This is a genomic window from Streptomyces sp. NPDC107654, assembly GCF_055639035.1.
This window is the reverse complement of sequence record NZ_JBVKBI010000015.1, coordinates 1-109,863: the sequence shown is the minus strand read 5'-3', so window position 1 is coordinate 109,863 and position 109,863 is coordinate 1. Positions and strand designations below refer to the sequence as shown.

Genomic DNA, 109,863 nt, shown 5'->3' with positions numbered 1-109,863 from the left:
GACACCGACGAGCATCACCACGAACAGGAACAGCATCATGATCGCGCCGGTGTAGACGACGATCTGCACGATGCCCAGGAAGTAGGCGCCGTTGGCGAGGTAGAACACCGCCAGGACGATCATCGTGCCGGCGAGGCTGAGCGCGCTGTGCACGGCCTTCCTCATGAAGACGGTGCACAGGGCGCCGATCACCGCGATCGTGCCGAGGACCCAGAACTGGAACGCCTCACCGGTGGAGGTGGTGTAGGCGGCGAGGTGCGCGCTCATCGGCCGATCACCTTCTCCGAGGCCGGTTCGTCCTCGCCGAAGGTGGACGCGGCCTCCTGCGGGACCTCGCCCTTGGAGGCGGCGGCCTGGCGGACGGTGCCGGGCGCGGCCTGCGTCACCAGGCCGCGGTAGTAGTCCTGCTCGTCCGTCCCGGGGAAGATCGCGTGCGGCGTGTCGACCATGCCCTCTTCGAGGCCGGCGAGCAGCTGCTCCTTGGTGTAGATGAGGTTGGCGCGGCTGGAGTCGGCCAGCTCGAACTCGTTCGTCATCGTGAGCGCGCGCGTGGGGCACGCCTCGATGCACAGCCCGCACAGGATGCAGCGGGCGTAGTTGATCTGGTAGACGCGGCCGTACCGCTCGCCCGGCGAGTAGCGCTCCTCGTCGGTGTTGTCGGCGCCTTCCACGTAGATGGCGTCGGCGGGGCAGGCCCAGGCGCACAGCTCGCAGCCGACGCACTTCTCCAGGCCGTCCGGATGGCGGTTGAGCTGGTGCCGTCCGTGGAACCGCGGAGCCGTGGTCTTCTTCTGCTCCGGGTACTGCTCGGTCAGCCGCTTCTTGAACATGGCCTTGAAGGTCACGCCGAAGCCGGCCACCGGGTTCTGGAAGCCGGGCTCGGTCCGCCCGGTCTCCTGAGGCTCCTCAGCCATCGGACGCCTCCTTTCCATCCGAAGATCCGTCACTGACAGTGTCCGGCCCGCCACTGACAATCAGCTCCCGCTCCCGGCGCGACCTGCGCCGGGGCACCGGCGGCAGCTCCTGTCCGGGCAGCGGCGGCACGGGGAACCCGCCCGCCGTCGGGTCGAAGGCCGGCTGCTCGGCAGGCTGCTCGGCCGGCTTCGCCTTCTCGCGGAACATGTCGGCGACGAAGGAGATCAGCAGCAGCGCGAGGACGCCGCCGCCGACGTAGAGGGCGATGTCGGCGAAGTCGTAGTTCTCGTTGCGCAGGGCGCGGACGGTCGCGACCAGCATCAGCCAGGTCACGGAGACCGGGATGAGGACCTTCCAGCCGAGCTTCATCAGCTGGTCGTAGCGGACGCGCGGGAGCGTGCCGCGCAGCCAGATGAAGAAGAACAGCAGCAGCTGCACCTTGACGACGAACCAGAGCAGCGGCCACCAGCCGTGGTTCGCGCCCTCCCAGAAGCTGCTGACCGGCCAGGGGGCGCGCCAGCCGCCGAGGAACAGGGTGGTCGAGACGGCCGAGACCGTCACCATGTTCACGTACTCCGCGAGCATGAACATCGCGAACTTGATCGAGGAGTACTCGGTGTTGAAGCCGCCGACCAGGTCGCCCTCGGACTCCGGCATGTCGAAGGGGGCGCGGTTGGTCTCGCCGACCATCGTGACGATGTAGAGGATGAAGGAGACCGGCAGCAGCAGGATGTACCAGCGGTCGTGCTGCTGCTCCACGATCGTGGACGTCGACATCGAGCCCGAGTACAGGAACACGGAGGCGAACGCGGCGCCCATGGCGATCTCGTACGAGATCATCTGCGCGCAGGAACGCAGGCCTCCGAGGAGCGGGTAGGTGGATCCGGAACTCCAGCCCGCGAGCACGATGCCGTAGATGCCGACCGAGGCGACCGCGAGGATGTAGAGCATCGCGATCGGCAGGTCGGTGAGCTGCATCGTGGTGCGGTGGCCGAAGATCGAGATCTCGTTGCCGGCCGGCCCGAAGGGGATCACCGCGATCGCCATGAAGGCCGGGACGGCCGCCACGATCGGCGCGAGGACGTAGACCGCCTTGTCCGCGCGTTTGACGATGAGGTCTTCCTTGAGCATCAGTTTCACGCCGTCGGCGAGCGACTGGAGCATGCCCCAGGGGCCGTGCCGGTTCGGGCCGATGCGCAGCTGCATCCAGGCGACGACCTTGCGCTCCCAGACGATGGAGAACAGCACGGTCACCATCAGGAAGGCGAAGCAGAACACCGCCTTGACGACGACCAGCCACCAGGGGTCGCGGCCGAACATCGAGAGGTCTTCAGCGGCGAGGTACGGGCTCATGCCTCCACCTCCTTGGGGGCCTCGCCGGCGCCGGCCGCCGGGCCGATGCGGACGAGGGAGCCGGGCCGTGCCCCGGTGTCGGAGGCGACGCCGGTGCCGACGGAGTTCAGCGGGAGCCAGACCACACGGTCGGGCATCTCGGTGACCTGGAGGGGGACTTCGACCGTGCCGGCCGGACCGGTGACGGCGAGGGTGCCGCCGTCCGCGACGCCCGCCTCGGCGGCCGTCGCGGCGGACACGCGTGCGCGTGCGGCGTGCCGGGTGCCGGCGAGCGCCTCGTCGCCCTCCTGGAGGACACCCTGGTCGAGGAGCAGACGGTGCCCGGCGAGCACGGCCTCGCCGACGGCCGGGCGGGGCAGCGGGCCCGCGGTCTCCGCGGGCTCGGAGGCGCGGGGGCCGTCCCAGGGGCCGAGCCGGTCGATCTCCGCGCGCGTGGTACGCAGATCCGGCAGGCCCACGTGGACGTCCATCGCGTCGGCGAGCATGTGCAGCACGCGCGCGTCGGTCGGCGCGAGCCGGCGGGTCATCTGGTCGGGCTTGAGCGCGGCCTCGAAGGAGCGGACCCGGCCTTCCCAGTTGAGGAAGGTGCCCGCCTTCTCGGCGACCGCGGCGACCGGCAGGACGACGTCGGCGCGCTCGGTGACCTCGCTGGGCCGCAGCTCCAGCGACACCAGGAAGCCGACCTCGTCGAGCGCCTCACGCGCGCGTGCCGGGTCGGGCAGGTCGGCGACCTCCACACCGGCGACCACCAGCGCGGACAGTTCGCCGGTGGCGGCCGCCTCGATGATCTGGTGGGTGTCGCGGCCGTAGCGCAACGGGAGTTCGGCCAGGCCCCAGGCGGCGGCGACCTCCTCCCGCGCGCGCGGGTCGGTCGCGGGGCGGCCGCCCGGCAGCAGCGAGGGCAGCGCGCCCGCCTCGACCGCGCCGCGCTCACCGGCCCGGCGCGGGATCCACACCAGCTCGGCTCCGGTCGCGGTCGCGGCGCGCAGCGCAGCGGTGAGACCACCCGCGACACCGGCGAGCCGCTCCCCTACGACGATGACGGCGCCCTCCGCGCGGAGGGCCTCCGCGGCACGGGTGCCGGGCTCCTCCAGGCCGACGCCGCTCGCGAGCGCGTCCAGCCACTCCGTCTCGGTGCCCGGCGCGGCCGGCAGCAGCGTGCCGCCCGCCTTCTCCAGGCCCCGCGTGGCGTGCGTGGCCAGTGCGAACACCTGCTGCCCGCGCTTGCGCCAGGCCTTGCGCAGCCGCAGGAAGACGCCCGGTGCCTCCTCCTCCGACTCGAAGCCGGCCAGCAGCACGGCGGGCGCCTTCTCCAGGGAGGTGTACGAGACGCCCGTACCGTCGAGGTCGCGGCCTCGGCCGGCGATCCGCGCGGCCAGGAAGTCGGCCTCCTCGCCGCTGTGCACGCGCGCGCGGAAGTCGATGTCGTTGGTGTCGAGTGCCACACGCGCGAACTTGCTGTACGCGTAGGCGTCCTCGACGGTCAGCCGGCCGCCGATGAGGACGCCGGCCCGGGAGCGGGCCGCGGTCAGGCCCCGCGCGGCGGCTTCCAGTGCCTCCGGCCAGGACGCGGGCTCCAGGACACCGTCGGCGTTGCGCACCAGCGGCGTGTCGAGACGGTCCTTCATCTGCGCGTACCGGAACGCGAAGCGTCCCTTGTCGCAGATCCACTCCTCGTTGACCTCGGGGTCGTAGGCGGCGAGCCGCCGCATGACCTTGCCGCGCCGGTGGTCGGTGCGGGTGGCGCAGCCGCCGGAGCAGTGCTCGCACACCGACGGCGAGGAGACGAGGTCGAAGGGGCGGGAGCGGAACCGGTAGGCGGCCGAGGTGAGCGCGCCGACCGGGCAGATCTGGATGGTGTTGCCGGAGAAGTACGACTCGAACGGGTCGCCCTCACCGGTGCCGACCTGCTGGAGCGCGCCCCGCTCGACCAGCTCGATCATGGGGTCGCCGGCGATCTGGTTGGAGAAGCGGGTGCAGCGGGCGCACAGCACGCACCGCTCGCGGTCGAGCAGCACCTGGGTGGAGATCGGTACGGGCTTCTCGAAGGTCCGCTTCCTGCCGTTGAAGCGGGACTCGGCGTTGCCGTGCGACATCGCCTGGTTCTGCAGCGGGCACTCGCCGCCCTTGTCGCAGACCGGGCAGTCCAGCGGGTGGTTGATGAGCAGCAGCTCCATCACACCGTGCTGGGCCTTCTCGGCGACCGGGGAGGTGAGGTGGGTCTTCACCACCATCCCGTCGGTGCAGGTGATGGTGCAGGACGCCATCGGCTTGCGCTGGCCCTCGACCTCGACGATGCACTGGCGGCAGGCGCCGGCCGGGTCCAGGAGGGGGTGGTCGCAGAACCGCGGGATCTCGATGCCGAGCTGCTCGGCGGCCCGGATCACCAGGGTGCCCTTGGGCACGCTGATCTCGATGCCGTCGATCGTCAGCGTGACGAGGTCCTCCGGTGGGACCGCCGCCTGGCCCCCTCCCGTGGGGGCGCTCGTGGTCACGGTCATGCGTTCACCTCCGGGCGGTCCGCCCAGGCCGTCGACTTGGCCGGGTCGAAGGGGCAGCCCCGGCCCGTGATGTGCTGCTCGTACTCCTCGCGGAAGTACTTCAGCGAGGAGAAGATCGGGGATGCGGCGCCGTCGCCGAGGGCGCAGAAGGACTTGCCGTTGATGTTGTCGGCGATGTCGTTCAGTTTGTCGAGGTCGGACATGACGCCCTTGCCGGCCTCGATGTCCCGCAGCAGCTGCACCAGCCAGTACGTCCCTTCGCGGCAGGGTGTGCACTTGCCGCAGGACTCGTGGGCGTAGAACTCGGTCCAGCGGGTCACGGCCCGCACCACGCAGGTCGTCTCGTCGAAGCACTGCAGGGCCTTGGTGCCGAGCATGGAGCCGGCGGCGCCGACGCCCTCGTAGTCGAGCGGGACGTCGAGGTGCTCGTCGGTGAACATCGGCGTCGAGGAGCCGCCCGGGGTCCAGAACTTCAGGCGGTGGCCCGGCCGCATGCCGCCGCTCATGTCGAGGAGCTGGCGCAGGGTGATGCCGAGCGGTGCCTCGTACTGGCCGGGGCTCGCGACGTGGCCGCTGAGCGAGTAGAGCGTGAAGCCCGGGGACTTCTCGCTGCCCATCGACCTGAACCAGTCCTTGCCGTTTTTCAGGATGGCGGGAACCGACGCGATCGACTCGACGTTGTTCACAACAGTCGGACAGGCGTAGAGGCCTTCCACGGCAGGGAAGGGGGGACGGAGCCGCGGTTGACCACGGCGGCCTTCGAGCGAGTCGAGCAGTGCGGTCTCCTCACCGCAGATGTACGCGCCGGCGCCCGCGTGCACGGTGAGCTGGAGGTCGAGTCCGCTGCCCAGGATGTTCTCGCCCAGGTAGCCCGCCGCGTAGGCCTCGCGCACGGCCTCGTGCAACCGCCGCAGAACGGGGACGACTTCACCCCGCAGATAGATGAAGGCATGCGACGACCTGATGGCATAGCACGCGATCACGATGCCCTCGATGAGGCTGTGCGGGTTCGCGAAGAGGAGCGGGATGTCCTTGCAGGTGCCCGGTTCCGATTCGTCGGCGTTGACAACTAGATAGTGCGGTTTTCCATCACCCTGAGGAATGAACTGCCACTTCATTCCGGTCGGGAATCCCGCGCCGCCGCGGCCTCGCAGCCCGGAGTCCTTGACGTACGCGATCAGGTCGTCCGGCGACATGGCGAGGGCCTTGCGGAGCCCCTCGTACCCCTCGTGCCTCCGGTAGACGTCCAGGGTCCAGGACCGGTCGTCGTCCCAGAAGGCCGACAGCACGGGTGCGAGCAGCTTCTCCGGGCTCGAGTCCTTGAGTTCCGCCGCCACGGTCATCACTCCCCCTCCTCTGCGGTAGGCCCCGCGGGGTGCGAGGGATCGGAGGCCGATGTGTCCAGCGGCGCGTCATGGGAGCTGAGGTGCTCGGCCGGTGACGGCTCGTGCGCCCGGTCCTGCGGTTCCTCGTGCGGACCTCCGCGCGGATGGACCACGCGCGCGGGTGCGGTCTCTCCCCTTGCCAGGCGAAGGCCCACCAGTGACGCGGGTCCCGCACTGCCGCCCTCCTCGACGGCCCCGGGCCGCTCGTCGGGGAAGCCGGCCAGGATCCGCGCGGTCTCCTTGAAGGTGCACAGCCGCGCCCCGCGCGTGGGCTGGACGGGCCGTCCCGCGCGCAGGTCGTCGACCAGGCTCTTGGCGGTCGCCGGGGTCTGGTTGTCGAAGAACTCCCAGTTGACCATCACGACCGGCGCGTAGTCGCAGGCCGCGTTGCACTCGATGTGCTCCAGGGTGACCTTGCCGTCGTCGGTGGTCTCGCCGTTGCCGACGCCCAGGTGTTCCTGGAGGGTCTCGAAGATCGCGTCGCCGCCCATCACCGCGCACAGCGTGTTGGTGCACACGCCCACCTGGTAGTCACCGGAGGGACGGCGCCGGTACATGGTGTAGAAGGTGGCGACGGCGGTGACCTCGGCCGTGGTCAGGCCCAGCATGTCCGCGCAGAACCGCATCCCGGTGCGCGTGACATGGCCCTCCTCCGACTGCACGAGGTGGAGCAGCGGCAGCAGGGCGGACCGGGAGTCGGGGTAGCGCGCGATCACCTCGCGCGCGTCCGCCTCCAGCCGGGCCCGGACGTCGTCCGGGTAGGCGGGTGCGGGCAGTTCGGGCATGCCCAGGCTGACGCCCCGCTCCGAAGAAGAGGTGGTCACCGGTCGACGCCTCCCATCACGGGGTCGATGGACGCGACGGCGACGATGACGTCGGCGACCTGGCCGCCCTCGCACATCGCCGCCATGGCCTGCAGGTTGGTGAAGGACGGGTCGCGGAAGTGGACCCGATAGGGGCGGGTGCCGCCGTCGGAGACGGCGTGCACCCCGAGTTCGCCCTTGGGTGATTCGACGGCCGCGTACACCTGTCCCGGCGGGACGCGGAAGCCCTCGGTGACCAGCTTGAAGTGGTGGATCAGGGCCTCCATGGAGGTGCCCATGATCTTCTTGATGTGGTCGAGGGAGTTGCCGAGTCCGTCCGGCCCCAGGGCGAGCTGGGCGGGCCAGGCGATCTTCTTGTCGGCGACCATGACCGGGCCGGGCTGGAGCCGGTCCAGGCACTGCTCGACGATCCGGAGCGACTGGCGCATCTCCTCCAGACGGACGAGGAAGCGGCCGTAGGCGTCGCAGGTGTCGGCGGTCGGGACGTCGAAGTCGTACGTCTCGTAGTCGCAGTACGGCTGTGCCTTGCGCAGGTCGTGCGGCAGGCCGGTGGAGCGCAGGATCGGGCCGGTCGCGCCGAGGGCCATGCAGCCGGCCAGGTCCAGGTAGCCGATGTTCTGCATACGGGCCTTGAAGATGGGGTTCCCGGTGGCGAGCTTGTCGTACTCCGGGAGGTTCTTCTTCATCTTCTTCACGAACTCGCGGATCTGGTCCACCGCGCCGGGCGGCAGATCCTGGGCGAGTCCGCCGGGCCGGATGTACGCGTGGTTCATGCGCAGGCCCGTGATCAGCTCGTAGAGGTCGAGAATCATTTCACGATCACGGAATCCGTAGATCATGATCGTGGTGGCGCCCAGCTCCATGCCGCCGGTGGCGATGCACACCAGGTGGGAGGACATCCGGTTCAGCTCCATCAGGAGCACTCGGATGATCTTGGCGCGCTCGGTGATCTGGTCCTCGATGCCGAGGAGCTTCTCGACGGCGAGGCAGTAGGCGGTCTCGTTGAAGAAGGACGTCAGGTAGTCCATGCGCGTGACGAAGGTGGTGCCCTGCGTCCACGTGCGGTATTCGAGGTTCTTCTCGATGCCGGTGTGGAGGTAGCCGATGCCGCAGCGGGCCTCGGTGACCGTCTCGCCCTCGATCTCCAGGATCAGGCGGAGCACACCGTGGGTGGACGGGTGCTGGGGACCCATGTTGACGACGATGCGTTCGTCGTCGGCGCGGGCCGCGGACTGGACGACCTCGTCCCAGTCGCCGCCGGTGACCGTGTATACGGTGCCCTCGGTGGTCTCGCGAGGGGATGCCGTGGTCATTGCTGCCTCCCGGAGGGAGTCGTTGAGGGGTGGTGGCCGGGCGACGGGTGGGCACTCACGAGTACGACCTCCGCTGGTCCGGAGCCGGGATCTGGGCGCCCTTGTACTCGACGGGGATGCCGCCGAGGGGGTAGTCCTTGCGCTGCGGGTGGCCCTGCCAGTCGTCCGGCATCATGATCCGCGTCAGGGCCGGGTGGCCGTCGAAGACGATTCCGAAGAAGTCGTAGGTCTCGCGCTCGTGCCAGTCGTTGGTCGGGTAGACGGAGACCAGCGACGGGACCCGGGGGTCGCTGTCGGGGGCGCTGACTTCGAGGCGGATCAGCCGGTTGTGGGTGATCGAGCGCAGGTGGTAGACGGCGTGCAGCTCGCGGCCCTTGTCGTTCGGGTAGTGGACGCCGCTGACGCCGGTGCACAGCTCGAAGCGCAGGGCCGGGTCGTCGCGCAGGGTGCGGGCGACGCGGAGCAGGTGCTCGCGTTCGATGTGGAAGGTCAGCTCGCCGCGGTCGACGACCGTCTTCTCGATGACGTTCTCGGGGAGGAGCCCCTGTTCCTCCAGGGCGCCCTCCAGCTCGTCGGCGACCTCGTCGAACCAGCCGCCGTAGGGGCGCACCGCCGGTCCCGGGAGTCGGACCGAGCGGACCAGGCCGCCGTAGCCGGAGGTGTCGCCGCCGTTGTTGGCGCCGAACATGCCGCGCTGGACGCGGATCTCCTCGCCGCCCTGGCCGCGCTGGCCGGGGAGGTTGGAGGCGGAGAGGTCCTTCTCGGGGTTCACCCCGTTCGCGGACCCGTTCGCCGGGTTCGGAGCGCCGTTCGTCCCGTCAGGGGCACCGTTCGCCCCCTTCGGGGCCCCGTTCGCCCCCTTCGCGGGGTCGTTCGCCCCCTTCGCGGAGCCGTTCACTCCGCCCGCGCCGGTGCCGTTCGCGTCGCTCACCGCAGCAGCCCCTTCATCTCGATCGTGGGCAGGGCCTTGAGCGCCGCCTCCTCCGCCTCGCGGGCCGCCTCCTCGGCGTTCACGCCGAGCTTGGAGGACTGGATCTTCTGGTGGAGCTTGAGGATCGCGTCCATCAGCATCTCGGGGCGGGGCGGGCAGCCGGGCAGGTAGATGTCGACCGGCACGATGTGGTCGACGCCCTGGACGATCGCGTAGTTGTTGAACATGCCTCCGGAGGAGGCGCAGACGCCCATGGAGATCACCCACTTGGGGTTGGGCATCTGGTCGTAGACCTGCCTCAGGACGGGCGCCATCTTCTGGCTGACCCGGCCGGCGACGATCATCAGGTCCGCCTGGCGCGGCGAGCCGCGGAAGACCTCCATGCCGAAGCGGGCGAGGTCGTAGCGCCCGGCGCCGGTGGTCATCATCTCGATGGCGCAGCAGGCCAGGCCGAAGGTGGCCGGGAAGACGGACGCCTTGCGCACCCAGCCCGCGGCCTGCTCGACGGTGGTGAGCAGGAAGCCGCTCGGCAGCTTTTCTTCGAGTCCCATGTCGTTAAAGGCCCCTCAGTCCCATTCCAGGCCGCCGCGCCGCCATACGTACGCGTACGCGACGAAGACGGTGAGCACGAAGAGCAGCATCTCCACGAGCCCGAAAATCCCCAGGGCGTCGAAGGTGACGGCCCAGGGGTAGAGGAAGACGATCTCGATGTCGAAGACGATGAAGAGCATCGCCGTCAGGTAGTACTTGATGGGGAAGCGCCCGCCGCCGGCCGGCGTGGGGGTCGGCTCGATGCCGCACTCGTAGGCTTCGAGCTTGGCGCGGTTGTACCGCTTCGGACCGATCAGCGTGGCCATGACCACGGAGAAGATCGCAAAGCCTGCCCCGAGGGCTCCCAGTACGAGGATGGGCGCATACGCGTTCACCGCTCCTCGCTCCTCTCAGTCGGCGCTGACTGCTGGCGGTTGCACTGGACTCACTCCTGCCTCACCGGTCCCTCGGCCCCCGCTCGTCCCGGGCGAAGATCGCGAACATGTGAAGCAGGTCACAAGCCCGACTGCCTCGCATCTTATGCCCGCCGCTCTGTGATCTGCGACACGGGGTATTGCACAAGCTTTGTGATCTCCACCACCTGACGAAGGATCATGAAGTCGGATGATGAGTGATCTTCATACGCGAAGCGTTCAGTTGATCACCAGAAGTGACAATCTTCCACGTCGTCGCAGGCCGGAGGGGGCGTCTCCATATCAAGAGACTTCCGCTGCATGCAAATTGGCACTGGGCTCCCAGGCCTGATAGTGGGAGCCGTTCACACATCAGAGGGAGGGCGGGGCGGAGTGTGGACGGGGCGCGAGGCGCGTGCACGCGTTCACGAGCGGACGTGTGCGCGGGACGCCGGGATCGCGGTCGCCGTTCCGTGACCTCCGCCACATTGGTGAGAGACCTCTGAGAAGCGGGCTTGGCCAACGACCGCAACCAGTGGTAAGCGGCGGGCAATTCGGACGTAATGATCAAAGACCGTGATCAAGGGCTTGATCACGGGCGTCCGCAATGTCCGTTACGGCGTCAATAAAGGGTGACGCGCGGGGGATTTCGGGTCTCGATTGAGCAACTGTGGCGCAGGACACGTTTCTTGAAGATATGAAGGAGCCCCTGGTACCGGTTGTTCCCATGTCCCACACCGCTCACATACGCAGCCACCGGAAGCCCCGCCGCAGCGCGTCGACCCTCGCCGTGCGGGCCGGAGTTGCCGGTGGCGTCCTCGGCACCCTGGCAGTCGCCGGTGCGTCCGGCTCGGCGAACGCGGCCGAGCCGGTGACGCAGACCCTCGAACTGCCCACACTGACGGCCGACCTGGCCGCTCAGGCGGCCCAGTCCGCGAACGCGACCGAGCAGGCCGCCGCGAACTACCAGCTGCAGGCCGAGCGTGACGCGGCTGCCGCCAAGGCCGCGAAGCAGGCGAAGGCGGACCTCGCCGAGGCCAAGAAGAAGGCGGCCGAGGCCAAGAAGAGGGCCGAGGAGGCCGCCCGCAAGGAGGCGGCCCGCGCCTCGCGCACCACGGAGCGCACCACGCTCTCCACCACGGCGGGCACCGAGGCCGGCACCTCCACCTCCACGTCCACCCCCACCAGCACGTCCCCGGCCACCGGCTCGGCCGCGGCCATCGTCAGCTTCGTCAAGGCCCAGGTCGGCAAGGCGTACGTCTCCGGCGCCACCGGCCCGTCCGCCTACGACTGCTCCGGCCTGGTGCAGACGGCCTTCAAGCAGGTCGGCATCAGCCTGCCGCGCGTCTCCCAGGACCAGTCGACCGCCGGCACCCAGGTCTCGCTGAGCAACCTGCAGCCGGGCGACATCCTCTACTGGGGCGGTGCGGGCAGCGCGTACCACGTCGCGGTGTACGTCGGCGACGGCATGTTCGTGGGCGCCCAGAACCCCTCCAGCGGCGTCGTGGAGCGTCCGCTGTCGTACGATCCGCCCACCGGCGCCGTACGGGTGCTCTGAGCACACTCCGCGCCTCTCACGCGCACAGGGCCGCAGCCGCTCGGGGGCAGCGGCCCTTGCGCCTACCCCGACGCGCCTCAATGCCTCCCCGACGGCCCCGGCTCCCTGACGCGCCCGCCGGGTCCCTCACGCGTCCACCGAGTCCCTCACGCGTCCACCGGCCGCTACGGCCCATCGCTCTTCCGACGCACCTCGCGGCCTCCCCCGCCGGCCTCCCGACGGCCCACCGGGCTCCCCTGACGCGCCCACCGGCCTCCTGACGGCCCACCGGCTCCCCTGACGTGCCCACCGGCCTCCCCGGCAGCCCATCGCTTTCCTGACGCGTCCGCCGGTTTCCCTGGCATGCTCGGCCCGGGCCACCGTCCGGTGGTCCGGTCACGAGCGAAGGAGTCCACGCGATGCCACGCGTGTTCGTGCAGGGAAGCCCCGTCGGCCACCACCCGCGGTACGCCCCCGAGGCCGGGCGGGGTGCGGTGCGCCGTATCACCGAGGTCGGCGAGGAGGTGCTGCACAGGCCCTGCCGGGACGTCACGGAGTTCGGACCCGACCTCGCCGCGCTCATCGACGACATGTTCCGCACCATGTACGTCGCCGAGGGCGCGGGACTGGCGGCGAACCAGGTCGGGGTCGATCTGCGCCTTTTCGTGTACGACTGCCCCGATGACGACGGAGTCCGGCATGTCGGACACATCGTCAACCCCGTGCTGGAAACGCCCACGTACGGGCGGCGGCTGCTGGACGAGGGTGAGGGCTGCCTGTCGGTGCCGGGGGCCGTGATGGCCGTACCGCGGCCGGACCGGGCCGTCGTCCGGGGGCAGGACAGGGACGGCCGGCCGGTCGTCGTCGAGGGCACCGGCTACTTCGCCCGCTGCCTCGCCCACGAGACCGACCACACCGCCGGGCAGGTCTATCTCGACCGGCTCTCCAAGCGGGAGAAAAAGGACGCTCTGTGGCAGATGGCGGACCGGCGGGACGAGGTGTACGCCCGCCGGACCGCCAACGCCGCGGCTTTCAGCGCCTAGTCACGCCTTCGGCGCCACCTTGCTCAGGCCGTTGATGATGCGGTCCATCGCGTCGCCGCCCGTGGGGTCGGTCAGGTTCGCGAGCAGCTTGAGGGTGAACTTCATCAGCATCGGGTGGGTCAGACCGCGCTGGGCGGCGATCTGCATGACCTTCGGGTTGCCGATGAGCTTCACGAAGGCGCGGCCGAGGGTGTAGTAGCCGCCGTAGGTGTCCTTGAGGACACGCGGGTAGCGCTGGAGGGCGGTCTCCCGCTGGGCGGGCGTCGCGCGCGCGTGGGCCTGCACGATGACGTCGGCGGCGATCTGGCCGGACTCCATGGCGTAGGCGATGCCCTCGCCGTTGAAGGGGTTCACCAGGCCGCCGGCGTCACCGACGAGCAGCAGGCCGCGCGTGTAGTGCGGCTGGCGGTTGAAGGCCATGGGCAGGGCGGCACCGCGGATCGGGCCGGTCATGTTCTCGGGGGTGTAGCCCCAGTCCTCCGGCATGGAGGCGCACCAGGCCTTGAGGACCTCGCGCCAGTCGAGCTCCTTGAAGGAGGCGGAGGTGTTCAGCACGCCGAGGCCCACGTTCGACGTGCCGTCGCCCATGCCGAAGATCCAGCCGTAGCCGGGGAGGAGGCGGTCCTGGGGGCCTCGGCGGTCCCACAGTTCCAGCCAGGACTCCAGGTAGTCGTCCTCGTGGCGGGGGCTCTCGAAGTAGGTGCGGACCGCGATGCCCATGGGCCGGTCCTCGCGGCGGTGCAGGCCCATCGCCAGGGAGAGGCGGGTGGAGTTGCCGTCGGCGGCGACGACGAGCGGGGCGTGGAAGGTGACCTCGCGCTTCTCCTCGCCGAGCTTGGCGGTGACGCCGGTGATGCGGCCGGTGCGGTCGTCGACGATCGGGCCGGAGACGTTGCAGCGCTCGAAGAGGCGGGCGCCGGCCTTCTGGGCGTTGCGGGCGAGCTGCTCGTCGAAGTCGTCGCGCTTGCGGACGAGTCCGTAGTTCGGGTAGGCGGCGAGATCCGGCCAGTCCAGCTGGAGGCGGGAGCCACCGCCGATGATGCGCAGGCCCTTGTTGCGCAGCCAGCCGGCCTCCTCGGAGATGTCGATGCCCATGGCGACGAGTTGCTTCACCGCGCGCGGGGTGAGGCCGTCGCCGCAGACCTTCTCGCGGGGGAACTCGGTCTTCTCCAGGAGCAGCACGTCGAGACCGGCCTTGGCGAGGTGGTACGCGGTCGTGGAGCCGGCCGGCCCCGCGCCCACGACGATCACGTCGGCGGTGTTCTCGGAGAGGGGCTCGGTCACGACGGTCACGGCGGGATCTCCCCAAGGGTTGAAATCTGTGTGCCGACCGGCACTGGACAGGGGCAGTCTATTCAGCAGAATTGATCACCCGGCTGAAGGGCTGTCCTGTGAACCGACCTCTCCCCACGGTACGGCTGCGCGTTCCCACCCACGAGGACGCGGTCGCCTGGCACCGGGTGTTCGCCGACCCGGAGGTCATGGAGTTCCACGGCGACAGGCCGGCGGAGCTGTCGGTCTACGAGGAACTGACCGCGCGCCAGCGGCGGCACGACGCGGAGCACGGTTTCTGCCTGTGGACGCTGCTGGACGAGTCGGGCGCGGTCATCGGCTTCACCGGGGCGCAGCCGTGGCCGCGGGACTGGGGCCCGGTCGGCGAGACGGAGATCGGCTGGCGGCTCGGACGCGCGTACTGGGGCAAGGGGTACGCCGTCGCGGCGGCCCGGGAGACGCTAGCGCGGGTGCGTGCGGTGGGGGTGCCGGGTGTGGTGGCGGTGGTCCGGGCGGGCAACGAACGGTCCGCGGCGGTGGCCCGGCGCCTCGGCATGGAGCAGGCGGAGACCTTCACCCACCCCCTGTTCGACGAGCCGGTCCTCTGCTTCCGGCTGGCCTTCACCGACGCCCGGGCCGAGGCCGCCACCGACGCCCCGGACTGACACGCCCACCGACGCGCCCACCCCCACTCCACCGCCCAACTACGCACAGTAGTCGTCTGTTACAGAAAGACACCGACACCTTCCGGGTGACCCGGGCGGGAGTTACTCTTCCTGTACCGCTGGGGGTGACATCTGTGCGTATAACACCCGATACACCCGAAGTTCGCGTCCCGCGTCTGGTCGGCCTCATGGCCATGGACGCGCGCGAAACGGCCCGGGCGCGGGGGCTGTCCCTCAACGCGCCGGACCGCCCGGACTTCCACCTCGCCGTCGTCGACCACGTCGTACGCCAGTACCCGCAGCCCGGCGCCGAGGTGCCGCGGGACTCGATGGTGTACGTGTGGTTCGACTTCGGGGAGGGCGAGGGCGGCGGAGGCGTGCGGGAACCGCGCATCCCGCGTCCGCCCACCGGAGGGCTGCGGCGCGAACTGGGCGAGCCGGGCGGCGACCCGTACGCCGTCGTCAGCTCTGCTTGAAGCCGCGGTGCAGCGCGACCACGCCGCCGGTGAGGTTGCGCCAGGCCACCTTCGACCAGCCCGCCTTGCGCAGCCGCTCGGCGAGGGCGGGCTGGTCGGGCCAGGCCCGGATGGACTCGGCGAGGTAGACGTAGGCGTCCGGGCTGGAGGACGCCGCGCGCGCGATGGGCGGCAGCGCCCGCATCAGGTACTCGGTGTACACGGTGCGGAACGGCGCCCACGTCGGGTGGGAGAACTCGCAGATCACCACGCGGCCGCCGGGCCGGGTGACCCGGTACATCTCGCGCAGCGCCGCGTCCGTGTCCTGCACGTTGCGCAGCCCGAAGGAGATCGTCACCGCGTCGAAGGTGTCGTCCCTGAAGGGCAGCCGCGTCGCGTCGCCCGCGGTGAACGGCAGCCAGGTGTGCTTCTTCTTGCCGACCTGGAGCATGCCGAGGGAGAAGTCGCAGGGGACGACGTACGCGCCGGTCCGCGCGAAGGGCAGCGAGGAGGTGGCCGTGCCGGCGGCGAGGTCCAGGACCTTCTGCGCGGGGCGCGCGTCGACCGCCTTCGCGACCTCCTTGCGCCATCGCCTGTCCTGGCCGAGCGAGAGCAGGTCGTTCGTCAGGTCGTACCGTTCCGCCACGTCGTCGAACATCGAGGCGACTTCGTGCGGCTGCTTGTTCAGGGAAGCGCGGATCACCCGCCCATTCTTGCAGCCCCCGCCCACGGCAGGAGCGTCGGCTTCCTGCGTGCCGCAACGTCCTCCACCCACGCGCACAACGGCACGAACCCGGCGATCGAGACCCAGCCGACGCCGAACACGGGGTGAGCCAGAGCTCCGGTGCTCGCCGCGAGGTCCGCCGCTGCGCCCACCAAAGCCGCCCCAAGCCGCCCCGAGCCATCCCGAGCGGGCACGCCTGCCGGCGGCTACGACCTCACCGCCGCCGGAACACCAACCGGCCCTCCACCACCGTGGCCACGCACGTGCTCGCGCCGCGTTCCGCCAGCTCGGCCTCGTCCCGCACGTCGAACACGGCGAACCGGGCGGCGGAGCGGCGCTCCCTCGGGGACGCGAACTCCACCGGCAGACCGGAGGCGTACGGGTCGAGCGCGGGCGTCCCGCCGGGGCGGCCGAGGCGGCCCGTGACCGCCAGACCGGAGCGGTGCACGGCGTCCCGCACCGCGCGGTTGCGCAGTTCCTCGCAGGCCGCCCGTACCGTGCCGTTCGCCAGCATGCGCTGCACCGCCCGCCGGGCGCTCGCGCCCCAGCGGACGTCGTCCATGTCGAGCGCCGCCAACGCCTCCCCGGTCAGCGGCTCGGTGCCGAGTTCGTCGGCCTCGCGCGGATCCGGGTGGTACGCCTCCTCCAACAGCTCGTTGCCGTGGAGATTGACCAGCCCGGGCGTCAGGATGCCGGGCCACGTGCGCACCCGCGCCCGCGGATGGGCGGCGACGAGCCCCTCCAGCGGCCCGGCGTCGGCGATCCACGCCCCCTCGACGGCGAGGGCGTGCCCCCTGGAGTCGGCGTGGATCGTCAGCACGGACACCTCAGTTGGAAGCGAGCAGCTTCAGCTCGGGGTGGGCGGTGCCGCCCTCGATGGCCGTGGAGGAGATGTGCGAGGCCACGCGGTCGTCGACGGGGTCGTTCGCCGGGTCGTCGTGGACGACGAGGTGCTCGTACGTCGTGGCGCGCTGCGCGGGGACGCGGCCCGCCTTGCGGATCAGGTCGATGATCTCCAGGCGGTTGGAACGGTGCCTGGCACCGGCCGAGGAGACCACGTTCTCCTCCAGCATGATCGAGCCGAGGTCGTCCGCGCCGTAGTGCAGCGAGAGCTGGCCGACCTCCTTGCCGGTGGTGAGCCAGGAGCCCTGGATGTGCCGGACGTTGTCCAGGAAGAGGCGGGCGATGGCGATCATGCGGAGGTACTCGAAGAGGGTCGCCTGGGTGCGGCCCTTCAGGTGGTTGTTCTCGGGCTGGTAGGTGTACGGGATGAAGGCGCGGAAGCCGCCCGTGCGGTCCTGGACGTCCCGGATCATGCGCAGGTGCTCGATCCGCTCGGCGTTCGTCTCGCCCGTGCCCATCAGCATCGTCGACGTCGACTCGACGCCCAGCCGGTGCGCGGTCTCCATGATCTCCAGCCAGCGCTCGCCGCTCTCCTTCAGCGGGGCGATGGCCTTGCGCGGCCGCTCGGGCAGCAGCTCGGCACCGGCGCCCGCGAAGGAGTCCAGCCCGGCCTCGTGGATGCGGGTGATGGCCTCCTCGACCGACACACCCGAGATGCGGGCCATGTGCTCGACCTCGGACGCGCCGAGGGAGTGGATGACCAGCTGCGGGAAGGCGTCCTTGATGGCCTTGAAGTGCTTCTCGTAGTACTCGACGCCGTAGTCCGGGTGGTGGCCGCCCTGGAACATGATCTGGGTGCCGCCCAGCTCGACGGTCTCCGCGCAGCGGCGCAGGATGTCGTCGAGGTCGCGGGTCCAGCCCTTCTCCGTGTCCTTGGGGGCCGCGTAGAAGGCGCAGAACTTGCACGCCGTGACGCACACGTTCGTGTAGTTGATGTTCCGCTCGATGATGTACGTGGCGATGTGCTCGGTGCCCGCGTACATGCGGCGGCGTACGGCGTCGGCGGCGGCGCCCAGGGCGTGCAGGGGCGCGTCGCGGTAGAGGACGAGCGCCTCCTCGGGGGTGATCCGTCCGCCCGCCGCGGCTCGGTCGAGGACAGACTGGAGGTCGGCCTTCTCTGTCACCAGGGGGTCCCTTTCGTCAAGGGGTGTGGACGGACCGAACCAGCCTACGCCAGGCGTTACGGCCCACAGACCTCAGGCCGCGTACGCGCCGATCAGCAGCCCGGCGAGGACACCGGCGAGGAGGAACGGGCCGAACGGTACGGCCGTCTTCCGGTCCGCCCGCCGGGCCAGCACGAGCACGCCTCCGTACAGCGCGCCGAGCAGGAATCCGGCGAAGCTGCCGAGCAGCACGGTGGGCCAGCCGTACCAGCCGAGGACGGCACCCGCCCCCAACGCCAGCTTCACGTCGCCGAATCCCATGCCGCCCGGGTTGATGCGGTACAGCAGGTAGTAGCCGGCGCCGAGCGCGAGGGCGCCGTAGAGGGCGGTGGGCCAGTGACCGGCGTGTTCGGGGAGCAGGGCGGCCAGGCCCAGCAGGGCGAGGGCGGTGGCCGCGAGCGGGAGGGTCAGCGGGTCGGGCAGCCGCCGCACCCGGAGGTCCACGGCGGCGAGCAGCACGCCGGCGGGCGCGAGCAGGAGCCAGACCGCCAGCTCGGGTCGGGTGCCGGTGGCGGCGGCGAGGGCGGCGCAGACGAGAGCGGTGGCGACGGCGAGCGGAAGCGCGGAGGGGGCGTACGACGGTGAAGGCGCACCTTCCGCGCGCCCCGCGCATTCCCCGCACCGTGCCCCGCCCAGCCAGCCCCGGACCGGATGGCGGCCGTCCGGGCAACGGTCGCGCCAGGGGTCGCCGGACGGCACGGCGAAGCGGTACGCGGCGCGGGGCAGCAGCGCGCCCGCCGACGCCCCCCACACCGCGCCGGCCAGCACGAGCACCTCCGTGGTCACCCCGCCCATGCGCCCCACCCCCCTCATGTCTCCCGGTGTCCTACCCGGTTCAGACGGCCGGCATCGCGTAGGCGTCCTCGCCGTTGGCCATCAGCAGCCGGCCGCCGGACAGGGCGAGCTGCCACTGGTCGCCTGTGCCCTTGTTGTCGGTCCAGCTCCACCGCTTGCGGCCGGTCCGCGCGTCCAGGGCGACGACGCCGCCGCCGACGGCCTGGGCCCCGCAGTACAGGGTCTTCCCGTACTTCAGGAAGACCTCCGGCGCGCCCCGGTCGTTCTCCTCGCAGAGCCAGATCTTCTTGCCGGTGCGGACGTCCACGGCCCAGATGCCGCGGTCGTGGTCGCCGACGTAGAGGACGCCGTCGATGACGGTGGGGTTGTAGAAGCCCCGGCGGCCCGCCGGGGACAGGGTCCAGCGGGTCGCGCCGGTCTTCACGTCGACGGCGGTGAGCCGCTCGCCCGGCAGCAGGACCAGGCCGTCGGAGACGGTGGGCCGCCGGCTCCATTCGTCGCCGAGCTTCTTCGTCCACAACTGGGCGCCGGTCGCGGTGTCGCGGGCGGTCAGGTTGTCCTTCGAGTCGGCGTACACGAGGTACCTGCCGGAGACGGAGCCCTCGACGTCGTAGTCGTCGGTGCCCCAGTCCCGCTTCTGGATCCACACCGTCTTGCGGGTGGCGACGCTGACGGCGGCGACCGCCGTACGGAAGTCGGTGGCGCTCTTGGACTCGCTGAAGTCGCTCGCCGCGACGTACACGTGCTCGTCGTCGAGGGCGATGGTGTCCTCGATGTCGATGTGCTTGCCGAGACGGGTCCGCCAGACCTCGGCGCCGGTGGCCGCGTCGCGGGCGATGAGGGCGCCGTCGTACTCGGCGTCGGGCAGGTACATCCGCCCGGCCCTGTACAGCAGTTGGGAGCCGGGTACGACCAGGTCGGACTTGGACCAGCGGGGCTTGCCGGTCCTGACGTCGTACGCCACCAGCGGGTCGCCGCTGATCAGCAGCAGGCCGTCGTGGACGAGCAGGGGTACGTCGGTGCTGGTGCCGTCCTCGGTGAGCGCCCGGTGCCACAGCGGCTGCGGGGCCACTCCGGCGGGCGGGGTGGCGAAGTGCTCGGCGGCGGGCTCCCCCACGGCATCCGCCGTGCCGCCGTCGGCCGACGTGTCGGCGCCCGTGTCCCTGCCCAGCCACCAGGCGGTGCCCCCGCCGACAGCGGCCACGGCGGCGGCCCCGCCGAGCGCGAGGGACAGCGCGCGGCGCCGGCCGGGCCGAGCGGGCGCGTCGGACCCGCCGAGCCGCACGGTGCCGGGAAGGGGGGCGTGGGCGGGCGCCGGGGTGGAGTACGGGTTTCCCGCCGACGGCGTGCCATGGGCGGGCATCGGCTGGGCGGTTCCCCCGAAAGGCGTGCCGTACCCGGCGCCCGGCGCGGGCGGATACCCGTACCCCGGCGCGGGGCCGCCACCCGGCGCCCCGGGACCGCCGGCGGACGCCCCCGGGCCGCTGACCGGCGCCGGACCGAACCCCCGGGCTCCCTGGACCCCGGCCGCTCCCGCAATTCCCGCCGTTCCCGCCGTTCCCGCCGCGGACGCCTCACCCGGCTGCCGTTCCGGTGCCTCCAGGTCCAGGATCGCCGCCGCGTGCGTGGCGATCGTGGAGGCCACGGCGGACGGGAGCCAGTCGCGCAGGACGCCCTCGACGCCCTGCGGGGCGAGCGCGGCGGTGATCTCCGCGGGGGCGGGGCGGCCGGCCGGGTCCTTCTGGAGGCAGGCGCGGACCAGGCCGAGCAGGGAGCGCGGTACGCCCGTCAGGTCGGGCTCGCCGTGCACGACCTGGTAGAGCAGCGCGGCGTGCGAGGCGGCCCCGTCACCGAAGGCGCCGCGTCCGGTGGCGGCGAAGGCGAGGACCGCGCCGAGGGAGAACACGTCGCCCGCCGGGCCCACGTCCTTGCCCATCGCCTGCTCCGGGGGCATGTAGCCGGGCGAGCCGACCACGACACCGGTCTGCGTCATCCGGGTGCCGTCCACGGCGCGGGCGATGCCGAAGTCGATGACCCGGGGCCCGTCGGCGGCGAGCAGGACGTTGGACGGCTTGAGGTCGCGGTGGACGAGCCCGGCCGCGTGGATCTCCTGGAGCGCGGCGGCGAGCCCGGCGCCGAGCGCGCGCACCGTGTGCTCGGGCAGCGGCCCGTGCACGGCGACGACGTCGGTCAGGTCCGGGCCGAGGACGTAGGAGGTGGCGAGCCAGGGCAGCGGCGCCTCGGGGTCGGCGTCCACCACCGCGGCGGTGTACTGGCCGGAGACCGCCTGGGCGATCTCGGCCTCGTGCCGGAACCGCTCACGGAAGCCGGAGTCCGCGGCGAGGTCGGGCCGTACGACCTTGACGGCGACGGTCCGGCCACCGGGCGAACGGGCCAGGTACACCCGGCCCATGCCGCCGGCTCCCAGTCTGCGCAGCATCCGGTAGCTGCCCAACTCCCGCGGATCGTCCGGCTGAAGTATCTCCATGGCGGGAGTTCCCCGTCCTTCCCCGTCTGTTACCGGCGTCTGCCCGGCGCGTGCGTCGACGCCGACACAGTAGTGACGGGTGGGGGCGGGGAGCGCGGGGGGTCACGGCCGGAGCAGTTCGACCTTCACGTCGGCGGGGAAGCCGGTGGTCGGCCCGACCCGGCGGGCGAACTCGGCGACGGCCTCCAGCTGCGGGGTGCCGAAGCGGAAGTCGAGGGTGGTGAAGTACCGCTCCAGCGTGGCCTCGTCGAACGCCTCCCAGCGGGCGGCCTGCTCGGCGACCTTGTGCACCTCTTCGAGGGAGAGGTTGCGGGAGGCGAGGAAGGCCTCGTGGACCTTGCGGGTGATGAACGGCTCGCTCTCGGCGTAGTCGCGGCGGGCCGCCCACACCGCGAAGACGAACGGCAGGCCGGTCCACTCCTTCCACAGCGCGCCGAGGTCGTGCACGTCCAGCCCCAGCTTCGGGCCGTAGTGCAGGTTCGCCCGCAGCGCCGCGTCGCCGATGAGGACGGCGGCCTCGGCCTCCTGCATCATCAGGCCGAGGTCGGGCGGGCAGGTGTAGTAGTCGGGCTTGACGCCGTACCGCTCGGCGAGCAGGAGCTGGGCGAGCCGGACCGAGGTGCGCGAGGTCGAGCCGAGGGCGACCCGGGCGCCGTCCAGCCGGTCCAGCGGGACCTGGGAGACGATCACGCAGGACATCACCGGGCCGTCGCAGCCGACGGCGATGTCGGGGAAGGCGACGAGGTCGTCCGCGTTGCGCAGGAACTCGACGAGGGTGACCGGCCCGATGTCCAGGTCACCGTGCACGAGCTGTTCGCTGAGCTTCTCCGGGGTGTCCTTGGTCAGCTCGAAGTCGAGGAGCGTGCCGGTTCTCGCGAGCCCCCAGTACAGGGGCAGGCAGTTCAGGAACTGGATGTGGCCGACACGCGGCCGGGTGCGAGAATTGTCCACATCGCGAGACTAGACCCCATGCGCTACGGTGCTGGGACCGGCCCCACCTCCAAACGGGCTAGCGGACGTTCAAACCTCCGGGTGAAGTGATCTTGACCTCTATTGCTTTCCGCCGCCCGGATGCTAGGCTTGCCCGCAAGTTGCAGTTTGGTTTCCCTTGCAGTACAGAGCCTGCGGAGCATGTAACCGCAGGCTCTCGTCGTTTTCAGACGAATGCAGTCGTGCAGCACCGTTTCGCACTTGCAGGTTCTGGAGCAGGGCAACCCTTTTGAGCCCAAGGAGGGCTTATGGCTACCGGAACCGTTAAGTGGTTCAACGCCGAAAAGGGCTTTGGCTTCATCGCCCAGGAGGGCGGCGGCCCCGACGTCTTCGTTCACTACTCCGCGATCAACGCCACCGGCTTCCGCTCCCTCGAGGAGAACCAGCAGGTGAGCTTCGACGTGACGCAGGGCCCGAAGGGTCCGCAGGCGGAGAACGTCACTCCCGTCTGATCACTGCCTGATCGCAGAACCTGAGTGCAGTACCCAAGGAGCCCCGCGCCGTCCGGCGACGGGGCTCCTGCCTTATCCCGTTCATTTCCCGTTCACGAACGCTCAGACGTGCTGCATCACCAGCACGAACTTGGTCCCGGCCGCCAGCGCCTCGTACGAGTGAGGTACGTCACCCCGGTACGACAGGTAATCCCCCGGCCCCAGTTCCACGACTTCCCCCTCCGGCCCCGCTTTCACCGCGCCCTCGTTCACCACGATGTGCTCCACGGTGCCCGGGATATGAGGTTCGGAATCCCGTACGGTCCCGGGCTCCAGCCACACGAAATACAGGTCCCGGCGGGCGCCGGGCGGGCAGGCGGACAGCAGTGAGGCCAGATAGCTGGACTGGTCGGAGTGGACCGTGGGCCCCTGCCCCGCCCGGATCACCTGGACCGCCGGCGCGGGCGGTTCGACGAGCGCGCTGAACGGCACACCGAGCGCCACCGCGAGTGCCCAGAGGGTCTCCATGCCCGGGTTCCCGCTCGCCGCCTCCAGCTGGGACAGCGTGGACTTGGCGATTCCGGCGCGTTTGGCCAGCTCGGACAGGGACAGGCCGGCACGGCCGCGCTCGCGCTTCAGCGACGCGGCGATCCACTCCAGGGGGAGCCGGGAGGGCACCTCGGACATGTGCGTTCGCTCCATCGGTACGTTCGTTCGCCTTGACGGCCACGTTGGATACTGTCCATCCTAATGAACATGCGTTCGCCACACCGAACAACCCTCGCATCCGACACCGACCGCTCCCTCCTCCGGGACAGCTCGCTGGTGTGGCTGGCCAGCGGTGTCGTGGGCGTCTCCTTCGGCGCCGTCTCCGTCGCGGGCGGCCTGCCGATGTGGGTGCCGGTCCTCATGTCCCTGGTCGTGTACGCGGGATCGGCGCAGTTCAGCGCGGTGGGCGTCCTGCTCGCCGGGGGCGGCCCGGCCGCCGCCGTGGCCACCGGACTCCTGCTCAACACCCGGACGGCGGCCTTCAGCCTTGCCGTGGCCGACCTCCTCGGCACCGGCCGGGCGGCCCGCCTCCTCGGCGCCCACCTGGTCACGGACGAGACGGTCGCCTTCGCCCTGGCCCAGCCCGATCCGGTACGGCAGCGCCGGGCGTTCTGGATATCCGGCCTCGGCCTGTTCGCCGTGTGGAACGCGGGCGTCCTCGCCGGTGCGGCGGCGGGCGGCGCACTGGGCGACACCACCCGCTACGGCCTGGACGCCGCCTTCCCCGCCGTCCTGGTCGCCCTGGTCCTGCCCACCCTCCGCGCCGACGCGGCGGTACGGCGGTGCGCCCTGCTCGGCGCCGCCCTGGCGCTGGCGGTCACCCCCGCCGTCCCGGCCGGGGTCCCGGTCCTGCTCGCCCTCGCGGGCCTGTTCCTCCACCGCCGCCCCACGAGCCCCCGGGGAGCCGCCGCGTGAACGCCACCGTCGCCGTGATCCTCGCCCTGGCCGTCGGCACGTACGCCTTCCGGCTGGTCGGCCCGGTCCTGCACGGCCGGGTCACGATCCCTTCGCGCGTCCAGGAACTGGCCTCCGCCGGCGCGGTCGTCCTCCTGGTCGCCCTGCTCGCCACGGGCACCCTGACCGAGTCCGGCGGCTTCGCGGGCTGGGCCCGCCCCGCCGGAGTACTGGCCGGCGGCGTCCTCGCCTGGCGCCGGGCGCCGTTCGCCGTGGTGGTGCTGGGCGCGGCGGCGACGACGGCGCTGCTGCGGCTGGCGGGGCTCGCCTGAGGCTATCCGTTGATCAGCTTGCCGGACAGATTGCTCGGCGGATTTTCCGGCACAAAGTGCTTGTCCGGCTAATCCCTTCACCCGTTCGCCGCGCATCCATCATCGAATGGCCGCGTTATTCGCAGCATGACGAAGGAACTTCCTCGGCGGCCCGTGCGGCTAGGCTCCCACACCTACCTGCCCGCACCGGACAGAACGGGCCCCAGCAAAGGAGTCCTGATGAAGGGGGGTCTCTCCGTCACCCTTGAAGTGACCGAGGAAATCCTCCAGGAATTCATGGATGCGATGAGTTCCCTGGAAACACACGTCTCGAAACGCTGGGCGCATGCATCCTGAGTACATGGGGCCCGCGGAAGCCTTCTACCCGCCCCTGGTCCCCCCCGACTCGGCCTGGGACCCCGCCGAAGAGCTGGCCTTCATGCTGCGGGACTCCATCGAGCAGCAGCCGAGGATCCCGGCCGCCCGCAGGGAGGAGGAACTCGCAGTTCAGGGGGTGAATCCCCATCGCGACGCCCTGGTGGAGATCACCGCGGAGCTGCCCCCGGTGAAGACTCCCCCGCGGGGCCACCGCAAGGTCCGGCAACGCCCGAGCACCACGCGCGTCGCCAGTCATCTCATCGCCGCGATGGTGGCCGTCATCGCGTCCGCCGTCAGCATCTTCGGCGGCCTCATCTCCTACGACCCGCTGCGTTTCGTGGCAGCGTCCCGCATGCCGGACGACGTGGTCTCCTGGTGGCCCCTGCTGGTTTTCGGCCCCTGGCTGGTGTCGTCGCTCTCCATTCTCCGGGCGGCACTGCACCAGCGCCGGGCCTTCCATTCCTGGTCGGTACTTCTGATTTTCTCGGTGATTGCCATGACCCTGTGCATCGCACAGGCACCGAAAAACATCGTCGACACCGCGGCCGCCGCCCTGCCGAGTTTCGCCTCACTGGCCTGTTTCCAGCAGGTGGTGCGCCAGATCACCTTCACCCGGCCGCCCCGGCGGACCATGCCCCGGCACCGGGTCCAGCCTGCCGATGCGGCCACCGACGAGGCGAAACCGAAGGACGCCGGCACGAAGGACGGACACCGGGGGGTGATGAATGAAGAGTCCTGACACGGCGCCCTCCTCCCTCCCCGACGTCACCCGGCTCCGCCCCCGCCAGCAGATGGCCATGGAATGCGCCCTCTGCGCCCGCCCGCTGGGAGCGAGCGGACGGGTCCTCGGTGAGGTCCGTCACCGAGGACAGCTGTTCCAGCTCTGGATCTGCCTCCTCGGCTGCCAGGGAGGCACGTCGGCCGGGAGGTACTAGGCGGCGTTGCGCCAGACGGTCAGGTCTCCCGTGAGGAAGGCGATGTCGGGCAACGCGGTGGACTTCGTCTGGATCACGTACAACCCGATGTTGCCCTCGTCGTCCTTCATGCAGATCTCGGTACCGGCCGCCGCCGCGGCCAGCCCCCAGCTGTGGTACTTGCCGCTCCCGAGCATGAGACGGCACATGTCGAGGGTGGTGCCGTGGCCGCCCATGATCTGGACGAACGAGGCGCTGTCGCTCTTCAGCTCACAGCTCGGATCCTGGCAGTCGAACCGGATGTCCCCCTTGCGGTCCTTGCGTTGGGGGTCCTTGTCCTTGAGGCTCAGCGAGTTCTTCGCGTCCAGCCACACCTGGGGGTACCCCTCCGGCTTCGGGACCCGGGGCGAGGCCGACGGAGACTCCTTGTCCCCGGACGGGCCGGACACGTCCGACGCGGAGCCCGACGACGAGTCCGCCGCGGCCACCGACGAGGACGACCGCGCCGACGGAACCGTGGCGGCCGGCTTGGAGGAGCCCGCGCCCGCCGTGTCCCTCCCCTCGGCGCGCCCCTCGGCATCCATGACCGACCACGCCATCAGCGCCGCCAGCAGCGCCCCGCCCGCCACTCCGGCGACCGAGATCAGCGCGGCCCGCCGTCTGCGGGCCCTGCGCTCCTCGGACGTCGGCTGCGGCCAGCCCGTCGGGGGCTGCGGGTAGCCGAGGAGCGGCTGCGGGTAGGCCGGGGTCGGCTCCGGGACCGGTACCGGAACCGCGACCTCCGGCCCGGCGATCTCCCGCCACACGGCCGGTCCCCCGCCCCCGTCGGCGTCCGCGCCCAGCCGCTGCCGGCACCACTGCACCACCTCCGCCGCAGTGGCCCGCTCCGCCGGATCGGCGGCCAGGCACCGGGCGAGCAGCGGCCGCAGCGGCTCGGGCAGCAGCTCCAGGTCGGGTCGGGTGTGCACGATCCGGTACAGCACGTTCACGGCGGGACCGTCGCCGTACAACGACCGGCCGAGCGCGGCGAACGCCGCGGTCTGCCCGAGCGCGAAGACGTCCGTCGCCGCCGTCACCTCGCTCCCGGCCGCCTGCTCCGGCGCCATGAACGACGGCGTGCCGATGGTCCCCCCGGTGGCCGTGTACGACGTCCCGTCGGCGGCCAGCGCGATACCGAAGTCGATCACCCGGGGCCCGTCGGCGGCCAGCAGCACGTTCGACGGCTTGAGGTCCCGGTGCACGATCCCCTCGGCATGGATCGCCTGGAGCGCCTCCGCCACCCCCGCCATCAGCCACAGCACCGCCGCCACCGGCAGCGGCCCCCGCCGCACGACGGCCTCCGCCAGCGACGGCCCGGGCACGTACAGCGTGGCCAGCCACGGCGGTGTCCCGTCCGCGTCCGCGTCGATCAGCTCGGCGGTGTAGGCCCCCTTGACCCGCCGGGCCGCCGTGATCTCCCGCCGGAACCGCCGCCTGAAGTCCGGATCGTCCGCCAGCTCCGGCCGTACGACCTTCAGCGCGACCGGCCGCCCGCCCTGCGTGTGCGCCAGATACACCCGGCCCATACCGCCGGCGCCCAGCCGGGCCGCGAGCCGGTAACCCCCCACCACCGGAGGGTCTTCCGCCTGAAGCGGCTGGAAGACATCCGTCGCCTGGTCCATCGGCCCCGTACCCCCCGTAGTGATGCTTTGGCCAAGGGCAGCAGCCTAAACGAGGCGTCCTCCCGCCCGGCCCCTCCAGACCCCAGCCGCCGCACCGATCGGTGGCCTCCTCCGGCGCCAACCTCACGGCTCCACCTAGTCCTGGTAAATACCGACTTCAGGTGACATACGGCACGAGACACCCAGTCCGGTCGGCTCACGGGCAAAACTCACCGCGTAGTAGCGCAACAGTTCGGGAGTGAGGGAGTCAACCATGAACAAGGCAGGGACAGGAACGGTCGTCGCTCTGATATGCGCCGGGTTTCTCGCCTCCAGCGCCCTGACGGGTCAGGCGGCGGCACAGTCACGGCTGGTGCTGGAGAACGTCGCCAACCCCGGCTACGTCCTCGACAACGACGCAGGCATGGGGCGGGACTCCAGCGTCCTGGTCTACGACCGGCACGGTGCGCCGAACCAACTGTGGGAGGTGAACCCCGAAGGGGGCAACACCGTCCAGATCAGGCAACGGGTCGGCGGGCAGGAACTGTGCGCCGCCGCCGTGTTCAACGGCATCGCCGAAGTGACCATGCAGGACTGCAACGGCAACGGGGCGGTGACGCGGTGGCACCAGATCGCCGTGGGCGGCAACCGCTGGGTCTACCGCAACGCCGCCCGGTACAAGTGCCTCGCCTCCACCCGGCTCAACGGCCCGGTGCAGCTCGTCGAGTGCGCGTACGGGGACCAGGACCAGCAGTGGATGAAACGCGCCGGGTGAAAGGGCACGGGGCAGCGTCGGTGCCGCCCGCTACCGTCCCTCCATGACCGACACCCGCGCCTTCTACGACACCATCGCCGAGGACTACGCCGCGCACTTCCGGGACCCCCTCGCCGAACGGCCCCTGGAGAGGGCCCTCCTCGCCGCCTACGCCGAGCAGGTCGGCCCGGGCGGCCAGGTCGCCGACCTCGGCTGCGGACCGGGCGCGGTCACCGCGTACCTGGCCGGCCTGGGGCTGTCCGTCTTCGGCCTGGACCTCTCCGAGTCCATGCTCGCCGTCGCCCGCCGCGACTTCCCCGGTCTGCGCTTCGAGCAGGGCTCCATGCGGGAGCTGCCCCTGACCGACGGCTCCCTGGCCGGGGTCGTGTCCTGGTACTCCAGCATCCACACACCCGTGGACGAACTCCCGGACATCTTCGCCGAGTTCCACCGCGTCCTGGCTCCCGGCGGCCGGCTCCTGCTCGCCTTCCAGGTGGGCGACGTACCGCTCCGCCTCGACCGCCCGTTCGGCCACGAGGTGGCCCTGGACTACCACCGGCGCCGCCCCGAGCAGATGGCCGACCTGCTGGCGGAGGCCGGTTTCGCCCTGCGGTCGAGCACGGTGCGCGAGCCCGAGGTCACGCGCGGCGAATCACCCGTCCCGCAGGCGTTCCTTCTCGCCCAGAAGGAAGGCTGACCAGGCTTCGGGGGTGAGGGTGAGGGTGGGGTGGGTGGTGGGGGGTTGCTTGGAGTCTCGGATGTGGATGGCGGTGGGGTGCAGGGCCACTTCCAGGCACTGGCCGCCCTCGCCGCTGCTGTAGCTGGACTTGCGCCAGCTATAAGCGAGTTCGAGGCACTCGCCTCCCTCACCGCCGCTATAGCTGGACTTGAACCAGGCGAGTTCCTTGGTGTTCATCATTCCCCCACCAGCTCCTCGATCATGGCCAGTGACTCCGTCGGGTTGAGTGCCATGGCGCGCATGATCCCATAGCGGTCCGCGATCTTGCGGACTTCTTCCGGGTCAGCGATCAGCCGTGGGTATCCCTGCACCTCCACGTAAGCGACCTGTGCTCGCTTGTTGGGCGTCAGCAGGTTGAACGGGCCGTCCATGTTGGGGTGTTCCGCCATCCTGGAGGGCATCACTTGGATCTCCACGTTGCGCATGCCGCCGATCCGCAACAACCGCCGAAGCTGCTCCTTGTGCACCTGCGTACCGCCGATGGGCCGGTGCAGCACCACCTCTTCCAGGACGTAGGTACACATCGGCAGTGGCCACTGCTCCAGAACCTGCTGACGGGCCAATCGGTCGGCGACACGCTTCTCGATGGCGTCCTCATCCAGCAAGGGGCGGCGGCGGGAGAACACAGCCCGCGCATAGTCCTCGGTCTGCAGGAGACCTGGCACGCCCTGATTGGCATGGAAGTGCAGCTCGACGGATACCGCTTCCAACTCGGCATAGCTGCGATACCACTCAGGATGCCGCGTCCGCGCCCTCGACATCGCCTCCTCCACCTGCGGAATCACCGCGATGAACAGGCCGTTCGCCTGGAGGATCTCATCGGCCCTGCGCAGGAACTCCGGCCTCGGTGTCCGTACCCCCCGCTCGATGGCCGAGATCAGGTCCGGGCCGTACCCCATCAGCTCGGCGAACTCCCGCTGGCTCAGCCCCGCCCTCTCCCGCAGCAACTTCAGCTGCTTGCCGATGACGACGAAGACCGCTGCCGCCCCGTTCTCCTCCGCCGGAGTCTCCGGCCTCCGCTCCTCCGTCACACGAACCTCCGACTGACCCGTACACCCACGACACGCACCCGTACGACTACGCACAGTCGCCGGGTCCCCCCTGGTCAGCGTAGGGAGAACCGACCACGCTCGGTGATGTGAACGTAGAAATCTCCACCCCCGCGACCGAGCTAGTCCAACGGCTCAGCGCCACCCCCCGTGGTGCCCGTCTGGCCCGTCGGCTCACCGGTACCGCCCTGGCCGGCTGGGGGTATCCGTACGACGGCGACCTCAGCCACACCGCCCAGCTCGTCGTGGCCGAACTCGCGGCCAACGCCGTCACGCACGGTCGCGTGCCCGGGCGGGACTTCGAGCTGCGGTTGAGGCTGCTGCCGATGAAGGACACCTTGCGTATCGAGGTCAGCGACGCCCGGGGTGACCGCGCCCTCCGTTTCCTGGACGGGCGGCTGGAGGACGAGAACGGCCGGGGTCTCGTGGTCGTACAGGTGCTGGCGAAGCTGTGGGGCGTCGTCGCGGAGCGGGACGTCGGCAAGACGGTGTGGGTGGAGCTGGCGCTCGGCGGGAAGCGTCGACCGTGCCCGCCAAGGCAGTCACCGGCGAGTTGACCTGCCTTGCAGCGGACGGCCTGGCTGACGCGGAGTGGGCAGGCCGGGTACGACCGGCCTGCCCACTGTCGGCCCGACGGAGGCCCTGGTCCGGATTCCCTAACGTCCGACGGTGATGGCCCACCGAACGCCGGCGGGTGCCGTGACATTCACCGTTCCCCGTGCGCGGGTGTGCTTCAGATTCAGTTGGTTGTAGGTGCTGCTGACCTCACCGGCGACGCACTTCAGCGGGAAGCGAAGACCCGCCGGTTCGACTCGGACGGTCAGCTCACCCTCACCTTGGCAGTTCACCATGATGGAAAGAGGACCGGCTTTGAGCCCGCCCTTGATGTCCATCTCCCTGTTGCCGACCGCGTTCGCCGCCTCGGCGACGACGCTGCCGTCCGGCAGGACGGGTGCCTTGGTCACGGACTCCCCCGCAACGTGCTCGGCGCGACCAGGCGTCGGCGACCGTGTCGAAGAGGATGGAGAAGACTTGTGCCGGGCGTCCGGGGTGTCACCCTCACTACTGGTGCAGCCGACAGTGAGGGCGGCGACAGCGGCAAGCACCGCTGCGGGCATCAGCTTTCCCACAGGTACCAACCTACTCGCCAGGGGGAGTAACTGACGACGGTGTGCTCCGTCGTGGTGGTGCAGTTGGCATGCAGCCAGTAGCTCTTGCCCGTGTGCTTGATCCGCCACACGCCGTACGTGGCGTTGGTGGTCTTGTGAGGGGGCGTGTCCACCGAGATGGAATTCCCCAGCTTCGCCGTGATCTTGGCGGACACCGATACCTCGTACTTGGCCTTGACTCTGGCGAGCAGCGTTCCCACCGACGTCTCCAATTTGCCGGTGACGGCTACACCGACCTCGCCGGTGACCTCGGACGTGAAGGTCGACTTGGCGGTCCTGGACGCGTCATTGTGATTCGCGTTGGTGGGGCCGACCGCCCGATGATATTTGCGGCCCTGCTTGGTAGGAATGTAAACGCCGTGAGCCGGGCTGCAGTCCACACCGGCCGGCACGTCCCCGGGAAGCGGCGGCTTGGCCTCGGACGCAGGTTCCTCCGGTTGCTGGTCCACCGCGTCAGCAGGGACTTCGGTGACCTCTTCCTCGGGTTGCTCCGGCGGAGACGTGGCGATGACGGGATCGTCGGTCTGTGCAGCCGCAGGGACGGGCGGCGGTGTCTCCTCGGCCCACGCGGGCCCGGCCAAGGCGGCACATAAGAGAAGTGCTGTCGCAGGGACGAACATGAGGCGACGTGCTGAAGTCTTCACGGAAACGCCGATCCGGTCGGGACCGCTTCGATGCGGTCTGGCACCTGAAGCTATGTCAGGGGCATGCCGGAGGCGAAGGCTCCGTCGATCCTCTGAGGGAAATCTGAGGATCAAGGTCCTCAGCGCTCGTACAACCCCTCCACCTCCACCGCGAAGTCCCGCAGGATCCGGTCGCGTCGGAGCTTCATGGACGGGGTCAGGTGGCCGGCCGCCTCGGTGAAGTCCACGGGCAGGACCGCGAAGCGGCGGATGGACTCGGGGCGGGAGACCATGCGGTTCGCCTCGTCCACGGCCCGTTGCAGAACGGTGTGCAACTCCTCGTCGGTGACCAGGAGTTCCGGTGGTACCGGGTGCTTTCCGATCATCTGGCGCCAGTGTGTGATGCCCTCGGGGTCCAGGGTGATCAGGGCCGCCACGAAGGGACGGGCGTCGCCCACCAGCATCACCTGGCTGATCAGGGGGTGCTGGCGGAGCCAGTTCTCCAGGGGGGCCGGGGCCACCGACTTGCCGCCCGCTGTGATCAGCAGTTCCTTCTTGCGGCCGGTGATGGTCAGGTAGCCGTCGTCGTCCAGTTCACCGAGGTCGCCCGTGGCGAGCCAGCCGTCGCGGGTCGCGGGGACCACGCCTCCGGCCTGGGGGTCCCAGTAGCCGCGCAGGACGTGGTCGCCGGAGAGGAGGATCTCGCCGTCCGCCGCGATGCGGACCCTCGTGCCGGGGAGCGGCCAGCCGACCGTGCCGAGGCGGGGTTTCAGGGGTGGGGTGACCGTCGAGGCGCCGGTGGTCTCCGTGAGGCCGTACCCCTCGAAGATCTCGATGCCGGCACCGGCGTAGAACGCGGCGAGGCCGCGGCCGAGCGGGGAGCCGCCGCAGATGACGTGGCGGACGCGGCCTCCCATCGCGGCGCGGACGCGGCGGTAGACGAGGGGGTCGTAGAAACTGCGCTGGGTCTTCAGGGCGCGGCTCGGGCCGCTCCCGGCGCCGGTCTGGCGGGCCTCCAGTGCCTCGCCGTAGCGCCGGGCGATGTCCGCCGCCCGGTCGAAGGCGCCCGCCCGGCCGCCCGACTCCGCCTTGGCCCGCGCGGAGTTGTAGATCTTCTCCAGCATGTAGGGGATGGTCAGCAGGCAGGTCGGCCGGAAGGCGGCCAGGTCCGGGAGGAGGTCGGCCGGGGCCAGACTGGGGGCGTGGCCGAGGCGGACCCGGGCGCGGACACAGGCGACGGCGACCATGCGGCCGAAGACGTGGGACATGGGGAGGAAGAGGAGGACCGAGGGGTCGTCGTCGTTGGCCTTGAAGACGGGGTAGAGGAGTTCGATCGCGTTGTCGACCTCGGCGAAGAAGTTGCCGTGCGAGAGGGCGCAGCCCTTGGGGCGGCCGGTGGTGCCGGAGGTGTAGATGAGGGTGGCGAGCGTGTCGGGGCCCGACATGCCCCGGCGTACGCCGGCCTCCCCGTCCGGTACCGGCGCGCCCGCCTCCGCCAGCCGGGCCACGTGGTCCTTCTCCATCACCCACACGTGCCGCAGGTCGGGGAGGTGGGGGAGTTCCGGGCCCAGGGCGGCGGCCTGGGCGGAGGTCTCGGTGACCAGGGCGACCGCGCCGGAGTCGTGCAGGATCCAGCGGGTCTGGAAGACGGAGGAGGTGGGGTAGACGGGGACGGTGACCAGGCCGGCGGCCCAGGCCGCGAAGTCGAGCAGCGTCCAGTCGTAGGTCGTGCGGGCCATGACCGCGATGCGGTCCCCGGGCATCAGGCCCTCGGCGATCAGGCCCTTGGCGACGGCCTCCACCTCGGCGGCGAACCGGGCCGCCGTCACGTCCCGCCAGCGGCCGTCGGAGAGTCTGCGGCTGAGGACGACCTTGTCGGGGTCCGTCTCCGCGTTGTCGTAGGGCAGGTCGGCGAGGGAGCCGTGGGTGACCGGGGGTGCGAACGGGGGGACGGACGCCTCGCATACCGCTCCGTCGAGCCGGCGTATCTCGGGCTCGACGAGGACCGGGCGGCCGTCGTAGTCGGTGGCGGAGACCGTGCCGGAGGAGGCGGGTGGGGTGGGGTACGGCGTGGTCACGGGCGGCTCCTCTGGCGTGCGTGCACCCGCGGTGAGCCCGGAGAAGGGGTTACCGCTGGTTAGGCAGGTGATCGTACGGCTCCGCTGTGAGGGGGTTGTGCGGGTTCGGGGATGGTACGGGGCCGGGGATGTGCAGCCTCGGGGGGTATGTGACAGGTGTTCAGCTTTGCGTGCGGGTCGCGCGGACCGTGCGGGCCATGGCTTACCTCCGGTAACCTTACTCCTGAGTAAGCAGTCGTCAGCCCTCCGGAACCGAGTCGCGCGGGAGTTGCGCATGGCCGACCGCCGCCTCAGCGGCCCGACGGACACCGTCACCCTCAGCGTCGCGCCCGCGCTGATCCCCCTGCTCGCCCGGGGCGCCCTGCGCTCCCCCTTCAAGCGTCCGGCCCCCGGCGCCGCCTTCCCGCGCACCCGGCTCGTCCTTCCCGGCGTGCGCGTCGACCTGGCGAGGCTGGCCGCCTACGAGCGGGTGTGCGGCTTCCCGACCGGGGAGCCCGACCTCCCGGTCACCTATCCGCACGTCCTCGGCTTCCCGCTGGCCATGCGGCTGATGAGCGCCCGGGACTTCCCGCTGCCGCTACTCGGCCTCGTCCACACGTCGATCGGGATCGAGCGGGGCGCCGCGCTGGCCGCCGACGGGGAGTACGACGTGGAGGTCCGGGTGGAAGGGCTGGCACCGCACCGGCGGGGCACCGAGGCGACCGTGACGACCGCACTGCACTCGCGCGGGAGACTGGTGTGGGTGTCCCGGAGCACCTATCTGGCGCGGCACCGCACCGGCACGGTGACGGCACCGGAACCGCGCGGGGACGCCGGTGCGCGGCTGCCGGTCCTGGCCGAGTGGAGCCTCGGCGAGGACGTGGGACGGCGGTACGGCGCCGCGTCCGGCGACCGCAACCCGATCCACCTGTCACCGCTCACCGCGCGCCTCTTCGGCTTCCCCCGGGCCATCGCCCACGGCATGTGGACGGTCGCCCGCTGCCTGGCCGCCCACGGCAGTCCCGACGCGGCCGAGGTGCGGGCGCGGTTCCGGGCGCCGGTGCTGCTGCCGGGGACCGTGGCGTACGGGGCCGACGGGAGCGGGCGGTTCGAGTTGCGGGGTGCGGGCGGGCGGGTGCACCTGAGCGGGGAGGTCCGGGGGAAGTGAGCACCGGGTGCCGCGCGGCCGCGGTGCGAACGCCGGCCGCAGCCCCGCGTGCTCAGGCGGGGTCGGCCGGCGGTGTCCAGACCTGGCCCCGCATCAGACTGCCCAGTCCCGCCCAGGCGAAGTTCATCAGCGTGGTCGCCGCCTGGCGGGCCGTGACCCCGGGCGCGGCGTTGGCCCAGGCGGCCAGGGACTCCGCCGCGCCGACCAGGGCCTCGGCGAGGCCGGCCACCTCGTGTTCGGGGAGGTCGGGGTCGCGGTGCGCCTCCCGGGCCGCCACCGCGACCAGCCGGGTCACGAACGCGACGATCTCCGCGCGCATGGCGGCGACCTCGGCGACGAAGGGCTCCCCGTGTGTGCGGGCCTGGAGGTGCAGCACCGACCAGCCGTCGGGGTGCTCGGCGGTGTGCGCGAAGAACGCCCGCAGGCCGTCCCAGAGTTGCCGGTCGGCGGTCAGCCCCGGCCGGACGGCCGCGCGCACGGCCGCCGTGAGCGCGGCGGCCTCACGGCGGATGCAGGCGGTGAAGAGGTCTTCCTTCGAGTTCAGGTACAGGTAGACCAACGGCTTGGACACGCCCGCGAGTTCGGCGATCTCGTCCATCGAGGCGGCCATGTACCCGCGCTGCCCGAAGATCCGTACGGCGGCGTCGAGCATCTGCTGCTCCCGCACCGCCCTCGGCATCCGTTTGGTCCTGACCGCACCCATGACGGCAAGACTAGTGGGGCCGGGGCGCCGGACTAGCTGGACGCGGCAGCCCCGTCCTGCGTCCGCGACCGGTCGTCGGCCACGTCCTCCTGGCTGCGGTTGGCATCCAGGTTGGCCTTCACCCGGTCGACCTTGTTCACGATCTGCACCGAGGCCCGGTCCCGCTCCTTGCGCAGCACCACCCAGCTGATCGGTGCCGAGAGCACCATGGAGAGCAGCAGGACCCACAGGCCGTTGGAGTCGCCGAAGCCGCGCGGGAAGATGCCCGAGTAGACGGCACCCCAGACGACCACGAGGCAGCCCGCGAAGATACCGAGGCGCATCAGCGTGTAGCGGAGCATCTCAATCCAGTCGTCAGATTCCAAAAGGGGTCATCCCCAGTGAAGCACGGACGACAGGCGATCACGCAGGGGGGTGGGGCCGGGGGCCGGTGTCAGCCGAGCGGCAGCAGCATGACGACCTCGTCGCGGTCGTCGCCCGGTGCGACCCGGATGGCGTCCGGGACGCGGCCGACCTCCTTGTAACCGCAGGAGGCGTAGAACCGCTCCAGTCCGTGTCCGCCCCGGCAGGTCAGCCGTATCGCCTCCACGCCCTCCATCGCGCGCGCCGCGTCCGCGGCGGCGGCCAGCAGGTCACGGCCGTAGCCCTTGCCCTGGTGCGAGGGGTGGACCATCACCGTGTACAGCCACACCCAGTGCGGCATCAGCCGGTGCGCGTTGCGGGTGAGGAAGGCGGCCGCGGCGACCTCGCCGGTCTCGTCGTGGCCGACGAGCAGCCGGGTGCGCCCCTCGGCCATCTGCGCGAAGTGCCGGACCAGCTCCGGGCGTATCTCCTCACGGGTCACCGGGGCGACGAAGCCGACGGCGCCACCCGCGTTGGAGACGTCCGCCCACACGTCGAGGATGCCGTCGCGGAGGGCGGGGGTGACGGCGGGGTCCAGGGTAAAGGTAAGAGGCACAGAGGGAGTGTATCCATTACCGGGTCTCTGTCACCGGGGAGGGTGTGCAGCTCCTACCCGAGGGCGCGCGCGGCGATCCTCAGGTCGGCCACCAGGCCCTCGTACGCCGCCCTGCGCTCCTCGTCCCGCGCGCGCAGTACGGAGGACGGGTGCACGGTGGGCACCAGCCGCTCCGGCCGGCCGTGGATCTCCCGCTCCAGCACGGTCCCGCGCACCTCGCCCACCCGGAACGACGAACCCAGCAGCGCCTTCCCGGCCGTGGCGCCGAGCAGCACGATCAGCTCCGGTTCCACCAGCGCCAGCTCGGCCGCCAGCCAGGGGCCGCAGGCCGTCATCTCCCTGAGGCTCGGCGCCTTGTGGATCCGGCGCTTGCGGGGCTCGGCCCGGGTGAACTTGAAGTGCTTGACCGCGTTGGTCACATAGGCCTCGCCGGGGTCGAGACCGGCCTCCCGGAGTGCCCGGTCGAGCAGCTTGCCCGCCGGGCCGACGAAGGGGGTGCCCTGACGGTCCTCCTGGTCACCGGGCTGCTCCCCCACGAGCATCACGCGGGCGTCGGTGCTGCCGGCGCCGAACACCGTCTGGGTGGCGGGCAGGTGCAGGGGACAGCCACGGCAGCCGGCCGCCGCGCGGCGCAGCGCGGTGAGATCGGCGCCCTCGGGTACGAAGGGGGCGGCCGTGTAGGCGTCCTCGGGGGCCTTCGTCGCCGGCATGCCGGGCGAGTACCCCGAGCGGTACCCGTGTCACCCGGCCGAATCGGCCGGGTGGGCGCCGGGTGGGCCGGATGGGCGGGGAATCAGACGCGCATCGGCTGCGGCGACTCGCGGCGCGCCGGGTCCGGGCCCTCGTACTCGCGGATGATCTCGTAGCGCGTGTTCCGTTCCACCGGGCGGAAGCCCGCGTCGCGGATCAGTTCCAGGAGGTCCTCGCGGGTCAGCTTGTTCGGCGTGCCGTAGTTGTCCGCGTCGTGGGTGATCTTGTACTCGACGACCGAGCCGTCCATGTCGTCCGCGCCGTGCTGGAGGGCCAGCTGGGCGGTCTGGACGCCGTGCATGACCCAGAAGACCTTGACGTGCGGGACGTTGTCGAACAGCAGCCTCGACACCGCGAAGGTCTTCAGCGCCTCCGCGCCCGTGGCCATCTGGGTGCGGGCCTGAAGGCGGTTGCGGATCTTGCCGTCCTTCATGTCCACGAAGTCGTGCTGGTAGCGCAGCGGGATGAAGACCTGGAAGCCGTTCGTCTCGTCCTGCAGCTCACGGAGCCGGAGAACGTGGTCGACGCGGTGCCTCGGCTCTTCGATGTGGCCGTACAGCATGGTGCACGGGGTCTTCAGACCCTTCTCGTGCGCCAGGCGGTGGATGCGGGACCAGTCCTCCCAGTGGGTGCGGTGGTCCACGATGTGCCGGCGGACCTCCCAGTCGAAGATCTCCGCGCCGCCGCCCGTGAGGGACTCCAGGCCCGCGTCGATCAGCTCGTCCAGGATCTCGGACGCCGACAGGCCGCTGATCGTCTCGAAGTGGTGGATCTCCGTGGCGGTGAACGCCTTCAGGGAGACGTGCGGGAGGGCCGCCTTCAGCTCGCGCAGGGAGCGGGGGTAGTACCGCCAGGGGAGGTTCGGGTGCAGGCCGTTGACGATGTGCAGCTCGGTGAGGTTGTCCGACTCCATCGCCTTGGCGAGCTTGACGGCCTCCTCGATGCGCATCGTGTACGCGTCCTTCTCGCCCGGCTTGCGCTGGAACGAGCAGTAGGCGCAGGAGGCCGTGCACACGTTGGTCATGTTGAGGTGCCGGTTGACGTTGAAGTGCACGACGTCACCGTTCTTGCGGGTGCGCACCTCGTGGGCGAGGCCGCCGAGCCAGGCCAGGTCGTCCGACTCGTACAGCGCGATGCCGTCCTCGCGGGTCAGCCGCTCACCGGAGCGGACCTTCTCCTCCAGCTCGCGCTTGAGCCCGACGTCCATGCCAACACCTTTCTCCGACAACTCGACCAACGGTACTCCCCCGCTTTCCGCGCGGGCGGTGCCCCCGACGGCGCCGCGCGCCTACACCTCTTCGGGCAGCTCCCCGACCCGGTTCTCCCACTTCGTGGAGAGCACGATCGTGGTACGGGTGCGGGAGACGCCCTTCGTCCCGCTGAGCCGGCGGATGATCCGCTCCAGGCCGTCCACGTCCGCCGCCCGGGCCTTGAGCATGTACGAGTCGTCGCCGGCGATGAACCAGCAGTCCTCGATCTCCGGCAGGTCCCGCAGCCGCTGGGCGACGTCCTCGTGGTCGGCGGCGTCGGAGAGCGAGATGCCGATCAGGGCGGTGACACCGAGGCCGAGGGAGGCCGCGTTCACCGTGGCGCGGTAGCCGGTGATGACTCCGGCCGCCTCCAGCCGGTTGATGCGGTCGGTGACGCTGGGGCCCGACAGGCCGACAAGGCGCCCCAGCTCCGCGTACGAGGCCCGGCCGTTCTCCCTCAGGGCCTGGATGAGCTGCCTGTCCACCGCGTCCATGCGATCGAAGCCTTCCGGTGAAAGTTCGCTGAAGTGATGAGGTGCGTACGTACTGCTACTTGCCCGGCCGGCCGGCCGCCGAGCCGCCGCCCAGCTCGCCGTGCCAGCGCCGGTACAGGCCGTGGGCGACACCGGCCGCGTCCAGCACCCGGCCGGCCACGAAGTCCACCAGGTCCTGGATGTGGGTGGCGCCCGCGTAGAAGGCGGGCGAGGCCGGGACGACCGTGGCGCCGGCGTCGTCCAGGGCGACGAGGTGGCGCAGCGTCTGCCCGTTGAGGGGGGTCTCCCGTACGGCCACGACCAGCGTCCGGCGTTCCTTGAGCGTGACGCTCGCCGTGCGCTGGAGGAGGTCCTTCGACAGCCCGAGGGCCACCCCGGCGACGCAGGCGGTGGAGGCGGGCACGATGAGCATCCCCTTCGCCGGGTACGAGCCCGAGGACGGGCCGGCGGCGAGGTCGCCCGCGTTCCAGTACCGGACCCCGCTGATGTCCGGGTCGAAGGTGCCCGGCTTGCCGTCGGCGCCCCGGGCGAGCCATTCCCGCAGGTCGTCCTGCCAGTGGGCGTCCCGGAAAGCGATGCCCGTCTCGTCCAGCAGCGTCAGCCGCGAGGCCCGGCTGACCACGAGGTCCACCGCTTCGCCGGCCTCCAGCAGTGCTCGCAGCACGGCAGCCGCGTACGGCGTCCCGGATGCTCCGGACACCCCCACGATCCAAGGCACGCGCTGCGTTTCTCCTGCGTTCACACCTTGAGCGTACCGGCGTGCCCGGCCGTGCTCAGGCCGGGTGGGGCCGACCGCCTCAGACGGTCAGACCCCGTACGACGAGATCCAGCAGCGCGCACACGAACAGGGCGATGCCGATGAACCCGTTGACGCTGAAGAACGCCCTGTTCACCCGGGACAGGTCGTGCGGGCGGACGATGGTGTGTTCGTAGAGGAACGCGCCGGCGACGATCAGCAGGCCCAGCCAGAAGAACGCGCCGGCGTGGGTGGTCAGGGCGTACCAGACGAACAGGGCCGTCGTGATGGTGTGGCACACCCGCGCGCCCCGGATCGCGGCCGGGATCCCGAAGCGGGCCGGGACCGACATCACGCCGATCTCGCGGTCGGTCTCCACGTCCTGGCAGGCGTAGATCAGGTCGAAGCCGCCGATCCAGACGCCGACGGCCAGGCCGAGGATCACCGCCGTCCAGGACCACTCGCCGCTGACCGCCAGCCAGCCGCCGATCGGGCCCATGGACTGGGCGAGGCCGAGGATGGCCTGCGGGAAGTTGGTGAAGCGTTTCCCGTAGGGATAGACCACCATCGGGACCACCGCGACCGGGGCCAGGGCCAGGCAGAGCGGGTTCAGCAGGGCCGCCGCGCCGAGGAAGACCACCAGGGCGACCAGGGCGCCCGTCCAGGCGTGCCGGACCGACATCGCGCCGGTCACCAGCTCGCGCTGGGCCGTGCGCGGGTTCCGGGCGTCGATCTCGCGGTCGATGATCCGGTTGACCGCCATGGCGAAGGTGCGCAGGCCGACCATGCAGACCGTGACCAGGAGCAGCCGGCCCCAGTGGATGTTCCGGTCCCACTCGTACATCGCCGTGAGGGCGGCGATGTAGGCGAAGGGGAGCGCGAAGACCGAGTGCTCGATCATCACCAGGCGGAGGAAGGCCCGGGTACGGCCGGGCTGGGAGAGGGCGGCGGTGGTCACAGTCCGTACTCCTTCCAGCGGCGGTCCACCAGGGCCGCCGTGTCCGGGTCGGACTCCACCATGTCCGGCCAGCCGCCGTCGCGGGTGTAGCCCTCCTCGGGCCACTTGCGTGTCGCGTCGATGCCCGCCTTGCCGCCCCAGAACTGCTGGTAGGAGGCGTGGTCCAGGTGGTCGACGGGGCCCTCCACGACCGTGAGGTCCCGGGCGTAGTCGGTGTTGCCGAGGGCCCGCCAGGCGACCTCGTGCAGGTCGTGCACGTCGCAGTCGGCGTCGACGACGACGATCAGCTTGGTGAGGGACATCATGTGGGCCCCCCAGATCGCGTGCATGACCTTCTGCGCGTGCTTGGGGTACTTCTTGTCGATCGAGACGATCGCGCAGTTGTGGAAGCCGCCGGACTCGGGCAGGTGGTAGTCCACGATGTCCGGGACGATGATCTTGAGGAGCGGGAGGAAGAAGCGCTCCGTGGCGCGGCCCAGCGGGCCGTCCTCCGTGGGCGGGCGGCCGACGACGATCGACTGGAGCAGCGGCCGCTTGCGCATCGTCACGCAGTCGATCGTCAGCGCGGGGAAGGGTTCCTGCGGGGTGTAGAAGCCGGTGTGGTCGCCGAAGGGGCCCTCGGGCAGCATCTCGCCCGGTTCCAGCCAGCCCTCCAGAACGACCTCGGCCTGCGCCGGGACCTGGAGCGGGACCGTCTTGCAGTCGACCATCTCGATGCGCTTGCCGGAGACGAAGCCCGCGAAGAGGTACTCGTCGATGTCGCCGGGCAGCGGCGCCGTCGAGGCGTAGGTCACGGCGGGCGGGCAGCCGAAGGCGATGGCCACGGGCAGGCGCTCGCCGCGCCGGGCCGCGACCTGGTAGTGGTTGCGGCTGTCCTTGTGGATCTGCCAGTGCATGCCGATCGTGCGCCGGTCGTGGCGCTGGAGGCGGTACAGGCCGAGGTTGCGGATGCCGGTCTCGGGGTCCTTGGTGTGGGTCAGGCCCAGGTTGAAGAAGGAGCCGCCGTCCTTCGGCCAGGTGAACAGCGCGGGGAGCCGGTCGAGGTCGACGTCGTCGCCCTGGAGGACGACCTCCTGCACGGGCGCGTTGTCGGACTTCACCTTCCTCGGCGGGACGTGGGCCATCGCGCCCAGCTTGCCGAAGGCCTCCCGGACGCCGACGAAACCGTGCGGCAGCTCGGGCCGCAGCAGCCCGCCGATCTTCTCGGAGATCTCGCCGTACGACTTCAGGCCGAGCGCCTTCAGCAGGCGGCGGTCGGTGCCGTACACGTTCATGGCGAGGGGCATGTCCGAGCCGCGCACGTTCTCGAAGAGCAGCGCCGGGCCGCCGGACTTCTGCACCCGGTCGACGATCTCCCCGACTTCGAGATACGGGTCGACCTCGGCCTTGATGCGCTTGAGGTCTCCCTCGCGCTCCAGCGCCCGCAGCAGGGAGCGAAGATCGTCGTAAGCCATGTGTCCCAGTATCGACCACCCCCTGCCCGGGCCCCGTCACCGGGTCTCCCCGGAGGACGGCCCGGGTCGCGGCAAGTCCCTGGACGGCGGGTCACGGGAGCAGGGTTAATGGTCCACACCGAGTAATGAACGATCTCCGACCTCTGGGGGACTCTTGGAGACCGGCACACCGCCCGAGCACCCGGACCACGCGCCGTCCGCGCCGCCTTCACCGTCCGCGCCGCCTTCACCGTCGTCGCCGCCTTCACCGCCGTCCGCGCCGGCCGCCCCGCCCGTGACCCCGCCGGCCGGGCCGTCCTCCGGTGCGCCGGCCGAGCCGGCGGCCACCGCCTACACCGGGCCGCCCATGCCGGACGTACCGCCGCCGGCCCGGACCGCCCCGCCGGCCCCGATCGAGCTGCGGGTCAGCAAGCGGCTCCTGTGGATCGGCTCGGCCGTCTACCCGCTGCACGGCATCGCCCGCGTCTACACCTTCGTGATGCGGCCGAGGCGCAAGGAGGCGGTGCTGCGGTTCCTGCGGTACGCCGCCGGGACGCTGATCGTCGGGTTCATCGCCATGCTGCCCGGCCTGCCCTCGCTGACGTTCCAGGGGCCCGACTCCGGCGGGGCCGGCTATATCGCCTGGGTGTGGTTCCTGGCGCTCGGCGCCGCGGTCTACTTCTTCGTGGACATGATGTCCGTGCTGACGGCCCAGCCCCACTACGTGCTGGCCGTCGAGACGTCCGGCGCCTCCACCGGACTGGTCACCAGCCGGGACCCGCGCCGTCTGGACCAGCTCGTGGGCCAGATCTCGTACGCCATCGACCACCCCGACGCCGAGTTCCGGGTGACGGTGGAACGCCTCACCGTCTCACCGAACAACTACTACTTCGGCGACAACGTCAACATGTACGGCGGCAACGGAAACGTGGGGATCACGCGATGAGCGGCAACAACTACTACTACGGCGACAACGTGAACATGTACGGCGGCCAGGGCAACCAGGGCATCGTCAGGACCCAGACGGGCTCCGGCGCGGCCGGCCCGGACCCGGCGCTGGTCGCGGCCCTCGGCGAACTGCACCGGCAGATCGCCGAGTTGCGCGCCCAGGTGCCGGCCCCCAGCGCCCGGCTGCTGGAGGAGTCCCTGCCCGCGCTGAGCCCCGAGGCCGCCGTGCCCCCGCAGGAGCGGCACCGGGCGCTGATGGCGATCGCCGGGATCGCCGCCACCGTCGGCGCGGTCGGCCGGCCGGTGGCCGAGGCGGTCCGGTCGGTCATCGGTCTGCTGGGCGGCTAGGGCCTCGGACTCCCCCCGTCGTCACCGACGGTTAATCACTTCCGCGTTCGGTCTGCCACCCGTTCCGTTGAAATGAACCGGACGGGCATGTCCCGGCCGCGTCCCACGGCATTGCCTTAAAGGGGGGCCCGCATCCAGGGGCCCCCTTCTGTGATGGGAGACGCGTGCGAATCACTGACATCCAGCGCTGCGAGGTCCGGCCGGGACGGCTCGTCGAGTGGACGCTGAGCCCGGCGTCCGTCGCGGCGGCGACGGCGCTCCCGGAGGACTCCCGGCCGCCCGCCTACATCCAGGAGTCGCACATCAGGACGGCCAAGTCCGTCCGGGAGAACGGGCTGTTCGTGCCGACCTGGCTCGGCACCGCCTTCGACCTGCCCGGCCCCGTCGACCTCGACGTGCTGGAGCGGGCACTGCACACCTGGACCCTGCGGCACGAGACGCTGCGCAGCGGGTTCCGCTGGGCCGGCGACGAGCTGCGCCGGTTCACGCTCGACGCGGCCGACGTGTCCCTGCGCCGGGAGGAGGCCGGCCACTTCCCCGACGCGGACGGTCTCGTCCGGCACCTCCAGCACCGCTTCGACACGGTCGCGGACGCGCTGCGCTGGCCCAACCTCGTCTACACGGCGGTCGTGCGCGACGACGGCGCGAGCGTGTACATGGCGTTCGACCACAGCAACGTCGACGCCTACTCCCTCCAGCGGATCGCCGCCGAGATCCACGAGCTGTACGCGGCGGGCCTGACCGGGAGCGAGCCGGACCACGTCCCGCCCGCGAGTTACGTCGACTTCTGCGAGATCGAGCGGGCCGGCGCGGACGGCATCGACGGCCGGCACGCGATCGTGGACCGCTGGCGGGAGTTCATCCAGCGCTGCGACGGCATGCTGCCGGGCTTCCCGGTCGACCTGGGGCTGGCACCGGACGGCCCGCTGCCCCGGCAGCAGATGCTGTGCGAGCCGCTGGCGGACGCGGACGCGGCGGCGGCGTTCGAGGCGTACTGCCGGCCGTACGGCGGCAGCCTGGTCGGGGTGCTGGCCGCGACCGGGCTGATCGTGCACGAACTCGGCGGGCGGCCGGTGTACCGGACGGTGGTGCCGTTCCACACCCGGGTGAAGTCGCGGTGGAGCGACTCGGTGGGCTGGTACGTGGGCGGCGCCCCGATCGAGGTGCCGGTGGGCCGCACCCGCGGCTTCCCGGAGGCGCTGCGCGCGGTCCGTGCCGAGCTGCAGGCCAACCGGTCGCTGGCCCGGATGCCGCTGGCCCGGGTGCTGCGTCTGCTCGGCGCGGACTTCCGGCCGACCTCCCCGGACCTGTACTCGATCGTGTCGTACGTCGACGCCCGCGCCATCCCGGGCGCCGAACGGTGGGCGCAGTGGAACGCGTACGGGCTGATGCGGGTGTCGTACGGGGACCAGGTGTGCGTGTGGGTGAACCGGCTCCCGGAGGGGCTGTGGCTGGCGGGCAGGTACCCGGACACGGACGTCGCGGCGAAGACCATGCGGCTGTACGTGGAGCGGCTGCGCGACCGGATCGCCTCGGTGGCCGACGGGAGCCTCCCGGCCGTTTCATGATCCCCCGCGGTTTCGTGACCCAACGGTCACCACGACGGCCCCCACCAACCCTGGTCTGAAGCAACTCCCCCTTCCTACACTGCCGTTGAGGGGGAGATGCGGTGCACAGACGGTTGCACGGGCGCGGAGCGCTGTTCGACGTCGATCCGGCCGGCCTCGCGCCACGACTCGTGGGCCTGCGCCCGCACCAGCACCGCGCACATCCGTACGAGCATCCGGACGAACCGCCGTTCGTGGTGCTCACGGGGGCGCGCGGGCTGGGCAAGAGCGCGGTGCTCGGGGAGCTGCGGGACGCCTACCGGGGGCACACCCCGGTCGCGCTGGTCGACTGCGCGGAGGAGCAGTTCCGGGCGCCGCCCGCGGACCGGCCCGCCGCCTCCTGGTCGCCGCTCGGGCAGGCGCTGCTGGTGCTCGCCGAGCAGCTGGCCGCGCCGGTGACGGGAGCGGGGCGGATCACCTTCCCGCGGCTGATGCCGGGGCTGGTCGCGGTGGCCGCCGGCGGCTGGGGCGACGCCGACTCGGAGCGGATCCGCCGGGAGGTCGAGCGGATCCTGCTGCTGAACGAGAGCGGCTCGTGGGTCGGCTCCCTGGCCGGGCGCTGGGCCGGGAAGGTGGCGGCCAAGGTGGTCGCCGCGGCCACCGGCACCGGTCCGCTGGTGTCGGGCGCCATCGAGGCGACGCTGGAGTCCGTCGCCGAGGGGTTCACCCACCGCCGGCAGCAGAAGGCGTCGGTGTGGTACCGGACGTACCCGAACGCGGGCGGCAACGCCCAGCGCGGGCTGATCCTGCTCTCCCAGCACTTCCGGGACGGCGGCAGCTCCCGCGAGCACGCCGAGCGGTACCTGGTGCGGGCGCTGCTGGCCGACCTGACGGAGGCGTACGCGGGGGTGCTGCCGCGGATGCAGCGGCTGGGGCGGCCTCTGGTGCTGCTGGACAACGCGCAGGCGGCGCCGGGTCCGGGGCTGGTCGCGGCCGTGCTGCGGGACCGTACCGAGGGCGTCGCTGACCGGGTGGCGTTCGTCGCGGCCCGGCGCGGTGAGGGCCGTGCGGAGCTGCCGGGCGCGGTGCGGCGGGCGCTGCCGGAGGTGGCCCGGCGCTGCGACTGGGTACCGGAGGCGACGCCCTCCTCGCGGGCGCTGCTGCTGGCGCTGCCGCCGTTGAGCGCGGACGACGCGCTGCACATCGTCGGCGCGGTCTGCGGGGACTCCGCGGTCCCGCCGCGCCTGCCGGCCGCCGCGCACCGGCTGACCGGCGGGAACCCGCTGGGCATCGTGCTGCTCGCGGAGTCGGCCGCGCAGGCCGGGGCCGGGGTGTCCGCGCCGGCCGGCCTGCTCACGTCGGGCGTGCGGGCCGCCGAGGACCTGCCGGCCGTGCCCGCCTACGAGGCGCTGCTGGCCCGGCTGGTGCCGGCCGAGCACCTGGACGCGCTGACCGTGCTGGCCGCCGCCCACGACCACGCGTCGGCGTGCGCGCTGGCGGCGGCGCTGCTGCCGGACACCTTCGGCCCGGCGAGCGTCCGGGAGCTGCAGACGCTGCTCGCCGAGGAGGGGCTGCCCGACGTGCCGGGCCGGTTCGTCGGTGACCCGTTCGTACGGACCCTGCTGCTGCTCCGGCTGCACCTGCGGGACGCCGACCACGCGTCCTGGCGCACCGCGCACGAGGCGCTGATCGCCCACTATCCCGACGAGGGGCACGCGCCGTACCGGCTGCACCACGAACTCGCGCTCGGGGACACCGAGGGCGCGGTCGCCCACCTCCGGGACACCTTCCCGACCGCGGAGCCCCGGGCCTGGCTGCGCGGCCTGCGGTTCGTCGCGTCCGCGCCCTACTTCCACGCGCACGACGCCGAGGGCCGCGACTCCGCCGGCCGCGGCGACCGGCGGACCGTGGTCGCGCTCGGCCGCACGGACGCCGGGCACGCGGTGCCGCCGGACGCGGACGGCGTCCTGCACCTGCGGATACGCCGGCTGCTGCACGCGGTGTGGCTGCTCGCGGACCCGCTGGTGCTGCCCGACCCGCAGGTGTGCGACCGGCTCCGCTTCGAGCTGGAGCAGCTGTCCAACCTGCGGCCGGCGGGCAACGCGCTGCTGTGGCGGGCCTCCCGGGACTGGCCGGCGGCGGCGCTGGCCGGGCGCCCGATGGAGGAACCCGGGTCCGGGAACGACGGTGCCGGCGGGGACGGCGGGCCGGACGACGACGGCGGGGAGGCGTGATGGCGCGCAGGGGTGTGGGCACGTGGATGCGCGAGGGCGTGTGGGAGATCCCGCTGCGCCGCTACACGGCCCTGCTGGTGGCGGCGGCGCTGGTGGCCGGCCTGGTGTTCGCGGTCCGGGCGCTGCTGCACGAGGACCGGTCCTGCGGGCCGGGGGTGGCCCGGCCTGAGAACAGCGACGAGTGCGTGGGCGTGGCGACGGGGCCGTACGACTTCGGGCAGCCCCGGCTGCGGGACGTGGTCGGGGCGATCGGCCGGGAGAACGACCGGCTCAAGCCCGGCGACCACGTGACGGTGGCGCTGCTGCTGCCGTACACCTCCACGTCGACGACCAGCCTGAACGACATCCGGCACCAGCTCCAGGGCGCCTATCTGGCCCAGTACCAGGCCAACCACGACGCCAACGGGGAGCGCCCGCGGATCCGGCTGGTGCTCGCCAACCCGGGGGCGACCGGCGCGTACTGGCGGCGGACGGTCGAGCAGCTGACGGCGATGACGACGAGCGGTGACCGGCTGCGCGCGGTCGCCGGCATCGGGCAGAGCACCAACGCCACCAAGCAGGCCGTCAGGGAGCTGACCCGGCACCGGATCCCGGTGGTCGGCTCCAGCATCACCGCCGACGACCTGGCCAACGGGCAGCGGGGCAAGGACCCCTTCCCGGGGCTCGCCCGGGTGGCGCCGACCAACACCGACGAGGCCCGCGCGCTGGCCTCCTTCGCCAAGGTGAGCGCGGGCCGGGCGCTGCTGGTGTACGACAAGCCCGGCGACCCGTACACGCGCACCCTGCAGCAGTCGTTCGCGGCGCTGATCAAGGGTTCGCCGTACGAGCCGCAGCCGTTCACGCCGCCCGCCGACCGCACCGAGGAGGGCACGACCGCGAACACCTTCCGGCAGATCACGCACCTGGTGTGCGACACGTCCCGGGAGACGGACACGATCCTGTTCGCGGGCCGGCACACCCAGCTGCGCCAGTTCATCAACGCCCTGGGCGGGCGGGGCTGCCAGGACCGGAAGTTCACGGTGCTGACCGGGGACGAGGCGTCGTACCTGACCCACGAGAAGGACCTGGACCGGGGCGCGCTCCGGCACAACCTGTCGGTCCGCTACACCTCCCTCGCCCACCCGGACACCTGGCTGAGGGCGACGGAGCGGACGGGCGGCTCGGCGGCCGACTTCACCGCGCTGCGGCGGCTGCTGGCGGACGCGGACCGGGCGCCGGTGGGTCCGATCGGTACGGCCGCCCTGGACGACGGGCAGCTGATCATCGGCTACGACGCGCTGCGGCTCGCGGTGCACGGCATCCGGGAGGCGGTGCCCTCCGGCGGGTCCGTCCCGGCGCTCGCGGACGTCGGCCTGCAGTGGCCGCAGGTGAAGGGCTCGCTGCGGGTGGACGGGGCGAGCGGCTGGATCTGCCTGGACGTGCACGGCAACCCGTACGACAAGGCGGTGCCGGTGGTGGAGCTGACCCCGGAGGGCGGGTCGCACTTCGTGCGGATCGCCTGGCCGGAGGGGAGGCCGCCGGGGAGGGAGTGCCTGCCGCCGTCCTAGGTGAGCTGCCCGGGGAGGGGGTCGGTGCCCTCCCCGGCGGCGGCTTCCGAGGGCGCCAGGATCTCGATCAGCCGTTCGAGTCTGCTCCGCCAGCGCTGGTCGGTCTCCCCCTCGCCCTGGAACTCGTGGGTCAGCCGCAGTGCGCTCGCCGCGTCGCCGTGCCGTTCCAGGTGGAACCGGATACGGCCGCCGCCCTCCAGGGTGTACTCCGCGACGCGGTCCACGTCCCACGCCGTCACCCGTCCGGTGCCCAGGTCACCCAGGCCGACCAGGCCGTCCAGCCGGGGTTCGAGAACGTCGACGGCGGTGCACCACCCCGCGAGCCCCCCGGGGGTGGCCACCGCCGGCCAAACCTCTTCCATGGGCCTCGGAAGCCGCACCAGGAAGTGGAGGATGTGCGTGTTCCCGTGGGTCTGGCTGATGCCCTGTTCGATGGAACCGCTCATACTCCCAGTGTGTGGGACCGGCGACTCACACGCCCGCGTACGAGTGCTTGCCGCTGACGAAGATGTTCACGCCGTAGTAGTTGAACAGCCAGCAGCCGAAGGCGAGCAGCGCCAGGTAGGCGGCCTTGCGGCCCTTCCAGCCGGCCGTGGCCCGGGCGTGCAGGTAGCAGGCGTAGGCGATCCAGGTGATGAAGGACCAGGTCTCCTTCGGGTCCCAGTTCCAGTACCGTCCCCAGGCGTCGCCCGCCCAGATCGCGCCCGCGATGATCGTGAACGTCCACAGCGGGAAGACGGCCGCGTTGACGCGGTAGGCGAACTTGTCCAGGGACGCGGAGGCCGGCAGGCGCTCCAGCACCGAGGAGGCGAACTTCCCGGGCTTGCCGCCGGTCTGGAGCTTGTTCTCGTACGAGTCCTTGAACAGGTACAGGATCGTGGCGACCGCGCCGACGTAGAACACCGCGCCGCAGAAGATCGCGGTGGAGACGTGGATGTACAGCCAGTACGAGTGCAGGGCCGGCACCAGCTGGTCGCTGGCCGTGTACAGGACGGTGACGGCGAGACCGAGGTCGAGCAGGACCGTGGTGATGAGGAACAGGCCGAGCCAGCGCACGTTCTTCTTCAGGGCCAGCAGCCCGAGGTACACGCCGACCGCGACCGTGGAGAAGGTGATGTTGAACTCGTACATGTTGCCCCACGGCGCCCGCTCCACGGAGGCCGCGCGGGCGACGACACCGCCCAGCTCCACCAGGAACGCGAGCGCGGTGAGGGAGATGGCGATCCGGCCGTAAAGGTCGCCCTGCTCGTCGCCGCCGTGCGCGCCGGGCCCGTCCGGCACGTCGCGGGCGCCGGACGTCGAGCGCACCACGACCCGGGGACGCTCCAGCACGGCGGTGCCGCCGGCCCGCTGCACGGTGACGGCCGGCGCGGCCGCCTTGCGCTCGCCGGCGGCGGTGAGCGCGGCGGCCGTACGGCCCACCTTGCTGCGGCTGCCGAACAGCCACTCGGCGATGTAGGCGAAGAAGGCCAGGGTGTAGACGGCCATCGACGAGTAGATCAGCGTGTTGCTGATGCTCGCGAGGTGTTCGTTGGTTGCGGCGGCGAGGGTCACTTCTCAGCCCCTTCGGCAGGTACGACTGGGGATTCGGAGGCGTCGTCGGGATCGGGGGCCCCCGGCGCCTGGTCGTAGAGGATTCCGGCGAGGTCGCCCAGCTCCTCGGGCACCTTCGCGGACTCGCTGCGGCCGAGCCCGGCCATCTCGACCACGGTCACGCCGTCGGGGCCGGTCACCGCGCGCACCCACACCCGGCGGCGCTGGATGAACAGGGACCCGGCCAGACCGAGGATCGCGGCGAGGGCACCGCCGAGCGCCCAGCCGCCGCCCGGCTCCTGGACGATCTCGAAACCGGCCCACTCCTTGATGTCCTTCTCGAAGGTGACGGACCCGGCGCCGTTCGGCAGCGTCAGCGTGTCGCCCGGCTTCAGCAGCTTCTTCAGCAGCTGGCCCTTGGCGTCCTTGAACGCCGTCATGTGCTTCTTGTCCATCTGGTACACGCTCTGCGGGATGCCCGAGTTCACGCCCAGGTCGCCGTGGTAGGCGTTCACCGCGAGGAGCGGGTTCAGCAGCGCCGGGAACTGGGAGAGCATCGTGCCGCTGCGCGCGTCGAAGGTGGGCACGAAGAACGCCTGGAAGCCGAGCTGCTCCTTCTTGCCCCGGGCGTCGCGGTAGCCGTCCATGACCTTGACGACGCCCTGTGAGGAGACGTTGCCGTCGAGGGGCAGCAGGGGGACGGGGGCGTGGAAGACGACCGTGCCCTTGCCGTCCCGGACGGTGACGACGGGCGCGTAGCCGTGGCTGACGAGGTAGACCTTGGAGTCGTTGATCTCCAGCGGCTGGTTGACCTTGACGGTGGTCGGCTTCTCCTTGCCGTACGCGCCCAGGCTGTAGCGGATCTTCGCCTCGTAGGTGCGCGGGGTGCCCTTGTTGGGGCCGCTGGCCTCGTAGGTGCCCTTGAAGTCCTTCAGGTGGAAGCTGAACGGCACCAGGTCGTCGGTGTCGAACAGGCTGCCGGACTTGAAGTCGTCGTACAGCGGGAGCGTGTTGGAGAAGCCCTCGCCCTCCACCATCAGCACGTTGCCGTCGGACTTGTACAGCTGGCCCGAGGCGAAGGCGACGAGCAGCACGATCAGCGCGATGTGGAAGAGCAGGTTGCCCAGCTCGCGCAGGTAGCCCTTCTCGGCGGCGACGGCGTCACCGGCGACGTGGGCGCGGAAGCGGCGCTTCTTCAGCAGCGCGAGCGCGGCCTCGCGGACCCGCTCCGGGTCGGCCTCGGTGCGCCAGGTCGTGTAGGCGGGCAGCCGGGTCAGCCGCTTGGGGGCGGCCGGCGGGCGGCCGCGCAGCTGGCCGACGAACTGCCAGGTGCGCGGGATGATGCAGCCGATGAGGGAGACGAACAACAGGATGTAGATCGCGGAGAACCACACCGAGCTGTAGACGTGGAACAGGCCGAGCTTGTCGTAGACCGGCGCGAGCGTCCTGTGGGCGGCGCGGAAGTCCTCGACCTTGGCGGCGTCGGCGCCGGTCTGCGGGATCAGCGAGCCGGGGATCGCGCCGAGCGACAGCAGCAGGAGCAGCAGCAGCGCGACCCGCATGGAGGTCAGCTGCCGCCAGAACCAGCGGGCCCAGCCGATGACGCCGAGGGCGGGCGGGGTGGAGGTCTCCTCCTGCGGGGCGGTGGAGAGCCGGGAGCCCGCCGCTCCGAGGTCCTCCCGGTCCCGGCTCGTGTCGGTGTCGGTCTTGCTCATCGATCAGATCCCCACACTGAAGCCGTTGGACCAGGTCTGCATCTGCTGCACGAGGTGGTCCCATGCCCCGGTCAGCAGCAGCGCACCGGTCACGATCATCATCGTGCCGCCGATGCGCATCACCCAGACATAGTGGTGTTTGACCCACCCGAAGGCACCGAGCGCCTTACGGAAGGCTACGGCCGTGACCACGAACGGCACGCCGAGGCCCAGACAGTACGCGACCGTCAGTATCGCGCCCCGGCCGGCGCTCGCCTCGTGGGAGGAGAGGGCGACGACGGAGGCGAGGGTGGGACCGATGCAGGGCGTCCAGCCGATGCCGAACAGGGCGCCCAGCACGGGCGCACCGACCAGGCCGGCGGCGGGGCGCCGGTGGAACCGGAACTCGCGCTGGGTCAGCCAGGGCATCAGGCCCATGAAGAAGACGCCCAGAAGGATCATGAGGACGCCGAGAACCCTGGACAGGGTGTCCTTGTACTCCTGCAGCGTCGAGCCGAAGAAGCCGAACAGGGCTCCGCCGGAGACGAAGACGACGGTGAAGCCGAGGACGAACAGGGCGGCACCCGCGGCCATCCGTCCCCGCCGGGCCTCGGCCAGGTCGGTGCCGGCGACCCCGGTGACGTACGAGAGGTAGCCGGGGACCAGGGGAAGGACGCAGGGGGAGAAGAAGGACACGAGGCCGCCGAGGAGGGCGATCGGCAGGGCGACCAGCAGGGCTCCGTTGAGCACGGTCTGGTTCTTGCCCGTCTCCGCCGCGAGCGTGAGGAGTGCGCTCACGTCACTTCTCCGCGAGCACCGGCTTGATCATCTTCAGCAGGGTGGCGTCGTCGAGCGCCTCCAGGGCGCGCGCGGCGACCTTCCCGTGCCGGTCGATGACGAGGGTCGAGGGGATGAGCTGCGGGTTGAGGGTGCCCTTCTTGAAGCGGAGCATCAGCTTGCCCGTGGGGTCGTACAGGCTCGGGTACGCGACCCCGTGCTCCTTCTCGAAGGCGACCGCGGGGGTGGTGCTGTTGTCGCGGGTGTTGACGCCGACGAACTGGACGCCCTTGTCCGCGTACTCCTTGGAGACCTTGGCGAAGTACTCCGCCTCGCTCCGGCACGGCCCGCACCAGGAGCCCCAGAAGTTGAGGACGACGACCTTGCCCTTGTAGTCGGCGACGTCGAGGGCCTTGCCGTCGATGGTCTTGCCGGACAGGTCGGGGGCGGTGGCGCGCTTGCCCGCCGGCACGGTGTCGATACCGAGCTTGCCGGTGACGAAGTTGGTGTCGCCACCCCCGCCGGAGATACCGCCCTTACCGCACGCGGAAAGGGTCACGGCCGCGACGGCGGCCACAGCGCTGAGCAGGACGGCGCGGCTACGGGTACTCATGTGAAAAGTTTCGCATGCCTGTTCCGGGGATTTCGCGCGCCCCCCTGCCGGGCGGAAAACCGCATTTCAGGGCGTTTTTACACGGGACATTCAGGACATCAGGCCGCGTTGGACGCGGCACCCCCGCCCGCCCGCAGGAACTCCTTCCAGCCGCCCGCCGGCCGCTGCCCGACACCCAGCGTCCGCAGCTTGGCGATCACCTCCGGCTTCTGGACGTCCATCCAGTCCACGAACTGCCGGAAGGAGACCAGCCGGACGTCGGCACCCTTCTCCTTCTCGCGCGCGATGTGCTTGAAGGCCTCCTCGACGGAGTCCATGTAGATGCCGCCGTTCCACTGCTCGAAGTGGTTGCCGACGAAGAACGGCGCCCGGTTCGTCTCGTACGCCCGCTGGAAGCCCTGGATGTACGCCTGAGCGGCCTGCTTGCGCCAGCCCGGGTAGTTGTAGGCGGGCGCCTTGGTCGAGTTCACGGACTGGTTGGCGAGCATGTTGTAGTCCATCGACAGGACCTCGAAGGAACGTCCGGGGAAAGGTATCTGCTGCAACGGGAGGTCCCAGATCCCCAGCTTCTTCTCCGGCCACACCTGACGGCCGCCCGGCGAGGAGGCGTCGTAGCGCCAGCCCAGCTTGCGGGCGGTGGGCAGCAGGTTGTCCTGGCCGAGCAGACAGGGCGTACGGCCGCCGACCAGTTCCTTGTCGTAGTCGAACGGCAGCGACGGCAGGTCGGTCCAGCCCGTGTTGGTCCGCCACTCCTTCACGAACGACGTGGCCTGCTCGATCTCGCTCGCCCACTGCTGCGGGGTCCAGTTGGCGACCGTGCCCGTGCCGGCGCAGAAGTGCCCGTTGAAGTGGGTGCCGATCTCGTGCCCCTCCAGCCAGGCCCGGCGCACGTTCTCCAGGGTGGCCTTGATGTGGTCGTCGGCGAGGTAGCCGATGTCGGAGGCGCCGCGCGGGTTGTTCGGGGGCTCGTACATCCGCTTCTTCGCCTCGGGGAGCAGGTACAGCCCCGAGAGGAAGAAGGTCATGCTCGCGCCGTGCTCCTTGGCCAGGTCCAGGAAGCGCGGGAAGAGGCCGTTGCCGACCTCGCCGGCGCCGTCCCAGGAGAAGATCACGAACTGCGGCGGCGCCTGCCCCGGCTCCAGCGGCTCGGGCTTGGACGGCTGGTGCGGCTGCCCGCCCGTGAAGGAGGTGGAGCCGTCACCGATGGGCCGTGCCGGACGCGCGTCCTTCCCGCCACCGTGGCCGGGCCGGCCCTGGCCGGAACCGTTCGGGCGCTTGCCGTCGTCCGAGGACGTGAGGCTCCCGCAGCCGGCGAGCGAGGCGGCGGCCGCGGCCGTGCCCAGGCCGAGTGCCCCCCGCCGGGAGAGGGTCCGGGAGAAGGTGCGCATGGAAAACCCCGATTCGTCACGCCTGCTGGTGGTCACCCGGCAAGAGGGCGTGAAGATCGGGGAGGTTCCAGTAATTCTTATGTTTTTCGCTAGGTTTCCGGCAAAAACACCCTAAGTCACGTCAAACGGACTGTCAGTGCACCGGAGTTCGGCCGGTCAGGCGCCGAAGGCCTTCCCCTGCGCGGTGCCCTTGCCCTTCTGCGGCCTGGCGCCGGCCCGCAGATGGGCCGGGACCAGATCGATGGCGGGCTCGCTGTACCCCACGGACACGATCTTGTCACCCAGGTAGGTGAACGTCGTCAGGGAGGCCAGGGTGCACTGCCGCTTGCGCGGGTCGTGCCACAGCCGCCGCCGCTCGACGTACGAGCGCACGATCCAGATCGGCAGCTGATGGCTCACCAGCACCGCCTCGTGCCCCCGCGCCCGGTCCTTGGCCGCGTCCAGCGCGCCCATCATCCGCACGACCTGGTCCACGTACGGCTCGCCCCAGGACGGCCGGAACGGGTTGACGAGGTACTTCCAGTTCTCCGGCCGCTGGAGCGCGCCGTCGCCGACGCCGAAGGTCTTGCCCTGGAAGATGTTCTCGGCCTCGATCAGCCGCGCGTCGGTGTCCAGGTCCAGCCCGTGCGCCTTGGCGATCGGGGTGGCGGTCTCCTGCGCCCGCTCCAGCGGCGAGGAGCAGACGTAGGTGACGTCCCGTGGCGCGAGGTGCTCGGCGACCCGCTCGGCCATCTTCCGGCCCAGCTCGGACAGGTGGTAGCCGGGCAGCCGCCCGTACAGGATCCCGTCCGGGTTCTCGACCTCGCCGTGCCGCATCACGTGGACGACGGTGACGTCCTTGTTCTCGGGTGAGGTGCTCATTTCGCCGTGGCCTCCGCAGCCGCCCGGGCCGCCGCCGGAAGGGCGTCGGCGATCTTCTGGATGGCCCGGTCGTCGTGGGCCGTGGACACGAACCAGGACTCGAAGGACGACGGCGGCAGGTACACGCCGTTCGCCAGCAGCGAGTGGAAGAACGCGGTGAAGCGGTACGACTCCTGCCGCTTGGCGTCCTCGTAGGTGCGCACCTGCCGGTCCGTGAAGAACACGGAGAACATGTTGGAGGCCGTCTGCAGCCGGTGCGCCACGCCCTCCTTGCTCAGCGCCTCCGTGACCAGGGTCTGGATCTGCGCCGAGACGGCGTCGACCTTGTCGTAGGCGGCGTCGTCGAGCAGCCGCAGCTGGGCGAGACCGGCGGCGGTGGCGACGGGGTTTCCGGAGAGGGTGCCGGCCTGGTAGACGGGCCCGGCGGGGGCGAGGTGCGCCATGACGTCGGCGCGACCGCCGAAGGCGGCGGCCGGGAAACCGCCGCCCATGACCTTCCCGAAGGTCATGAGGTCCGGCCGCACGCCCTCCACGCCGTACCACCCGGCGCGGCTGGTGCGGAAACCGGTCATGACCTCGTCGGAGATGAAGAGGGCGCCGTTCTTCCGGCAGGCGTCCTTCAGGCCCTGGTTGAACCCCGGGTCCGGCGGCACGACGCCCATGTTGCCCGGGGACGCCTCGGTGATCACGCAGGCGATCTCACCGGGGTGCCGGTGGAAGGCCTCCTGGACGGCCTCCAGGTCGTTGTACGGCAGCACGATCGTGTCGCCGGCCTGGGCCCCGGTGACTCCGGGGGTGTCGGGCAGCGCGAAGGTCGCGACACCGCTGCCGGCCGCGGCGAGCAGCGAGTCCACGTGCCCGTGGTAGCACCCGGCGAACTTGATCACCTTGGACCGCCGGGTGAAACCGCGGGCGAGCCGGATGGCGGACATGGTCGCCTCGGTGCCGCTGCTGACGAGCCGTACCTGCTCGACGGGCTCGACCCGGGCGACGATCTCCTCGGCCAGCTCGACCTCGCCCTCACCGGGCGTACCGAAGGACGTACCGCGGCCCACGGCCTCCTGTACGGCGGCGATGACCTCCGGGTGCGAGTGCCCCAGGATCATGGGACCCCAGGAACAGACCAGGTCGACGTACTCGCGCCCGTCGGCGTCGGTGAGGTAGGCGCCCTTGCCCGACACCATGAACCGGGGGGTGCCGCCGACGGCGCGGAAGGCGCGCACCGGGGAGTTCACCCCGCCCGGGGTGACGACGGAGGCGCGGTCGAAGAGCGCCTGTGAGGCGGGCGCGTCGTAGGGATGGGGCGTTTCGCTCATGGCACTCATGACGTGCGGCTTCTCCGGCTTCTCCGACTCTGGTTGCTGGGTGACCTCCTCAGGGTAGGCCGCGGCCCGGGTCGACCGCGGTCGGCCTCGGGATCGGAGCGGCGAACGCGGCGGCGAACGGGGCGGTGTCTCGGCCGCGCGTGGCGTCATCCCTCATCTGCGAGACTGAGACCTGATACACACAGCTCATACGCACGTAATGATCAGGGGCCGGGGATTTCCCGCGTGGACTGTTGTTCCACCGCACGTTTCGGCGTGCGGCCGTGGGGGAGGTCACTGACACGATGATCGGGTTGCGCGGCGGGGGCCACGCGTCCTAGAAAAGCAGTCGGGTGGAGATATGCATCGCGGTGGCGGACTGGGCGAGGGGACTGATGACCTGGGTCCTCGACGTGCCCGGCGGGGAAGGCACCGGCGCGACGCGGAGGAAACGACCGAGACACGGCAGAGCGACGCACGTCAGACACAGGGTGTACCGAGTGAGCCCGAGCGGTACGACCGGCAGATCGACCGGGAGCTCGACAGCGAGCCCGGCCAGCGCCGCGAGCGCAGGCCGGAGCGGCCGGCCGACCGCCGGCTCGACCCCCGGGCCGACCGCCTCCGGGCGGGGAGCAGGAATGGTGGTCGGGTGGGGGTGACGTACAAATACTTCGGCGCGCCCGACGGCGCGACCGCGGCCCGCGTCCCCATCTCGATGCGTCCCGAGGAACTCGGCGGCGACGAGCTGGGCATGAACGGCATGTTCACCAAGATCAAGCCGGAGACGATGGCCGCGATGGTCCTCACCGGCATCGAGGGCGTCCCGCTCCACAAGGTGCCCCCGCTGGAACTGGTCGTCCTGCACCCCGACTACGCCGTCGTCAAGCTCCCCATGACGGTCGTCGACCCCCTGCGCGGCATCGGCGAGGAGGCGGTCGGCGCGGCGGCGTTCATCTGGTCGACGGTCCCGGACCGGGGCGGACCGCGGGACGCGTTCAACGTGTACCAGTTGCTGCACGAGTGGCAGGACTTCAGCCACCGGCTGCACGAGGCGGGGCATCAGCCGTATTGCCTGGTGTGGCCCTGAGCCGGGTCTCCGGGTAGCGGGCGGGGTTTTCGGACCCCGCCTTCGTCATGTGCCGGGAAGGGCCTGAGGGCGGCCGGGGCAGGGCGGCGTTCTACGGTCCGGAGGGGTCCTCGGGCGTAGGGAGCGGAGCGTCGTGCAGGGCGATGCGGGCGGTGATGCGTTTGCCGACCGGTGCCGGGCGGGCCTCGAAACCCTGGACGACGGCCATCACGATCTCCAGGCCGTGCTGTCCCACCCGGCCGGCGTCGGCGGCCCTCGCGACCGGCAGCACCGGGTCGGAGTCCCAGACCACGATCTCCACCATGCCGTCGGCGATGCGCAGCTCCATCCCCGCCGGGCCCGGCGCGTACTTGCCCGCGTTGGTGACCAGTTCGCTGACGACCAGCTGGGTGAGATCGATGGCGCGTTGCGAGACGGGCAGCCGGTTCTCGGCCCGAGCCCGCGTGAGGAAACCCGTGGCCAGATGGCGTGCCTGCGCGATGCCCGCGCCACCCCCGTCCAGGGCGACCGTCATCTCGGGGAGGGGCCGCTCGTGCGGTGCCGACGTGTCCTCACTCAAGATCTGGTTCCATCACGGTCGCCGGCCGCCTTCCGCCATCCTCACGCGTACCCGAACAGACGCGGGAAAGTCTCCCCGTGGTTTTGTTGCCTTCCCCACACAGGAGCATCACCCGTGCCGTGCCGGGGAATGCTCCAAGCCCGGATCTTGGTGTGCCAGTATCGCCGACATGACTGAGGGAGCAATGGCGGATACCGAAGAAGCCGGACGACCCGGCCCGCTGTCGGTCCGCACCACGCTCACCGGCGACGGCATTCGTGTCCTCACCGTGGCCGGGGAGATCGACCACCAGAGCGGCGGGACGCTGCGCGAGGCGCTGGACGTCTCCGGCACCGATCGCCCACGGGTCGTGGCCGACCTGCGGCAGGTCGCCTTCATGGACTCCAGCGGCATCAACATCTTCCTCCTCGCGCACCGCGTCCTCAGCGAGGCCGGCGGCTGGCTGCGGCTGGCCGCACCCACCGAGTCCGTCCTGCGCACCCTGCAGATCGTCGGTGTCGACGCGGTCATCGACTGCCGCTCCACCCTCCGCGACGCACTCTCCGGCTGACGCGGCCGACGCGTCGCGCGCCGCGGGGACCGGCGGCAGGTGGGAGCCGGGCGCGCGGCGGGACCGGACATCGACCGGACGCGCCTCGGCGCGGAGTCCGGCAGGCGTCAGGCCCCCCGGACGGGCTCTTCCGTCCCTCGGGTGCGTCATGCGGGTGGGAGGAAGCGCGCCGCGAGCAGGGCCCGGTCGTCGGGGAAGGCGGTGTCGGGGTGGTGGTGCAGGAAGCGGTCGCACAGTTCTTCCAGGGGCAGGCCGGCGGTGGTGCGGGCGCACGCGGTCAGCCGTCGCAGTCCGACGGTGATGTCTTCGTGGCGGCGCTCGATCAATCCGTCGGTGTAGAGGAGCAGGGTGTCGTCGTCGGCGAGGGTGAGGGTGGCCTGGCGGTACGGGATGCCGGGGACGGGGCCCAGGGGTGGTCGGGTGGCCTGATCGAGGTAGGCGCTGCTGCCGTCGGCGTGGATGAGCAGCGGTGGCGGGTGACCGGCGGCGGCGTAGGCCAGGGCGCGGGTGGAGCGGTTGAAGACGGCGTAGCAGGCGGTGGCCATCCGCCCTGGGTGGTAGCGGCCGAGGAAGGCGTTGAGCGCTTCCAGGACGGCTGTGGGCCGGGTGCCGCAGCGGGGGACGATGTTGCGCAGGGCAGCGGTGATCTGCGCCATGACCGTCGCCTCGGGCAGCCCGTGGCCGGCGACGTCGCCGATGCTGAGACCGATGTGGTCCGCGTCGATGTCGTAGACGTCGTACCAGTCACCGCCGACGAAGAGGAGATCGCTGCCGGGTGCGTAGCACGTGGCGGCGTCGAGGCCGGGAACGCCGGGCAGTTGCGGCAGGAGGCTGCGCTGCAGGCGTTCGGCGACGCGGTGTTCGTGTTCGTGCAGCCCGGCGCGGCGCAGCGCCTGGGCGACCTGCTGTGCCACGGCGGTGGCGTGTTCGGCGGCGGTCGGCGCACGGACGCCGTGGGCGGACAGCCGGCCCAGGTGCGTGCCGTCCGCTTCGAGCGGCAGGGTGAACGTGCCCGGCTCCGGTTCCCGGTCCGTTCGATGCGGGCCGGGAGGCGCGGGCTGGTCGAGGTCCGTCCAGTCCACGGCACCGGGGAGGCGTTCACCCGGTCCCAGGGGCGGTACCAGGCGTGCGCTGTGCAGGTGGAGTTCCACGGCGGTGGCGCCCAGGGCGGCCGGCGCGGTGTCGTGGACCGCCCGCGCGACCTCGGAGAGGGTGACCGCGGTCGCGAGGGCGGCCGTCAGGGCGTACAGGTGCTGCAGTTGGGTGCGTGCGGCCTGTTCCGCGGCCAGCAGCCGGGTCCGCTCACCCTCCAGTGACCGTCGGAACGCCACCTCCCGGTTCAGGGCGGCGATCTGCTGGCTGAGCGCGACGAACTGGTCGGCACCGTCCGTCCGGGCCAGGTGCAACTGGGCCGCGGGCACGGGCTCGTTCAGCCACTGCGCCCGCGCACCGTGGCAGCGGAACCGGCGGACGACCCCGTCGGCGTCCTTGATGCCGACGACGCCGGGCACCGGACTGCCGCTGCGCAGCCAGGTGGCCAGGTGGCTGCGCAGCTGGGCGTCCTCGGTCGCCACCTCGAACAGGCTGGCACCCGGGGCGAGCCGGCCGTCGCAGCGCGTCGCAGCGGGGTTGGCGGCCAGGATGCGGCCGTCGGCCCCGCACAGCAGCACCGGGTTGGGCAGCAGTCTGGTGATGGCCCTGAACAGGCCAAGCGTCATGGCATGACAGCCGGGTCGCCGAAGTATTCACGGCCCGTGACCGTCTCCGGGTCCGCGTCGGGAACCAGGTGTACGACGACGCGGCAGCCGGCGCTGCCGCGGGCGATGGTCTCCTGCAGCTCCACGCGGGCGTAGCCGGTGTTGCGAGCGGCGATGGTGCCGAAGACGTTGGACGTCATCATGCACATCGACTCGCGGCCCAGCACCTTCTCCGCGAACGGGCAGGCCCGGTTGCCGAGCACGATCTTCGTCTCGTCGGACTCGATGACGTAGAAGTCGCCCTTGATACGGCGTTTGAGGTCCACCAGCGCCCCGGCGATCTGCTCCCTGCTGAGCCGGTCCACGCCCAGCGCCTTGAGGTACATCTCGTCGATCTGCGTCCCCACGGCCTGCCCGACCACGCTGATGTAGCCGGACGCCTCCTCCAGACCGATCACGGATTCCAGCGACGTCGCCAGCTCGCGCACCAGCGTCCGCAGGAACACATCGCGATCCAGCGCGATCTCCACGTCCCCGACATGCTCCATGCGCTCTCCTCCGCCCTTCTGCCGCGACCAGCGCGACGTTGTCGGCCGCGGCGGCGCAAGTACTGCCACTGGATGCACTCTAGTGACTGGCGCCCGCCGGTGAGCCGGACCATCACCATCCTTACGGTACCCGCCCCTTCAACCCCTGTGACGGCACCCGCCGTGGGCAGGAAGAGGGCGGGTGCGGCGGCGCGTGCGGAAGGGCCAGTGGCCCACCCGGGTGTCAGCTGGTGGTGAGCATGCCTTCGCGCAGCCGGGCCAGGCAGCGGGACAGCAGGCGGGAGACGTGCATCTGGGAGACGCCGAGGTGCTCACCGATCTGGGCCTGGGTCAGTTCCTCGACGAACCGCATGTGGATGATCTGCCGGTCACGGTCGTCGAGAGCCGCGATCATCGGGGCGAGCGCGTGGAAGTCCTCCACCAGTTCCAGCGCCTGGTCCTCGGCGCCGATGAAGTCCGCCAGGGCGGCCTCGCCGTCCTCGCTCGTGCTCAGGGCCGCGTCGAGCGAGGCGGAGTTGTAGCCGTTGGAGGCGAGCCGGGCCTCCACGACTTCCTCCTCGGACAGGCTCATCAGTTCCGACAGCTCCTTGACCGTCGGATCGCGGTCCAGGCGGCTGCGGAGTTCCTCGGTGGCGCGGGCCAGTTGGACGCGGGCCTCCTGCAGGCGGCGCGGCACGTGCACGGCCCAGGTGGTGTCGCGGAAGAACCGCTTGATCTCACCCACGATGTAGGGGATCGCGAACGAGGTGAACTCCACCTCGCGCACGAGCTCGAACCGGTCGATCGCCTTGATCAGGCCGATCATGCCGACCTGGACGATGTCCTCCATCTCCTCCGCCCCGCGGCTGCGGAACCGGCCGGCCGCGTAGCGGACCAGGGACATGTTCATCTCGATCAGCGTGTTCCGCGCGTAGCTGTACTCCGGGGTGCCTTCCTCCAGCACCGCCAGCTGGTCGAAGAACAGCCGGGACAGCTCACGGGCATCCTTGGGGGCCACCTTGGAGGGGTCGGCGACCTCCGGCAGGCTCACTGTCTCCGTGTCCGCGCCGGACGCGATAACTGTCGTCGCCATGATGCTTTCCCTCCCTGTCCATTCCCCCGAACGGCGCCGGCCCCTCACGGGCCGACGACGACCCGCCTACCCCGACACCTGCCGGGCATGCCCATGAGGTGGCCACGTTGTCGGCCGGGCGGTCCGGCGGCCGCGGAGACCCCACTCGCACGCGCACAGGGCCCGGCCGTCACGGCCGGGCCCTGTTGCCCTGTGTCAGGGTGTGCGCCTGCGGGTCAGGTCACCATCGATACCAGCGGCCGCGGCCACCCCCGGCGTTCGTGGAACGCATGACGAAGCCGAGGAGCCACAGCACCAGGACGGCAAGGGCGACCCACCAAAGGATTTTGACGGCGAAGCCGGCGCCGAAGAGGATCACGGCCAGCAGTAGAACGAGAAGCAGGGGAACCATAGTTATCGACCTCCTGACCGGCGTGTGCCCGGCGATTTCCCGTCCATTCATCGGCGGACGATTTGTTTGTGCCGCGAAAGCCGGGGCACCAGCGAATCACCGTGACAGCGGAACAGCAACGACGAGGAGGCGTGTTCCATGACTGCCGGCGAGAAGGCCAAGGCGAAGACCGAGCAGGCGGAAGGCAAGGTCGAGGAGACCCTGGGGAACGCCGTCGGGAACGAGCGTATGGCCGCCGATGGAAAGGCGAAGAAGACCACCGGTGACGCCCGCGAGGCCAAGGAAAAGGCCAAGGACGCGTTCAAGCACTGACGACGCATTTCCTTTCGTCGCCGAAGCGGGCCCTCCCCGTCCGAGGGCCCGCTTCGGCGTTTCCGGCCAATTCCGCCGCGGCGGCTTTCACTTCAGGCCGACGGGCGACGGATCCAGGCCGATGACGCAACGGATCGCGGCCCTGTTCCCGGGCGCGCGGCCGTCCTGATCAGCAGCACGTGGTCGAGCCGCCCCGTCTACGCTCACCCGGCGTGGACCGGCTGGAGCGGATGGCGAAGCCGAGGCGGTGGACCAGGAGCGGAACGCGGGCTCCGCACAAGCCGCTGCTGCTCCCGTACGCCCTCGGCCGATTCCGGGAGGACGCCGACGGCGGACCGCGGTACACCGCCGTGGAACAGGACCTGCAGCGCCTGCTCACCGAGTACGGGCCGCCTCGCAGGGACGACGCCCGCCCACCCCTTCCACCACCTGGTCGGCGACGGCGTCTGGGAAGTGCGCACCGATCGGAAACCGGGCAGCCCCGGCAGCGGGGTACGGGACCTCCGCGAGACGGGCGCCACCGGACGACTCGCACCGGACCCGAGGACGGCCCTGTTACGCGAACCGGACCTGCTCGGCAGGATCGCGCGACTGCTGCGCGACCTGCACTTCCCGCCTTCCCCGCACGGGGAACCGTGCGCAGCCGTCGGCCTGGGACCGGAGCCGGCGGAGGCCGAGCAGCTGCCTGCGGTACGCAGGCAACGGGACCCGCGGATGCGGGAGATGGTCCTGACCGCCTACGCATACCGGTGCGCCTTCTGCGGGTACGACGGCGGGACCGGCGCGGTCCCGGTCGGGCTGGAGGCCGCCCACGTGCGCTGGTGGGCGTTCGACGGACCCGACGAGACCGAGAACGGGCCGTGCCGGTGCGCGCTGCACCACAAACCCTTCGACAGGAGCGTCCTCGGCGTGGGAGACGACCACCGCGTCCTGGTCTCACCACGCTTCGTCGGTCACAGCCCCGCCGCCGGCGAGCAGCCCCCGGCCCGGCTCCCGCCCCGTCGCCGAGGCCCACCACGACTGGCCCACCCGCAGGTCTTCCACGGCGGACCCCGCCCCGCCCCGGCCTGACCGCTCCTGCGAACCGGACGGGCCGTCATACGGGGTCGGGCAGTACGGCCGCTCCCTGCCGCGCCTCACCCCTCCCCGGCGTGGACGACCGTGATGTGCCGGTCGTCGCCCGGGTTCTCCAGCTCGTCCAGGGCGGCCACGGCCAGGTCCTCCGCGCTGATCCAGGACCGGCCGTCGGCCGCGGTGAGCAGGGTGTCGGTGCCGCGCCGGTAGCGGGCGGTACGGGTGCCGGGTTCGAGGAGGGCCGGGGGGCTGAGGTAGATCCAGTCGGTGTGGGCGTGGGCCCGGCAGGTCCGCAGCTGGGCCACTCCGGCGGCGGCGACCGGCTGCCACTGCGGCGGGACGTGGGCCGGGTCGTCGGCCACCAGGAGGCCGGGCGCACCGGGGCTGCGCAGGGCACCGGCCCCGCCTATCACCAGGACGCGCGCCTCCAGCCGTGCAGCCGCGTCCAGGACGGCCCGGGTGGTGCCGAGCAGGAAGTCCTCGTCCACCGGGTCGGTGCGTACGGTCACCACGACGGTGTCGGCGCCGGAGTCCGCGAGCGCCGCGCGCACGGCGTCGGGGTCGCGGGCGTCGACCGGGACGGGGGTCACGTCCGGGTGCTCGCTCGTCGGCTTCCGGGACAGGGCCAGCACGCGGTGGCCGCGTGCGACGGCCTCGGTGACGACCCGGCTGCCGACCGTTCCGGTGGCGCCGAGGACCGCGATCGTCATGGTTGCGCTCATGTGGTCCGTTCTCCTCTTCTCGTCCGTGGCGGACGGGGTTTCCCTGTCCGCGGTGGATTGCCGGGACTTCTCGTCCACGGTGGGTTGTCGGGGGTTCTCGTCCGCGGTGGCCTGCCGAGCCTTCTCGTCCATGCCGGGTCGAGTTGCGCGGCCAGCAGTGCCGCCAGGGCCAGGGCGAAGCCGCAGCTCTGGGGCAGGGTCAGGGACTCGCCACGGGCCGTGCCGATGCCGGTGGCGACCAGCGGGGAAAGCAGCACGAGCGGCGCGGAGGCGCCGACCGGGAGGGTGGCCAGGCCGCGGAACCAGAGGGTGTACGCGATGAGGCCGCCCATGCTGCCGAGCCACAGGTAGCCGCCGACGGCACCCGCGTCGATCCGCTCGGGCAGCCCCTCGAACAGCAGGGTCGGCGGGAGCAGGAGCAGTCCCCCGACGGTGAGCTGCCAGCCGGCCAGGGTCAGCGGTCCGGCCCCCGCCGGCCTGCCCCAGCGCCTGGTGAGGACGACCCCGCCGGCCATGGTCGCCGTATGGCCGAGACCGGCGAGCACCCCCACGGCGTCCAGCCGGGCGTGCGGCCCGAGGACGACGAGTCCGACGCCGGCCACGCCGAGGACGCCCCAGGCCCAGCGCCAGGCGGTCGGCCGGTCGTGGAGCACCGCGATGGCCAGGGCGGCGACCAGCAGCGGCTGGGTGGCACCCAGGGTGGCGGCGACGCCACCGGGGAGCCGCTGGGCGGCCACGAACAGCAGGGGCATCCCGCCGATGTTGAGCAGGCCGAGGACGACGGCCTTCCACCACCAGTCCCCGCGCGGCAGGACGCGGGTGAGGGCCAGACCGAGCAGTCCGGCGGGCAGGGCGCGCATGAGGCCGGCGAACAACGGATGGCCGGGCGGCAGGAGTTCGCTGGTGACGACGTAGGTCGTGCCCCAGGCGGCGGGGGCGAGGGCGGTCAGCAGGACGGTGGCCGGCCGGTGGGTGTGCGGGCGCGGGGGCATGTCGGAAAGTCTCGGCGGACGGCCCGCCATGCGTCCAGGACATGGTTGTCATCGCAGCCATGAACGACAACGATGAATGGCGTGGACCTCCAGCAGATGCGGTACGTCGTCGCCGTCGCCGAGACCCGTAACTTCACCCGGGCTGCCGAGCGCTGTTACGTGGTGCAGTCCTCGCTCAGTCACCGGATCGGCGCGCTGGAGCGGGAGTTGGGGGTGCGGCTGTTCGCGCGGACCAGTCGGCGGGTCGAACTCACCAGTGCGGGCGAGGCGTTCGTGGCCCGGGCGCGGGAGGCACTGGCCGCGGCGGACCGCGCGATGGCCGACGCGTCCGCCGCGGCCGGGGTGGTCCGGGGGCGGCTGGCCGTCGGCGTGATCGTGACCACGGCCGCCGTGGACGTGGCGGAGGTGTTGCAGCGGTACCGGGCCCGGCACCCGCAGGTCCGGGTGATGCTCCGGTCCGGGCGCAGTGACGAGCTGGCGGCGGCGATCCGGGCGGGGGACCTGGACATCGCCTTCCTGGGACTGCCGGAGGACCAGCGGCCCTCCGGGGTGGAGAGCCTCGTCCTCGCCCACGACGCGCACGTCCTGGTCGTGGCGGCCGGGCACCGGCTGGCGGGTGCGGGCCGGGTGACGCTGCGGGAGATCGCCGACGAGACGTTCGTGGACTTCGTGGCCGGGACACCCGCCCGGGCCCAGTCGGATCAGGCGTTCGCGGCGGCGGACCTGGTCCGTGACGTGGCGTACGAGGCCGGGGTGGTGGAGCTGATCACGCGGCTGGTGGCGCGCGGGCTCGGTGTCGCGCTGCTGCCCTCGGCGTTCATCCGGCCGCTGGCCGCCGGTGATCCCGCGCTGGCGCTGGTCCCGGTGGTCGACGGGCCGCACCGCGTGGAGTGTCTGGCGTGGAGCCGCTTCAACCCCAGCCCGGCCACCCGGGCCATGCTCGACGTCCTGGGGGCCGGCGCGCCCACGTGAACGCGACCGGCACCGTCCTGCGCCCGCCACCTGCTCCGCCATGGCCGCCGCCGCTGGCGCTGCACCCGCGCCGCCCGCGTCTACGCCCGCCGCACCGCCCGGGACCTCCACGGCACCGCCCGGGACCGCCCCGCCGAGGTCAGCAGTACGGCGCCTGGTTCGTGAGGGAGGCCGCCACCCGCATCCACACCCCGAACTGCCGGTACAGCGCGGGCAACGGTCCGCTCGCCCGGACCGTCCGCGTGTCCTCGGCGGTCACGCCGGGGATGCCCTGCAGGGTGGCGGCGACCGACGCGGACTGCCAGCGCACGGTGAGGGTCGCCTCGGCGGCGGACGGCTCCGGGCGGGCCGGGGCCGGGGTCAGCGCCCGGGCGACCGTCTCCTCGATGGCCTCGCGCGCCTCCCCGGCCGGCCGCAGCTCGGCCGCGAACCGGTCATGGGCGTACTTCACCGGGACGGTCACGACCGACGGGTCCCACTCCGTCATCTCCGCGCACGCCGCGTCGTCACCCGTGAGGACCACCACGGGCACCCCGAGGGCCGCCGCCGTGGCGTGGGCGAGGCCGATCTCGCCGACCGGGCGGCCGTCCAGCCACATGTCCTCGATCTCGTGCCCCATGAAGCTGTGGCTGAGCACGCCCGGCGCCCCGGCCCGGGAGTGGTAGCCCACGCACAGCGCGGCGTCGTACTCCCCGGTCAGGCCCTCCAGCATGCCGAGCTGCTTGGGCCTGCCCCGGACCAGGCGGGCCGCCGGGTGCAGCGCCTCGGGGAGCAGGTTGCGCATCGGCCCGTGGGCGTCGTTGACGAGGACACTTCTCGCTCCGGCGGCCAAGGCGCCCCGCACGGCGGCGTTCACGTCCTCGGCCATCATGGTGCGGCCCCGCTCGTAGTCCCGGCCGCCCGGCTGGACGTCGTCGGCGTCGACGAGCCCGGTGATGCCTTCCATGTCCGCGCTGATGTAGATCCGCACGGCGTCGACCCTATCCGACCCTACGTATTGTAGGTTCCCAATCGCCAACGCCCAGCGGGCCGTTCACACGTCTGTTCAACGGGGGACCCATGCAGGACACCACGGAAGCGGAGCCCGGTACGGAGGTCTGCGCGCGTGATCTGGCGCCGACGCTGACCGTGCTGGTCGTCAGCCTGGTCATCGCCGCCGTCGGCGTGTACGAGCTGTGCGGCTTCGGGCTGCACAGCCTGGACCGGCGCCCGCACCTGTTCAGCGACGGCCTCGCGACCGGCGGGGTGATCGTCGCCGCCGTGGCCGCCGGGGCGGCGGTGGGCAACCTGGCCTGGCACCTGACGGCGGCCCGGCGCGGACAGGCCGACTGAGCACGGCCGGATGGCTCACCGCCTCGCCGGACCGAGAACGGGCGGCGTCACGGACCGGGCGGCGGAGTCGGGGTAGTAGGGGTCCGCGCCCTCCGTCCAGCCGGGGTCGTGGGCGCAGGGCCCGGCGGAGCCGCCCGAGAAGTACTCCCGGTTCCAGGTGAGCTGGATGAACAGGGCCACCACGGCGACGAACACGAGTCCGCCGCAGCCGAAACAGCCGGGGCCGAGGGAACGGGCACCGGAACGGGCCGGCTCGGCGGCGGTCGCGGTCTCGGTGACAGGCGTGGTCCCGGCCGTCTCGGGCGTGGGCTCGGCCGGTGGGCTCTCCTCGGGCATACGGCGACGCTACGGCCGCGAGGGGGCGCGCGGATGGGCGTGCCTACCGGTCACCGGGTAGGTACTCCTACTCACCCCGGCCGGTGCCCGGCACGATCCCGCCGCCGACCGTGAACCCGATGACCGCGCCGCCCCCCTCGCGCCGGTAGGCGAACGGGGCACCGCCGTGGGCCATGGCGACTTCGCGCACGATGGAGAGGCCGAGGCCCGAGCCGGGCTGGGAGCGGGCGTCGGCGGCGCGGTAGAAGCGGTCGAAGATGCGGACGAGGTCGCCCTCGGCGATCCCGGGCCCCCGGTCGCGCACCTCCACCCGCACCGTGCCCGGCCGGGCCGGCCCGGTGACGGCGACCTCGATCGGCGCCTTGCCGCCCCGGTCGAACTTGGCCGCGTTCTCGACCAGGTTGGAGATGGCCCGCTGGAGCATCCCGGGCCGTCCGTCGGTCGTGGTGTCACCGCTCGCGCTCAGCACGACGTCCCGGCCGGTACGGCGTCTGGCCAGCCCGACGACGTCCTCGGCGAGGTCGGCGAGGTCCACCCGCTGGGGCGGCTCGGCGTCGGACTGCCCGGCGGCGAGGTCGACCAGCTCGTTGACCAGGTCGGTCAGCTCCCTCGCCTCCTGGGAGAGGTCGGCGACCAGTTCCTCCCGGCTGCCGGGCGGGAGTTCGTCGATGCGCCGGAGCAGCGAGATGTTCGTCCGCAGGGAGGTGAGCGGGGTGCGCAGTTCGTGTCCGGCGTCCTGAACCAGCCTGCGCTGGTCCTCCTCGGACTGCGCGAGCCGCCCCAGCATCCGGTCGAAGGCACGGCCGAGGCGCCCCACCTCGTCCAGACCGGCCACCGGCACCTGGATGCCCAGCTGCCGGGTGCGGGCGACGTCCTCGGCGGCGGAGGTGAGGACCACCAGGCGCCGGGTGATCCGCCGGGCCAGCCACCATCCGAACAGCCCGGCCGCCACCACGACCGCCGCCATCAGGATCAGCGTCCGCTGCTGGAGCGCCCGCAGCAGGTCCTCGGTGTCGCTGAACTCCTGTGCGACCTGCACGGCTCCGCGCCCGTCACCGAGGGAGACGGTGGCGATGCGGAACAGGTCCGCGTCCACCCGTACGTCCTTGTGCTGGACCACCCGCCCGGCCGTCCGCGCGACGGTCATGTCCCGGTCCCGGGCGGTGACCGGCAGCACCGGGCTGCCGTGGTCCACGATCTGCCCCCGCGCGCCGAGCACCTGCACGTCGGTGCGGGCGGGGCGGACCACGTCGTGCCCGGGACGGGAGGAGGAGAAGTCGTCCGGGCTCATCGCGTGCTGCCGCACCTCGTCCCGCACGTCCTGCACGACCTGCGTGAACACCGACTGCTGGTCGACGCGGACGAGCCGGGCGGCGGAGTTGTACGACAGGATGCCGACGAGGATCGTCACGGCGGCGGTGACGGCGGCGAAGGAGACCGCGAACGTGGTGCGCAGGGAGACCAGCTTCGGCCGGGGCCCGGCCGGCAGCCGCCAGCGGCGGCCCACCTAGTCCTCCCGCAGCACGTAACCCACGCCCCGCACCGTGTGGATCAGCTGCGGGGCGCCGGGCTCGTCCAGCTTGCGGCGCAGGTAGCCGACGTAGACGGCGAGGTTCTTGGAGCCGGGCCCGAAGTCGTACCCCCAGATCCGGTCGTAGATCGTGGAGTGGTCGAGGACGATGCCCGCGTTGCGCGCGAGCAGTTCCAGCAGCTCGAACTCGGTGCGGGTCAGTTCCAGCTCGCGCCGGCCGCGCCAGGCCCGGCGGGCCTGGAGGTCCATGCGGATGCCGGCGGCCTCCACCTGCCGGTCGGTCACCTGCGCCTCCCGCCCGGTGCTCTCCGGTGCGGCACCGGCGGCGGGCACCGGGCTGGTGCGGCGCAGCAGGGCCCGCAGCCGGGCGAAGACCTCCTCGACGTCGAACGGCTTGACCACGTAGTCGTCGGCGCCGGCGTCCAGGCCCGCGATGCGGTCGGCGGTCTCCACGAGGGCGGTGAGCATCAAAATCGGGGTCCGGTCGCCCTCGGCGCGCAGCACCCGGCAGACCTGGAGGCCGTCGATGCCCGGCATCATCACGTCGAGCACGAGGACGTCCGGCGGGTTCGTGTGGGCCTGCGCCAGCGCTTCCACGCCGTCGGCGACCGCCGTCACCTGGTAGCCCTCCAGCGTCAGGGCACGCTCCAGGGCATGACGGATGGCACGGTCGTCTTCGGCGAGCAGCACAGTCTGGGGCACGTAGCCAGTGTGCCAAGGCCGGGGGTGGTCGGACGGGGGGCGCCGGGCCTACGATCACCCTTTTTACCGGCCTCTCACCGTCACAGGGACAACCCGGCCCACCGCCCTACCGTCTTCTCACCGGCGCCCGGTCACCGAGCCGGCCCGCCGAGCCTGGCCGGCTGTTCCGCTAAGGGCACCACTTCCTCCGCGAAGGGCGTCACGGTCTCCTCCGCTTCCCGCGGAGCCGGCGGCATCAGCGCGGCCAGCTCTCCCGCCGCCCGCTCGATCCGCTCGGCCAGCCCTTCCGCGCCCCAGTCCTCGGACGCGGCGTACACCGCCGTCGGCACGACCACGGCCCGCAGGTAGGCGAACAGCGGCCGCAGTGCGTGCTCCAGCACGAGCGAGTGCCGTCCCGTGCCCCCGGTCGCCCCGATCAGCACCGGCTTCCCGGCCGCCGCGTCCTTGTCCAGCACGTCGAAGAAGGATTTGAACAATCCGCTGTACGACGCGCTGAACACCGGCGTGACGACGATCAGCCCGTCGGCCCCCGCCACCGCGTCCTGCGCGGCGGCGAGGGTCCTGCCCGCGAACCCGTTGGTGAAGTGGTGCGCGATCTCCACCGCGAGTTCCCGCAGCTCGACCACCTCGATGTCCACCGGCGTGTGCCGGCCGACCGCGGCGGCCAGCCGGTCGGCGAGCAGCCGGCTGGAGGACGGGACGCCCAGCCCCGCGGACACGACGACCAGCTTCATGCGGTCGTCCCGCGCGGGTCCGCCCACACCGCCGTTCACACGGCCGCTCACGCCGCCGTTCACGCGCTCGTTCATACGGTGGTCGCCTCCTTCTCCTTCGCGGCGAGCAGGGAGTGGTGGGTCGGTGCCTCCGGCACGTCCGCCGGACGCCCTTTGGCGAACTCCTCGCGCAGCACCGGCACGACCTCCTCGCCGAGCAGGTCGAGCTGCTCAAGGACGGTCTTCAGCGGCAGGCCCGCGTGGTCCATCAGGAACAGCTGGCGCTGGTAGTCACCGGCGTACTCGCGGAAGGACAGGGTCTTCTCGATCACCTGCTGCGGGGAGCCCACGGTCAGCGGGGTCTGCTCGGTGAAGTCCTCCAGCGAGGGCCCGTGGCCGTACACCGGCGCGTTGTCGAAGTACGGCCGGAACTCCCGCACCGCGTCCTGCGAGTTCCTCCGCATGAACACCTGCCCGCCCAGGCCGACGATCGCCTGTTCCGGGGTGCCGTGCCCGTAGTGGGCGTACCGCTTCCGGTAGAACTCGACCATCCGCCTGGTGTGGTCGGCGGGCCAGAAGATGTTGTTGTGGAAGAAGCCGTCGCCGTAGTACGCGGCCTGTTCGGCGATCTCCGGTGAGCGGATGGAGCCGTGCCAGACGAACGGCGGTACGCCGTCCAGCGGGCGCGGGGTGGAGGTGAAGCCCTGCAGCGGGGTGCGGAACCTGCCCTCCCAGTCGACGACGTCCTCGGTCCACAGCCGGCGCAGCAGGGCGTAGTTCTCCACGGCGAGGTTGATGCCCTCCCGGATGTCCTGGCCGAACCACGGGTACACCGGCCCGGTGTTGCCGCGGCCCAGCATCAGGTCGACGCGCCCGTCCGCCAGGTGCTGGAGCATCGCGTAGTCCTCCGCGATCTTCACCGGGTCGTTGGTGGTGATCAGCGTGGTGGAGGTGGAGAGGACCAGCTTCCGCGTCCGTGCGGCTATGTGACCGAGCATCGTGGTCGGCGACGACGGCACGAACGGCGGGTTGTGGTGCTCGCCGGTCGCGAAGACGTCCAGGCCGACCTCCTCGGCCTTCAGCGCGATGGCGACCATGGCCTTGATCCGCTCGCGCTCGGTCGGGGTCCGCCCCGTGGTGGGGTCCGGCGTGACATCGCCGACCGTGAAGATCCCGAACTGCATGGTCGCTCACCCTCCAGGTTGTTGACCGTTCAACTATACTCCCGGAACGGTCCGCCCTCCCCGGATATTCCGGCCTCCCGCCGGGCGTCAGGGCACCAGCACCAGCCGCCCCCGCACCCCGCCCTCCGCCAGCCGGGCGTGCGCCTCGGCCGCCTCCTCCAGGGCGTAGGTCTCGGCCACCCGCAGGGTCAGCACCCCCTCGTCCACCAGCCGGGCCAGCCCCGCCAGCCCCGCCCCGTCCGCGGCCACCTCCACGGCCCCCGTCCGTACCCCGCGCACCGGCCCGGGCTCCGCCCCCGGCCGCACACCGACGTACGCACCCCCGTCCCGCACCCACTCCAGGGCCGCCCCGCCCAGCACCGCCGCGTCCAGCACCGCGTCCACACTGCCCGGCGCGACCCCGTCCGACGTGAAGCGCGCGGCACCCAGCGAGCGCACCAGCCCCTCGTCGCCCGCCCGGGCGTGACCGGTCACCTCCAGCCCCCGGTGCGCGGCCAGCTGCACGGCGAAGCCGCCGACCGCACCCGCCGCCCCGGTCACCAGCAGGGACCCGCCCGGCGCGAGATCCAGCAGGTCCAGGGCCTGGAGCGCGGTCAGCCCGTTCAGCGGCAGGGTGCCCGCGTGCACGGCGTCCACCGCGGCCGGCGCCTTCGCCGCCGCGTCCGTGGCCACGACGACGTACTCGGCGTGCGCCCCCAGCGGCTCGGCCACCCCCGGCACCAGCGCCACCACCGGGTCGCCGACCTGCCAGGCCGCGGCCGCCCCCACCGCGTCCACCGTCCCGGCGACGTCCCAGCCGAGCCCGAGCGTCTTGCCGGCCCCACCGAAGAAGCCCGCGCGCACCCCCGCGTCCACGGGGTTCAGCGCCCCCGCGGTCACCCTGATCCGCACCTGACGCGCCCCCGGCTCCGGCACCGGCACCTCCGCGATCTCCACCGCGTCCGGACCGCCGAACGTCCTCACCACCGCAGCACGCATGACAACTCCCCTTGAGTAAACGCCAGTTGATGATTCCCGCGGCACCTTTCCGGCCGCACCACCAACCGTAGGAGAGCTACTATCCATGGGTAAGTAGTTACCTGAGAGTGCGTAGCCGACCCGGAGGAGAGCCATGGCCACCACGACCGCCGCCCAGCGCCGCGAACAGGCCCGCGCCGACTACGACGCCTTCATCCGCGGCTGCCCCACCAACCAGCTCCTCGGACGCCTCAGCGACAAGTGGGTCAGCCTCGTCGTCTCCGCCCTGGCACCCGGCCCCCTGCGCTACAGCGACCTCGGCCGCAAGATCGCCGGCGTCAGCCCCAAGATGCTCACGCAGACCCTGCGCGCCCTGGAACGGGACGGCATCATCAGCCGCACGGTCACCCCGTCCGTCCCCGTCCGCGTCGACTACGCCCTCACCCCGCTCGGCGCCAGCCTCGCCGGTCTGCTCACCGCGGTGAAGGACTGGGCCGAGACCCACTTCGACGAGGTCCGCACCGCCCGCGAACGCTACGACGCGGAGAACCCCGCCTAGAACGACGGCCCGGAGAGAGTCAGAACGCGTACGAGTCCCCCGTCGCCAGCACGAGCACCGCCATCCGGTCGTTCGTCCGGTCCTGGTCCGTCGCCCCCGCGCTCCACGCCGTGTCGATCTCCAGCGTCAGCTCGGCAGGCCGCTCCCGCAGCCGCACCGGCACCCGCAACCGCTCCCCCGCCGCGTCCACGGCCAGCGCCCCCGTCCCGCACACCACCGTCCGCTCGTCCTCCCGCGCACACCGGGCGGGCAGCTCCTGCGCGTCGGCCAGCTCCACCGACCAGCGCAGCCGGACCGTCGCGTCCGTGACCTCGTCCGGCCCGTTGTTGCGCGGGGTCAGCAGCACCTCCGCCCGGTCCCCCTCCAGCACCACGCTCCCGTGAAAGGCGAGATCGGCCTCCGGCGCCGGAGCGGCCACCGCGACCCCCGGCACCAGCACGGCCCCGGCACACACCCCGGACAACACCCACGCCCGCATCCGCACGGCCCTCACCACTCCTCGCTCACGCGCCGTACCGCCGCGGGTACGACTGCCGTACCGATGTATGCCACGCGAGCCGCCCACCAGGCGCCCTCCAACAGGTGACACCACGCCCGCCTGCGAAGCTGGCCCCATGCCGATCCTCCGCTCCGCCGCCCTGTTCGTCGTCGCCGCGCTCTTCGAGATCGGCGGCGCCTGGCTGGTCTGGCAGGGCGTCCGGGAACACCGCGGCGGGCTGTGGATCACCGGGGGCGTCCTCGCCCTCGGCGCCTACGGCTTCGTCGCCACCTTCCAGCCGGACGCCCACTTCGGCCGCATCCTCGCCGCCTACGGCGGGATCTTCGTGGCCGGCTCCCTGCTGTGGGGCGTCGTCGCCGACGGCTACCGCCCCGACCGCTGGGACATCACCGGCGCGCTGATCTGCCTCGCCGGGATGGCCGTCATCATGTGGGCGCCGCGAAACGGCGGCTGAGGGTCACTTAGGCTGGACGGAACCCCGGTCGTACACCACCCCGACCCAGCCCCAGGAGCAGCCATGGCCACCGCCGCCCCGTCCGCCGCCGCCCGCATCGCCGTCGTCACCGGCGCGAGCAGCGGCATCGGCGCCGCCACGGCCCGGCAGCTCGCCGCAGCCGGCTACCGCGTCGTCCTCACCGCCCGCCGCAAGGACCGCGTCGAGGCCCTCGCCGAGGAACTCACCCAGGCCGGCCACTCCGCCATCGCCTACCAGCTGGACGTCACCGACCGCGCCGCCGTCGACGAGTTCGCCACCGCCTTCCAGACCATCGGCGTCCTCGTCAACAACGCGGGCGGCGCTCTCGGCGCCGACCCGGTCGCCACCGGCGACCCCGCGGACTGGCGCACGATGTACGAGACCAACGTCATCGGCACCCTGAACCTGACCCAGGCCCTGCTGCCGAAGCTGGTCGCGAGCGGGGACGGCGTCGTCGTGGTCGTCTCCTCCACCGCCGGCCACGGCACCTACGAGGGCGGCGCCGGCTACGTCGCCGCCAAGCACGGCGCCCACGTCCTCGCCGAGACCCTCCGCCTGGAGATCGTCGGCCAGCCGGTCCGCGTCATCGAGATCGCGCCCGGCATGGTCAAGACGGAAGGGTTCGCCCTCACCCGCTTCGGCGGCGACCAGGAGAAGGCGGAGAAGGTGTACCAGGGCGTCGCCGAACCCCTCACCGCCGACGACGTCGCCGAGACCATCACCTGGGCGGTGACCCGCCCCAGCCACGTCAACGTCGACCTCCTGGTCCTGCGTCCGCGCGCCCAGGCGTCCAACACGAAGGTCCACCGGGAACAGCGGTGACCACCCACGATTCCCCGGATTCCCCGGAGAGGCGGCGCCTGGCCCAGGAGACCAGGGACGAACGCCAGGTCTGGTACTTCCTGGCCTACTTCCTCTTCGGCATCCACATCGTGGCGTTCATCATGATCTACGCGGTACGGCACGCGAAGTAGCGCCTGGAAGCAGCACCTAGGCGAACGCCGGCAGGTGGCGCGCGACCCACTCCGAGAACGGCGCCGCCGGCCGGCCCAGCACCGCCTCCACATCGGAGCCGACCCGCTGCTCGGCGGGCAGCGGGGCGCCGAGCACGTCCAGCGTGCCCGCGACGACCTGCTCCGGCATGAACCGGGCCAGCTCCGCGTGCGCCTGCGCACGCGACAGCTCCACGAACTCCACCTCCTCGCCGAGGGCCTCCGATATGACCTCGGCCTGCCGGCGCGGGCTGATCGACTCCGGCCCGGTCAGCTCGTACACCCGGCCCGCGTGCCCGTCCTCGCGCAGCGCGGCGGCGGCCACGGCGGCGATGTCCGCCGGGTCGACCACGGGCAGCGCGACCTCGCCGAAGGGCGCGTGGACGGTACGCCGGGCCCGGACGGACCCGGCCCAGGCCAACGCGTTGGACGCGAACCCCGCCGGCCGCAGCACGGTGAACTGCCGCCCGGACGCCCGCACCGCCCTCTCGAACCCCCGCAGCCGGTCGTGCGAGGGCGCGTCCGGCCGGGTGCCGGCGACCTGCGAGGAGACGAGCACGATGCGCTCGGCCCCGGCATCCACGACCGCCTTCACCAGCCCGTCCGGCGCCTCCCCCCGGAAGTTCAGCTCGCCTCCCAGCACGAGGAACACCGCCCGGGCCCCTTCGAGGGCGGGCCGCAGACTCCCCGCGTCCCCCACCCCACCCCGCACCCACCGCACACCGGCCGGTCCCCGCTCCGCCCGCTCCCCGCGCGAAACGGCCACGACCTCCTCACCGCCCCCGGCGAGCAACCGCACCAGCTCCCGCCCGATGTTCCCGGTGGCACCCGTCACGACGATCATCCGAACCCCCCTAAGTGAGTTAGCTGGCTAACTAACAACGGCGACACTAACACCCCCCACTCGCGCCTGCCTATAGTCAGTCAGGTGACAAACTCAGTGGATCGGCGGGCACAGGCGTCACAGAAGCGCCGACGCCTCACGGCAGCGGCCGCCCGGGTCCTGCACGCCCAGGGCATCGAACGCACCACGCTCGCCGACATCGCCCGCGAGGCCGGCGTCCCGGTGGGAAACGTCTACTACTACTTCAAGACGAAGGACGAACTCGTCCAGGCCGCCCTCGCGGAACACCAGGCCCGCCTCGACGACCTCACCCGCACCCTGGACCGGCTGCCGGATCCGCGCGCCCGCCTCAAGGCCCTGATCGAAGCCTGGGTGTCCCAACGGGAGACGGCCGCCCGCCACGGCTGCCCCACCGGCACCCTGGCCGTCGAACTCGACAAACGCGCGGACGGCACCCTCGACGCGGAGGCCGGCGCGGTGATCCGCCGCCTGCTGGACTGGACGGCCGCCCAGTTCCGCGAACTGGGCCTCCCCGCCCCCGACGACCTGGCCCTCACCCTGGTCTCCGCCTACCAGGGCATGTCCCTCCTGACCAACGCCCTCCGCGACCCGGACATCATGAACCGCGAGGGCAACCGGCTGCTGCGGTGGCTGGACTCGCTGGAGCCGGGCAACGCTTAACCCACACGAGCGAACCTCCTCGATCACCCGATCAGCGCACGAACATCCGCCCCAGGCTCGCGCCACACGATCAACGCGACGGCCCTCGCCCGGGATGGCGCCCGGCCGAGGGCCTGACCAGCAAGCAAGGAATGCGCTTCCTCATGGCTGAATGCGAGCCCAGCGCCCACCGGTTCATGGACCTCACGGTCCCCGAGTACGCGTACATGTTCGGGTTTGTACACGCTCTCCGCCTGGGTACGCCCCACAGGCATGCGGGCCGCGTACACAGCGCGCCGCCGGACCAAGACCGAAGACCGGATCCTGTTGAAACTCAACAGCGCCATGGCCGCCGCAGAGGTGCTCGACAGGACCACCCAGAGCCGCAGTCTTCGCCTCTGGCGCCTGCGCACCGGCCAAGTCCCCGTGCCGAGCGATCAGTGATCCGTGCCGAAGGAGGCGCCCGGCTGGAGCCGGGGGCCTCACGCGTCAGCCCTTGACGCAGACGACCTGCTTCAGCTTCGCCACGACCTCCACCAGGTCCCGCTGCTGGTCGATGACCTGGTCGATCGACTTGTAGGCACCCGGGATCTCGTCCACGACACCGGAGTCCTTGCGGCACTCCACGCCCCGGGTCTGCTCTTCCAGGTCCTTGGTCGAGAAGCGCCGCTTGGCCGCGTTGCGGCTCATCCGCCGGCCCGCGCCGTGCGAGGCCGAGTTGAAGGCCAGCTCGTTGCCGAGGCCCTTCACGATGTACGACCCCGTGCCCATCGAGCCGGGGATGATCCCGTACTCTCCGGAGCCGGCCCGGATCGCTCCCTTGCGGGTGACGAGCAGGTCCATGCCCTCGTACCGCTCCTCCGCCACGTAGTTGTGGTGGCAGGAGATCTCCGGCTCGAAGACCGGCTTGGCCTTCTTGAACTCCTTGCGGATCACGTCCTTCAGGAGCGCCATCATGAGCGTGCGGTTGTACTTGGCGTACTCCTGCGCCCAAAACAGGTCGTTGCGGTAGGCCGCCATCTGCGGGGTGTCCGAGACGAAGACCGCGAGGTCACGGTCGACCAAGCCCTGGTTGTGCGGGAGCTTCTGAGCCACGCCGATGTGGTGCTCGGCGAGTTCCTTGCCGATGTTCCGGGAGCCGGAGTGGAGCATAAGCCAGACCGAACCATCTTCACTTATGCAAACTTCTGCAAAGTGGTTACCCGACCCCAGCGTCCCCATTTGTCCGATTGCTCGGCTCTTACGGAAGTGCACCGCCTCCGCAACCCCGTCGAACCGCCCCCAGAAGTCCTCCCACCCGGCCGTCGCCAGCCCGTGGAAGTCCCCCGGCTCCACGGGCTCCTCGTGCATCCCCCGCCCCACCGGAATCGCCTGCTCGATCTTCGACCGCAGGCGCGACAGGTCCCCGGGGAGGTCGTTCGCCGTCAGGGACGTCTTCACCGCCGACATCCCGCAGCCGATGTCCACCCCGACCGCCGCAGGGCACACCGCGCCGCGCATGGCGATGACCGAGCCGACCGTCGCGCCCTTCCCGTAGTGGACGTCCGGCATCACGGCCAGGCCCTTGATCCACGGCAGGGTGGCCACGTTCTGGAGCTGGCGCAGGGCCACGTCCTCGACCGTCGCCGGGTCCGTCCACATCCGGATCGGGACCTGGGCGCCCGGCATCTCCACGTACGACATGTGTTCCTCATTCCCCCGGAAGAAACGACAAAAGGCCTGAAAGCAGCAAAACGCAAAAGCGGCGCCAAGGTCGATGAAAGGGACAAGGGACCGGCGTCCACGGCAGTGCGTGCGATACACATTGTCTCCAGGGTCCGCCCCGCTGCGGCAAGCGATTAACCAGCGGGGACACTGGAGCACCGAGCAAGCGGACACCAGCGAGCACACCGAGCGAGCACACCGTCGAGAGGAGCCCGACCGTGCAGCGGAAGGCGTACGTAACCGGCACCGCCGCCCTCCTCGCGGCGCTGCTGGCCGGCTGCACGAGCGGGTCCGGGGACGACGGTCCGACGGACAACGCCAACCCGGGCGACGCGGGAACGGCGACGGTCGCCGCCCAGCCGGGGAAGTACAGCACGCTCCCCGAGCCCTGCGGCGCGATCGGCCACGACGCCCTGGACGGGCTGCTGCCGGGCATCCAGCAGATCACCGACCCGGTCCAGCGGGACAGGGCCTACCAGGGCGAGGCCGCTCTCACCTACGACACCGATCGCAAGGTCGGCTGCCACTGGAAGGTCGAGTCGGCCGACGCCACGGACCGTCTGTCCGTCGACTTCGAGCGCGTGGTGTCGTACGACAACACGGTCAGCGACGACGACGAGGCACAGAAGCTGTTCGAGGAGAAGCAGACGGCCGCGGACCTCCCGGCGCCGAGCAGTTCCTCGGCTCCGCCGCAGGCCACGCCCAGTGCGTCCGCGTCCTCGGAGTCCGCCGAGTCCTCGAAGGGCTCCGCCGGCAAGGCCGGTGCCTCCGCCGCCGGGACCGGGCCGTCCTCGGACGCGTCGTCGCCGACGGGGTCGGCGGAGTCTGCCGGTTCCGGGGGTTCGTCCGCCTCCTCCTCCGGTGTCGCGTCCGCCGATCTCCAGCCCCGCGTGCTCTCCGACCTCGGTGACGAGGCGTATCTGGACGACCAGCTGAACTCGTCGGGTTCGACGGCCGAACAGCGGACGGTGACTGTGGTGTTCCGCACGTCCAACGTCGTCGTCACGATCCAGTACGAGGAGCAGCCGATGGCCACGGGAGCGGTCCCGGACAGCAAACAAATGCAGGACAGGGCCCGTGATCTGGCCTCGCGACTGGACGATGCGCTAGGCGGCTGACGTCCTCCCCGGCCCCGGCCGCCCCTGCCCGCGAAGCGCGTGAACGGAGACCGCACAGCTCCTTCACCGCGTACCGTGGCCCCGCAGGAACCCGCACGAACACCGAGCGTCATGAGTGAAGGAACCATGCAGCGAGCAGCCCAGCGAGACGTCCGTGCCCGGCGAGCCGTGGGAGGCGAGGGAGGCAGGCGCCTTCGCCGCGCTCTTGTCTGCGCGGCGGCCGTCCCGGCGGTCCTGATCACCGCCGCCTGCTCCTCGGACTCCGGCGACTCCAAGGCCAAGTCCGGTGCGCAGAGCACCTCGTCGGCGAACAGCGGTGGCAGCACCCGGCCGTCGGCGAGCGCGTCCCCGACGGTGCGGGCGACGGCGTACCAGAAGCTTCCCGACCCGTGCGGGGTGCTGTCGAAGGACACCCTGTCCGATCTGGTCCCGAAGGGTGCCGGGTCGGGGAAGAAGGGCAGTTCGGACGATCTGTCGGCGCGCGGCTCGTGTGCCTGGAACAGCCTGGACAACAACGGTGTGAAGGGCTCCCAGTTCCGCTGGCTGAACGTCTCGCTGCTCCGCTTCGACTCGGACGCCACGCGCGGCTCCGCCGACGACCAGGCGCACGCGTACTACGGGCAGCAGGTCAAGGACGCGCAGTCGGTGGACGGTGCGAAGAACACCAAGGTGGTGCCGCTGTCCGGTACGGGCGCGGAGGCGTCGGCGGTGCGGTACGACCTGAAGAAGAAGGAAGGCCTCTTCAAGCAGCAGACGGTCGTGGCCCGGGTGGAGAACGTCGTCGTGACGCTCGACTACAACGGTGCCGGCCTGGCGGGCGAGAAGACCCCTGACGCCGACGATCTGACGAAGGCGGCGGAGAAGGCGCTCAAGGAGGCGGTGGCGGCGGTGTCGTCGGCCAACGGTTCGGGAGCGTCGGGTGGTTCGGGGACTTCGTCGTCCTCGTCGTCGAAGCCGTCGAAGCCTGCTTCCGGGTCTCCGTCGTCGTCGCCGTCCAAGTCGGCCTCCTCCAGCGCGTCTCCGTCCAAGTCGGCCGCGAAGAAGAGCTGACCGGACGGCCGTAGCGGCCGACCGGCAGCACGTTCGCCGCACACGTGTGCCACTCTGTTGCGCGCAACATCACGCAAGGGGAGGGGAGTGCGAGTGGCCGCGCCACTGCAGCTGACTCGGATGCACCGCGTGCTCATCGGCGTGGTCGTGACCGGCGCGCTGATCATCGCCGGCATCGGCTTCGCCGGTTCGTACGCGGCCGTCCGTGAGCTGGCCATCAAGAAGGGCTTCGGGAACTTCTCCTATGTGTTCCCGGTGGGCATCGACGCGGGCATCTGTGTGCTGCTCGCCCTGGATCTGCTGCTGACGTGGATCCGTATCCCCTTCCCGCTGCTCCGTCAGACGGCGTGGCTGCTGACGGCGGCGACGATCGCCTTCAACGGTGCCGCCGCCTGGCCGGACCCGCTGGGTGTGGGGATGCACGCGGTCATTCCGGTGCTGTTCGTCGTGTCGGTCGAGGCCGCGCGCCACGCGGTCGGCCGCATCGCCGACATCACGGCCGACAAGCACATGGAGGGGGTCCGCCTCACCCGCTGGCTCCTGTCCCCCGTGCCCACGTTCCTGCTGTGGCGCCGTATGAAGCTGTGGGAGCTGCGTTCCTACGACCAGGTCATCAAGCTGGAGCAGGAACGTCTCGTCTACCAGGCCCGGCTGCGTTCCCGCTTCGGCCGGGCGTGGCGCAGGAAGGCTCCGGTGGAGTCGCTGATGCCGCTGCGGCTGGCGCGGTACGGCGTGCCGCTGGCGGAGACGGCCCCGGCGGGTCTGGCGGCGGCGGGCATCGAGGCGACCTTGGTCCCCGCCATGGCCGCGAGCGCCCCCGCCGCGGCGGCGGCCCCCGCCGCGCGGCCGGCGGCACCTCAGGGCGAGGCGCGCCCCGAACTCCCCCGCCAGCACCCCGGCGGGCCGGAGGAGCCCCGGGCGGACGAGCAGAGCCCCTGGTTCCAGGCTCCGCGGGAGGTGGAGTACCACGGCGGCTACGACCCCACCTACGACCCGATGCTCCAGGAGCCGCAGTACGCCCCGGAGGAGCAGTACGAGGACTGGTACGAGGACCAGCCGCCGGAGCAGTTCCAGCAGCCCTCCCCGGAGGAGACCGGCAGCTTCCCCATCCCGGTGGGTCCGAACCGTACGCGTGAGCTCGGCGAGGGTGGCGGTGGTCCCGTGGCGGAGCCGACGGAGGAGGACTTCTACCTGGTGTTCCGGAAGTCGATCGACGGCAGTTATCCGACCGCCGGCCAGTTCAGGGACGACGTGGAGGCGACCTTCGGCGTGGCGCTCCCGAAGGGGGAGGCGGAGCGGATGGTCAACCGTTTCACCAACCGTCACACCGCGGAACTGCAGGAGGACCACATCGCGTGACGGCGTGAAGGACAGGAAGAACGGGAGGAAGGGGCCCTCCGCCGTGGCGGAGGGCCCCTTCTTCCGTTACCGCTCGTACCGCTCGCCCGTCACTCGCCGAGCAGCTTGCGCACCCGCTCCTGGCCCACGGCCAGCAGCAGCGTGGGCAGTCGGGGGCCGGTGTCGCGGCCGACCAGCAGGTGGTACAGCAGGGCGAAGAACGTCCGCTGGGCCGTCTTGATCTCGGGCGGCAGTTCCTTGGGCGTGGCGTCGGCGGGGAAGCCGGCCTGGACCTTGGGCACGCCGTACACGAGGTGGGTGAGGCCGTCGAGGGACCAGTGGTCGGCGAGCCCGTCGAGGAGCAGGCGTACGGACTGCTGGGACGCCTCGTCGAGGGACTTCAGCAGGTCGACGTCGGGTTCCTCGCGCACGATGGTCCGCTGGTCGGCGGGGACGTGGGTGTTGATCCAGGCCTCGGCGCGGTCGTAGCGCGGCCGTACCTCGTCGAGGGAGCCGAGCGGCTGCTCGGGGTCCAGTTCGGAGAGGATCCGCAGGGCCTGGTCCTCGTGTCCGGCGGTGATGTCGGCGACGGAGGCGAGGGTGCGGTAGGGCAGCGGGCGCGCGGTCCGGGGCAGCTCGCCGGCGGCGGTGCCGACGGCGCGGGTGTAGGCGGCCAGGTCACCGGGCAGGGCGGAGCCGTCGGCGACCTTGGCGGCGAGCTTGTCCCACTCGTCGTAGAGCCGCTGGATCTCCTGGTCGAAGGCGATCTTGAAGGACTGGTTGGGCTTGCGGCGGGCGTAGAGCCAGCGCAGGAGCTGCGGCTCCATGATCTTCAGCGCGTCGGCCGGGGTGGGGACGCCACCGCGGGAGGAGGACATCTTGGCCATGCCGGAGATGCCGACGAACGCGTACATGGGGCCGATGGGCTGCTTGCCGCCGAAGATGCCGACGATCTGGCCGCCGACCTGGAACGAGGAGCCGGGCGAGGAGTGGTCGACGCCGCTCGGCTCGAAGATCACGCCCTCGTAGGCCCAGCGCATCGGCCAGTCGACCTTCCAGACCAGCTTGCCGCGGTTGAACTCGCTGAGCCGGACGGTCTCCGCGAAGGCGCACTCGTTGCAGGTGTAGGCCAGCTCGGTGGTGTCGTCGTCGTAGGAGGTGACGGTGGTCAGGTCCTTGCCGCAGTCGCCGCAGTACGGCTTGTACGGGAAGTACCCGGCGGCGCCGGAGCTGCCGTCGTCCTCGGACGCGGCGCCGGAACCCTCCTCGGCCTCCAGCTCGGCCTCGTCCAGCGGCTTCTGCTGCTGCTTCTTGGGGGCCTTCTTGGTGCGGTACTGGGCGAGGATCGCGTCGATGTCGTTCCGGTGCCTCATGGCGTGCAGGATCTGCTCGCGGTAGACGCCGGAGGTGTACTGCTCGGTCTGGCTGATCCCGTCGAACTCGACGCCCAGCTGGGCGAGCGACTCGATCATCGCGGCCTTGAAGTGCTCGGCCCAGTTGGCGTGCGCCGACCCGCGCGGTGCCGGGACGGAGGTCAGCGGCTTGCCGATGTGCTCGGCCCACGACTCGTCGACGCCGGCGACGCCGGCCGGGACCTTGCGGTAGCGGTCGTAGTCGTCCCAGGAGATGAGGTGCCGGACCTGGTGGCCGCGGCGGCGGATCTCGTCGGCGACGAGGTGCGGGGTCATGACCTCGCGGAGGTTCCCGAGGTGGATCGGGCCGGACGGTGAGAGTCCGGACGCGACGACGACCGGTTTGCCCGGGGCCCGGCGCTCCGACTCCTCGATGACCTCATCCGCGAAACGGGAGACCCAGTCGGTGGTCTCGGTGCTCTGAGCCACGATCGGCACGTCCTTCTTTCTGAACGGGGTGACACTCCATTCTCACAGACCGGATCGCGCCCGGGAAAACGGCTTTACCCCCCGTGGGATACTGGCCGGGTCTATCCATCCCCACGAGGAGAACGGCACCCATTCCTATGGCCTCGGTCACGTCCCTCAGCGACAACGTCCAGCAGCACCTCGCGTCCGCTCTCTCGGCCACCCTGCCGGAGGCCGCCGGCGCGGACCCGCTGCTGCGACGAAGCGACCGGGCCGACTTCCAGGCCAACGGCATCCTGGCCCTGGCCAAGAAGGCGAAGGCGAACCCCCGGGAGCTGGCGGCGCAGGTCGTCTCCCGGGTGGTGACGGGTGACGTGATCAAGGACGTCGAGGTCTCCGGCCCCGGCTTCCTCAACATCACGGTCGCGGACCGGGCGATCACCGGGAACCTGGCCGCGCGGTACGCGGACGAGGCGGGCCGCCTCGGCGTGCCGCTCGCCGAACAGCCGGGCACGACGGTGATCGACTACGCCCAGCCGAACGTGGCGAAGGAGATGCACGTCGGGCACCTGCGGTCCGCGGTGATCGGCGACTCCGTCGTCCAGCTGCTGGAGTTCACCGGCGAGAACGTGGTCCGGCGGCACCACATCGGCGACTGGGGCACCCAGTTCGGCATGCTGATCCAGTACCTGGACGAGCACCCGCACGAGCTGGACCACAAGGAGTCCGAGGTGAGCGGCGAGGAGGCGATGTCGAACCTCGACCGCCTCTACAAGGCCGCGCGGAGGAAGTTCGACTCCGACGAGGAGTTCAAGACGCGGGCGCGCCGCCGGGTGGTCGACCTCCAGGCGGGGGACCCGGCCACGCTCGCGATGTGGCAGAAGTTCGTGGACGAGTCGAAGATCTACTTCTTCTCCGTCTTCGAGAAGCTGGACATGGAGATCCGGGACGCGGACATCGTCGGCGAGTCCGGGTACAACGACATGCTGGCGGAGACCTGCCGCCTCCTGGAGGAGTCGGGTGTCGCGGTCCGCTCGGAGGGCGCCCTGTGCGTCTTCTTCGAGGACATCAAGGGCCCGGACGGCAACCCGGTCCCGCTGATCGTGCAGAAGTCGGACGGCGGCTACGGCTACGCGGCCACCGACCTGTCCGCGATCCGCGACCGCGTCTTCAACCTGAAGGCGAACACCCTGCTGTACGTGGTGGACGCCCGGCAGGCCCTGCACTTCCGGATGGTCTTCGAGACCGCCCGCCGGGCCGGCTGGCTGAACGAGGACGTGACGGCGGTGCAGCTGGCCTTCGGCACGGTCCTCGGCAAGGACGGCAAGCCGTTCAAGACGCGTGAGGGCGAGACGGTCCGCCTGGTCGACCTGCTGGACGAGGCGATCGACCGTGCCTCGGCCGTGGTCCGGGAGAAGGCGCAGGACCTGTCGGAGGAGGAGATCGCCGAACGGGGCGCCCAGGTGGGCATCGGCGCGGTGAAGTACGCGGACCTGTCGACGTCGGCGAACCGGGACTACAAGTTCGACCTGGACCAGATGGTCTCGCTGAACGGCGACACGTCCGTCTACCTCCAGTACGCCTACGCCCGTATCCAGTCGATCCTGCGCAAGGCGGGCGAGGTCCGTCCGGCGGCCCACCCGGAGCTGGACCTGGCCGACGCCGAGCGCGCCCTCGGCCTCCACCTGGACTCCTTCGCGGAGACGGTCCGGGAGGCGGCCGCGGAGTACGCCCCGCACAAGCTGGCGGCGTACCTGTACCAGCTGGCGTCGCTGTTCACGTCGTTCTACGACAAGTGCCCGGTGATCAAGCCGGCGCCGCCGAAGGACATCGCCGAGAACCGCCTCTTCCTCTGCGACGTCACGGCCCGGACCCTGCAGCGGGGCATGGCCCTGCTGGGCATCCGGACGCCCGAGAAGCTCTGACCGAGCACGGTACGACGCCGGCGGCCCGCCCTCACTCCGGGGGCGGGCCGTCGGCTGTCTGGGCGTCCAGGAGTTCGCGCGCGCGGCGCACGTAGGCCTCGCGTACGGAGTCCGGGGCGAGGACGCGCAGCGGGGTGGCGAGGCCCAGGAGGTACCGGGCGAGCCCGTCGGGGTCGGGTCCGCCGATGTCCACGATCGTCGCGTCCGGGCCGTCGGGGCGGTGGGTGCCGACGGTGGCGGGTACGACGCGCAGCGCCTGTGCCACCGGCAGCGGGAGCCGGACGGTGGCGGACAGGGGGTACGGCCCGTTGGCGGTGTTGCGGGAGACGAGCTGGGCCGGGTCGGGCGGGTCGGTGAGGTCCACCGGGTGCCCGGTGGGCTGGAGCCGCTCGACGCGGTCGGCGCGGAAGGTCCGCCACCCGCGTGCCGTGTCCCGGGCGACGAAGTACCAGCGCCGTCCGGTGTGGACGAGCCGGTACGGATCGACGTCGCGGACCGTGTGCCGGTCCTGCCCGTCGCGGTACGACAGCCGGGCGCGCTCACCGCGCCGGCAGGCGGCGGCCAGTTCCAGCAGCGTGCCGGGCCGCAGCTGCGGCTCCTCGGGCCAGGGCAGCCGGACCAGGGCGTCGTCCCACTCGCCGAGCCGCTCGGCGATCCGGGGTGGCAGCACCTGGCGGAGCTTGAGCAGTGCCGACAGCGCGGCCTGGTCCCCGCCGAGTGCTCCGTCGAGCGCGGCACCCCGCAGGCCGACGGCCACGGCGAGGGCCTCCTCGTCGTCCAGGATCAGCGGTGGCACGCGTGCGCCGGGCCGGAGCCGGTAACCGCCCCAGGGCCCGGCCTCGGAGTCGACGGTGTACCCGAGTTCCCGCAGCCTGGCGATGTCCCGCCGCACGGTGCGGTCGGTGACGGCCATCCGGTCGGCGAGTTCGGCACAGGTCCAGGAGGGGCGGGCGGCGAGCAGCGAGAGCAGCCGCAGCAGGCGGGCGGAGGCGCTGAGCACGGGGAGAGTTTTCCACACGGGCGGACACGACCAGGACCGAATCTGTCCGCATCAGGCCCTACGGTCGTTCCATGACCACGGAGACCACTTCGCAGACCGCTTCCCCCACGCCCGCGTTCCGCTACGCCGCCGTCACCTTCGACTGCGCCGACCCGGTCGAACTGTCCCGGTTCTACAGCGAGATGTTCGGCCTGTCCGTCGCCTTCTCCTCCGACGACTTCGTCTTCCTCGGCGGCAAGGACGGCACGGCGGGCCTGGGCTTCAACCGCCTCGCCGACTACCGCCGCCCCACCTGGCCGGACCCCGCCCAGGAGAAGCAGGCGCACATCGAGGTGGGTGTGGACGACCTGGACGAGGCCGAGGCCCACCTGCTCACGCTGGGCGCGACCAAGCCGGAGTCCCAGCCGCAGCCGGACCGGTGGCGCGTGCTGCTGGACCCGGCGGGCCACCCGTTCTGCATCACCACGCTGGTCTGACCCGCGGGCGGCCGGCCGAGCCCCCTCGTCGGCAACGAACCGGCAGGTCAAGGGCGTTGTCAGTGGCCGGCCCTACAGTCACGGGTATGGCGACTCTTCCCAACCCGCTGCCCCGGCTGGCCACCGACCCCAGTGGGCGTTCCCTGGGCCTTCGACTACCGCCCGGCAGGCTGGTGGACGAGACGGACGAGGGGCGCTGGCACGAGCCCCTGCTGTGGCTGGCGGACAAGCCCGCCGCGCCCGGCACGTGGAAGGCGCTCGGTGCTCCGGCCGGACGTGCCGGGTTGCTTCCGGTGCTCGTGGACGCGGGCGGGGCCATGGCCGGGCCGGAGGAGTGGGAGCTGAGCCCGGGCCTCATGTCGTATCCGGGGGATCACGACGCCGAGGAGGTCCTCGCGGAGTACTGGGAGGAGGAGATCGGGGTCGGGGAGGACGAGGAGGGGATTCAGCCGTTCGGGAGGGGCTGGCCGGGGCTCGCCGGTGCCTGCTCGCTCGCCGCCGATCCGGACAGCCGGGCCGCCCGGGTGGCGGACATGCTGTCGGACGGTACGCGGCCCTGGCCGAAGGAGCCGCGTCTGGCGCTGGTTCCGGCCCGCCGGTCCGCCGACATACCGGCGGTGATCGGGTGGCCTGGGCCGCTGAACTACGACAGCGACGTGGCCCGGCTCTGCGCGGTCCTGCGCTCCTGGGAGGACCGCTTCGGCATACGGGTCACGGCGCTCGGCTACGACACCCTGGCCGTGTCGGTCGCGGCTCCGCCGACCGGCGCGGCACAGGCCGAGGCGGTGGCGGCGGAGCACTTCGCGTTCTGCCCGACGGACGGCACCACGACGTTGCGGGAGTACGCCGAGGAGCTGGTCGGCGCCCCGAGCTGGTCCTTCTGGTGGGACTGACCCGCAGGCGTCACTCCGCCTCCGGGGCCGGTCGCCACTTCCGGCCGCCGAGCGGGAAGGCGTACGCGGGCCGTCCGTTGCTGCCGCTGGTGCGGAACGGGCGGCCGGCGTCGTCGACCACCAGCGTGCCGTGCCGGTCGCCGCTGGACCAGGAGAGTTCCAGGTACCAGCTGACGTCGTAGGCGGACGCGTCGGCCGTGACGCGGAAGACCTCCGGGTCCGACTGGCTCACCTTGAACGGGAAGCCGCGGCTTCCGGCCTCCGGTACGGGCGCGGGGCGCATCGCGTCCAGGGCGACCGTGAAGGAACGGGTCGGCACGCCGCCGCCGCAGCCGACGCCGGGGTAGCCCATGGCGTAGTCGTTCCAGGCGAGCGGGGTCCGCTTGCCCGCCATCCGCACGGACAGCTTCTCCAGCACGACGGTCCGGCTGCCGGTGCCCTGCACGGTGAAGGTGACGTACTGCTCGCCTGCCGAGACCGCCTGGTGCACGTCGACCCAGGCGGGGGCGTCCTGTTCCAGCGGGGGCGGGGCGACTGCGGCGGGCGGACGGTCGATCAGGTAGTGCTGGGAGCAGGGGGTCTGCCAGCTGAAGGGGTGCGTGGTGACCGTGAGGGGCGGTGCCTCCGCCGTGGCGCCGTCCCCGGTCGCGGCCGCGTCCGGGCTGCTCTGCGGGGTGCCGGTCCGGGGGGCGGGTGCCTTGGCGGAGGGGGAGGGGGAGGCCGGGCGGGTGGCGGACCGGCGCGGCGCGGGGCTCCCGGCCGTCGGCGTGGGCGGGGCCCCGGCCCGGGCTGCGGACTCCACGGTGGCCGTGGCGCCCTTGGCGGCCTTGCCGTCCTGTTTCCCGTCGTCCGAGGGGAGGTTGAGGGCGACCGCGACGCCGCCGAGCAGCGCGGTGACGGTGAGGGCGGAGAGGAGGACGAGCCGGCGCCGGCGCCGTGGACGGACCGGCACCGGATCCGGATCCGGAACCGGCACCGCCTCGGCCACCGGCTCCCGCACCGCCTTCTCGACCACCGCGGCCCGTTCGTCTGCCGCGGCTTCTGCCTCTGCCGCTGCCGCCTGCGCCCGCGCGTCCGGTACCGCCCGGGGCTCCTTCCGCCCCCGTCCCGCGTCCGCCAGCACCCACCGCCGGTGCAGTTCGAGGAGTTCCTCCGGAGTGGCCCGGCACAGCCGGGCGAACCGCTCCACGGGCGCGTAGTCCGCCGGTACGGCGTCCCCGTTGCAGTACCGGTGGAGCGTCGAGGTGCTCAGGTGGAGCCGCTTGGCGAGCGTGCCGTAGCTGTGCCCGGAGCGGTTCTTCAGCTCCCGCAGAAGCTCGGCGAAAGCGCTCCCACCAGGGCCGTCCGACACCGTTTCCCCCATCCCTCGTCCTCCCCCTCATCCCAGCCCGGCGTTCCAGGCAGGGATCATTTCCACAGGTCAGAGCCGGTGTGAGCGTTCCAGCGTCCCGGATGGCCGACGGGTGCTGGCGGCCGGGACGGACGGGCCCACAGGCTGTGGTCATCCAAGCACGGCCACCGGCCCAGCCCGAAAGAGGACTTGCCATGCGTATGCGCCACATCCGTCTGTTCGCCGCGACCGGCACCGCCGTCGCCGCCCTCGCGCTCACGGCGTGCGGCAGCGGGACGGGGACCGAGGACGAGGGCGCCTCCCGGCCGGCGGCGACGACTGACACGCCCGCGTCGAAGACCCCGAAGACCGGCACCGAAGGCACCGGCGGCCGGGTCGCGAACGGCACGCCCGTGGCCCGCACCCACACGCCCCCCACCCGTCCGGAAGCGACCCCCACCCGCAGCGGCGGGAGCACCCGGACCGCGAGCTCGCTGGTGCTGTGCAACGGCACCAACACCACCGTCACCGCCCAGCCGCTCAACCGTCCCCTCAACCACATGCTGCTGACGGTGAAGAACACGGGCGGCCGGACGTGCGAGCTGCCGTACTACCCGGTGCTCCGCTTCGACCGGATGCAGTGGGTGCCGCAGGCGGACGAGGACACCCAGCCGCAGGCCGTGGTCAGCCTGGCGCCCGGCGAGTCGGGGTACGCGGGCGTGCTGCTGTCGGCCGCCGACGGCAGCGGCACCGGCGGGACGACCGCCCGCAAGCTGACGGTGGCCTTCCAGGGGCTCACCCCGAACAGCAGCGGCGGCCCGTCGGCGACCCCGGTCCTGCCCGCCAAGGGCGTCTACTACGACAGCGCGCTGAAGGTGACGTACTGGCAGCAGGACCTGGACGCCATCACCGCCTGGTGAGCGGCTCGCCGACTAGCGCAGCTTCTGGGCCGCCTCGGTGGCCCAGTAGGTGAGGATGTTCCGCGCGCCGGCCCGCTTGATGCCGGTGAGGGTCTCGAAGATCGCCTGGTCCCGGTCGATCCAGCCCTTCTCGGCGGCGGCCTCGACCATCGCGTACTCGCCGGAGATCTGGTAGGCGGCGACGGGCACGTCCACGGCGTCCGCGACCCGGGCGAGGATGTCGAGGTAGGGGCCGGCCGGCTTGACCATGACCATGTCGGCGCCCTCGGCCAGGTCCAGCTCCAGCTCCCGCAGGGACTCGCGCCAGTTGGCGGGGTCCTGCTGGTAGGTCTTGCGGTCGCCCTTGAGGGAGGAGGCGACGGCCTCGCGGAAGGGGCCGAAGAAGGCGGAGGAGTACTTGACGGTGTAGGCGAGGATCGCGACGTCCTCGCGGCCGATCTGGTCGAGCGCGTCGCGGATGACGCCGATCTGACCGTCCATCATGCCGCTCGGGCCGACGACGTGGGCACCGGCGTCGGCCTGCACCTGCGCCATCTCGGCGTACCGCTCCAGGGTGGCGTCGTTGTCGACGCGGCCCTCGGCGTCCAGCACCCCGCAGTGCCCGTGGTCGGTGAACTCGTCCAGGCACAGGTCGGACATGACGAGCAGGTCGTCGCCGACCTCGGCGCGGACGTCCCGCAGGGCGACCTGGAGGATCCCGTCCGGGTCGGTGCCGGCCGTGCCCTGGGCGTCCTTCTTCCCGTCCTCCGGCACGCCGAACAGCATGATCCCGGAGACCCCGGCCTCCACGGCCTCCAGCGCGGCCTTCTTCAGGCTGTCCCGGGTGTGCTGCACGACCCCGGGCATCGCCCCGATCGGCACCGGCTCGCCGACGCCCTCCCGGACGAACGCCGGAAGGATGAGGTCGGCGGGGTGCAGCCGGGTCTCGGCGACCATGCGGCGCATGACGGGGGTGGTGCGCAGCCGTCGAGGACGCGTACCGGGGAAGGATCCGTACTTCGTCATGCCCTCTACGCTACGCCCGCCCGGACCGCGCCTTTGCCGACGCGGTGTCGACGCGGTGGCGACGCGAAGAGACGGGGCGTCCCAAGGGAACGCCCCGTCTCTCTCAGCCGTCGTACGGCCGCACGCTCACGTCGTGGACCGACGCCGCCGTGCCCCCGGCCGCCGCTCGCTGGGCCGGGTCACCGGGTCGCCCGCCTCCAGTGCGGCGGCGCGGCGCTTCATGCCGAAGTCGGCGAGGGCCTCGGCCAGCTTGTGGACGGACGGCTCCGGAGCCATCACGTCCACCCGGAGACCGTGCTCCTCCGCCGTCTTCGCCGTCGCCGGGCCGATGCACGCGATGACCGTCACGTTGTGCGGCTTGCCCGCGATGCCGACCAGGTTGCGGACCGTGGAGGAGGACGTGAAGAGGACCGCGTCGAAGCCGCCGCCCTTGATCGCCTCGCGGGTCTCCGCCGGGGGCGGCGAGGCACGGACGGTGCGGTACGCCGTCACGTCGTCGACCTCCCAGCCCAGCTCGATCAGACCGGCGACCAGGGTCTCGGTCGCGATGTCGGCGCGGGGCAGGAAGACGCGGTCGATCGGATCGAAGACCGGGTCGTAGGGGGGCCAGTCCTCCAGGAGGCCGGCCGCCGACTGCTCGCCCGACGGCACCAGGTCCGGCTTCACGCCGAAGGCGATCAGCGCCTTGGCCGTCTGCTCGCCCACCGCGGCGACCTTGATGCCCGCGAAGGCACGGGCGTCGAGGCCGTACTCCTCGAACTTCTCGCGGACGGCCCTCACCGCGTTGACCGAGGTGAACGCGATCCACTCGTAGCGGCCCGTCACCAGGCCCTTGACCGCGCGTTCCATCTGCTGCGGGGTGCGCGGGGGCTCCACCGCGATCGTCGGGACCTCGTGCGGCACCGCGCCGTAGGACCGCAGCTGGTCGGAGAGCGACGCCGCCTGCTCCTTCGTCCGCGGCACGAGCACCTTCCAGCCGAACAGCGGCTTGGACTCGAACCACGACAGCTGGTCGCGCCGGGCGGCGGCACTGCGCTCGCCGACCACGGCTATCACCGGCCGGCTCCCGTCGGGGGACGGGAGGACCTTCGCCTGCTTCAGGGTCTGCGCGATCGTGCCGAGGGTCGCCGTCCAGGTGCGCTGGCGGGTCGTCGTACCGGCGATCGTGACCGTGAGGGGGGTGTCGGGCTTGCGGCCCGCCGAGACCAGTTCGCCCGCCGCGGCCGCCACCGAGTCCAGGGTGGTCGAGACGACGACCGTGCCGTCGGAGGCGCCGACCTCGGTCCAGCAGCGGTCCGAGGCGGTGCGGGCGTCCACGAACCGGACGTCCGCGCCCTCGGCGCCGCGCAGCGGCACACCGGCGTACGCGGGCACGCCGACCGCGGCCGCGACACCGGGGACGACCTCGAAGGGCACCCCGGCGGCGGCGCAGGCGAGCATTTCCTCCGCCGCGCACGTATCGAGTCCCGGGTCCCCGGACACGGCACGGACGACCCGCCTGCCGCCCCGCGCGGCCTCCATGACAAGATGAGCGGCATCCCGGGCAGCAGCGGGGACAGCGGCGGGTGTTGACGTGCCGTCAACGACCGTCAGCTGGGGCGTGCCCGGCGGGGACACCGCAGAGGAGTCCGTGTCCGTCTGCACGACGGAGACGCCCTGCCGCGCGTGCGTCCGGATCACGTCGAGCACCTCGTGCTCGGCGATCAGGACGTCCGCGTGCGACAGCGCCTCCACGGCGCGCAGAGTCAGCAGTCCCGGATCTCCGGGTCCGGCACCGAGGAAGGTGACGTGCCCGTGTTCAGGACCGGCGGCAGGAAGGGCGGTGGGGCTCACTGTGCTTGCTCCCCCATCAGACCGGCCGCGCCCTGGGCAAGCATCTCGGTGGCGAGTTCGCGACCGAGTGCCATCGCCTGGTCGTGCGTCTGGGGCACGGGACCGGTGGTGGACAGCTGCACCATGCGGGTGCCGTCGGTCGTGCCGACGACGCCGCGCAGGCGCATTTCCTTGACAAACTGCCCGTCGGCATGGGGGTCCCCCCGCTCGAGCGGAGCCGAGAGTGGGGGAAGGTCGGCCAGCGCGCCGACAGGTGCGCTGCATCCGGCCTCCAGGGCGGCGAGCAGTGACCGCTCGGCGGTGACGGCGGCCCGCGTGAACGGGTCGTCCAGCTCGCCGAGCGCGGCGACGAGATCCGCGTTGTCCGCGGCGCACTCGATCGCCAGGGCCCCCTGGCCGGGGGCGGGCAGAACCGTGTCGACCGACAGGAAGTCGGTCACCTCGTCGATGCGGCCGATCCGGTTGAGGCCGGCGGCGGCCAGCACGACCGCGTCCAGTTCGCCGTCGTGGACGTACCGGATGCGGGTGTCGACGTTGCCGCGGATCGGGACCGTCTCGATGTCCAGTCCGTGGGCGCGGGCGTACGCGTTCAACTGCGCCATGCGACGCGGCGCACCGGTGCCGATGCGCGCTCCGCGCGGCAGGTCGGTGAACTTCAGCGCGTCGCGCGCGACGATCACGTCCCGCGGGTCCTCGCGCACCGGTACGGCGGCCAGGACCAGGTCCTCGGGCTGCGCGGTCGGGAGGTCCTTGAGCGAATGAACCGCGAAGTCCACCTCGCCCTTGAGCAGTGCGTCACGCAGCGCCGTGACGAACACGCCGGTGCCGCCGATCTGCGCGAGCGCCTCCCGGGAGACGTCACCGTACGTGGTGATCTCGACCAGCTCGACGGGACGCCCGGTCACCTGGCGGACGGCCTCGGCCACCTGCCCGGACTGGGCCATGGCGAGCTTGCTGCGCCTGGTCCCCAGTCTCAAAGCCTTCTCACTCATGCCGGTCGGTCCTTCGTGTCTGTGCTGTCCCCGGCCCGGGAGACGGCTGCCACCGTCTCGGAGTCGAGGTCGAACAGGGTGCGCAGCGCGTCCGCGTACCCGGCGCCGCCGGGCTCGGCCGCGAGCTGCTTGACCCGTACGGTCGGCGCGTGCAGCAGCTTGTCGACCACCCGGTGCACGGCCTGGCGGATCTCGCCGCGCTGGCGTTCGTCCAGGTCGGGCAGGCGGCCGTCGAGGCGGGCGATCTCGCCGGCGACGACGTCGGCGGCCATGGCGCGCAGCGCGACCACGGTGGGCGTGATGTGCGCCGCCCGCTGTGCCGCGCCGAAGGCCGCGACCTCGTCGGAGACGATACGCCGGACCTGGTCCACGTCGGCCGCCATGGGCGCGTCGGCGGAGGCCTCCGCGAGCGACTCGATGTCGACCAGGCGGACCCCGGCCAGCCGGTGCACGGCCGCGTCGATGTCGCGGGGCATGGCCAGGTCGAGGAGGAAGACGGAGGGGGCCGGACGCTCGGCGACCGGTTCCGGCCTGCGCCGCTCGGGGATCCGGCCGACGGTGGCGGCGGTCGCGGCGAGCGCGGTGATCAGCTCGGCGTCCGCCTCGGGGGTACGGCGCTCCCGGCGGTCGATCGTGCTGCCCGCGACCCAGGCCGCGTGCTGCTCCAGGGTGGCCGCGTCCATGCCGGCCACGGCGGCCTCGCCCATGAGGGAGAAGCCGGGCTGTGCGGCGGCGAGGTCCAGCGGACAGTTCTCGTCGGCGGCGGCCGTCAGCGGCGCCTTGGCCTGGACGGGCGTACGAGCGGTGCCGGCGATCTCGGTGGCGGGGGCGCCGGTGCGGCCCTCGACGGCCTGCGCGACCGCCTCCGCCGTGAGCACCAGCCCCGTCGCCCCGGTACAGGAGACGACGACGTCGGCACGTGTCAGCTCGGCGGCCACCGCGTTCATGGGCACCGCGCGGGCGGTCACCGCGTTCTCGTCGGACTCGGCGAGGATCCGCGCGAGCCGCTCGGCGCGCTCGAAGGTCCGGTTGGCGACGACCACCTCGGCGACCCCGGCGCGCGCGAGCGTCGCGGCGGCCAGGGACGACATCGACCCGGCGCCGATGACCAGCGCGGTGCGGCCCAGGGCCCACGCGCGCACGTCGCCGCCCGCGGCCAGCTGCTCCAGGCCGAAGGTGACCAGGGACTGCCCGGCGCGGTCGATGCCGGTCTCGGAGTGGGCGCGCTTGCCGACCCTGAGGGCCTGCTGGAACAGGTCGTTCAGCAGCTTGCCCGCGGTGTGCAGCTCCTGGGTGCGGGCCAGGGAGTCCTTGATCTGGCCGAGGATCTGGCCCTCGCCGACGACCATCGAGTCCAGGCCGCAGGCCACCGAGAACAGGTGGTGGACGGCCCGGTCCTCGTAGTGGACGTACAGATAGGGGGTCAGTTCCTCCAGGCCGACGCCGCTGTGCTGGGCGAGCAGCGTGGACAGCTCGGCGACACCGGCGTGGAACTTGTCGACGTCGGCGTAGAGCTCGATGCGGTTGCAGGTGGCGAGCACCGCGGCCTCGGTGGCGGGCTCGGCGGCGACCGTGTCCTGGAGCAGCTTGGTCTGGGCGTCCGCGCTCAGCGCGGCCCGCTCCAGCACGCTGACCGGGGCGCTGCGGTGGCTGAGGCCTACGACGAGGAGGCTCATGCCGGCATCACGGCGGGGACGTCCCCGTCGGGCCCCTGGTCGGAGGAGGTGCCGGCGGACACGCCCCGGGGTGCGGCGGCGGGCAGCGCGCCGTCGCCCGCGGCGGTCTCCTCGCCGGCCTTCCGCTGCTCGTGGAAGGCGAGGATCTGGAGTTCGATCGAGAGGTCGACCTTGCGCACGTCGACGCCGTCCGGGACGGACAGCACGGTCGGCGCGAAGTTCAGGATGGAGGTCACACCGGCGGCCACGAGCCGGTCGCAGACCTGCTGGGCGGCACCGGCGGGGGTGGCGATGACGCCGATGGAGACCCCGTTGTCCTTGATGATCTTCTCGAGGTCGTCGGTGTGCTGCACCGGGATGCCCGCGACCGGCTTGCCGGCCATGGCGGGATCGGCGTCGATGAGCGCGGCGACCCGGAAGCCGCGGGAGGCGAAACCGCCGTAGTTGGCGAGCGCGGCGCCGAGGTTGCCGATACCGACGATCACAACCGGCCAGTCCTGGGTCAGGCCGAGTTCACGGGAGATCTGGTAGACGAGATACTCCACGTCGTAGCCGACACCGCGCGTTCCGTAGGAGCCCAGGTACGAGAAGTCCTTGCGCAGCTTCGCGGAGTTGACCCCCGCCGCCGCGGCCAGCTCCTCGGAGGAGACCGTGGGCACCGAGCGCTCCGACAGCGCGGTCAGGGCTCGGAGGTACAGCGGAAGCCGGGCGACGGTGGCCTCGGGAATCCCTCGGCTACGGGTCGCCGGTCGGTGTGTTCGGCCAGTTGCCACGGTGCTCCTGCGGGTAGAGCGGGGCTGCAGGCGGTCATACGTCCCCAGACCGCCCCGTCGACAGCAGGCTATGTCTTTGTGAACGCGTGCACAAAGATGGTGTCCGATTTGCCCGGCAGAAGTGACCGGGGTCACGCGGGTTTCGCGCCCCGGCCGGGAACCGGCGCATACGCACAGGCGTTCCTTCATTACTGGGGGCAAAACCGCACACACTCCTCACGAATCCCGCCCCCGAGACCAAACCGCCGTCGATCCTAAGCGACTTTCCGGCCTGTTTGGACTAGTCGGTCAGTGCACGACGCAGTCGTTCCTCGTTCACGCGCCAGAAGGTGTGCTGTTCACCGTCGATGAGCACGACGGGGATCTGCTCCCAGTAGCGGTCGTGGAGTTCCCGGTCCTCGGTGATGTCCTTCGGCTCCCACGGCACTCCCAGGTCGCCGCACACCTTCTCGATCACCACCTGCGCGTCGTCGCAGAGATGACAGCCGGGCTTGCGGATGAGCGTGACCAGCCGCGCGCGCGGCTCGGCCCTGCGTCGGAAGAGGGGACTCATACCGGCCATTCTCGCCCCGTCCGCGCCCGTTCCGGACCGGATTCCGGATCGCTTCTTTCACGGCGGGGCCGCACAGAGTTCACACCGCGCCAACCTCGCGACGCCGGAACCACCGAACAGACTGGCTATGCTCACGTCATGGCCGCTCTCGGATGGCTCACTCCCCGTAGGCGCTCCGCCACGGCGCGGAGCGTGTTGGCAGGCGAGGCCTCGGCGGAGGCTGCCCGCAAGTCCTCACAGGAGGCCCCGCCGGCGAAGCCGGAGGAACCGGACTTCCCCGTGCTCGGCGACGACAGGGCGGCCGCCTTCTTCGACCTGGACAACACCGTCATGCAGGGCGCCGCGCTGTTCCACTTCGGCCGGGGGCTGTACAAGCGGAAGTTCTTCGAGACCCGTGACCTGGCCAGATTCGCCTGGCAGCAGGCCTGGTTCAGGCTGGCCGGGGTCGAGGACCCGGAACACATGCAGGACGCCCGCGACTCCGCGCTGTCGATCGTCAAGGGCCACCGGGTCGCCGAACTGGAGTCCATCGGCGAGGAGATCTACGACGAGTACATGGCCGACCGGATCTGGCCCGGCACCCGCGCCCTCGCCCAGGCCCACCTGGACGCCGGGCAGAAGGTGTGGCTGGTCACCGCGGCCCCGGTCGAGATCGCCCAGGTGATCGCCCGCCGCCTCGGCCTGACCGGCGCGCTCGGCACGGTCGCCGAGTCCGTCGACGGCGTGTACACCGGCAAGCTGGTGGGCGAGCCGCTGCACGGCCCGGCCAAGGCGGAGGCGGTCCGCGCCCTCGCCGCGGGGGAGGGCCTGGACCTCGCCCGCTGCGCCGCCTACAGCGACAGCCACAACGACATCCCCATGCTGTCCCTGGTCGGCCACCCCTACGCCATCAACCCCGACGCCAAGCTCCGCAGGCACGCCCGCGAGAAGGACTGGCGCCTGCGGGACTACCGCACCGGCCGCAAGGCGGCGAAGGTCGGCATCCCGGCGGCGGCGGGCGTCGGCGCGGTCGCCGGCGGCACGGCGGCGGCGATCGCCCTCAGCCGCCGCCGCCGCTGACCCCTGCCGGAACCCGTCCGGGACGCCCACCCCTCTCCCGTCGGGGGGCGCTCGCCCCTCCCCCCGGGGCGCTCGCCGCGCCGCGCTCCGCGCGCTTTGAACGCGCTCGTGTACATCACCCCGTTCAACACGCCCCGCACTTCACCGAAACACGCCGTTTTCCGGTCAACAAGTGATCACGTTACGGAACTTGACCCGCCACCAAACGGCCATAGAAGCGACGCAATCGATGATTTGAGCAACTCGGTGTAGCAGGGCCTGTACGAAGCGTTATTCTCCTCAAACGCAAACCGGTACCCCTCCGTCGCCACGACGGGTGAACGGTCCCGCACTGCACGTGATGGAAGCTCTGCCTCTGGGAGTCCCGTGTACCCACACGTCGGGGTTGACGCCTCGGGCCTGGCTACGCTGCGCGCAACGATCGCGACGGTCAAAGAGACGCTGCGCGGCGTCGTCCCCACCGCGTACGCCGTCCCCGCCTTCGCCGCCGCCGCGCCAGCGGGCCCGTGCTACGCACTGGCCGACGGCGGCGCCGCCGTCGGCAGACGAGGGCGTGCCACCGGCGCGGCCACCACCCGCCGACCGGCCGCCGACAGCGACAGCGCCCGGATGATGGATCTCGTCGAACGCGCCCAGGCCGGCGAGGCCGAGGCCTTCGGGCGCCTCTACGACCAGTACAGCGACACCGTCTACCGGTACATCTACTACCGCGTCGGCGGCCGCGCGACCGCCGAGGACCTCACCAGCGAGACCTTTCTGCGGGCGCTCAGAAGGATCGGCACCTTCACCTGGCAGGGCCGCGACTTCGGTGCCTGGCTGGTCACCATCGCGCGGAACCTGGTCGCCGACCACTTCAAGTCCAGCCGCTTCCGGCTGGAGGTCACCACCGGCGAGATGCTGGACGCCAACGAGGTCGAGCGCTCCCCGGAGGACTCCGTCCTGGAGTCCCTGTCGAACGCCGCCCTGCTCGACGCCGTACGGCGGCTCAACCCGCAGCAGCAGGAGTGCGTGACGCTCCGCTTCCTCCAGGGCCTCTCGGTCGCCGAGACCGCCCGGGTCATGGGCAAGAACGAGGGGGCCATCAAGACCCTCCAGTACCGCGCCGTACGCACGCTCGCCCGGCTGCTGCCGGACGACGCCCGCTGACCAGGTGACCGCAGGCGACGACCAACTCACTTACGGTGAAAGTCCGTTGCCTTTCCGATCCGGTCGTCCGCCGTCCGTAACCCAAGTGCCGCGCCAGTCGTTGTGCGGGATACAGGCTCCCTGTGGTCACGTCCTGGCCGGCCCCGATCACTCGATCGTGGGAAGCGGTCAGGGACGTGCAACCCTCAGGACCCCCTGGGGAGTCGACCGTCATGACGAGAGGAGGTGCCGCCAGTGATCGCGAACGTATCGGCGCACCGGCGGGCGAACGCCTTCGCCCAGGCCCTGGAGGAGCAGTCCGACCGGGACACGGCGGCCGAGCAGTCCGACAGCCCGGCGGGATCGCCGCCGACCCCCGAGGAACGCTCCGGGCAGGGCGAGCTGCTGGCCCTGGCGACGGGACTCGGCGCGCTGCCCAAGCCGCAGCTCGACCCGGAGGTCAAGGTCGTCCAACGGGCCCAGCTGGTGGCCGCGATGGAGGCCATGCTCCAGGAGGGGGCCGGGGCGGTGGACGCGTCGGTACCGAAGCAGAAGGGGAGCGAAGCGACTTCCCTGGAAGGGCGGTGGCGGGAGACGGGCGAGCGTTCTCACCGTGCGAAGGGCGCGCACCGGGCGAGTCCGCTGGGCAAGCTCCGCCCGCGCACCAGGCTGACCAAGGGCCTCGCGGCCGGCGGACTCAGCGTGGGCGTGGCCGCCGGGGCCTTCGGCGGGGTCGCCGCCGCCAGCTCCGACGCCCTTCCCGGCGACTCGCTGTACGGCCTGAAACGCGGCATCGAGGACTTCAAGCTCAACTACCTGACCGACGGCGACGACCAGCGCGGCCAGACCTACCTCGACCAGGCCTCCACCCGGCTCAGCGAGGCCCGCCGGCTGCTGGAGCGTGGGCGGGGCGGCCACCTGGACCACGAGTCCATCGGCGAGATCCGCCGCACCCTGTCCGGGATGCAGCACGATGTCACCGAGGGTCACCGCCTGCTCCACGCGGCCTACGAGGCCGACCCGGACTCCCTCGGTCCCATCCAGGCGCTGTCCGCGTTCTCCCGCTCGCACCGCGAGGCGTGGAGCGCGCTCAGCGACAGGCTGCCCGTGCAGCTGGGCGATGTGAAACAGCAGGTGTCCTCGGTCTTCGACGCCATAGACGAAGAGGTCGCCCCGCTGCAGTCGCTGCTCCCGCCGTCGCCGGCCCAGACCGGCGGAGGCAGCCGTCAGGGCGGCGGCTCCGGCCCCTCGTCCACCGGCTCCGCCGGCAGCCACCGCTCGCACCCGCCCGCCTCCGCCGGCAGCACCCCGTCCGCCGGCAAGCACACCGGCACCGGCTCCCCGAGCGGCTCGGCCACCGGCAGCAGCGGCGAGGGCCTCATCGGGGGCGACACGGGCGGCCTGCTCAACCCGCCGAAGACCGGGTCGGAGGGCAGCTCCCCGTCCGCCGGCAAGACCCTCCCGGGTCAGCCGGACGTCACCATCCCGCCGCTCATCCCCGACCTGCTCCCGGGTCTGGGCATCGACAGCGAGGACACGGACTAGCGGCCCGTGATCACGTCGGGGGCGCCCCTATCCGAGCAGGGGCGCCCCCGACGCCGTACACGGACCCGCACCAGGAGACCACCGAGGAGAACGAGGGCTCAGAAGAACACCGACCGACGCTGCACCAGCAGCTTGTACAGCGTGTGCTGGATCTGCTCCCGTACCTGGTCGGTCAGGTTGAACATCAGCATCGGATCCTCCGCGGCCTCCGGCGGATACCCGTCCGTCGGGATCGGTTCGCCGAACTGGATCGTCCACTTGGTGGGCAGCGGAATCGCACCCAGCGGCCCCAGCCACGGAAACGTCGGCGTCAGCGGGAAGTACGGGAAGCCCAGCACCCGCGCCAGCGTCTTGGCGTTGCCGATCATCGGGTAGATCTCCTCCGCCCCGACGATCGAGCACGGAATGATCGGCGCCCCCTGCCGCAGGGCCGTGGAGACGAAACCGCCCCGGCCGAACCGCTGGAGCTTGTACCGCTCGCTGAAAGGTTTCCCGATGCCCTTGAACCCCTCCGGCATCACCCCGACCAGCTCGCCCTGGCCCAGCAGCCGCTCCGCGTCCTCCGCGCAGGCGAGCGTGTGCCCCAGCTTGCGGGCCAGCTCGTTCACCACCGGCAGCACGAAGACGAGGTCGGCGGCGAGCAGCCGCAGGTGCCGGCCGGCCGGGTGCCGGTCGTGCACCGCCACCTGCATCATCAGGCCGTCCAGCGGCAGCGTGCCCGAGTGGTTGGCGACGATCAGCGCCCCGCCCTCGGCCGGGATGTTCTCGATGCCCTTCACGTCGACCCGGAAGTACTTCTCGTACACCGGCCGCAGCAGCGACATCAGGACCTGGTCGGTCAGCTCCTCGTCGTAACCGAAGTCGTCGACCTCGTACTCCCCGGTCAGCCGCCGCCGCAGGAAGGCCAGCCCGGCCGCCACCCGCCGCTCCAGGCCGCCGTCCCCGCCGCCGCTCTCCGCGGGCTCCGGCGACTGCTCCTCACCGCTCACGGGACCGTCCTCCCGCACCCGCTCCCGGCCCGGCAGGGGCTGGACGGAACCGGCCTCGCCGCGCCTGCTCCCCCCGGCCCGGCGCCGCGCCGGGCGCTGCGCGGCGCCCGCGCGGGACCGGTCGTCGTCGAACGGAATGACCTTGGCGTCCGCCATCGTTGCCGCTCTCCTCAGTTGGCGCTGTGCGTCTGGGGGTGGCCGCCCGCCCTCGCGGTCAGCGCGGCGAGCCGGTCCACGGTCGCCGCGAGGGTCTCCGGCGGCAGCAGCCCGGGTCCCTGGCCGCGCGCGAAGTCCGCGAAGGCCTCGGCCGTCGTGTGGCGGGGCGTGAAGCCCAGCGTCTCGCGCATCTGGACGGTGTCCACCACCCGCCCGTGGGTGAGCAGCCGGATCTGCTCCGGCGAGAAGTCCGTCATACCGAGCGTACGCACCAGGGAGCCGGCCCAGGTGACCGCGGGCAGCAGCAACGGCACGGTGGGGCGTCCGAGCCGCCGGGAGCACTGCGAGAGCAGCAGCACCCCGTCCCCGGCGATGTTGAAGGTGCCGCTGTTGAGGGTGCCCCGGCGCGGCTCGTGGGAGGCGATCCGCAGCACCTCGATCACGTCGTCCTCGTGCACGAACTGCAGCCGGGGGTCGTAGCCGAACACGGTCGGCAGGACGGGCAGCGCGAAGTACGAGGCGAGCGGGGTGTCCGCGGTGGGACCGAGGATGTTGGCGAACCGCAGCACGCACACGGCGACGTCCGGCCGCCGCCGGGCGAAACCGCGCACGTACCCCTCGACCTCGACGGCGTCCTTCGCGAAGCCTCCGCTCGGCAGCGACTTGGGCGGGGTGGTCTCGGTGAAGACGGCCGGATCGCGCGGTGCGGAGCCGTAGACGTTCGTACTGGACTTCACCACCAGCCGTCGCACGGCCGGCGACTTCTGGCAGGCGCCGAGCAGCTGCATGGTGCCGATGACGTTGGTCTCCTTGACCGTGGCCCGGCTGCCGCCGCCGAGGGCGGTACCGGTCACGTCCATGTGGACGACCGTGTCGGCGCCGGTCTCGGCGAGTACGCGGGCGATGGTCGGCTGCCGGATGTCGGCCTGGATGAAGTCGGCTCCGCCCAGATGGTGGGCCGGGGGCACCGCGTCCACCGCGATGACACGGTCGACCTCCGGGTCCCGCTGGATCCGCCGTACGAACCGGCCGCCCAGTTGCCGGGCCACTCCGGTGACGAGCACGACCCTTCCCAAGATCAGCGCCTTCCTTCCCGCGTAACCGGTATCCCGCGTTCCCCGTGTGCGGCCAACCTAGCCGGTCGATGTCGCCCTGTGACGACCCGTGGTGCACGCGGTGACGGAATTTCCCCCATCGGTACATGCCGGGGGTCGGCCCCCGGCGGAACATGCCTGTGGCCCCCCACCAGTGCTGGTGGGGGGCCACAGCTGTACGCCCGCGGCGCGGCCGCTTTCGTAACACCCCCGCTGACGCGGGGGACGACATCACTTCTTGTTACGACGCTGCACGCGCGTGCGCTTGAGCAGCTTGCGGTGCTTCTTCTTGGCCATCCGCTTACGCCGCTTCTTGATAACAGAGCCCACGACTACCCTCGCTCACTTCTCATGTCTCGGTTGTTTGGGCGCCATGGGCCCACACGACCTACGAGGGGCTAGCCTACCCAACCGAGCGCCGAGGTCGTAATCGAGGGGGAACCCCCGGGTCACCCGGGGGTCGTCGTCAGGCCGTCTCCACCCCCACATAGCTGTCGCGGAGGTACTCGTGTACCGCTTGCTCCGGGACGCGGAACGAACGTCCCACCCGGATCGCGGGCAGATGACCGCTGTGCACCAGGCGGTACACGGTCATCTTCGACACTCGCATCACCGAGGCGACTTCCGCCACGGTAAGGAACTGAACCTCGTTCAGAGGCCTCTCGCCAGCTGCAGCCATGACACACCTGAACCTTCCGCACTCGACGGCCACCGGCTTCCCCTTCCGGTGACTCTTCGTCGTTGCGTGCTCACTCCCCAGACTAGGGGCGGGTGATGCGAGTGGGGAAGAGGTGCACCCATCGGCGGCCTACTGTGACAGACACGCTCGATTGAGCACGTAGCGGGCCAGCGGCCGGTAGTGAGCAGACCGCACCGCGTCATCAACCGGAACGACGACGGACACCCGCCCCTCGGCCTCCCCGACGAACAGCGCGGGATCGTCGGTGTCGGCCAGCCCGATGGCCTCGAACCCCAGCTGACCTGCACCGCAGACCCATCCGTGGTCGCCGACGACCAGCTCGGGAAGGGGCCCGCCGGCCGCCGCCGCGGCGTCGAGCGCGACCCGAACCGGGAGGGGCGAATGGGTGTGGGCGCCCGGCTCACGACCGGGGCGCTCGCTCGCCGGTTCCCGCACCAGCCCCACCCCTCGTACGTAGTCGAGGTGGTGGGGACGTAGACCGAACCGGGTCAATATGTCGACACAGCGACCCTGCGCTGGGGTGAGGACCTCACATCCCGCCGCCGACAAGGCGTCCGCAAGACCGGCGTAGAAATCCAGCAGCCGGTGCGGGTGCCCCGTCCCCAGCAGCACGGGCGCACCGCTTCGGGCCACCGCCCGGATGCGTCCGGCGAAGGCGTCCAGCGCGGCGAGGGTCCGCTCCGGATCGATCACGTCCGGTCCGGCCGTGTGCCGGGGGTCGCCCGAAACCCCGCACTTCCGCGCCATCAGCCCGATCAGATCCCGGAACTCCCAGGGGCCTTCGGGATCGATCCCGATCAGCGCGCGCGGGTCCCGGGCCGCGAACAGCCGATAGCTCCGCAGGCTGTCCTCCCGCGAGGTCCCCACCACCCCGGCCAGCCGAGCGGCCACCAGATGCGCACGGAGACGGGCGGGGGACCACACGGATGCGATGGTGACCCACCGGGAGCCCGGGCGGGGCGGAAACGGCGGGAACGCCGCACGTTTGGCCTAATGCCGACCGCGCACCCACGGCGGCGCTACGGCAGCAGCCCCCGCAGCGGGAACACGGCCCGTCGCGTCGCCAGCACGGCCTGGTCCACGCGGTCGGCGGGGTCGTACCCGGCCTCCCACTCCTCGTACGCCACCGGCCACCGCCCGTCCGTCATCCGCTGCGGCCCCAACTGACGGGTACGCGCGAACACGTCCTGGCGCCAGCTCTCGGGGATCACCGCCTCCGGCGCCACCGGCCTTCCCGCCGCGATGCCCACCAGGTGCGTCCACGACCGCGGTACGACGTCCACCACCGCGTATCCGCCCCCGCCCAGCGCGACCCACCGGCCCCCCGCGTACGCGTGCGCCAGCTCGTGGCAGGCCACCTGCACCGCCCGCTGCGCGTCCAGCGAGACGGCCAGATGGGCGAGCGGATCCTCGAAGTGCGTGTCGGCCCCGTGCTGGGTGACCAGGACCTGCGGCCGGAACTCGGCGAGCAGTTCCGGCACCACCGCGTGGAAGGCCCGTACCCAGCCCGCGTCCCCGGTCCCGGCCGGCAGCGCCAGGTTGACCGCGGTCCCCTCCCCCGCGCCCGCCCCGGTCTCCTCCGGCCACCCGGTCTGCGGGAACAACGTCCGGGGGTGCTCGTGCAGCGAGATGGTCAGCACCCGCGGGTCCTCCCAGAACGCGGCCTGCACCCCGTCCCCGTGGTGGACGTCGACGTCGACGTAGGCGACCCGCTCGGCGCCCAGCTCCAGCAGCCGCGCGATCGCCAGGGAGGCGTCGTTGTAGATGCAGAACCCGGACGCACCGCCCGGCATCGCGTGGTGGAGCCCGCCCGCGAAGTTCACGGCGTGCTCGGCGTCCCCCCGCCACACCGCCTCCGCCGCGCCCACCGACTGCCCCGCGATCAGCGCGGACACCTCGTGCATCCCGGCGAACGCGGGATCGTCGAGCGTACCGAGCCCGTACGCCCCGTCCGCGCCCGCCGGATCCGCCGACGCGGCCTTCACGGCGTCGATGTAGTCCTCCCGGTGGACCAGCCGGAGCGTCGACTCGCCGGCCGGTTTGGCCGCGACGACCTCCACCTCCCGGTCGAGCCCGAAGGCACCGACCAGCCGGCGGGTCAGGTCCAGCCGGACCGGATCCATCGGATGGCTCGGTCCGAAGTCATAGCCCGTTACTGCCTCGTCCCACATCAGCTGTGCGCGGCCGCTCATGTCCGCCACCGTATCGGTCCGGTTGAGGGGCGAACGACCTGGCGTACCCCATGGTCACCAGCACCAACACCATCGGCACCAGCATGGCCCCCCGGTAGCTCCAGGCGTCTCCGAGCGCCCCGACCAACGGCGAACCGATCAGGAAGCCCACGTAGTTGAAGATGTTCAGCCGCGCGACCGCGGCGTCGGAGGCCCCGGGGAACAGCCTGCCCGCCGCCGCGAAGGTCTGCGGCACGAGCACACACAGCCCCAGTCCCAGCAGGGTGAACCCGAGCATCCCGACCCAGGCGCCGGGTGCCACGGCCACCACCGCGAATCCGCCGGCCGCGACCAGCGACCCGAGCCGCACGACCGTCACCGCCCCGAACCGCCGTACCCCCGAGTCCCCGAGCGCCCGCCCCGCGAGCGTGGTCACCATGTACACGTTGTACGGCACGGTCGCCAGCTGTTCCGAGCTGCCCAGCACGTCCTTCAGGTACTTCGCGCTCCAGTTGGAGACGGTCGAGTCCCCGATGTACGCGAAGGTCATTACCAGGCACAGCGGCAGCAGCAGCTTGAAGACGACGCCCCCGCCGACGCCCCCGCCGTCGGCCGGGACCCCCCGCCCGGGCGCCGGGTCCCCGTCGACGTACCACCGGCTCCCCACCAGCGTCGTCGGCAGCAGCACGGCCACCACCGGCAGGTACGGCACCCACAGCGCGAGATGCCAGTGCGCCCCGGCCCAGGCCAGCGACGCCCCGAGGATCCCGCCCAGGCTGTAGGCGGCGTGGAAGCTGAGCATGATGCTGCGCCCGTACGACCGCTGGAGACTGACCCCGAGCATGTTCATGGACGCGTCCAGCGCCCCCACCGCCAGGCCGAAGACGCCGAGCGCCGCCGCGAGCCCGGCCACCTGTCCCTGCCCGCCCGCCCCGACGTCGAGCAGTGCCAGCAGCACCACCGGCTGGGACCAGCGCAGCAGCCGGCTGGGCCGGATCCGTTTCACCAGCTGCTCGGTCGTCACGCTGCCGATCCCGGCGAGGACCGGCACGGCGGCCAGGAAGGCCGGGAGCAGCGCGTCGGAGACGCCGTACCGGTCCTGGACGGCCGGGATGCGCGTCACCAGCAGGGCGAAGGCGACGCCCTGGGCGAAGAAGCCGAACGCCAAAGAGGCCCTGCCGCGCCGCAGCACATCAGTCATGGCGGCGAGCGTAGGGCCCCTGGCTACCTGTGGGTAGATCCGGCCAAAGATGAAATTCGCTCAGCTTCGGCCGTTCCCGGGCGGTGATCAGGCGGCGACGGCCAGCGTGGGCTGCTGCTCCCGGCCGGCCTGCGTCTCGGCCGCGAGCATCCGCTCCATCGGCCCGACGGCGAGTCCACCGCTGACCACGAACGCGAGCGCCATCGCGGCGACCATGAAGACGGTGCCCAGCCACACCATGGTGTCGACGGGCACGGTGTAGGCGCCGACGACCCGCGCGACGCACTCGGCGAGCAGAGCCAGACCCCACACCACGGAGAACGCGCGCTCCTTGGACCGGAAGGCGGCCGACTCGGCGGCCGTCCCGGACATCAGCCGCTGCCAGGCGGCCTCCTTGTCCGCGTCGCCCTTCACGAGGAAGGGCTTCATGCCCGCGGTCATCATCGGCCTGCCGAGCCACACGGAGACCAGGATCCCGATGGCGACCGTGCTGCTGATCCCGCTGTCCTTGGCGAGCATCAGCCGCGGGTCGCCGGAGAGGAAGCTCAGCAGCAGCGAGACGACGTTCACGACGAGGATGAGACCCGCCAGCCCGTTGGCCGTCCGCTTCTTCACCAGGCCCCACACCGTCCGCACCGCGGGTACGACGCTGCTCCAGGCGAGCGCCGCGAAGGTGCTCATCCCGAAGGCCTCCTTGAGGAGGTAGTACGAGCCGAGCGGCACCGCCACGTCGACGAGCAGCGGCTTGAAGTTGTCCAGCACGCTCGGCTTGCGGCCCTGGTTCCCCGTCTTCTTCGTCATGCCCCCAGCTTCGCCGTCGGACGGGGTCGGGCAGTAGGAACGATCGTCCGCAGCTCCGCATGACAAATGTCAGCACGGGCCCCGGCCCCTGGTCATACCAGCAGGTCAGCCAACGCCCCCATGTCCCCGAAGAGTTGGGCGGCACCCGCGAGCCGCGCCGCCGGCGTCATGGCGGTGAACCCGTACACGTCCATCCCGGCCGCCACGGCGGCCTGTACGCCCAGCGGGGAGTCCTCCACGACCACACACCGCTCGGGGGCCACCCCCATCCGCTCGGCGGCGTACAGGAACAGGTCCGGCGCCGGTTTGCCCCGCCCCACGTCCTCCGAGCTGAAAACGCGCTCCTTGGTGAACCACCGGTCGAGCCCGGTCGTCCGGTGCCCCACCCGTATCCGCGCGTGACTCCCGGAGGAGGCCACGCAGTACGGCACCCCGTCCGCGGCCAGCTTCTCCAGTACACCGGTCACGCCGGCCACGGGCCGCAACTCCCTCTCGAACGCGGCGAACACCCGCCGGTGGAAGACCTCGTCGAAGTCAGCCGGCAGCCGCTGTCCCGTCCGCTCCAGGATCAGCTCGTGGACGCGGTGCATCGCCGACCCCATGTAGTCGCGTATGGAGTCCTCGTACGTGGTCGGGTGGCCCAACTCGGTGAGATAGGCGGACAGAAGCCGGTTGGACAGGGGCTCGCTGTCCACGAGGACACCGTCGTTGTCGAAGATGACGAGGTCATAGCGCATGCCGAAGACCTTAATCGACCGTAAACGCGAAAAACCCCCGCATCGACCCGATGCGGGGGTTTTCCCAAAAATTGTTCGGCGGCGTCCTACTCTCCCACAGGGTCCCCCCTGCAGTACCATCGGCGCTGTGAGGCTTAGCTTCCGGGTTCGGAATGTAACCGGGCGT

At 71.6% G+C, this 109,863-nt stretch carries 115 protein-coding genes, 1 rRNA gene and 2 pseudogenes (1 of these 118 only partly in view); 40 read left to right on the top strand and 78 right to left on the bottom strand.

The features are described 5' to 3' along the window. The 10 genes in view from ACZ7N4_RS25395 to ACZ7N4_RS25350 are tightly spaced (at most 55 nt apart) and all read right to left on the bottom strand, a layout consistent with a single transcriptional unit that may run on beyond the window. Positions 1-267 carry the 5' end (the start) of an NADH-quinone oxidoreductase subunit J gene (locus ACZ7N4_RS25395; RefSeq protein WP_471361745.1) on the bottom strand. The gene continues 576 nt to the left of window position 1, outside the view, so 267 of the gene's 843 nt are visible here — the first part of the coding sequence; its start codon is at positions 265-267; its stop codon lies off the left edge, out of view. Next, the gene (nuoI, locus tag ACZ7N4_RS25390) at positions 264-914 is read right to left on the bottom strand and encodes an NADH-quinone oxidoreductase subunit NuoI (RefSeq protein ID WP_471361743.1); all 651 of its coding nucleotides are present in this window, start codon (positions 912-914) and stop codon (positions 264-266) included. The genes ACZ7N4_RS25395 and nuoI overlap by 4 nt, the downstream gene beginning before the upstream one ends. Beyond that, positions 907-2,268 carry an NADH-quinone oxidoreductase subunit NuoH gene (nuoH, locus tag ACZ7N4_RS25385; RefSeq protein ID WP_471361740.1) on the bottom strand — a complete coding sequence of 454 codons (1,362 nt, stop codon included), beginning with the start codon at positions 2,266-2,268 and terminating at the stop codon, positions 907-909. The genes nuoI and nuoH overlap by 8 nt, the downstream gene beginning before the upstream one ends. After that, positions 2,265-4,769, bottom strand: a complete 2,505-nt coding sequence (locus ACZ7N4_RS25380) for an NADH-quinone oxidoreductase subunit G (RefSeq protein WP_471361737.1) — start codon at positions 4,767-4,769, stop codon at positions 2,265-2,267. Before ACZ7N4_RS25380 ends, nuoH begins: the two co-directional genes overlap by 4 nt. Continuing rightward, a complete protein-coding gene (gene nuoF, locus ACZ7N4_RS25375) occupies positions 4,766-6,115 on the bottom strand; it encodes an NADH-quinone oxidoreductase subunit NuoF (RefSeq protein WP_471361734.1) in 1,350 nt (449 codons plus the stop codon). Before nuoF ends, ACZ7N4_RS25380 begins: the two co-directional genes overlap by 4 nt. Continuing rightward, on the bottom strand, positions 6,112-6,978 hold the full coding sequence (gene nuoE, locus ACZ7N4_RS25370; RefSeq protein WP_471361731.1) for an NADH-quinone oxidoreductase subunit NuoE: 867 nt from the start codon (positions 6,976-6,978) through the stop codon (positions 6,112-6,114). Before nuoE ends, nuoF begins: the two co-directional genes overlap by 4 nt. Beyond that, positions 6,975-8,291, bottom strand: coding sequence for an NADH-quinone oxidoreductase subunit D (locus ACZ7N4_RS25365; RefSeq protein WP_471361729.1), 1,317 nt, complete (start codon positions 8,289-8,291; stop codon positions 6,975-6,977). The genes nuoE and ACZ7N4_RS25365 overlap by 4 nt, the downstream gene beginning before the upstream one ends. Before the next feature lie 55 nt (positions 8,292-8,346). Beyond that, the gene (locus tag ACZ7N4_RS25360) at positions 8,347-9,189 is read right to left on the bottom strand and encodes an NADH-quinone oxidoreductase subunit C (protein ID WP_471361954.1); all 843 of its coding nucleotides are present in this window, start codon (positions 9,187-9,189) and stop codon (positions 8,347-8,349) included. Between the two features lie 29 nt (positions 9,190-9,218). Beyond that, positions 9,219-9,773, bottom strand: coding sequence for a NuoB/complex I 20 kDa subunit family protein (locus tag ACZ7N4_RS25355; protein ID WP_007383964.1), 555 nt, complete (start codon positions 9,771-9,773; stop codon positions 9,219-9,221). Between the two features lie 15 nt (positions 9,774-9,788). Further along, positions 9,789-10,148, bottom strand: coding sequence for an NADH-quinone oxidoreductase subunit A (locus tag ACZ7N4_RS25350; RefSeq protein WP_003992243.1), 360 nt, complete (start codon positions 10,146-10,148; stop codon positions 9,789-9,791). Positions 10,149-10,893: 745 nt separating this feature from the next. On the opposite strand from ACZ7N4_RS25350, the gene ACZ7N4_RS25345 reads away from it, so the two are divergent. Together ACZ7N4_RS25345 and def are read left to right on the top strand one after the other, a co-directional pair. Further along, positions 10,894-11,724 (top strand): C40 family peptidase, encoded by an 831-nt coding sequence (locus ACZ7N4_RS25345; protein WP_471361725.1) that lies wholly within the window; start codon positions 10,894-10,896, stop codon positions 11,722-11,724. A gap of 398 nt (positions 11,725-12,122) precedes the next feature. After that, positions 12,123-12,746, top strand: coding sequence for a peptide deformylase (gene def, locus ACZ7N4_RS25340; protein ID WP_471361722.1), 624 nt, complete (start codon positions 12,123-12,125; stop codon positions 12,744-12,746). Here the strand turns inward: def and ACZ7N4_RS25335 are convergent, their stop codons facing one another. Continuing rightward, positions 12,747-14,039, bottom strand: coding sequence for a geranylgeranyl reductase family protein (locus ACZ7N4_RS25335; protein WP_471361719.1), 1,293 nt, complete (start codon positions 14,037-14,039; stop codon positions 12,747-12,749). A gap of 98 nt (positions 14,040-14,137) precedes the next feature. Between ACZ7N4_RS25335 and ACZ7N4_RS25330 the strand changes: the two genes are divergently transcribed. Both ACZ7N4_RS25330 and ACZ7N4_RS25325 read left to right on the top strand, forming a co-directional pair. Then, the gene (locus tag ACZ7N4_RS25330) at positions 14,138-14,683 is read left to right on the top strand and encodes a GNAT family N-acetyltransferase (RefSeq protein ID WP_471361716.1); all 546 of its coding nucleotides are present in this window, start codon (positions 14,138-14,140) and stop codon (positions 14,681-14,683) included. A 134-nt stretch (positions 14,684-14,817) separates the two neighbouring features. Next, positions 14,818-15,159, top strand: a complete 342-nt coding sequence (locus ACZ7N4_RS25325; protein ID WP_471361713.1) for a PASTA domain-containing protein — start codon at positions 14,818-14,820, stop codon at positions 15,157-15,159. Here ACZ7N4_RS25325 and ACZ7N4_RS25320 read toward each other — a convergent pair. From ACZ7N4_RS25320 to ACZ7N4_RS25290, 7 genes and pseudogenes are all read right to left on the bottom strand, one after another. Then, positions 15,146-15,841 carry a demethylmenaquinone methyltransferase gene (locus ACZ7N4_RS25320; protein ID WP_471361710.1) on the bottom strand — a complete coding sequence of 232 codons (696 nt, stop codon included), beginning with the start codon at positions 15,839-15,841 and terminating at the stop codon, positions 15,146-15,148. The two genes, ACZ7N4_RS25325 and ACZ7N4_RS25320, sit on opposite strands and share 14 nt — an antisense overlap. After that, positions 15,838-15,963 (bottom strand): annotated as a pseudogene (locus ACZ7N4_RS25315) (acyltransferase family protein); the annotation flags it as partial. The pseudogene ACZ7N4_RS25315 and the gene ACZ7N4_RS25320, both read right to left, overlap by 4 nt. Before the next feature lie 113 nt (positions 15,964-16,076). Beyond that, positions 16,077-16,682 carry a hypothetical protein gene (locus tag ACZ7N4_RS25310; RefSeq protein WP_471361707.1) on the bottom strand — a complete coding sequence of 202 codons (606 nt, stop codon included), beginning with the start codon at positions 16,680-16,682 and terminating at the stop codon, positions 16,077-16,079. Between the two features lie 7 nt (positions 16,683-16,689). Continuing rightward, complete coding sequence (mqnC, locus tag ACZ7N4_RS25305; protein WP_471361704.1) at positions 16,690-17,889, bottom strand: cyclic dehypoxanthinyl futalosine synthase; 1,200 nt, start codon at positions 17,887-17,889, stop codon at positions 16,690-16,692. Between the two features lie 72 nt (positions 17,890-17,961). After that, positions 17,962-18,741 carry a prepilin peptidase gene (locus ACZ7N4_RS25300; protein WP_471361701.1) on the bottom strand — a complete coding sequence of 260 codons (780 nt, stop codon included), beginning with the start codon at positions 18,739-18,741 and terminating at the stop codon, positions 17,962-17,964. 22 nt (positions 18,742-18,763) lie between these two features. Beyond that, positions 18,764-21,211: a protein kinase domain-containing protein gene (locus ACZ7N4_RS25295; protein ID WP_471361698.1), complete on the bottom strand. Its 2,448-nt coding sequence runs from the start codon at positions 21,209-21,211 to the stop codon at positions 18,764-18,766. Positions 21,212-21,313: 102 nt separating this feature from the next. After that, positions 21,314-22,162 carry a menaquinone biosynthetic enzyme MqnA/MqnD family protein gene (locus ACZ7N4_RS25290; RefSeq protein ID WP_471361695.1) on the bottom strand — a complete coding sequence of 283 codons (849 nt, stop codon included), beginning with the start codon at positions 22,160-22,162 and terminating at the stop codon, positions 21,314-21,316. A gap of 287 nt (positions 22,163-22,449) precedes the next feature. On the opposite strand from ACZ7N4_RS25290, the gene ACZ7N4_RS25285 reads away from it, so the two are divergent. Next, complete coding sequence (locus ACZ7N4_RS25285) at positions 22,450-22,653, top strand: cold-shock protein (RefSeq protein WP_004984723.1); 204 nt, start codon at positions 22,450-22,452, stop codon at positions 22,651-22,653. Positions 22,654-22,755: 102 nt separating this feature from the next. Here the strand turns inward: ACZ7N4_RS25285 and ACZ7N4_RS25280 are convergent, their stop codons facing one another. Beyond that, positions 22,756-23,319 carry a helix-turn-helix domain-containing protein gene (locus tag ACZ7N4_RS25280; protein WP_471361692.1) on the bottom strand — a complete coding sequence of 188 codons (564 nt, stop codon included), beginning with the start codon at positions 23,317-23,319 and terminating at the stop codon, positions 22,756-22,758. Between the two features lie 69 nt (positions 23,320-23,388). Here ACZ7N4_RS25280 and ACZ7N4_RS25275 point away from each other — a divergent pair, with 69 nt between their 5' ends. From ACZ7N4_RS25275 to ACZ7N4_RS25260, 4 genes are all read left to right on the top strand, one after another. After that, on the top strand, positions 23,389-24,096 hold the full coding sequence (locus tag ACZ7N4_RS25275) for an AzlC family ABC transporter permease (RefSeq protein ID WP_471361689.1): 708 nt from the start codon (positions 23,389-23,391) through the stop codon (positions 24,094-24,096). Beyond that, a complete protein-coding gene (locus ACZ7N4_RS25270; RefSeq protein WP_471361686.1) occupies positions 24,093-24,407 on the top strand; it encodes an AzlD domain-containing protein in 315 nt (104 codons plus the stop codon). Before ACZ7N4_RS25275 ends, ACZ7N4_RS25270 begins: the two co-directional genes overlap by 4 nt. A gap of 340 nt (positions 24,408-24,747) precedes the next feature. Further along, positions 24,748-25,503 (top strand): DUF2637 domain-containing protein, encoded by a 756-nt coding sequence (locus tag ACZ7N4_RS25265; RefSeq protein ID WP_471361683.1) that lies wholly within the window; start codon positions 24,748-24,750, stop codon positions 25,501-25,503. After that, a complete protein-coding gene (locus ACZ7N4_RS25260; protein WP_471361681.1) occupies positions 25,490-25,699 on the top strand; it encodes a hypothetical protein in 210 nt (69 codons plus the stop codon). The genes ACZ7N4_RS25265 and ACZ7N4_RS25260 overlap by 14 nt, the downstream gene beginning before the upstream one ends. Here ACZ7N4_RS25260 and ACZ7N4_RS25255 read toward each other — a convergent pair. Continuing rightward, on the bottom strand, positions 25,696-27,339 hold the full coding sequence (locus ACZ7N4_RS25255; RefSeq protein WP_471361679.1) for a serine/threonine-protein kinase: 1,644 nt from the start codon (positions 27,337-27,339) through the stop codon (positions 25,696-25,698). The genes ACZ7N4_RS25260 and ACZ7N4_RS25255 overlap by 4 nt on opposite strands. A gap of 253 nt (positions 27,340-27,592) precedes the next feature. Here ACZ7N4_RS25255 and ACZ7N4_RS25250 point away from each other — a divergent pair, with 253 nt between their 5' ends. Together ACZ7N4_RS25250 and ACZ7N4_RS25245 are read left to right on the top strand one after the other, a co-directional pair. Continuing rightward, on the top strand, positions 27,593-28,093 hold the full coding sequence (locus ACZ7N4_RS25250) for an RICIN domain-containing protein (RefSeq protein WP_471361676.1): 501 nt from the start codon (positions 27,593-27,595) through the stop codon (positions 28,091-28,093). Between the two features lie 43 nt (positions 28,094-28,136). After that, positions 28,137-28,769: a class I SAM-dependent methyltransferase gene (locus ACZ7N4_RS25245; RefSeq protein WP_471361674.1), complete on the top strand. Its 633-nt coding sequence runs from the start codon at positions 28,137-28,139 to the stop codon at positions 28,767-28,769. Here ACZ7N4_RS25245 and ACZ7N4_RS25240 read toward each other — a convergent pair. Then, on the bottom strand, positions 28,725-28,988 hold the full coding sequence (locus ACZ7N4_RS25240; protein WP_471361952.1) for a DUF397 domain-containing protein: 264 nt from the start codon (positions 28,986-28,988) through the stop codon (positions 28,725-28,727). The two genes, ACZ7N4_RS25245 and ACZ7N4_RS25240, sit on opposite strands and share 45 nt — an antisense overlap. After that, positions 28,988-29,842, bottom strand: coding sequence for a helix-turn-helix domain-containing protein (locus ACZ7N4_RS25235; RefSeq protein WP_471361671.1), 855 nt, complete (start codon positions 29,840-29,842; stop codon positions 28,988-28,990). The genes ACZ7N4_RS25240 and ACZ7N4_RS25235 overlap by 1 nt, the downstream gene beginning before the upstream one ends. A gap of 107 nt (positions 29,843-29,949) precedes the next feature. Here ACZ7N4_RS25235 and ACZ7N4_RS25230 point away from each other — a divergent pair, with 107 nt between their 5' ends. After that, positions 29,950-30,417 (top strand): ATP-binding protein, encoded by a 468-nt coding sequence (locus ACZ7N4_RS25230; RefSeq protein WP_471361669.1) that lies wholly within the window; start codon positions 29,950-29,952, stop codon positions 30,415-30,417. Between the two features lie 99 nt (positions 30,418-30,516). Here the strand turns inward: ACZ7N4_RS25230 and ACZ7N4_RS25225 are convergent, their stop codons facing one another. From ACZ7N4_RS25225 to ACZ7N4_RS25215, 3 genes are all read right to left on the bottom strand, one after another. Further along, positions 30,517-30,825 (bottom strand): hypothetical protein, encoded by a 309-nt coding sequence (locus tag ACZ7N4_RS25225; RefSeq protein WP_471361666.1) that lies wholly within the window; start codon positions 30,823-30,825, stop codon positions 30,517-30,519. 152 nt (positions 30,826-30,977) lie between these two features. Then, positions 30,978-31,610 (bottom strand): hypothetical protein, encoded by a 633-nt coding sequence (locus ACZ7N4_RS25220; RefSeq protein ID WP_471361663.1) that lies wholly within the window; start codon positions 31,608-31,610, stop codon positions 30,978-30,980. Between the two features lie 182 nt (positions 31,611-31,792). Next, positions 31,793-33,730, bottom strand: a complete 1,938-nt coding sequence (locus ACZ7N4_RS25215; RefSeq protein WP_471361660.1) for an AMP-dependent synthetase/ligase — start codon at positions 33,728-33,730, stop codon at positions 31,793-31,795. Positions 33,731-34,004: 274 nt separating this feature from the next. Here ACZ7N4_RS25215 and ACZ7N4_RS25210 point away from each other — a divergent pair, with 274 nt between their 5' ends. After that, positions 34,005-34,877, top strand: coding sequence for a MaoC family dehydratase (locus ACZ7N4_RS25210; protein WP_471361658.1), 873 nt, complete (start codon positions 34,005-34,007; stop codon positions 34,875-34,877). A gap of 52 nt (positions 34,878-34,929) precedes the next feature. Here ACZ7N4_RS25210 and ACZ7N4_RS25205 read toward each other — a convergent pair whose 3' ends face one another. The 9 genes from ACZ7N4_RS25205 to ACZ7N4_RS25165 all read right to left on the bottom strand — a co-directional run bounded on the left by ACZ7N4_RS25205 (position 34,930) and on the right by ACZ7N4_RS25165 (position 42,180). Further along, positions 34,930-35,580 carry a TetR/AcrR family transcriptional regulator gene (locus ACZ7N4_RS25205; RefSeq protein ID WP_471361656.1) on the bottom strand — a complete coding sequence of 217 codons (651 nt, stop codon included), beginning with the start codon at positions 35,578-35,580 and terminating at the stop codon, positions 34,930-34,932. Between the two features lie 32 nt (positions 35,581-35,612). Then, positions 35,613-35,921 (bottom strand): DUF4229 domain-containing protein, encoded by a 309-nt coding sequence (locus tag ACZ7N4_RS25200; RefSeq protein ID WP_471361950.1) that lies wholly within the window; start codon positions 35,919-35,921, stop codon positions 35,613-35,615. 92 nt (positions 35,922-36,013) lie between these two features. Next, positions 36,014-36,538: a GNAT family N-acetyltransferase gene (locus ACZ7N4_RS25195; protein WP_471361653.1), complete on the bottom strand. Its 525-nt coding sequence runs from the start codon at positions 36,536-36,538 to the stop codon at positions 36,014-36,016. A gap of 53 nt (positions 36,539-36,591) precedes the next feature. Continuing rightward, positions 36,592-37,248, bottom strand: coding sequence for a UdgX family uracil-DNA binding protein (locus ACZ7N4_RS25190; protein ID WP_471361650.1), 657 nt, complete (start codon positions 37,246-37,248; stop codon positions 36,592-36,594). Between the two features lie 83 nt (positions 37,249-37,331). Further along, positions 37,332-38,495, bottom strand: coding sequence for an aminofutalosine synthase MqnE (mqnE, locus tag ACZ7N4_RS25185; RefSeq protein ID WP_471361647.1), 1,164 nt, complete (start codon positions 38,493-38,495; stop codon positions 37,332-37,334). An 81-nt stretch (positions 38,496-38,576) separates the two neighbouring features. Beyond that, complete coding sequence (locus ACZ7N4_RS25180; RefSeq protein WP_023547541.1) at positions 38,577-39,032, bottom strand: Lrp/AsnC family transcriptional regulator; 456 nt, start codon at positions 39,030-39,032, stop codon at positions 38,577-38,579. Between the two features lie 55 nt (positions 39,033-39,087). Then, positions 39,088-39,750 (bottom strand): UbiX family flavin prenyltransferase, encoded by a 663-nt coding sequence (locus tag ACZ7N4_RS25175; RefSeq protein ID WP_471361643.1) that lies wholly within the window; start codon positions 39,748-39,750, stop codon positions 39,088-39,090. Between the two features lie 79 nt (positions 39,751-39,829). After that, the gene (mqnP, locus tag ACZ7N4_RS25170; RefSeq protein WP_471361640.1) at positions 39,830-40,726 is read right to left on the bottom strand and encodes a menaquinone biosynthesis prenyltransferase MqnP; all 897 of its coding nucleotides are present in this window, start codon (positions 40,724-40,726) and stop codon (positions 39,830-39,832) included. Next, complete coding sequence (locus ACZ7N4_RS25165; protein WP_471361637.1) at positions 40,723-42,180, bottom strand: menaquinone biosynthesis decarboxylase; 1,458 nt, start codon at positions 42,178-42,180, stop codon at positions 40,723-40,725. Before ACZ7N4_RS25165 ends, mqnP begins: the two co-directional genes overlap by 4 nt. 346 nt (positions 42,181-42,526) lie before the next feature. Here ACZ7N4_RS25165 and ACZ7N4_RS25160 point away from each other — a divergent pair, with 346 nt between their 5' ends. From ACZ7N4_RS25160 to ACZ7N4_RS25140, 5 genes are all read left to right on the top strand, one after another. Further along, positions 42,527-43,105, top strand: coding sequence for a DUF6232 family protein (locus ACZ7N4_RS25160; RefSeq protein WP_471361634.1), 579 nt, complete (start codon positions 42,527-42,529; stop codon positions 43,103-43,105). Continuing rightward, positions 43,102-43,455 carry a hypothetical protein gene (locus ACZ7N4_RS25155; protein ID WP_471361631.1) on the top strand — a complete coding sequence of 118 codons (354 nt, stop codon included), beginning with the start codon at positions 43,102-43,104 and terminating at the stop codon, positions 43,453-43,455. The genes ACZ7N4_RS25160 and ACZ7N4_RS25155 overlap by 4 nt, the downstream gene beginning before the upstream one ends. A 164-nt stretch (positions 43,456-43,619) precedes the next feature. Continuing rightward, a complete protein-coding gene (locus ACZ7N4_RS25150; protein WP_471361628.1) occupies positions 43,620-45,023 on the top strand; it encodes a condensation domain-containing protein in 1,404 nt (467 codons plus the stop codon). Between the two features lie 101 nt (positions 45,024-45,124). Then, positions 45,125-47,236 carry a hypothetical protein gene (locus tag ACZ7N4_RS25145; protein ID WP_471361625.1) on the top strand — a complete coding sequence of 704 codons (2,112 nt, stop codon included), beginning with the start codon at positions 45,125-45,127 and terminating at the stop codon, positions 47,234-47,236. Continuing rightward, complete coding sequence (locus tag ACZ7N4_RS25140) at positions 47,236-48,783, top strand: hypothetical protein (protein ID WP_471361622.1); 1,548 nt, start codon at positions 47,236-47,238, stop codon at positions 48,781-48,783. Before ACZ7N4_RS25145 ends, ACZ7N4_RS25140 begins: the two co-directional genes overlap by 1 nt. On the opposite strand, the gene ACZ7N4_RS25135 is transcribed toward ACZ7N4_RS25140, so the two are convergent. From ACZ7N4_RS25135 to hemL, 8 genes are all read right to left on the bottom strand, one after another. Further along, positions 48,780-49,229, bottom strand: a complete 450-nt coding sequence (locus tag ACZ7N4_RS25135; RefSeq protein WP_471361619.1) for an SRPBCC family protein — start codon at positions 49,227-49,229, stop codon at positions 48,780-48,782. The genes ACZ7N4_RS25140 and ACZ7N4_RS25135 overlap by 4 nt on opposite strands. Before the next feature lie 25 nt (positions 49,230-49,254). Then, positions 49,255-50,337 (bottom strand): c-type cytochrome biogenesis protein CcsB, encoded by a 1,083-nt coding sequence (gene ccsB, locus ACZ7N4_RS25130; protein WP_471361616.1) that lies wholly within the window; start codon positions 50,335-50,337, stop codon positions 49,255-49,257. Next, on the bottom strand, positions 50,334-52,031 hold the full coding sequence (gene resB / locus ACZ7N4_RS25125) for a cytochrome c biogenesis protein ResB (protein WP_471361614.1): 1,698 nt from the start codon (positions 52,029-52,031) through the stop codon (positions 50,334-50,336). Before resB ends, ccsB begins: the two co-directional genes overlap by 4 nt. 3 nt (positions 52,032-52,034) lie before the next feature. Then, positions 52,035-52,808, bottom strand: coding sequence for a cytochrome c biogenesis CcdA family protein (locus ACZ7N4_RS25120; RefSeq protein WP_471361611.1), 774 nt, complete (start codon positions 52,806-52,808; stop codon positions 52,035-52,037). 1 nt (position 52,809) lies between these two features. After that, complete coding sequence (locus ACZ7N4_RS25115; RefSeq protein WP_471361609.1) at positions 52,810-53,400, bottom strand: TlpA family protein disulfide reductase; 591 nt, start codon at positions 53,398-53,400, stop codon at positions 52,810-52,812. A 98-nt stretch (positions 53,401-53,498) separates the two neighbouring features. Beyond that, positions 53,499-54,788: a polysaccharide deacetylase family protein gene (locus tag ACZ7N4_RS25110; RefSeq protein WP_471361606.1), complete on the bottom strand. Its 1,290-nt coding sequence runs from the start codon at positions 54,786-54,788 to the stop codon at positions 53,499-53,501. A 156-nt stretch (positions 54,789-54,944) separates the two neighbouring features. After that, positions 54,945-55,649: a histidine phosphatase family protein gene (locus ACZ7N4_RS25105; protein WP_471361603.1), complete on the bottom strand. Its 705-nt coding sequence runs from the start codon at positions 55,647-55,649 to the stop codon at positions 54,945-54,947. Beyond that, positions 55,646-56,965, bottom strand: a complete 1,320-nt coding sequence (gene hemL / locus ACZ7N4_RS25100) for a glutamate-1-semialdehyde 2,1-aminomutase (protein ID WP_471361601.1) — start codon at positions 56,963-56,965, stop codon at positions 55,646-55,648. Before hemL ends, ACZ7N4_RS25105 begins: the two co-directional genes overlap by 4 nt. Positions 56,966-57,602: 637 nt before the next feature. Between hemL and ACZ7N4_RS25095 the strand changes: the two genes are divergently transcribed. Further along, positions 57,603-58,040 carry a hypothetical protein gene (locus ACZ7N4_RS25095; RefSeq protein WP_003974483.1) on the top strand — a complete coding sequence of 146 codons (438 nt, stop codon included), beginning with the start codon at positions 57,603-57,605 and terminating at the stop codon, positions 58,038-58,040. A 91-nt stretch (positions 58,041-58,131) separates the two neighbouring features. On the opposite strand, the gene ACZ7N4_RS25090 is transcribed toward ACZ7N4_RS25095, so the two are convergent. Beyond that, positions 58,132-58,554, bottom strand: a complete 423-nt coding sequence (locus tag ACZ7N4_RS25090) for an ATP-binding protein (RefSeq protein ID WP_471361948.1) — start codon at positions 58,552-58,554, stop codon at positions 58,132-58,134. 214 nt (positions 58,555-58,768) lie between these two features. Between ACZ7N4_RS25090 and ACZ7N4_RS25085 the strand changes: the two genes are divergently transcribed. After that, entirely contained in the window at positions 58,769-59,149 is a 381-nt protein-coding gene (locus ACZ7N4_RS25085) for an STAS domain-containing protein (RefSeq protein ID WP_471361598.1), read from the top strand. Positions 59,150-59,295: 146 nt separating this feature from the next. On the opposite strand, the gene ACZ7N4_RS25080 is transcribed toward ACZ7N4_RS25085, so the two are convergent. The 4 genes from ACZ7N4_RS25080 to ACZ7N4_RS25065 all read right to left on the bottom strand — a co-directional run bounded on the left by ACZ7N4_RS25080 (position 59,296) and on the right by ACZ7N4_RS25065 (position 62,857). Continuing rightward, positions 59,296-60,867 (bottom strand): PP2C family protein-serine/threonine phosphatase, encoded by a 1,572-nt coding sequence (locus ACZ7N4_RS25080; protein WP_471361595.1) that lies wholly within the window; start codon positions 60,865-60,867, stop codon positions 59,296-59,298. After that, positions 60,864-61,394, bottom strand: coding sequence for a methanogen output domain 1-containing protein (locus ACZ7N4_RS25075; protein WP_471361592.1), 531 nt, complete (start codon positions 61,392-61,394; stop codon positions 60,864-60,866). Before ACZ7N4_RS25075 ends, ACZ7N4_RS25080 begins: the two co-directional genes overlap by 4 nt. A 223-nt stretch (positions 61,395-61,617) precedes the next feature. Further along, positions 61,618-62,466 carry an RNA polymerase sigma factor SigF gene (locus tag ACZ7N4_RS25070; RefSeq protein ID WP_471361590.1) on the bottom strand — a complete coding sequence of 283 codons (849 nt, stop codon included), beginning with the start codon at positions 62,464-62,466 and terminating at the stop codon, positions 61,618-61,620. A gap of 220 nt (positions 62,467-62,686) precedes the next feature. After that, on the bottom strand, positions 62,687-62,857 hold the full coding sequence (locus ACZ7N4_RS25065; protein ID WP_356938886.1) for a hydrophobic protein: 171 nt from the start codon (positions 62,855-62,857) through the stop codon (positions 62,687-62,689). Between the two features lie 138 nt (positions 62,858-62,995). Here ACZ7N4_RS25065 and ACZ7N4_RS25060 point away from each other — a divergent pair, with 138 nt between their 5' ends. Then, entirely contained in the window at positions 62,996-63,169 is a 174-nt protein-coding gene (locus ACZ7N4_RS25060; protein WP_471361587.1) for a CsbD family protein, read from the top strand. A gap of 212 nt (positions 63,170-63,381) precedes the next feature. After that, positions 63,382-64,240: pseudogene (locus tag ACZ7N4_RS25055) on the top strand (phosphorothioated DNA-binding restriction endonuclease). Positions 64,241-64,305: 65 nt separating this feature from the next. Here the strand turns inward: ACZ7N4_RS25055 and ACZ7N4_RS25050 are convergent. Together ACZ7N4_RS25050 and ACZ7N4_RS25045 are read right to left on the bottom strand one after the other, a co-directional pair. Then, complete coding sequence (locus ACZ7N4_RS25050) at positions 64,306-64,965, bottom strand: NAD(P)-dependent oxidoreductase (RefSeq protein WP_471361584.1); 660 nt, start codon at positions 64,963-64,965, stop codon at positions 64,306-64,308. Then, on the bottom strand, positions 64,962-65,957 hold the full coding sequence (locus tag ACZ7N4_RS25045) for an EamA family transporter (protein WP_471361581.1): 996 nt from the start codon (positions 65,955-65,957) through the stop codon (positions 64,962-64,964). Before ACZ7N4_RS25045 ends, ACZ7N4_RS25050 begins: the two co-directional genes overlap by 4 nt. A gap of 81 nt (positions 65,958-66,038) precedes the next feature. On the opposite strand from ACZ7N4_RS25045, the gene ACZ7N4_RS25040 reads away from it, so the two are divergent. Continuing rightward, complete coding sequence (locus ACZ7N4_RS25040; RefSeq protein ID WP_471361579.1) at positions 66,039-66,929, top strand: LysR family transcriptional regulator; 891 nt, start codon at positions 66,039-66,041, stop codon at positions 66,927-66,929. 139 nt (positions 66,930-67,068) lie between these two features. Here the strand turns inward: ACZ7N4_RS25040 and ACZ7N4_RS25035 are convergent, their stop codons facing one another. After that, on the bottom strand, positions 67,069-67,899 hold the full coding sequence (locus tag ACZ7N4_RS25035) for a M55 family metallopeptidase (RefSeq protein WP_471361577.1): 831 nt from the start codon (positions 67,897-67,899) through the stop codon (positions 67,069-67,071). A gap of 89 nt (positions 67,900-67,988) precedes the next feature. On the opposite strand from ACZ7N4_RS25035, the gene ACZ7N4_RS25030 reads away from it, so the two are divergent. After that, a complete protein-coding gene (locus tag ACZ7N4_RS25030) occupies positions 67,989-68,261 on the top strand; it encodes a hypothetical protein (protein WP_356160384.1) in 273 nt (90 codons plus the stop codon). Positions 68,262-68,276: 15 nt separating this feature from the next. Here ACZ7N4_RS25030 and ACZ7N4_RS25025 read toward each other — a convergent pair whose 3' ends face one another. From ACZ7N4_RS25025 to ACZ7N4_RS25000, 6 genes are all read right to left on the bottom strand, one after another. Continuing rightward, positions 68,277-68,597 carry a hypothetical protein gene (locus ACZ7N4_RS25025; RefSeq protein ID WP_471361574.1) on the bottom strand — a complete coding sequence of 107 codons (321 nt, stop codon included), beginning with the start codon at positions 68,595-68,597 and terminating at the stop codon, positions 68,277-68,279. 67 nt (positions 68,598-68,664) lie between these two features. Continuing rightward, positions 68,665-70,104: a sensor histidine kinase gene (locus tag ACZ7N4_RS25020; protein ID WP_471361571.1), complete on the bottom strand. Its 1,440-nt coding sequence runs from the start codon at positions 70,102-70,104 to the stop codon at positions 68,665-68,667. Continuing rightward, entirely contained in the window at positions 70,105-70,830 is a 726-nt protein-coding gene (locus ACZ7N4_RS25015; protein WP_471361568.1) for a response regulator transcription factor, read from the bottom strand. A 131-nt stretch (positions 70,831-70,961) separates the two neighbouring features. Further along, on the bottom strand, positions 70,962-71,564 hold the full coding sequence (locus tag ACZ7N4_RS25010; RefSeq protein WP_471361945.1) for an FMN reductase: 603 nt from the start codon (positions 71,562-71,564) through the stop codon (positions 70,962-70,964). Between the two features lie 71 nt (positions 71,565-71,635). Continuing rightward, complete coding sequence (locus ACZ7N4_RS25005) at positions 71,636-72,727, bottom strand: LLM class flavin-dependent oxidoreductase (RefSeq protein WP_471361566.1); 1,092 nt, start codon at positions 72,725-72,727, stop codon at positions 71,636-71,638. Positions 72,728-72,814: 87 nt separating this feature from the next. Further along, positions 72,815-73,705, bottom strand: a complete 891-nt coding sequence (locus tag ACZ7N4_RS25000; RefSeq protein WP_471361563.1) for a zinc-binding dehydrogenase — start codon at positions 73,703-73,705, stop codon at positions 72,815-72,817. 133 nt (positions 73,706-73,838) lie between these two features. Between ACZ7N4_RS25000 and ACZ7N4_RS24995 the strand changes: the two genes are divergently transcribed. After that, entirely contained in the window at positions 73,839-74,243 is a 405-nt protein-coding gene (locus ACZ7N4_RS24995) for a winged helix-turn-helix transcriptional regulator (RefSeq protein WP_471361560.1), read from the top strand. Positions 74,244-74,262: 19 nt separating this feature from the next. Here the strand turns inward: ACZ7N4_RS24995 and ACZ7N4_RS24990 are convergent, their stop codons facing one another. After that, positions 74,263-74,721 (bottom strand): hypothetical protein, encoded by a 459-nt coding sequence (locus ACZ7N4_RS24990; RefSeq protein ID WP_471361942.1) that lies wholly within the window; start codon positions 74,719-74,721, stop codon positions 74,263-74,265. 136 nt (positions 74,722-74,857) lie between these two features. Between ACZ7N4_RS24990 and ACZ7N4_RS24985 the strand changes: the two genes are divergently transcribed. The 3 genes from ACZ7N4_RS24985 (at position 74,858) to ACZ7N4_RS24975 (ending at position 76,191) form a co-directional block, all read left to right on the top strand. Then, positions 74,858-75,196, top strand: coding sequence for a YnfA family protein (locus ACZ7N4_RS24985; RefSeq protein ID WP_471361557.1), 339 nt, complete (start codon positions 74,858-74,860; stop codon positions 75,194-75,196). 63 nt (positions 75,197-75,259) lie between these two features. Further along, the gene (locus tag ACZ7N4_RS24980; protein ID WP_471361554.1) at positions 75,260-76,039 is read left to right on the top strand and encodes an SDR family NAD(P)-dependent oxidoreductase; all 780 of its coding nucleotides are present in this window, start codon (positions 75,260-75,262) and stop codon (positions 76,037-76,039) included. Then, positions 76,036-76,191 carry a hypothetical protein gene (locus tag ACZ7N4_RS24975; RefSeq protein WP_471361551.1) on the top strand — a complete coding sequence of 52 codons (156 nt, stop codon included), beginning with the start codon at positions 76,036-76,038 and terminating at the stop codon, positions 76,189-76,191. Before ACZ7N4_RS24980 ends, ACZ7N4_RS24975 begins: the two co-directional genes overlap by 4 nt. A 16-nt stretch (positions 76,192-76,207) precedes the next feature. Here ACZ7N4_RS24975 and ACZ7N4_RS24970 read toward each other — a convergent pair whose 3' ends face one another. Next, the gene (locus ACZ7N4_RS24970; RefSeq protein WP_471361548.1) at positions 76,208-77,053 is read right to left on the bottom strand and encodes an SDR family oxidoreductase; all 846 of its coding nucleotides are present in this window, start codon (positions 77,051-77,053) and stop codon (positions 76,208-76,210) included. A gap of 84 nt (positions 77,054-77,137) precedes the next feature. On the opposite strand from ACZ7N4_RS24970, the gene ACZ7N4_RS24965 reads away from it, so the two are divergent. Together ACZ7N4_RS24965 and ACZ7N4_RS24960 are read left to right on the top strand one after the other, a co-directional pair. Further along, a complete protein-coding gene (locus tag ACZ7N4_RS24965) occupies positions 77,138-77,734 on the top strand; it encodes a TetR/AcrR family transcriptional regulator (RefSeq protein WP_471361545.1) in 597 nt (198 codons plus the stop codon). A 216-nt stretch (positions 77,735-77,950) separates the two neighbouring features. Further along, positions 77,951-78,157, top strand: a complete 207-nt coding sequence (locus ACZ7N4_RS24960; RefSeq protein WP_471361542.1) for a hypothetical protein — start codon at positions 77,951-77,953, stop codon at positions 78,155-78,157. A gap of 45 nt (positions 78,158-78,202) precedes the next feature. Here ACZ7N4_RS24960 and ACZ7N4_RS24955 read toward each other — a convergent pair whose 3' ends face one another. Continuing rightward, on the bottom strand, positions 78,203-79,396 hold the full coding sequence (locus ACZ7N4_RS24955) for an RtcB family protein (RefSeq protein ID WP_471361539.1): 1,194 nt from the start codon (positions 79,394-79,396) through the stop codon (positions 78,203-78,205). A gap of 239 nt (positions 79,397-79,635) precedes the next feature. Between ACZ7N4_RS24955 and ACZ7N4_RS24950 the strand changes: the two genes are divergently transcribed. From ACZ7N4_RS24950 to ACZ7N4_RS24940, 3 genes are all read left to right on the top strand, one after another. Further along, a complete protein-coding gene (locus tag ACZ7N4_RS24950; RefSeq protein ID WP_471361537.1) occupies positions 79,636-80,535 on the top strand; it encodes a DUF3558 domain-containing protein in 900 nt (299 codons plus the stop codon). 126 nt (positions 80,536-80,661) lie between these two features. Then, complete coding sequence (locus tag ACZ7N4_RS24945; RefSeq protein WP_471361534.1) at positions 80,662-81,585, top strand: DUF3558 family protein; 924 nt, start codon at positions 80,662-80,664, stop codon at positions 81,583-81,585. A gap of 120 nt (positions 81,586-81,705) precedes the next feature. Next, positions 81,706-82,944: a DUF2637 domain-containing protein gene (locus ACZ7N4_RS24940; RefSeq protein WP_471361940.1), complete on the top strand. Its 1,239-nt coding sequence runs from the start codon at positions 81,706-81,708 to the stop codon at positions 82,942-82,944. Between the two features lie 89 nt (positions 82,945-83,033). Here the strand turns inward: ACZ7N4_RS24940 and lysS are convergent, their stop codons facing one another. Beyond that, complete coding sequence (gene lysS, locus ACZ7N4_RS24935; protein ID WP_471361531.1) at positions 83,034-84,773, bottom strand: lysine--tRNA ligase; 1,740 nt, start codon at positions 84,771-84,773, stop codon at positions 83,034-83,036. A gap of 128 nt (positions 84,774-84,901) precedes the next feature. Between lysS and argS the strand changes: the two genes are divergently transcribed. Next, positions 84,902-86,668: an arginine--tRNA ligase gene (gene argS / locus ACZ7N4_RS24930; protein ID WP_471361528.1), complete on the top strand. Its 1,767-nt coding sequence runs from the start codon at positions 84,902-84,904 to the stop codon at positions 86,666-86,668. A gap of 31 nt (positions 86,669-86,699) precedes the next feature. Here argS and ACZ7N4_RS24925 read toward each other — a convergent pair whose 3' ends face one another. Beyond that, positions 86,700-87,668 carry a helix-turn-helix transcriptional regulator gene (locus ACZ7N4_RS24925; RefSeq protein ID WP_471361526.1) on the bottom strand — a complete coding sequence of 323 codons (969 nt, stop codon included), beginning with the start codon at positions 87,666-87,668 and terminating at the stop codon, positions 86,700-86,702. 71 nt (positions 87,669-87,739) lie between these two features. On the opposite strand from ACZ7N4_RS24925, the gene ACZ7N4_RS24920 reads away from it, so the two are divergent. Further along, positions 87,740-88,144 (top strand): VOC family protein, encoded by a 405-nt coding sequence (locus ACZ7N4_RS24920; protein WP_471361523.1) that lies wholly within the window; start codon positions 87,740-87,742, stop codon positions 88,142-88,144. Positions 88,145-88,230: 86 nt separating this feature from the next. Further along, on the top strand, positions 88,231-89,037 hold the full coding sequence (locus ACZ7N4_RS24915) for a DUF4253 domain-containing protein (RefSeq protein ID WP_471361521.1): 807 nt from the start codon (positions 88,231-88,233) through the stop codon (positions 89,035-89,037). A gap of 10 nt (positions 89,038-89,047) precedes the next feature. Here the strand turns inward: ACZ7N4_RS24915 and ACZ7N4_RS24910 are convergent, their stop codons facing one another. After that, a complete protein-coding gene (locus ACZ7N4_RS24910) occupies positions 89,048-90,400 on the bottom strand; it encodes a helix-turn-helix domain-containing protein (RefSeq protein ID WP_471361518.1) in 1,353 nt (450 codons plus the stop codon). A 188-nt stretch (positions 90,401-90,588) separates the two neighbouring features. On the opposite strand from ACZ7N4_RS24910, the gene ACZ7N4_RS24905 reads away from it, so the two are divergent. After that, entirely contained in the window at positions 90,589-91,287 is a 699-nt protein-coding gene (locus ACZ7N4_RS24905; RefSeq protein WP_471361515.1) for a DUF4232 domain-containing protein, read from the top strand. Between the two features lie 12 nt (positions 91,288-91,299). Here the strand turns inward: ACZ7N4_RS24905 and hemB are convergent, their stop codons facing one another. The 6 genes from hemB to ACZ7N4_RS24875 all read right to left on the bottom strand — a co-directional run bounded on the left by hemB (position 91,300) and on the right by ACZ7N4_RS24875 (position 98,128). Then, positions 91,300-92,292, bottom strand: a complete 993-nt coding sequence (hemB, locus tag ACZ7N4_RS24900) for a porphobilinogen synthase (RefSeq protein WP_471361511.1) — start codon at positions 92,290-92,292, stop codon at positions 91,300-91,302. Positions 92,293-92,418: 126 nt separating this feature from the next. Continuing rightward, complete coding sequence (locus ACZ7N4_RS24895) at positions 92,419-94,125, bottom strand: bifunctional uroporphyrinogen-III C-methyltransferase/uroporphyrinogen-III synthase (RefSeq protein WP_471361509.1); 1,707 nt, start codon at positions 94,123-94,125, stop codon at positions 92,419-92,421. Further along, the gene (hemC, locus tag ACZ7N4_RS24890) at positions 94,122-95,117 is read right to left on the bottom strand and encodes a hydroxymethylbilane synthase (RefSeq protein ID WP_471361506.1); all 996 of its coding nucleotides are present in this window, start codon (positions 95,115-95,117) and stop codon (positions 94,122-94,124) included. Before hemC ends, ACZ7N4_RS24895 begins: the two co-directional genes overlap by 4 nt. Then, complete coding sequence (locus ACZ7N4_RS24885; RefSeq protein WP_471361504.1) at positions 95,114-96,793, bottom strand: glutamyl-tRNA reductase; 1,680 nt, start codon at positions 96,791-96,793, stop codon at positions 95,114-95,116. The genes hemC and ACZ7N4_RS24885 overlap by 4 nt, the downstream gene beginning before the upstream one ends. Beyond that, positions 96,790-97,566 (bottom strand): redox-sensing transcriptional repressor Rex, encoded by a 777-nt coding sequence (locus tag ACZ7N4_RS24880; protein ID WP_471361501.1) that lies wholly within the window; start codon positions 97,564-97,566, stop codon positions 96,790-96,792. The genes ACZ7N4_RS24885 and ACZ7N4_RS24880 overlap by 4 nt, the downstream gene beginning before the upstream one ends. Positions 97,567-97,846: 280 nt before the next feature. Continuing rightward, positions 97,847-98,128 (bottom strand): glutaredoxin family protein, encoded by a 282-nt coding sequence (locus ACZ7N4_RS24875; RefSeq protein ID WP_392817708.1) that lies wholly within the window; start codon positions 98,126-98,128, stop codon positions 97,847-97,849. A 129-nt stretch (positions 98,129-98,257) separates the two neighbouring features. Here ACZ7N4_RS24875 and ACZ7N4_RS24870 point away from each other — a divergent pair, with 129 nt between their 5' ends. From ACZ7N4_RS24870 to ACZ7N4_RS24860, 3 genes are all read left to right on the top strand, one after another. After that, the gene (locus ACZ7N4_RS24870) at positions 98,258-99,178 is read left to right on the top strand and encodes an HAD family hydrolase (protein ID WP_471361499.1); all 921 of its coding nucleotides are present in this window, start codon (positions 98,258-98,260) and stop codon (positions 99,176-99,178) included. Between the two features lie 366 nt (positions 99,179-99,544). Beyond that, positions 99,545-100,324, top strand: coding sequence for an ECF subfamily RNA polymerase sigma factor, BldN family (locus tag ACZ7N4_RS24865; protein ID WP_471361497.1), 780 nt, complete (start codon positions 99,545-99,547; stop codon positions 100,322-100,324). A 234-nt stretch (positions 100,325-100,558) separates the two neighbouring features. Then, positions 100,559-101,848: a DUF5667 domain-containing protein gene (locus ACZ7N4_RS24860; protein ID WP_471361494.1), complete on the top strand. Its 1,290-nt coding sequence runs from the start codon at positions 100,559-100,561 to the stop codon at positions 101,846-101,848. Between the two features lie 98 nt (positions 101,849-101,946). Here ACZ7N4_RS24860 and ACZ7N4_RS24855 read toward each other — a convergent pair whose 3' ends face one another. The 10 genes from ACZ7N4_RS24855 to rrf all read right to left on the bottom strand — a co-directional run. Continuing rightward, positions 101,947-102,993 carry a lysophospholipid acyltransferase family protein gene (locus tag ACZ7N4_RS24855; protein WP_471361492.1) on the bottom strand — a complete coding sequence of 349 codons (1,047 nt, stop codon included), beginning with the start codon at positions 102,991-102,993 and terminating at the stop codon, positions 101,947-101,949. A gap of 14 nt (positions 102,994-103,007) precedes the next feature. Beyond that, the gene (locus tag ACZ7N4_RS24850; RefSeq protein WP_471361490.1) at positions 103,008-104,069 is read right to left on the bottom strand and encodes an NAD-dependent epimerase/dehydratase family protein; all 1,062 of its coding nucleotides are present in this window, start codon (positions 104,067-104,069) and stop codon (positions 103,008-103,010) included. A 249-nt stretch (positions 104,070-104,318) separates the two neighbouring features. Further along, positions 104,319-104,417: a 30S ribosomal protein bS22 gene (locus ACZ7N4_RS24845; protein WP_003948845.1), complete on the bottom strand. Its 99-nt coding sequence runs from the start codon at positions 104,415-104,417 to the stop codon at positions 104,319-104,321. 136 nt (positions 104,418-104,553) lie between these two features. Beyond that, positions 104,554-104,766: a helix-turn-helix domain-containing protein gene (locus tag ACZ7N4_RS24840; protein ID WP_121791081.1), complete on the bottom strand. Its 213-nt coding sequence runs from the start codon at positions 104,764-104,766 to the stop codon at positions 104,554-104,556. Between the two features lie 129 nt (positions 104,767-104,895). Continuing rightward, the gene (locus ACZ7N4_RS24835; RefSeq protein ID WP_471361487.1) at positions 104,896-105,711 is read right to left on the bottom strand and encodes a phosphatase; all 816 of its coding nucleotides are present in this window, start codon (positions 105,709-105,711) and stop codon (positions 104,896-104,898) included. A gap of 95 nt (positions 105,712-105,806) precedes the next feature. Further along, positions 105,807-106,979: an acetoin utilization protein AcuC gene (locus ACZ7N4_RS24830; RefSeq protein ID WP_471361484.1), complete on the bottom strand. Its 1,173-nt coding sequence runs from the start codon at positions 106,977-106,979 to the stop codon at positions 105,807-105,809. Further along, positions 106,930-108,159 carry an MFS transporter gene (locus tag ACZ7N4_RS24825; protein ID WP_471361482.1) on the bottom strand — a complete coding sequence of 410 codons (1,230 nt, stop codon included), beginning with the start codon at positions 108,157-108,159 and terminating at the stop codon, positions 106,930-106,932. Before ACZ7N4_RS24825 ends, ACZ7N4_RS24830 begins: the two co-directional genes overlap by 50 nt. 87 nt (positions 108,160-108,246) lie before the next feature. Then, positions 108,247-108,960 carry a VC0807 family protein gene (locus ACZ7N4_RS24820; RefSeq protein ID WP_471361479.1) on the bottom strand — a complete coding sequence of 238 codons (714 nt, stop codon included), beginning with the start codon at positions 108,958-108,960 and terminating at the stop codon, positions 108,247-108,249. A 92-nt stretch (positions 108,961-109,052) separates the two neighbouring features. Continuing rightward, on the bottom strand, positions 109,053-109,697 hold the full coding sequence (locus tag ACZ7N4_RS24815; protein ID WP_471361477.1) for an HAD family hydrolase: 645 nt from the start codon (positions 109,695-109,697) through the stop codon (positions 109,053-109,055). Positions 109,698-109,770: 73 nt separating this feature from the next. Further along, positions 109,771-109,863, bottom strand: a 5S ribosomal RNA gene (rrf, locus tag ACZ7N4_RS24810); the annotation flags it as partial.

Excerpts from the sequence above, each read along its gene's own strand:
- ACZ7N4_RS24920 (WP_471361523.1), top strand. The coding sequence starts at position 87,740 with ATGACCACGGAGACCACTTCGCAGACCGCTTCCCCCACGCCCGCGTTC.
- ACZ7N4_RS25080 (WP_471361595.1), bottom strand. The coding sequence starts at position 60,867 with ATGACGCTTGGCCTGTTCAGGGCCATCACCAGACTGCTGCCCAACCCG.
- hemB (WP_471361511.1), bottom strand. The coding sequence starts at position 92,292 with ATGACGAAGTACGGATCCTTCCCCGGTACGCGTCCTCGACGGCTGCGC.
- def (WP_471361722.1), top strand. The coding sequence starts at position 12,123 with ATGCCACGCGTGTTCGTGCAGGGAAGCCCCGTCGGCCACCACCCGCGG.
- ACZ7N4_RS25280 (WP_471361692.1), bottom strand. The coding sequence starts at position 23,319 with ATGTCCGAGGTGCCCTCCCGGCTCCCCCTGGAGTGGATCGCCGCGTCG.
- ACZ7N4_RS25275 (WP_471361689.1), top strand. The coding sequence starts at position 23,389 with ATGCGTTCGCCACACCGAACAACCCTCGCATCCGACACCGACCGCTCC.
- ACZ7N4_RS25265 (WP_471361683.1), top strand. The coding sequence starts at position 24,748 with ATGGGGCCCGCGGAAGCCTTCTACCCGCCCCTGGTCCCCCCCGACTCG.
- ACZ7N4_RS25365 (WP_471361729.1), bottom strand. The coding sequence starts at position 8,291 with ATGACCACGGCATCCCCTCGCGAGACCACCGAGGGCACCGTATACACG.
- ACZ7N4_RS25110 (WP_471361606.1), bottom strand. The coding sequence starts at position 54,788 with ATGCGCACCTTCTCCCGGACCCTCTCCCGGCGGGGGGCACTCGGCCTG.
- ACZ7N4_RS25065 (WP_356938886.1), bottom strand. The coding sequence starts at position 62,857 with ATGGTTCCCCTGCTTCTCGTTCTACTGCTGGCCGTGATCCTCTTCGGC.
- ACZ7N4_RS25160 (WP_471361634.1), top strand. The coding sequence starts at position 42,527 with ATGCCGGACGTACCGCCGCCGGCCCGGACCGCCCCGCCGGCCCCGATC.
- ACZ7N4_RS24985 (WP_471361557.1), top strand. The coding sequence starts at position 74,858 with ATGCCGATCCTCCGCTCCGCCGCCCTGTTCGTCGTCGCCGCGCTCTTC.
- ACZ7N4_RS25075 (WP_471361592.1), bottom strand. The coding sequence starts at position 61,394 with ATGGAGCATGTCGGGGACGTGGAGATCGCGCTGGATCGCGATGTGTTC.
- ACZ7N4_RS24970 (WP_471361548.1), bottom strand. The coding sequence starts at position 77,053 with ATGATCGTCGTGACGGGTGCCACCGGGAACATCGGGCGGGAGCTGGTG.
- ACZ7N4_RS25060 (WP_471361587.1), top strand. The coding sequence starts at position 62,996 with ATGACTGCCGGCGAGAAGGCCAAGGCGAAGACCGAGCAGGCGGAAGGC.
- ACZ7N4_RS25005 (WP_471361566.1), bottom strand. The coding sequence starts at position 72,727 with ATGCAGTTCGGGATCTTCACGGTCGGCGATGTCACGCCGGACCCCACC.
- ACZ7N4_RS24870 (WP_471361499.1), top strand. The coding sequence starts at position 98,258 with ATGGCCGCTCTCGGATGGCTCACTCCCCGTAGGCGCTCCGCCACGGCG.
- ACZ7N4_RS25090 (WP_471361948.1), bottom strand. The coding sequence starts at position 58,554 with ATGACGGTCGCCCTGGACGGGGGTGGCGCGGGCATCGCGCAGGCACGC.
- ACZ7N4_RS25115 (WP_471361609.1), bottom strand. The coding sequence starts at position 53,400 with ATGAGTACCCGTAGCCGCGCCGTCCTGCTCAGCGCTGTGGCCGCCGTC.
- ACZ7N4_RS25250 (WP_471361676.1), top strand. The coding sequence starts at position 27,593 with ATGAACAAGGCAGGGACAGGAACGGTCGTCGCTCTGATATGCGCCGGG.
- ACZ7N4_RS24980 (WP_471361554.1), top strand. The coding sequence starts at position 75,260 with ATGGCCACCGCCGCCCCGTCCGCCGCCGCCCGCATCGCCGTCGTCACC.
- ACZ7N4_RS25210 (WP_471361658.1), top strand. The coding sequence starts at position 34,005 with ATGGCCGACCGCCGCCTCAGCGGCCCGACGGACACCGTCACCCTCAGC.
- ACZ7N4_RS25010 (WP_471361945.1), bottom strand. The coding sequence starts at position 71,564 with ATGAAGCTGGTCGTCGTGTCCGCGGGGCTGGGCGTCCCGTCCTCCAGC.
- ACZ7N4_RS25180 (WP_023547541.1), bottom strand. The coding sequence starts at position 39,032 with ATGGACGCGGTGGACAGGCAGCTCATCCAGGCCCTGAGGGAGAACGGC.
- ACZ7N4_RS25155 (WP_471361631.1), top strand. The coding sequence starts at position 43,102 with ATGAGCGGCAACAACTACTACTACGGCGACAACGTGAACATGTACGGC.
- nuoH (WP_471361740.1), bottom strand. The coding sequence starts at position 2,268 with ATGAGCCCGTACCTCGCCGCTGAAGACCTCTCGATGTTCGGCCGCGAC.
- ACZ7N4_RS24825 (WP_471361482.1), bottom strand. The coding sequence starts at position 108,159 with ATGACTGATGTGCTGCGGCGCGGCAGGGCCTCTTTGGCGTTCGGCTTC.
- ACZ7N4_RS25255 (WP_471361679.1), bottom strand. The coding sequence starts at position 27,339 with ATGGACCAGGCGACGGATGTCTTCCAGCCGCTTCAGGCGGAAGACCCT.
- ACZ7N4_RS25050 (WP_471361584.1), bottom strand. The coding sequence starts at position 64,965 with ATGAGCGCAACCATGACGATCGCGGTCCTCGGCGCCACCGGAACGGTC.
- ACZ7N4_RS25045 (WP_471361581.1), bottom strand. The coding sequence starts at position 65,957 with ATGCCCCCGCGCCCGCACACCCACCGGCCGGCCACCGTCCTGCTGACC.
- ACZ7N4_RS25380 (WP_471361737.1), bottom strand. The coding sequence starts at position 4,769 with ATGACCGTGACCACGAGCGCCCCCACGGGAGGGGGCCAGGCGGCGGTC.
- ACZ7N4_RS25165 (WP_471361637.1), bottom strand. The coding sequence starts at position 42,180 with ATGGCTTACGACGATCTTCGCTCCCTGCTGCGGGCGCTGGAGCGCGAG.
- ACZ7N4_RS25025 (WP_471361574.1), bottom strand. The coding sequence starts at position 68,597 with ATGCCCGAGGAGAGCCCACCGGCCGAGCCCACGCCCGAGACGGCCGGG.
- ACZ7N4_RS25285 (WP_004984723.1), top strand. The coding sequence starts at position 22,450 with ATGGCTACCGGAACCGTTAAGTGGTTCAACGCCGAAAAGGGCTTTGGC.
- ACZ7N4_RS24955 (WP_471361539.1), bottom strand. The coding sequence starts at position 79,396 with ATGTCGTACGTGGAGATGCCGGGCGCCCAGGTCCCGATCCGGATGTGG.
- ACZ7N4_RS25140 (WP_471361622.1), top strand. The coding sequence starts at position 47,236 with ATGGCGCGCAGGGGTGTGGGCACGTGGATGCGCGAGGGCGTGTGGGAG.
- ACZ7N4_RS24910 (WP_471361518.1), bottom strand. The coding sequence starts at position 90,400 with ATGGGGGAAACGGTGTCGGACGGCCCTGGTGGGAGCGCTTTCGCCGAG.
- ACZ7N4_RS24830 (WP_471361484.1), bottom strand. The coding sequence starts at position 106,979 with ATGAGCGGCCGCGCACAGCTGATGTGGGACGAGGCAGTAACGGGCTAT.
- ACZ7N4_RS24990 (WP_471361942.1), bottom strand. The coding sequence starts at position 74,721 with ATGCGGGCGTGGGTGTTGTCCGGGGTGTGTGCCGGGGCCGTGCTGGTG.
- ACZ7N4_RS24940 (WP_471361940.1), top strand. The coding sequence starts at position 81,706 with ATGCACCGCGTGCTCATCGGCGTGGTCGTGACCGGCGCGCTGATCATC.
- ACZ7N4_RS25260 (WP_471361681.1), top strand. The coding sequence starts at position 25,490 with ATGAAGAGTCCTGACACGGCGCCCTCCTCCCTCCCCGACGTCACCCGG.
- ACZ7N4_RS24875 (WP_392817708.1), bottom strand. The coding sequence starts at position 98,128 with ATGGCCGGTATGAGTCCCCTCTTCCGACGCAGGGCCGAGCCGCGCGCG.
- argS (WP_471361528.1), top strand. The coding sequence starts at position 84,902 with ATGGCCTCGGTCACGTCCCTCAGCGACAACGTCCAGCAGCACCTCGCG.
- ACZ7N4_RS24840 (WP_121791081.1), bottom strand. The coding sequence starts at position 104,766 with ATGGCTGCAGCTGGCGAGAGGCCTCTGAACGAGGTTCAGTTCCTTACC.
- hemC (WP_471361506.1), bottom strand. The coding sequence starts at position 95,117 with ATGAGTGAGAAGGCTTTGAGACTGGGGACCAGGCGCAGCAAGCTCGCC.
- ACZ7N4_RS25345 (WP_471361725.1), top strand. The coding sequence starts at position 10,894 with ATGTCCCACACCGCTCACATACGCAGCCACCGGAAGCCCCGCCGCAGC.
- hemL (WP_471361601.1), bottom strand. The coding sequence starts at position 56,965 with ATGAGCGAAACGCCCCATCCCTACGACGCGCCCGCCTCACAGGCGCTC.
- ACZ7N4_RS24815 (WP_471361477.1), bottom strand. The coding sequence starts at position 109,697 with ATGCGCTATGACCTCGTCATCTTCGACAACGACGGTGTCCTCGTGGAC.
- ACZ7N4_RS24915 (WP_471361521.1), top strand. The coding sequence starts at position 88,231 with ATGGCGACTCTTCCCAACCCGCTGCCCCGGCTGGCCACCGACCCCAGT.
- nuoI (WP_471361743.1), bottom strand. The coding sequence starts at position 914 with ATGGCTGAGGAGCCTCAGGAGACCGGGCGGACCGAGCCCGGCTTCCAG.
- ACZ7N4_RS25205 (WP_471361656.1), bottom strand. The coding sequence starts at position 35,580 with ATGGGTGCGGTCAGGACCAAACGGATGCCGAGGGCGGTGCGGGAGCAG.
- ACZ7N4_RS25240 (WP_471361952.1), bottom strand. The coding sequence starts at position 28,988 with ATGAACACCAAGGAACTCGCCTGGTTCAAGTCCAGCTATAGCGGCGGT.
- ACZ7N4_RS25070 (WP_471361590.1), bottom strand. The coding sequence starts at position 62,466 with ATGGCGACGACAGTTATCGCGTCCGGCGCGGACACGGAGACAGTGAGC.
- ACZ7N4_RS24885 (WP_471361504.1), bottom strand. The coding sequence starts at position 96,793 with ATGAGCCTCCTCGTCGTAGGCCTCAGCCACCGCAGCGCCCCGGTCAGC.
- ACZ7N4_RS25105 (WP_471361603.1), bottom strand. The coding sequence starts at position 55,649 with ATGAGCACCTCACCCGAGAACAAGGACGTCACCGTCGTCCACGTGATG.
- ACZ7N4_RS25190 (WP_471361650.1), bottom strand. The coding sequence starts at position 37,248 with ATGCCGGCGACGAAGGCCCCCGAGGACGCCTACACGGCCGCCCCCTTC.
- ACZ7N4_RS25135 (WP_471361619.1), bottom strand. The coding sequence starts at position 49,229 with ATGAGCGGTTCCATCGAACAGGGCATCAGCCAGACCCACGGGAACACG.
- ACZ7N4_RS24905 (WP_471361515.1), top strand. The coding sequence starts at position 90,589 with ATGCGCCACATCCGTCTGTTCGCCGCGACCGGCACCGCCGTCGCCGCC.
- ACZ7N4_RS25300 (WP_471361701.1), bottom strand. The coding sequence starts at position 18,741 with ATGAGGGGGGTGGGGCGCATGGGCGGGGTGACCACGGAGGTGCTCGTG.
- ACZ7N4_RS24945 (WP_471361534.1), top strand. The coding sequence starts at position 80,662 with ATGCAGCGAGCAGCCCAGCGAGACGTCCGTGCCCGGCGAGCCGTGGGA.
- ACZ7N4_RS25295 (WP_471361698.1), bottom strand. The coding sequence starts at position 21,211 with ATGGAGATACTTCAGCCGGACGATCCGCGGGAGTTGGGCAGCTACCGG.
- ACZ7N4_RS25085 (WP_471361598.1), top strand. The coding sequence starts at position 58,769 with ATGACTGAGGGAGCAATGGCGGATACCGAAGAAGCCGGACGACCCGGC.
- ACZ7N4_RS24995 (WP_471361560.1), top strand. The coding sequence starts at position 73,839 with ATGGCCACCACGACCGCCGCCCAGCGCCGCGAACAGGCCCGCGCCGAC.
- ACZ7N4_RS25245 (WP_471361674.1), top strand. The coding sequence starts at position 28,137 with ATGACCGACACCCGCGCCTTCTACGACACCATCGCCGAGGACTACGCC.
- resB (WP_471361614.1), bottom strand. The coding sequence starts at position 52,031 with ATGAGCAAGACCGACACCGACACGAGCCGGGACCGGGAGGACCTCGGA.
- ACZ7N4_RS25200 (WP_471361950.1), bottom strand. The coding sequence starts at position 35,921 with ATGCTCCGCTACACGCTGATGCGCCTCGGTATCTTCGCGGGCTGCCTC.
- mqnE (WP_471361647.1), bottom strand. The coding sequence starts at position 38,495 with ATGGACGTCGGGCTCAAGCGCGAGCTGGAGGAGAAGGTCCGCTCCGGT.
- ACZ7N4_RS25030 (WP_356160384.1), top strand. The coding sequence starts at position 67,989 with ATGCAGGACACCACGGAAGCGGAGCCCGGTACGGAGGTCTGCGCGCGT.
- ACZ7N4_RS24855 (WP_471361492.1), bottom strand. The coding sequence starts at position 102,993 with ATGGCGGACGCCAAGGTCATTCCGTTCGACGACGACCGGTCCCGCGCG.
- ACZ7N4_RS25000 (WP_471361563.1), bottom strand. The coding sequence starts at position 73,705 with ATGCGTGCTGCGGTGGTGAGGACGTTCGGCGGTCCGGACGCGGTGGAG.
- ACZ7N4_RS24820 (WP_471361479.1), bottom strand. The coding sequence starts at position 108,960 with ATGACGAAGAAGACGGGGAACCAGGGCCGCAAGCCGAGCGTGCTGGAC.
- ACZ7N4_RS25355 (WP_007383964.1), bottom strand. The coding sequence starts at position 9,773 with ATGGGACTCGAAGAAAAGCTGCCGAGCGGCTTCCTGCTCACCACCGTC.